The 115,343-nt window shown below is 41.1% G+C and carries 94 protein-coding genes (1 of these 94 cut by a window edge); 40 read left to right on the top strand and 54 right to left on the bottom strand.

The genetic code is table 11. The features are described 5' to 3' along the window. Positions 1-98 precede the first annotated feature (98 nt). Together KEM09_RS03635 and KEM09_RS03630 are read left to right on the top strand one after the other, a co-directional pair. A complete protein-coding gene (locus KEM09_RS03635) occupies positions 99-707 on the top strand; it encodes a porin family protein (protein ID WP_212225678.1) in 609 nt (202 codons plus the stop codon). Positions 708-1,031: 324 nt separating this feature from the next. Continuing rightward, complete coding sequence (locus tag KEM09_RS03630) at positions 1,032-1,586, top strand: outer membrane beta-barrel protein (RefSeq protein ID WP_212225677.1); 555 nt, start codon at positions 1,032-1,034, stop codon at positions 1,584-1,586. A gap of 67 nt (positions 1,587-1,653) precedes the next feature. On the opposite strand, the gene folE is transcribed toward KEM09_RS03630, so the two are convergent. The 5 genes from folE to KEM09_RS03605 all read right to left on the bottom strand — a co-directional run bounded on the left by folE (position 1,654) and on the right by KEM09_RS03605 (position 5,196). Beyond that, on the bottom strand, positions 1,654-2,277 hold the full coding sequence (folE, locus tag KEM09_RS03625) for a GTP cyclohydrolase I FolE (protein ID WP_212192573.1): 624 nt from the start codon (positions 2,275-2,277) through the stop codon (positions 1,654-1,656). Positions 2,278-2,379: 102 nt separating this feature from the next. After that, entirely contained in the window at positions 2,380-3,096 is a 717-nt protein-coding gene (locus KEM09_RS03620; protein WP_212225676.1) for a peptidase associated/transthyretin-like domain-containing protein, read from the bottom strand. A gap of 130 nt (positions 3,097-3,226) precedes the next feature. Then, positions 3,227-3,790 (bottom strand): nitroreductase family protein, encoded by a 564-nt coding sequence (locus KEM09_RS03615; RefSeq protein WP_212225675.1) that lies wholly within the window; start codon positions 3,788-3,790, stop codon positions 3,227-3,229. A gap of 100 nt (positions 3,791-3,890) precedes the next feature. Next, positions 3,891-4,466 carry a superoxide dismutase gene (locus KEM09_RS03610; protein ID WP_212192570.1) on the bottom strand — a complete coding sequence of 192 codons (576 nt, stop codon included), beginning with the start codon at positions 4,464-4,466 and terminating at the stop codon, positions 3,891-3,893. Between the two features lie 127 nt (positions 4,467-4,593). After that, on the bottom strand, positions 4,594-5,196 hold the full coding sequence (locus KEM09_RS03605) for a superoxide dismutase (RefSeq protein WP_212225674.1): 603 nt from the start codon (positions 5,194-5,196) through the stop codon (positions 4,594-4,596). Positions 5,197-5,392: 196 nt separating this feature from the next. Here KEM09_RS03605 and KEM09_RS03600 point away from each other — a divergent pair, with 196 nt between their 5' ends. Then, positions 5,393-6,688, top strand: coding sequence for an MATE family efflux transporter (locus KEM09_RS03600; protein WP_212225672.1), 1,296 nt, complete (start codon positions 5,393-5,395; stop codon positions 6,686-6,688). Between the two features lie 75 nt (positions 6,689-6,763). Here KEM09_RS03600 and KEM09_RS03595 read toward each other — a convergent pair whose 3' ends face one another. Then, positions 6,764-7,675, bottom strand: a complete 912-nt coding sequence (locus KEM09_RS03595) for a proline dehydrogenase family protein (protein ID WP_212225670.1) — start codon at positions 7,673-7,675, stop codon at positions 6,764-6,766. Positions 7,676-7,979: 304 nt separating this feature from the next. On the opposite strand from KEM09_RS03595, the gene KEM09_RS03590 reads away from it, so the two are divergent. Then, a complete protein-coding gene (locus KEM09_RS03590; RefSeq protein ID WP_212225668.1) occupies positions 7,980-12,362 on the top strand; it encodes a PKD domain-containing protein in 4,383 nt (1,460 codons plus the stop codon). Beyond that, entirely contained in the window at positions 12,362-13,423 is a 1,062-nt protein-coding gene (locus KEM09_RS03585; RefSeq protein WP_212225648.1) for a PorP/SprF family type IX secretion system membrane protein, read from the top strand. The genes KEM09_RS03590 and KEM09_RS03585 overlap by 1 nt, the downstream gene beginning before the upstream one ends. Before the next feature lie 23 nt (positions 13,424-13,446). Here KEM09_RS03585 and KEM09_RS03580 read toward each other — a convergent pair whose 3' ends face one another. The 4 genes from KEM09_RS03580 to KEM09_RS03565 all read right to left on the bottom strand — a co-directional run bounded on the left by KEM09_RS03580 (position 13,447) and on the right by KEM09_RS03565 (position 16,131). Further along, on the bottom strand, positions 13,447-13,860 hold the full coding sequence (locus tag KEM09_RS03580) for a CARDB domain-containing protein (protein WP_212225640.1): 414 nt from the start codon (positions 13,858-13,860) through the stop codon (positions 13,447-13,449). A 185-nt stretch (positions 13,861-14,045) separates the two neighbouring features. Continuing rightward, on the bottom strand, positions 14,046-14,486 hold the full coding sequence (locus tag KEM09_RS03575) for an Hsp20/alpha crystallin family protein (RefSeq protein WP_212225632.1): 441 nt from the start codon (positions 14,484-14,486) through the stop codon (positions 14,046-14,048). Between the two features lie 389 nt (positions 14,487-14,875). Then, positions 14,876-15,475, bottom strand: coding sequence for an outer membrane beta-barrel protein (locus KEM09_RS03570; protein WP_212225630.1), 600 nt, complete (start codon positions 15,473-15,475; stop codon positions 14,876-14,878). A 35-nt stretch (positions 15,476-15,510) separates the two neighbouring features. Continuing rightward, positions 15,511-16,131 carry a DUF4136 domain-containing protein gene (locus KEM09_RS03565; protein ID WP_212225628.1) on the bottom strand — a complete coding sequence of 207 codons (621 nt, stop codon included), beginning with the start codon at positions 16,129-16,131 and terminating at the stop codon, positions 15,511-15,513. 170 nt (positions 16,132-16,301) lie between these two features. Between KEM09_RS03565 and KEM09_RS03560 the strand changes: the two genes are divergently transcribed. Beyond that, on the top strand, positions 16,302-16,775 hold the full coding sequence (locus KEM09_RS03560) for a hypothetical protein (protein ID WP_212225626.1): 474 nt from the start codon (positions 16,302-16,304) through the stop codon (positions 16,773-16,775). A 52-nt stretch (positions 16,776-16,827) separates the two neighbouring features. On the opposite strand, the gene gdhA (KEM09_RS03555) is transcribed toward KEM09_RS03560, so the two are convergent. The 4 genes from gdhA (KEM09_RS03555) to KEM09_RS03540 form a co-directional block, all read right to left on the bottom strand. After that, complete coding sequence (gene gdhA, locus KEM09_RS03555; RefSeq protein WP_212225624.1) at positions 16,828-18,165, bottom strand: NADP-specific glutamate dehydrogenase; 1,338 nt, start codon at positions 18,163-18,165, stop codon at positions 16,828-16,830. Positions 18,166-18,176: 11 nt separating this feature from the next. Further along, positions 18,177-21,188: a PEP/pyruvate-binding domain-containing protein gene (locus KEM09_RS03550; RefSeq protein ID WP_212225622.1), complete on the bottom strand. Its 3,012-nt coding sequence runs from the start codon at positions 21,186-21,188 to the stop codon at positions 18,177-18,179. A gap of 36 nt (positions 21,189-21,224) precedes the next feature. Beyond that, positions 21,225-25,427 (bottom strand): PEP/pyruvate-binding domain-containing protein, encoded by a 4,203-nt coding sequence (locus tag KEM09_RS03545; RefSeq protein ID WP_212225621.1) that lies wholly within the window; start codon positions 25,425-25,427, stop codon positions 21,225-21,227. Positions 25,428-25,511: 84 nt separating this feature from the next. Beyond that, positions 25,512-25,901, bottom strand: coding sequence for an HU family DNA-binding protein (locus KEM09_RS03540; RefSeq protein ID WP_212225619.1), 390 nt, complete (start codon positions 25,899-25,901; stop codon positions 25,512-25,514). Positions 25,902-26,434: 533 nt separating this feature from the next. On the opposite strand from KEM09_RS03540, the gene gdhA (KEM09_RS03535) reads away from it, so the two are divergent. Beyond that, positions 26,435-27,787: an NADP-specific glutamate dehydrogenase gene (gene gdhA / locus KEM09_RS03535; RefSeq protein ID WP_212225617.1), complete on the top strand. Its 1,353-nt coding sequence runs from the start codon at positions 26,435-26,437 to the stop codon at positions 27,785-27,787. 160 nt (positions 27,788-27,947) lie between these two features. Continuing rightward, complete coding sequence (locus tag KEM09_RS03530; RefSeq protein WP_212225615.1) at positions 27,948-28,460, top strand: hypothetical protein; 513 nt, start codon at positions 27,948-27,950, stop codon at positions 28,458-28,460. A gap of 86 nt (positions 28,461-28,546) precedes the next feature. Here the strand turns inward: KEM09_RS03530 and KEM09_RS03525 are convergent, their stop codons facing one another. The 20 genes from KEM09_RS03525 to KEM09_RS03430 form a co-directional block, all read right to left on the bottom strand. Further along, positions 28,547-28,975 carry a thioredoxin family protein gene (locus tag KEM09_RS03525; RefSeq protein ID WP_212225613.1) on the bottom strand — a complete coding sequence of 143 codons (429 nt, stop codon included), beginning with the start codon at positions 28,973-28,975 and terminating at the stop codon, positions 28,547-28,549. 376 nt (positions 28,976-29,351) lie between these two features. Beyond that, the gene (locus KEM09_RS03520) at positions 29,352-30,098 is read right to left on the bottom strand and encodes a hypothetical protein (RefSeq protein ID WP_212225611.1); all 747 of its coding nucleotides are present in this window, start codon (positions 30,096-30,098) and stop codon (positions 29,352-29,354) included. A 112-nt stretch (positions 30,099-30,210) separates the two neighbouring features. After that, positions 30,211-31,083 (bottom strand): hypothetical protein, encoded by an 873-nt coding sequence (locus KEM09_RS03515; protein WP_212225606.1) that lies wholly within the window; start codon positions 31,081-31,083, stop codon positions 30,211-30,213. 251 nt (positions 31,084-31,334) lie between these two features. After that, entirely contained in the window at positions 31,335-32,240 is a 906-nt protein-coding gene (locus tag KEM09_RS03510) for a S1 family peptidase (protein WP_212225605.1), read from the bottom strand. Next, on the bottom strand, positions 32,227-33,582 hold the full coding sequence (locus KEM09_RS03505; protein WP_212225604.1) for a TlpA family protein disulfide reductase: 1,356 nt from the start codon (positions 33,580-33,582) through the stop codon (positions 32,227-32,229). Before KEM09_RS03505 ends, KEM09_RS03510 begins: the two co-directional genes overlap by 14 nt. Before the next feature lie 54 nt (positions 33,583-33,636). After that, positions 33,637-35,034 carry a TlpA family protein disulfide reductase gene (locus KEM09_RS03500; RefSeq protein ID WP_212225595.1) on the bottom strand — a complete coding sequence of 466 codons (1,398 nt, stop codon included), beginning with the start codon at positions 35,032-35,034 and terminating at the stop codon, positions 33,637-33,639. A 66-nt stretch (positions 35,035-35,100) separates the two neighbouring features. Further along, a complete protein-coding gene (locus KEM09_RS03495) occupies positions 35,101-36,588 on the bottom strand; it encodes a PKD-like family lipoprotein (RefSeq protein WP_212225593.1) in 1,488 nt (495 codons plus the stop codon). A gap of 15 nt (positions 36,589-36,603) precedes the next feature. Next, positions 36,604-37,296 (bottom strand): DUF4843 domain-containing protein, encoded by a 693-nt coding sequence (locus KEM09_RS03490; RefSeq protein WP_212225591.1) that lies wholly within the window; start codon positions 37,294-37,296, stop codon positions 36,604-36,606. Between the two features lie 12 nt (positions 37,297-37,308). Further along, positions 37,309-38,727, bottom strand: a complete 1,419-nt coding sequence (locus KEM09_RS03485; RefSeq protein ID WP_212225589.1) for a RagB/SusD family nutrient uptake outer membrane protein — start codon at positions 38,725-38,727, stop codon at positions 37,309-37,311. Positions 38,728-38,737: 10 nt separating this feature from the next. Beyond that, a complete protein-coding gene (locus KEM09_RS03480; protein WP_212225578.1) occupies positions 38,738-42,163 on the bottom strand; it encodes a SusC/RagA family TonB-linked outer membrane protein in 3,426 nt (1,141 codons plus the stop codon). Between the two features lie 84 nt (positions 42,164-42,247). Continuing rightward, positions 42,248-43,408, bottom strand: coding sequence for a FecR family protein (locus KEM09_RS03475; protein WP_212225569.1), 1,161 nt, complete (start codon positions 43,406-43,408; stop codon positions 42,248-42,250). A gap of 68 nt (positions 43,409-43,476) precedes the next feature. After that, a complete protein-coding gene (locus KEM09_RS03470; RefSeq protein ID WP_212225567.1) occupies positions 43,477-44,046 on the bottom strand; it encodes an RNA polymerase sigma-70 factor in 570 nt (189 codons plus the stop codon). A gap of 167 nt (positions 44,047-44,213) precedes the next feature. Continuing rightward, on the bottom strand, positions 44,214-44,687 hold the full coding sequence (locus KEM09_RS03465) for an ExbD/TolR family protein (RefSeq protein WP_212188193.1): 474 nt from the start codon (positions 44,685-44,687) through the stop codon (positions 44,214-44,216). A 1-nt stretch (position 44,688) separates the two neighbouring features. Next, positions 44,689-45,264, bottom strand: a complete 576-nt coding sequence (locus KEM09_RS03460; RefSeq protein WP_212225565.1) for an ExbD/TolR family protein — start codon at positions 45,262-45,264, stop codon at positions 44,689-44,691. Between the two features lie 39 nt (positions 45,265-45,303). After that, on the bottom strand, positions 45,304-45,759 hold the full coding sequence (locus tag KEM09_RS03455; protein ID WP_212225563.1) for a hypothetical protein: 456 nt from the start codon (positions 45,757-45,759) through the stop codon (positions 45,304-45,306). An 8-nt stretch (positions 45,760-45,767) separates the two neighbouring features. Further along, positions 45,768-46,580: a MotA/TolQ/ExbB proton channel family protein gene (locus KEM09_RS03450; protein ID WP_212225561.1), complete on the bottom strand. Its 813-nt coding sequence runs from the start codon at positions 46,578-46,580 to the stop codon at positions 45,768-45,770. A 318-nt stretch (positions 46,581-46,898) separates the two neighbouring features. After that, positions 46,899-47,927 (bottom strand): asparaginase, encoded by a 1,029-nt coding sequence (locus KEM09_RS03445; protein WP_212225559.1) that lies wholly within the window; start codon positions 47,925-47,927, stop codon positions 46,899-46,901. 14 nt (positions 47,928-47,941) lie between these two features. Next, positions 47,942-48,706, bottom strand: a complete 765-nt coding sequence (locus tag KEM09_RS03440; protein ID WP_212225557.1) for a TatD family hydrolase — start codon at positions 48,704-48,706, stop codon at positions 47,942-47,944. Between the two features lie 143 nt (positions 48,707-48,849). After that, positions 48,850-50,190: an NADP-specific glutamate dehydrogenase gene (gene gdhA / locus KEM09_RS03435; protein WP_212225555.1), complete on the bottom strand. Its 1,341-nt coding sequence runs from the start codon at positions 50,188-50,190 to the stop codon at positions 48,850-48,852. Positions 50,191-50,548: 358 nt separating this feature from the next. Next, positions 50,549-53,470 carry an FAD-binding and (Fe-S)-binding domain-containing protein gene (locus KEM09_RS03430; protein WP_212225553.1) on the bottom strand — a complete coding sequence of 974 codons (2,922 nt, stop codon included), beginning with the start codon at positions 53,468-53,470 and terminating at the stop codon, positions 50,549-50,551. Between the two features lie 108 nt (positions 53,471-53,578). On the opposite strand from KEM09_RS03430, the gene KEM09_RS03425 reads away from it, so the two are divergent. The 9 genes from KEM09_RS03425 to queG all read left to right on the top strand — a co-directional run bounded on the left by KEM09_RS03425 (position 53,579) and on the right by queG (position 61,681). After that, on the top strand, positions 53,579-54,019 hold the full coding sequence (locus KEM09_RS03425) for a group III truncated hemoglobin (RefSeq protein WP_212225546.1): 441 nt from the start codon (positions 53,579-53,581) through the stop codon (positions 54,017-54,019). Between the two features lie 286 nt (positions 54,020-54,305). Continuing rightward, the gene (gene sufB / locus KEM09_RS03420) at positions 54,306-55,754 is read left to right on the top strand and encodes a Fe-S cluster assembly protein SufB (RefSeq protein ID WP_212225544.1); all 1,449 of its coding nucleotides are present in this window, start codon (positions 54,306-54,308) and stop codon (positions 55,752-55,754) included. A 46-nt stretch (positions 55,755-55,800) separates the two neighbouring features. Beyond that, positions 55,801-56,553: a Fe-S cluster assembly ATPase SufC gene (sufC, locus tag KEM09_RS03415; RefSeq protein WP_212188203.1), complete on the top strand. Its 753-nt coding sequence runs from the start codon at positions 55,801-55,803 to the stop codon at positions 56,551-56,553. Between the two features lie 53 nt (positions 56,554-56,606). After that, positions 56,607-57,995 (top strand): Fe-S cluster assembly protein SufD, encoded by a 1,389-nt coding sequence (gene sufD, locus KEM09_RS03410; RefSeq protein ID WP_212225542.1) that lies wholly within the window; start codon positions 56,607-56,609, stop codon positions 57,993-57,995. A 128-nt stretch (positions 57,996-58,123) separates the two neighbouring features. Next, a complete protein-coding gene (locus KEM09_RS03405; protein WP_244824802.1) occupies positions 58,124-59,344 on the top strand; it encodes an aminotransferase class V-fold PLP-dependent enzyme in 1,221 nt (406 codons plus the stop codon). Positions 59,345-59,397: 53 nt separating this feature from the next. Next, the gene (locus KEM09_RS03400) at positions 59,398-59,820 is read left to right on the top strand and encodes a SufE family protein (protein ID WP_212188205.1); all 423 of its coding nucleotides are present in this window, start codon (positions 59,398-59,400) and stop codon (positions 59,818-59,820) included. A gap of 101 nt (positions 59,821-59,921) precedes the next feature. Then, positions 59,922-60,239: an iron-sulfur cluster assembly protein gene (locus KEM09_RS03395; protein ID WP_212225540.1), complete on the top strand. Its 318-nt coding sequence runs from the start codon at positions 59,922-59,924 to the stop codon at positions 60,237-60,239. Between the two features lie 60 nt (positions 60,240-60,299). After that, positions 60,300-60,752, top strand: coding sequence for a hypothetical protein (locus KEM09_RS03390; protein ID WP_212225532.1), 453 nt, complete (start codon positions 60,300-60,302; stop codon positions 60,750-60,752). Continuing rightward, a complete protein-coding gene (gene queG / locus KEM09_RS03385; RefSeq protein WP_212225530.1) occupies positions 60,752-61,681 on the top strand; it encodes a tRNA epoxyqueuosine(34) reductase QueG in 930 nt (309 codons plus the stop codon). The genes KEM09_RS03390 and queG overlap by 1 nt, the downstream gene beginning before the upstream one ends. 47 nt (positions 61,682-61,728) lie before the next feature. Here the strand turns inward: queG and lpxA are convergent, their stop codons facing one another. The 4 genes from lpxA to KEM09_RS03365 all read right to left on the bottom strand — a co-directional run bounded on the left by lpxA (position 61,729) and on the right by KEM09_RS03365 (position 66,431). After that, positions 61,729-62,517, bottom strand: a complete 789-nt coding sequence (lpxA, locus tag KEM09_RS03380) for an acyl-ACP--UDP-N-acetylglucosamine O-acyltransferase (RefSeq protein WP_212188209.1) — start codon at positions 62,515-62,517, stop codon at positions 61,729-61,731. Positions 62,518-62,579: 62 nt separating this feature from the next. Then, entirely contained in the window at positions 62,580-63,977 is a 1,398-nt protein-coding gene (locus tag KEM09_RS03375; RefSeq protein WP_212225528.1) for a bifunctional UDP-3-O-[3-hydroxymyristoyl] N-acetylglucosamine deacetylase/3-hydroxyacyl-ACP dehydratase, read from the bottom strand. A gap of 43 nt (positions 63,978-64,020) precedes the next feature. Then, complete coding sequence (lpxD, locus tag KEM09_RS03370) at positions 64,021-65,046, bottom strand: UDP-3-O-(3-hydroxymyristoyl)glucosamine N-acyltransferase (RefSeq protein WP_212225526.1); 1,026 nt, start codon at positions 65,044-65,046, stop codon at positions 64,021-64,023. 128 nt (positions 65,047-65,174) lie between these two features. Continuing rightward, on the bottom strand, positions 65,175-66,431 hold the full coding sequence (locus KEM09_RS03365) for an HD domain-containing protein (RefSeq protein WP_342343995.1): 1,257 nt from the start codon (positions 66,429-66,431) through the stop codon (positions 65,175-65,177). Positions 66,432-66,676: 245 nt separating this feature from the next. Here KEM09_RS03365 and rimP point away from each other — a divergent pair, with 245 nt between their 5' ends. The 3 genes from rimP (at position 66,677) to infB (ending at position 71,362) form a co-directional block, all read left to right on the top strand. Next, positions 66,677-67,141, top strand: a complete 465-nt coding sequence (rimP, locus tag KEM09_RS03360) for a ribosome assembly cofactor RimP (protein ID WP_212225524.1) — start codon at positions 66,677-66,679, stop codon at positions 67,139-67,141. Between the two features lie 14 nt (positions 67,142-67,155). After that, positions 67,156-68,391 carry a transcription termination factor NusA gene (nusA, locus tag KEM09_RS03355; protein ID WP_212225515.1) on the top strand — a complete coding sequence of 412 codons (1,236 nt, stop codon included), beginning with the start codon at positions 67,156-67,158 and terminating at the stop codon, positions 68,389-68,391. A gap of 67 nt (positions 68,392-68,458) precedes the next feature. After that, positions 68,459-71,362: a translation initiation factor IF-2 gene (gene infB / locus KEM09_RS03350; RefSeq protein ID WP_212225513.1), complete on the top strand. Its 2,904-nt coding sequence runs from the start codon at positions 68,459-68,461 to the stop codon at positions 71,360-71,362. A gap of 80 nt (positions 71,363-71,442) precedes the next feature. Here infB and kdsB read toward each other — a convergent pair whose 3' ends face one another. Continuing rightward, positions 71,443-72,201: a 3-deoxy-manno-octulosonate cytidylyltransferase gene (kdsB, locus tag KEM09_RS03345; protein WP_212225512.1), complete on the bottom strand. Its 759-nt coding sequence runs from the start codon at positions 72,199-72,201 to the stop codon at positions 71,443-71,445. A 206-nt stretch (positions 72,202-72,407) separates the two neighbouring features. On the opposite strand from kdsB, the gene KEM09_RS03340 reads away from it, so the two are divergent. From KEM09_RS03340 to KEM09_RS03260, 17 genes are all read left to right on the top strand, one after another. Continuing rightward, complete coding sequence (locus tag KEM09_RS03340) at positions 72,408-73,655, top strand: sigma-54 interaction domain-containing protein (protein WP_212225510.1); 1,248 nt, start codon at positions 72,408-72,410, stop codon at positions 73,653-73,655. Beyond that, positions 73,652-74,158, top strand: coding sequence for an LptE family protein (locus KEM09_RS03335; RefSeq protein WP_212225508.1), 507 nt, complete (start codon positions 73,652-73,654; stop codon positions 74,156-74,158). Before KEM09_RS03340 ends, KEM09_RS03335 begins: the two co-directional genes overlap by 4 nt. A 20-nt stretch (positions 74,159-74,178) precedes the next feature. Next, positions 74,179-75,111, top strand: coding sequence for a tetratricopeptide repeat protein (locus KEM09_RS03330; RefSeq protein WP_212225506.1), 933 nt, complete (start codon positions 74,179-74,181; stop codon positions 75,109-75,111). Positions 75,112-75,126: 15 nt separating this feature from the next. Then, a complete protein-coding gene (secG, locus tag KEM09_RS03325; RefSeq protein WP_212188219.1) occupies positions 75,127-75,489 on the top strand; it encodes a preprotein translocase subunit SecG in 363 nt (120 codons plus the stop codon). Between the two features lie 217 nt (positions 75,490-75,706). Beyond that, positions 75,707-75,985, top strand: coding sequence for a co-chaperone GroES (locus KEM09_RS03320; RefSeq protein WP_212188220.1), 279 nt, complete (start codon positions 75,707-75,709; stop codon positions 75,983-75,985). Positions 75,986-76,035: 50 nt separating this feature from the next. Next, complete coding sequence (gene groL / locus KEM09_RS03315) at positions 76,036-77,679, top strand: chaperonin GroEL (RefSeq protein ID WP_212225498.1); 1,644 nt, start codon at positions 76,036-76,038, stop codon at positions 77,677-77,679. Positions 77,680-77,921: 242 nt separating this feature from the next. Beyond that, on the top strand, positions 77,922-78,641 hold the full coding sequence (locus KEM09_RS03310) for a hypothetical protein (protein ID WP_212225496.1): 720 nt from the start codon (positions 77,922-77,924) through the stop codon (positions 78,639-78,641). Between the two features lie 12 nt (positions 78,642-78,653). Then, on the top strand, positions 78,654-78,860 hold the full coding sequence (locus tag KEM09_RS22115; protein WP_425305775.1) for a 4Fe-4S dicluster domain-containing protein: 207 nt from the start codon (positions 78,654-78,656) through the stop codon (positions 78,858-78,860). 143 nt (positions 78,861-79,003) lie between these two features. Beyond that, entirely contained in the window at positions 79,004-81,355 is a 2,352-nt protein-coding gene (locus KEM09_RS03300) for a carboxypeptidase-like regulatory domain-containing protein (RefSeq protein WP_212225492.1), read from the top strand. Positions 81,356-81,822: 467 nt separating this feature from the next. Further along, the gene (locus KEM09_RS03295) at positions 81,823-84,495 is read left to right on the top strand and encodes a TonB-dependent receptor (RefSeq protein WP_212225490.1); all 2,673 of its coding nucleotides are present in this window, start codon (positions 81,823-81,825) and stop codon (positions 84,493-84,495) included. Between the two features lie 14 nt (positions 84,496-84,509). Further along, a complete protein-coding gene (locus KEM09_RS03290) occupies positions 84,510-85,682 on the top strand; it encodes a DUF4876 domain-containing protein (protein ID WP_212225488.1) in 1,173 nt (390 codons plus the stop codon). A gap of 74 nt (positions 85,683-85,756) precedes the next feature. After that, a complete protein-coding gene (locus tag KEM09_RS03285) occupies positions 85,757-87,262 on the top strand; it encodes a DUF6850 family outer membrane beta-barrel protein (RefSeq protein ID WP_212225486.1) in 1,506 nt (501 codons plus the stop codon). 4 nt (positions 87,263-87,266) lie between these two features. Next, complete coding sequence (locus tag KEM09_RS03280) at positions 87,267-88,151, top strand: ABC transporter ATP-binding protein (protein ID WP_212225484.1); 885 nt, start codon at positions 87,267-87,269, stop codon at positions 88,149-88,151. A gap of 12 nt (positions 88,152-88,163) precedes the next feature. Continuing rightward, positions 88,164-88,835, top strand: coding sequence for a hypothetical protein (locus tag KEM09_RS03275; RefSeq protein WP_212225482.1), 672 nt, complete (start codon positions 88,164-88,166; stop codon positions 88,833-88,835). 18 nt (positions 88,836-88,853) lie between these two features. Beyond that, a complete protein-coding gene (locus KEM09_RS03270) occupies positions 88,854-90,104 on the top strand; it encodes a DUF4857 domain-containing protein (RefSeq protein ID WP_212225480.1) in 1,251 nt (416 codons plus the stop codon). A gap of 114 nt (positions 90,105-90,218) precedes the next feature. After that, on the top strand, positions 90,219-90,740 hold the full coding sequence (locus KEM09_RS03265; RefSeq protein ID WP_212225478.1) for a hypothetical protein: 522 nt from the start codon (positions 90,219-90,221) through the stop codon (positions 90,738-90,740). Then, positions 90,724-91,269 carry a PepSY-associated TM helix domain-containing protein gene (locus KEM09_RS03260; protein ID WP_212225476.1) on the top strand — a complete coding sequence of 182 codons (546 nt, stop codon included), beginning with the start codon at positions 90,724-90,726 and terminating at the stop codon, positions 91,267-91,269. The genes KEM09_RS03265 and KEM09_RS03260 overlap by 17 nt, the downstream gene beginning before the upstream one ends. Before the next feature lie 43 nt (positions 91,270-91,312). Here the strand turns inward: KEM09_RS03260 and KEM09_RS03255 are convergent, their stop codons facing one another. Next, positions 91,313-92,497 carry an aminopeptidase gene (locus KEM09_RS03255; protein ID WP_212225474.1) on the bottom strand — a complete coding sequence of 395 codons (1,185 nt, stop codon included), beginning with the start codon at positions 92,495-92,497 and terminating at the stop codon, positions 91,313-91,315. A 330-nt stretch (positions 92,498-92,827) separates the two neighbouring features. On the opposite strand from KEM09_RS03255, the gene lepA reads away from it, so the two are divergent. Then, positions 92,828-94,615, top strand: coding sequence for a translation elongation factor 4 (gene lepA / locus KEM09_RS03250; protein ID WP_212225460.1), 1,788 nt, complete (start codon positions 92,828-92,830; stop codon positions 94,613-94,615). Between the two features lie 212 nt (positions 94,616-94,827). On the opposite strand, the gene aspA is transcribed toward lepA, so the two are convergent. The 14 genes from aspA to KEM09_RS03180 all read right to left on the bottom strand — a co-directional run bounded on the left by aspA (position 94,828) and on the right by KEM09_RS03180 (position 113,323). After that, positions 94,828-96,234, bottom strand: a complete 1,407-nt coding sequence (gene aspA, locus KEM09_RS03245; RefSeq protein WP_212225451.1) for an aspartate ammonia-lyase — start codon at positions 96,232-96,234, stop codon at positions 94,828-94,830. Between the two features lie 329 nt (positions 96,235-96,563). Continuing rightward, positions 96,564-98,468 carry a SusD/RagB family nutrient-binding outer membrane lipoprotein gene (locus KEM09_RS03240; protein ID WP_212225449.1) on the bottom strand — a complete coding sequence of 635 codons (1,905 nt, stop codon included), beginning with the start codon at positions 98,466-98,468 and terminating at the stop codon, positions 96,564-96,566. A 5-nt stretch (positions 98,469-98,473) separates the two neighbouring features. Then, positions 98,474-101,875 (bottom strand): SusC/RagA family TonB-linked outer membrane protein, encoded by a 3,402-nt coding sequence (locus KEM09_RS03235; protein ID WP_212225447.1) that lies wholly within the window; start codon positions 101,873-101,875, stop codon positions 98,474-98,476. Positions 101,876-101,943: 68 nt separating this feature from the next. Further along, complete coding sequence (locus KEM09_RS03230) at positions 101,944-103,119, bottom strand: FecR family protein (protein WP_212225437.1); 1,176 nt, start codon at positions 103,117-103,119, stop codon at positions 101,944-101,946. 67 nt (positions 103,120-103,186) lie between these two features. After that, positions 103,187-103,774, bottom strand: coding sequence for an RNA polymerase sigma-70 factor (locus KEM09_RS03225; RefSeq protein WP_212225428.1), 588 nt, complete (start codon positions 103,772-103,774; stop codon positions 103,187-103,189). Between the two features lie 420 nt (positions 103,775-104,194). After that, positions 104,195-105,256 carry a 4-hydroxythreonine-4-phosphate dehydrogenase PdxA gene (gene pdxA / locus KEM09_RS03220; RefSeq protein WP_244824793.1) on the bottom strand — a complete coding sequence of 354 codons (1,062 nt, stop codon included), beginning with the start codon at positions 105,254-105,256 and terminating at the stop codon, positions 104,195-104,197. 70 nt (positions 105,257-105,326) lie between these two features. Continuing rightward, positions 105,327-106,760: a leucyl aminopeptidase family protein gene (locus KEM09_RS03215; RefSeq protein WP_212225426.1), complete on the bottom strand. Its 1,434-nt coding sequence runs from the start codon at positions 106,758-106,760 to the stop codon at positions 105,327-105,329. Positions 106,761-106,771: 11 nt separating this feature from the next. Then, positions 106,772-107,176 (bottom strand): hypothetical protein, encoded by a 405-nt coding sequence (locus KEM09_RS03210; protein ID WP_212225424.1) that lies wholly within the window; start codon positions 107,174-107,176, stop codon positions 106,772-106,774. Between the two features lie 3 nt (positions 107,177-107,179). Continuing rightward, complete coding sequence (locus tag KEM09_RS03205) at positions 107,180-108,163, bottom strand: DUF4837 family protein (protein ID WP_212225422.1); 984 nt, start codon at positions 108,161-108,163, stop codon at positions 107,180-107,182. 49 nt (positions 108,164-108,212) lie between these two features. Further along, positions 108,213-109,451 (bottom strand): lytic transglycosylase domain-containing protein, encoded by a 1,239-nt coding sequence (locus KEM09_RS03200; protein WP_212225420.1) that lies wholly within the window; start codon positions 109,449-109,451, stop codon positions 108,213-108,215. Between the two features lie 93 nt (positions 109,452-109,544). Next, positions 109,545-109,760 (bottom strand): Sec-independent protein translocase subunit TatA/TatB, encoded by a 216-nt coding sequence (locus tag KEM09_RS03195; protein ID WP_212188241.1) that lies wholly within the window; start codon positions 109,758-109,760, stop codon positions 109,545-109,547. A gap of 38 nt (positions 109,761-109,798) precedes the next feature. Beyond that, positions 109,799-111,118: an RIP metalloprotease RseP gene (gene rseP / locus KEM09_RS03190; protein WP_212225413.1), complete on the bottom strand. Its 1,320-nt coding sequence runs from the start codon at positions 111,116-111,118 to the stop codon at positions 109,799-109,801. Between the two features lie 135 nt (positions 111,119-111,253). Continuing rightward, positions 111,254-112,411, bottom strand: a complete 1,158-nt coding sequence (locus tag KEM09_RS03185) for a 1-deoxy-D-xylulose-5-phosphate reductoisomerase (protein WP_212225404.1) — start codon at positions 112,409-112,411, stop codon at positions 111,254-111,256. Positions 112,412-112,441: 30 nt separating this feature from the next. Continuing rightward, the gene (locus KEM09_RS03180; RefSeq protein ID WP_212188244.1) at positions 112,442-113,323 is read right to left on the bottom strand and encodes a M23 family metallopeptidase; all 882 of its coding nucleotides are present in this window, start codon (positions 113,321-113,323) and stop codon (positions 112,442-112,444) included. A 369-nt stretch (positions 113,324-113,692) separates the two neighbouring features. On the opposite strand from KEM09_RS03180, the gene KEM09_RS03175 reads away from it, so the two are divergent. Then, positions 113,693-113,908, top strand: coding sequence for a hypothetical protein (locus tag KEM09_RS03175; RefSeq protein WP_212225402.1), 216 nt, complete (start codon positions 113,693-113,695; stop codon positions 113,906-113,908). 102 nt (positions 113,909-114,010) lie between these two features. Then, positions 114,011-115,343, top strand: the 5' portion of a protein-coding gene (gene ggt / locus KEM09_RS03170; RefSeq protein ID WP_212225400.1) for a gamma-glutamyltransferase. 356 nt of this gene lie beyond the right edge of the window; only the first 1,333 of its 1,689 coding nucleotides appear in the window; it begins with the start codon at positions 114,011-114,013; its stop codon lies beyond the right edge, outside the window.

The following is a 115,343-nucleotide window of genomic DNA, read 5'->3' as shown; positions in this document are numbered from 1 at the left end:
GCAACATCCAAATCCTTACAAAGATTTTTTATAAGTGTATTTGCCATGGCAGGTGTCATATACTTGACACTAACTAAAAATCATTAAAACCTAATAGAATGAAAAAGGCAGTATTAATGCTTACTCTGCTAGCTATAGTGGGCATGGCATCAGCACAAGATCGATTTGCAATTGGATTGAAAACCGGTTTTAACACGACAAAAATTAAGCTGAGTGATATTCCGGAGAATGTAGAGATTAAAAATGAAGCCAATAATGGTTTCTTATTTGGTGCATATGGAAAACTTCGATTGACAGAATCCTTTTCTCTTCAACCAGAAATGTATTATGCAAAGAAATCATCCACTATGTCAATTGCAGAGGGTGATGTGAGATACCCAGACAGCGAAAATACATTACACACCTGGGATATTCCAATCTTAGCAAATCTGCAACTAATTGATTTAAAAGTCGTCAAGATATATGGAGTAGCTGGCCCAGTTGCTTCTTTCATAGCAAGTTCATCAACCGATCTTCCGGAATGGGATGAATTTAAGAGCACGAACTGGACTTTCCAAGCGGGAGGTGGTGTTGAGTTCTGGCGATTAACAGCTGATGTCCGCTATGAGTGGGGCTTATCAGATATTTCTGATTTAGCACAATTAAAAATTGGTCAAAAGACAGATGTCTTAACATTTGCCGTTGGCTTTAAACTATTCGGAATATAGAGCCCTGTTCCATACACATAAAATATACCTAAATCTATAATAAGAGTCGGTTCTTTTTTAAAGGCCGGCTTTTTTTGTTTGTATTATCTCCAATACATTCATTCACTTATTATACCAATTGTATTTTAGAATGTGTTTTTAGTGTACTTTTAGGAATTACACTGGTAAATGCCGATATATAATCAAAGCGGCTTTAATGCGCTTCACTTTTAAAGCCGCATTTTTATTAGTAATTGGTATCAGCTCATAACCCCACTCAACTTTACTTTTTGGTTTGTATTAAGTAATTTGTGTGGCACAACAAATCAACTTAATTAATAAACTATGAAACGAATACTTATTATTTTCCTGGCCATTGGTATGCTAAGCCTTGGTTCAAATGTAAAGGCGGAAGAAGGACCCGACGGAAGAGGAATACGGGCCGGTTACCAAAACAGCTTCTTTAAAATAGATGGTGACGAAGCATTTGATGATCCATACAACAACTTCTATGTAGGCTATTTTAACAGCAGCAACATTGTGCCCATGCTCAAATGGGATTCGGGTATTGAATATTTTCAGGTTGGTGGTAAAACAGGTGATGCTGAACTGAAACTTCATTATTTAAGCGTGCCATTATCGCTAAAATTAAAGATTGGGCCAGTGTATGCCCTTGGTGGTGTAAATGGCGCTGTTAAGCTAGGTGGCTCATCAGATTTTGCTGAGTTTGGTGCGGATGTCGGTGATTTTTCTACCCTTGATGCAGGCGCTCACCTTGGAGTCGGATTTAAGTTCTTAATGCTCGGTGTTGAAGCACGCTATACCTGGGGATTAGTCAATCAAACAGAAGCAGATCTAAAATCAGAATATTTACAGCTTGGAGCTGTACTATTCTTTTAATAAACTAACAATAAAACAAAAGCCCCGCTAATTAGGTTAGCGGGGCTTCTTTTCTGTATTATTACTCCTAGTGTAAATTCGAACTAATTATCTTCATAAACTCCTCGCGTGTAGCCAGGTTTTTCTGAAAAGCACCCGTGAAATCAGATGTCGTAGTTACCGAGTGCTGCTTCTGTACCCCACGCATTTGCATGCACATGTGCTGGGCTTCTATTACAACAGCCACACCAAGCGGATTAAGCGTATTCTGAATACACTCCTTAATTTGCGTTGTCAATCGTTCCTGCACCTGCAGTCGACGGGCAAAAGCTTCTACTACACGGGCCAGTTTACTTAATCCGGTAATATGGTGTCGTGGAATATAGGCCACATGCGCTTTACCGAAAAATGGCAACATATGGTGTTCGCACATCGAATACAGCTCAATATCTTTCACCACAACCATCTGCTGATAATCTTCGCGAAACATGGCTGATTTAATTATTTCCTCTGGATCCATATGGTAGCCCTGCGTTAAAAACTGCATGGCTTTGGCCACCCTTAATGGTGTTTTCTCCAGCCCCTCACGCGAAGGGTCCTCACCTAACGATTCAAGTATTTTATGATAGTGATTCGATAATTCATTGGTTGTTTCATCGTTGTATGACTCCACCTTTGAATATCCCTTATCTCCGTTTAAAGTAAATTCCATTGTGCTTTTTTTGACAGAACAAATTTTGCAAGCTGCAAAAGTGCCTATTTTCTTTTAATTTATAACTGATATTTATCTGATTTATATCTTTAACCCTTTTCTTTAAGGAACTGGTAAGCCCTTTTGAGTCCGTTGTTCATAGATCCGTAATATTAATTCCAACTCGTTTCGCGACAAAGCCGCTGGAACAGTTTCCATCAATTTCTGTTTATTCTTAGGCTCAAAGAATCGCATCAATGCCATGTTATCAGAAGTAACACCTATTGTTTGACTAGGTGGTATCTGCGTTTTATAGATAGTACTCCAGGTCCTCTCCTGCAACACCATTTCTTGATTCATCTCGGCATCCATGCGTATTGGTGTTTGTGTCAGTGCCTGCCTTGTAGAGTTCCTCACGTTATTTGTTGCACGAGCCATATCTGGTGTTATTACCAACGGCATTGTTTTGGCTTCCAGGGCCAGACGCTCGTAACGTGGCATAACTATAACCTCACTAATCTCAATAGTATCTCGCGAGAGAAATACACCTAACAGGTAATTTTTTTGATTTAATGAATCGTTGATCTGAATGTAGGTATCCTTAAATCCCATGTGAGAAAATCGGACTACATCACCCTGCTGGGCCCAAAACGAAAACTGCCCTTTCTCATCTGATGCATAATCCATAGTTTGCCGGTTAAAACGGGAGTATGGCAAAACTGTCAGACTATCTTTCTCAAGTACTACGCCCGTAACCCGGATAGAATCCTTGTTTGTTACTTGTCCACAAAGGCCGCTGGATATTAAAATGAGTAGAGTGATTAGTGTTCCAACTTTCATAGTTTAATAGTTATGGTTTAAACAGATGTTCACTAATTGTAACAATCCAGCTGCCATTTGGTTGGACAAAACACAAATAAAGAGGCCCGATGTGGTTTAACATCGGGCCTCTGATAATACACTAAACAGTTTAAACAATAATGTCTTTCAATTCGCGCTTAGGTACATGGTGCACCTGCTGCACATCACGCCAATACTTGATACTTTCCTCTTTCATGGCTTCTATCTTTACTTCTTCTTTTGGCTTACCCAAGGCAATGATGTGCACAATTTTAAGATTATCCGACAAGCGAAGCTCTCTGTGCAATTGTAATCGGTTTAACGAACCCACTATACAACCACCCAATCCTTTTTCTACAGCTCCCAACAAAATGCTTTGGGTAGCAATGCCATCATCACAAAAGTAGTTGGCCGAAATATCAGTATCGTTTAACACCACAATGTAGGCCGAAGGCTGTTCGCCCTTCTCGGGTCCTGCCCAATCTTTCAAATAGCCTGCCCATGACAGGTGTGGAAATATTTTATCGTTTATTTCCGGTGAATTGGCTAAGAAATATTTTAAGGGCTGTGCATTACGGGCCGATGGCGATAAACGAGCCAGATCAACCAGCTCACGCAAGGTTTCCACCTCCACTGGTTCATCCTGATAAAAGCGCCTGTAACTGCGGTTTTTAAGAATTAAATCTTTCAGCATAAAAACGTTTTTTAGTTATTGTTTACGGGTAAAAAAAGCGAGACTTAATATACAAAAAATGTTATCAAGTCTCGCTAAAAAGTAAGATAATTTCCTAATACTAATACCTGGCTGAAATAACGTCCCAATCCAATATACTAAAGAACTCCTCGATGTATTTTGGACGCAGGTTTTGCTTATCAAGGTAATAGGCATGCTCCCATACATCGCAAGTTAAAATGGGCGTTAGTCCATCGCGCATTGGATTACCGGCATTGCTCTCTTTTACGATTGCCAATGAGCCATCTGCCTTTTTAACTAACCAGGCCCAACCCGATCCAAACAGAGTAGCTGCAGCAGCCGAAAACTCTTCTTTAAACTTATCGAAAGAACCGAATGAAGCATTGATGGCTTCAGCTAAAGCCCCACTTGGCGCTCCGCCTCCATTAGGTTTAAACGACATAAAATAGAAAGTGTGGTTCCAAACCTGTGCACCGTTGTTAAAGATGCCACCTTCCGACTTTTTAACAATGGTTTCCAGATCGGCATTTTCAAATTCAGTGCCTTTAACCAGGTTATTCAGGTTATTGACATAAGCCTGGTGGTGCTTACCATAGTGAAATTCCATGGTTTGCTTTGAGATAACTGGCTCTAGCGCATCCAGCGCATACGGTAATTTTGGTAATTCAAAGTTCATATTTGTTCGTTTTAGATATTTGTCTTGGGATTAAACAAACTTACATTTTTTATGTTTTCAAAAACCTTAAAAAAATAAAAAGGGAATTCACGTTTGAATTCCCTTTTTCCCAGACAAAATGAACAAACTAAACTTTAAAACGTCTCGTTACTTCGTCCCAATTGATAACGTTCCAGAACGCACCAATATAATCAGGACGTCTATTTTGATAGTGTAAGTAATAAGCATGCTCCCACACATCCAATCCAAGGATTGGTGTACCTTTAACATCAGCAATATCCATTAATGGATTATCCTGATTAGCGGTTGAACTCACCACCAGCTTACCATCGGCCTGCTTAACCAACCATGCCCAGCCTGAGCCAAAACGTGTAGCTGCAGCTTTATTGAAAGCCTCTTTAAAGGCATCAATTGAGCCAAAGTCTTTGGTGATAGCCGCAGCCAACTCACCAGTTGGTTCGCCACCGCCATTGGGCGACATTACAGTCCAGAATAAATTGTGATTAAAAAATCCGCCTCCATTATTGCGCACAGCTACTGAATGCTTTGAAATGTTGGCCAGCAAATCTTCAATTGACTGTCCTTCCAGTTCAGTTCCTGCCACCGCTCCATTCAGGTTGTTAGTATACGCAGCATGGTGCTTTGTGTGGTGTATTTCCATTGTACGTGCATCAATATGTGGTTCTAATGCATCGTAGGCATATTCTAGTTTTGGTAATTCAAAAGCCATATTGTTGTTATTATTAGGTTTAAAATTAGAATAACGATTCAAAACTAAAAACTATTTGGAATTAGTCCAAATAAAATAAAGACTATTTTATCTTTTATTTCAAAGACAACCACCTAATCCTTGTTTACTAGCAACTTACAGAACATTCGGTCAGTTATTCAAATAAAGTTATCTTCGTAGGCCAATATCACACATTATGAATAAAGACATACTGAAGCTCGCCATCCCCAACATTCTGACGAATCTGACTGTCCCCCTATTGGGCATGGTTGACATGCATTTGATGGGCTACCAGGATTCATCGGTTTTTATGGGAGCTGTAGCACTCGGCGGTGTCATATTCAACTTTGTATATTGGGGCTTTGCATTCCTGCGCATGAGCTTAAGCGGCATGGCAGCACAAGCTTTCGGCAGAAATAATAAACGCGAAATGGCCATGATGCTCTTCAGAGGATTATTGCTCTCACTTTCGGCAGGCGTGCTGTTACTCTTGCTTCAGAAAGGAGTTGTCGGCATCAGCCTGAAAATACTGGAGGGCAGTGGTGAAGTTAAGCAATTGGCCAGTGACTATTTTTATGTGCGCATTTGGGCTGCTCCGCTTGCTATCTCCTTAATGGTGATTAACGGATGGTTTTTAGGTATGCAAAACGCCATTTACCCAATGATTATCTCCATCACCATTAATGTTGTCAACATTGCCTCATCCTTTTTCTTTGTAAAAGTACTGAACATGAAAGTGGAGGGCGTGGCCCTGGGCTCTGTAGTAGCCAATGTGGTTGGTTTTATACTGTCCATCATCCTGTTCTTAAAAAAATACACCTATATCCTTAAGGAATTTGACTGGCATGAATTAATAGATAAAAAAGGCATGTCTGGGTTCTTAAATGTTAGCGGTGACATATTCCTGCGCACCCTTTGTATCATTATTGTTTTTACCTTTTTCACTTCCAAATCGGCCGGAAATGGTGACCTTATATTGGCTGCCAACAGTGCCTTGCTTCAATTTCTATTTTTGTTCTCCTATTTTCTTGATGGTTTTGCCTACGCAGCGGAGGCTCTTGTCGGTAAGTTTACAGGAGGACGCAGCATAACTGAAGTAAAGCAAGCTGTGCGTTACCTCTTTGGTTGGGGCTTTGCCTTTGCCTTTATCTTTTTGTTACTATACGCTTTAGGCGGTCATTATCTGCTACTGCTGTTTACCAATCAGCAAGAAGTTATTTCCACGGCATCTGATTATCTGCCTTGGCTAATGCTGTTGCCCTTAACCGGATTTTCATCATTCATCTGGGATGGTATTTATATTGGTGCTACGGCTTCACGCCTCATGCGTAACACTATGCTATTAGCAACAGTTATGTTCTTCCTGCTTTTTACCGTGTTGAAGGAATCAATCGGCAACCATGCCCTCTGGCTATCAATGAATGCGTTTATGCTAAGCCGTGGATTATTTCAAACCCTTTTTTATAAGCATCTAAGCATATTCAGGCAATAACCCCATTGTGCTATTAAAAAAATGGCATCTCACCATATTGATGAAATGCCACACTCAAATAATTAAATTGCACGCTTAGCCTTTAATAAATAAAGACTTAATAATATGTGAGGCCATTTTAGGATTTTCTTTCAAGCGGCGGGTACTATAGCCAAACCAATCTTTGCCATAAGGCACATATACACGCATCTTATAACCTTTACTTAATATCTCTTTACGCAATTCAGGTGTTACGCCATAAAGCATCTGAAACTCAAAATGTTCTCCAGGAATATTATTTTCTTCAATGATTTTAATCGCGCCCTCTACCAGTTTTCTATCATGAGTAGCAATCCCTACATATACCTTGTTTTTTAACAGGTATTCCAGGTCCTTTAGATAATGTTCGTTAACCTCATGATAGTCTTTGTAGGCTATCTCTTTAGGTTCTACATAAATACCTTTACACAAACGGTAATTAATCGGATTCTCTTCGCTATGAATATCCATTAAGGCCTCCAGGTCAGGCATCGTACGCTTTAAATAAGCCTGAAATACCAATCCCACATGCTTTGGAAATTCAGCCTTTATGCGACGAAACATATCAATCTCCAGATCCACACACTTTGAATCTTCCATATCGATGCGCACAAAATTGTTGTATTCAGCCGCCTTTGCAACAATCTCCCTAACGTATTCATAACACACCTCTGCATCTAGTAACAGACCGAAACTGGTTGGCTTCAAGGAGTAGTTTCCCTTGATTTTTTCAGCTTCGAAGCGCTCTATGATTGCTAAATATTCGTCTTTATTACTTTTTGCCTGCTCCAAATTTGTGATAAACTCTCCCAGAAGGTCAACAGTAACCAGCATGCCCTTTTCATTCAATTGCCTGGAAGCCAGAATAGCTTCATCGATCGTCTCTCCCGCAATATATTTTCGCGAAAAAATCCACACAAATTTCTTCGGGAAATACGGAAGCGTTCTTGCAATTAATTTATTCATCATCGTAGATTTCCTTTTAGTTAGTTATAAAAAAAATTGCCTTTATCGGAACAAACAGACAATAGCTGCGTAATACCGACAAAATGTCAATAGCAATATTTTGTTTCCCAGGGAGTAATTCTTGAATTCAGGATTGTAAATTTTGGAACACTTTGGTAGATAAAAAATGACGAAACTCACGTTATTCAAACAATGAGTGAAATTTTAAATGATAAATGACATAAATAGGAAAAAATCGTAATTTGACGATAATAAAATATACTCTTCACTATTAGAAGAGATAACAGAACGACCTCTTAAAATGCTTATGGACGGTAAAATAAAAGCAGTTTTAATAGCGTTGTTGGTAGTTATTAGTACGCGTGGTTATTCGCAATCCTGCAATATAACCTCACGAGCTAATAATATTGAACCCGACAAGTTGTGTGCACCAGTCTCGGTTATCTGGGATGTGGTGTATCGTGGCGTGGACGATGGCGGTACCGGTAATGTACAAATGCGTTACGACTGGGATGATGGTTCTCCAATAGAGATAATTAATGCAACGCTTATTGATGCTGCAACTGGCGAATGGGAAACCAGCAACAACCATATATATCCAATAGGTGGCGACCAATGTAATTATCACCCTAGAGTAACATTGGTGGTGGATGGCATAGAGTGCACCAGTTCAGTTCAGGAACAAACTGTTACTGTTTGGGACACCGATGATATGAACGGCGGCGAAATGAACATCAACCCTGTTGAATATCCAATTTGTGTTGGCAATGGAGGCACAGCCAATTTTATTGACAACAGCCAATGGAACTGTACACCACCTGATGAAGAAGACGTACCCAATGATCGAAAAAGATGGGTACAATGGGTATATGGCACCAACTCCGGAGCAGGCAACTTCATTGATGATGCATTGGTAGATGGCACACTTAGAGCTTATCCCTTCGAAGCTCCGGTTGAGGAAACAACAGAGCCAATACTCGGCCCAACCCCGCCCATTAGTGAAGCAATGCCAATTCAGGTAAATGATCAAAGAGCTGTGGGCGATGAGTTTGAAATTGAGCTTCGCAACTGGAACTATTGCAATCCTTATCCAACGCACGATCCGGTTATAACAAGAGCGCGTATTGTCATTGTTGACAATCCTGATGCAACCATTACTCAGCCAGCCCCGCTTTGCGAAAATGATGCACCAATCTTCCTGACCGCTGCTACAGGAGGTGGTGTATGGACCGGCAATGGCATAATCGATGCCTCCACGGGTGAATTTGATCCTTCGGTGGCTGGTGAAGGCATTCACCTGATTGAGTATACCGTATTTAGTGCCGCAGGATGTGTTGGTACTGACGATGTATTGATAGAAGTTAAACCTACGCCCACTGCTGCAATAACCCCGTCCTCACCAGCCAGTGCCTGCCCGGGTATCATAATTGAGTTGGATGGAAACCCAAGCGGGGGCACCACACCTTATACCCATATCTGGACAGGTGACATTGCCTACCTCAGCAATACTGCCATACCAGATCCGGTATTTCAGGCCAATATCGAAGGAATTTTCAACCTGAATTATCGTGTAACATCACCCAATGGCTGTTTTGATGAAGATGCAATTCAAATAATTACCGATACAATAAGTATCAAATTCACCAATAACGATTTCGTGGCCTGCACAGACGTTCCTGTTAATATTGATCCTATGCCAACAGGAGGCTCCGAAGTGTTTGTGGAGCATTTATGGACAGGCACCAACACAGCTTTACTATCGACTACCAACATACAAAACCCCGATTTTACAGGCCTGACACCCGGCACTTACACCTATACATACACTGTAACGGACAGTTATGGCTGCTCCGACTTTACAACTGTTACAATAGTGGTGCAGCAACAACCGGTTAGCAATGCCGGGGATGATGCCATTGCCTGTGGCATGGCAACTCAACTGGGGGCCGTTCCATCTATCGGAATTGGTACCTGGACACTTATTTCAGGAACAGGAGATGTTACTTTTTCAGATGTTAACTCACCTGCCACCGATATTAGTGTAGATACCTATGGCGACTACACCTTCCAGTGGTCAGAAGACAATAACTCATGTATTTCCAGCGATCAGGTGACTATTACATTTGCAAAGATACCTACTCCTATTGCAATGGCGGATGCAGACACTTGCGGACTCATCTACCAAATAAAAGTAACACCAGATGTTGGACTTGGCCAATGGACGCTATTATCAGGTCCTGGCACTGTAACTTTTGAAGATGCCTCAGCAGATATTACAGGCGTTACTGTTACAACACCGGGAGACTACAGCTTCAGATGGACAGAAAACAATAGCGGTTGTATTGGCAGCACTGATGTAAATGTCAGTTTCTTCCCCATACCAGTTGCACAAGTACAGCCATTTGACAATGAGCAATGCAGCCCGGCAGAAGTCCAATTTGAGAATATTTCAACCAATGCCAATACATATAACTGGGATTTTGGCGATGGAGCTATTTCAGAGGATGAAAACCCATGGCATTCATTTACCAACTTCACATTTGACATCATTGATTATGAGATTTCGCTTATCGCTAAAAATGATTTTGGGTGCGCCGACACGAGTATTTATGATATGAGTGTACTACCCAATGCCAGAGCTAACTTTGCCAATAGCGATAACCCAGGCTGCAGCCCACTTGAAATAGTTTTTACAAATCAATCGGAAGGAGCCAGCTCATATGAATGGCACTTTGGCGACGGCTCTCCATCTGAAACTGGAGAAAACCCAATTCACACGTTTTTTAACAACGAACAGTATGTGCAAGCCTATCATGTTGAACTGATAGCCAACAACAGCTACGCTTGCAGCGACACAGCCGATACATACATTACTGTATACCCTAAGTATGACTACACCATCACCGCTTCGCCAACGGAAGGGTGCCATCCCCTAAAAGTTGATTTATTGACAGAGCCTGGTGCAATGTGGTATAAATGGGATTTTGGCGATGGCAATATAACCGACGGAGCCAACGCCATGATGAACGTTTTTGAAAATACTGAAAGTACACCAAAAACAGTTGAGGTAGAAGTATACACCAGCTCAGCATTCGGCTGCCTGGACACCAGCAAAACTACTATTACGGTCAATCCATCTCCTGTCAGCAGTTTCACTCCTGATGTTACTGAAGGTTGTTCCCCTCTGCTAGTTGAGTTTGAAAATAACTCACTTAATGCACAATCAAGCCGATGGATATTTGGCGATGGATACACAGAAAATGGAGGAGGGAATGCTTCTGCTTCACACACCTATATCAATACTACCACATCTACAAATTATTGGCTACCCAAGCTAATTGTTGAAAACACTTATGGCTGTAAAGACTCAAGTGAAGTATCACTGAGTGTCTTTCCGCAAGTAAAAGCATCCATTACAGATGGCGGAGCTGGCTGTACACCTTACTTTGAGAGCATTCAAAACAATACTGAAGGGGCCAGCAGCTATTTCTGGGACTTTGGCGATGGAAATACATCTGACAGCTTTAATGGTCACCATACATACATCAACAATACAACCAGCAATCAAACTTACGATGTAACAATGATTGCAACTTCTATGTTTGCATGCAGCGACACAGCCTATACACAGGTTACGGCCTACCGCAGACCAATTCCTGAATATACTGTTACACCACAGGAGCTCCAGATGCCGGAGTCCACCGTTAATATCAACAACCTGACTGCAGGCAACAACCTTGAGTACTTCTGGCGCTTTGGTGATGGCAATACATCATCAGAACAGCAGCCTGGCAATTATACTTACAATGCATCTGGCGAATATGAAATATGGCTGAAAGTGGATGCCGAATATTGCAATGATTCTCTGATGCAGCGGGTGTTGATACATCCCAACCTGCCAATTCTGGATTACGGTCCTGATAGCGAAGGCTGCCCACCTTTGGAAGTTCAGTTTTACAACAACTCTATTGATGCCCACACCTACTTCTGGGATTTTGGCGACGGAAATGTGTCTTCCGAGAAAGCACCAAAACATACTTACTATACACCCGGCAAATATAATGTCACACTGTTGATAGAAGGCCCAGGTGGTATTGCTGAAAGCAATGATGTGGTCATCCATGTTTACGACAAGCCATTCGCCAACTTTGAGGTGAGACCAACTGTTGTTAAACTGCCAGAAACAGTTTCATTTATTAACAAATCAGAAGGTGCCATCAATTACCTGTGGGATTTTGGCGATGGTAACACATCCACCGAACATTCCATCCAATATGCCTACCAGGATCCTGGCAGTTACGATGTAACACTCATTGCAATTAACGACAAAGGGTGTAAAGACTCTTTAACTATCAGAAATGCTGTTACGGCAAAAGAAGCAGGACGAATTGAATTTCCTAATTCGTTTACCCCCAATCCTAACGGTTCCAATGGTGGAGTGTATGTACCCGGCTCGCCCGAAAACCATGTATTCTACCCATTTGTAACAGAAGGAGTTGTAGAATACGAGTTTAGAGTCTATTCAAGATGGGGAGAGATTCTATTTGAAAGTACAGATATAAATATTGGCTGGGATGGTTATTTCCGAGGAAAATTATGCCCTGGAGGAGTTTATATCTGGAAGGTATATTGCCGCTATTCAAATGGTTTGACTGAAACATTAACCGGAGATGTAACATTATTCAGATAATGAGGAAACTGCTAATCATATTGCTTACTTTTTGTGGCCTTAATCACCCAGGCTGGGCACAGGATTATCACTTTTCTCAGTTTTATGCTAATCCGCTGTACCTAAGCCCATCATTAGCTGGCGCCACCGATGGAGGCCGTCTGATTATGAACTATCGCAACCAATGGCCCGAAATTTCCAAGGCCTTTTCAACATATGCCATTTCGTTCGATAACTTCTTTCCCCAGTTTAACAGCGGAATAGGCTTTTACCTGCTTCAGGATAAAGCTGGTAGTGTTGGGCTTACGAGTACACATGCCGCCTTCCAATATTCATACAATCTGATGATATCGAAGGAGTGGCAAGTTGTACCTGCCATCCAGTTTGCCTATGGTAATAAATCAGTCGATTTCAGTAAAATAATATTCCCCGATCAACCACCAGGTGGAGTAGGTGCCTCCGGTTCATACGATCGCCTCAATAACGAACAGATACACTATATTGATATGGCTGCATCTGTGTTTGTTTACAGCTCCAAATACTGGATGGGAGTTACTATTGACCATTTATCAAGACCCAACTACACATTCCTGAACGAGGAATCAAAATTTGATTACAAATATGTAGTCTTTGGAGGAATGAACATTTGGACAGAACAGCGCCGGCGAACAGGAATGCAAAGAGCCTTTTCAACCAGTTTCAGGTATCAGCATCAGGGGCAGTTCAACCAGCTCGATGTAGGTGTTTACTGGCATAATTCGCCTATTGAGCTTGGTATGTGGTACCGTGGCATACCAGTGTTTAATCAATCGAACAGCAAAAGCCTTAATCAGGATGCAATAGTCGCATTATTGGCTTATGACTTGGGGCCTCTCAGAATTGGTTACAGCTACGACATTACCATTTCAGGTCTTGGGTGGTCAACAGCCGGGGCACATGAATTATCGCTCATTTTTGAATTTAATCAGCGAGGCGGCTTACGACTGGGGGGTAAAAGACCCGCTGTTCCTTGCAGTGAATCAGCCAATCCGTTGAGCAGTAAGGGCGGTAAGTACACACGCAAGAAGAGGCGATTATATTGACCTGTTTTAATTAGCAATAACAACTACCAGTCATCCTCATAGTCATAATAATCTTCGCGCTCAACCTCCGTCCAAGCTAATGAAACATCAACCCTGGAATATTCTGAACCATAAATAAGCTGAGTAAATGTTAGTCTGACTGTGGTCGATGATTTGGCACTTAAATAAGGAATATATGCTTGCTGTTTTTCAACCAGTAAGTCGCCATTCATTAAACAAACTGACACCCATACATCACACGCATCCAAAGAACCTTTGTTCTTCACCTTTACTTCCATAACTGCCTTACCCGGTTTAACAAGTGTAAGTTCTGTTTGCCTTACCACTTCGCAGCGAGCATTGTAAAGCATATCATCTATCACCTCATCTAACAGGTATTCGCAAGAAGAACATAAAAGGAGAGCCAATGCAACACATAAAAAGCCTTTAACTTTCATAGAATTAGGTTTACTGGTTTATGCTAATGACAGCCAGCTTATGGAATACACTTAATTATTTTACTTTATTTAACATCACATGGTTAATAATCCACATCCTGACTTTATGCAATACAAAAAAAGGCTGCCTTCCGGCAGCCCTAAAAATCACGTTGATTATGAAAAAGTATCGTCTGAAAAATTAATTAAAAAATATCAATCAGTCGCTTTGGCTGGGCCTTTGCTTCTTCTTTCTTTGGCAGTAATACATTCAGTATACCATTGTTGTATGTGGCAGATATTTTAGCGTCATTCACTTTATCCTTTGGTAAGGAAAATGAACGCTTAAAGCTTCCATAAGTAAACTCATAGTGCGAATATTTTTTATTCTCGGCCTCTTCCTCCTTTACAACCTCAATGGTTAATACATTGTTATCAACCGTTACATTAAAATCTTTCTTTTCATAACCCGGTGCGGCTACTTCAATAGCAAAAGCATCATCATTTTCCTGAATATTCACTTTAGGCGTATCAAAACACTGTCCTCCTTTTAAAGTATCAGCTGCACTTAACAATTCATCGCCAAAGAAATGATTTAACAAATTACCTGATTGTGGATACCTGTTGTTAAATTTCACTAGTCTCATAATAAAATCTCCTATTATTTAAATTTTTAATTGTTTTCTGTTTGGTCATGTTATTTCAATGATAATGCCATTATAGTTTATCTGCCACTATTACAGACTATTACAATTTAAACATGCCAATATGACTTAATTTTAGATTAAAAGATGCCATATTGACTCACTACCCAAATTAGTACTGGTAATCTTTATTTAAAGTATAAATAACAGAGAGGTAACTACAGGCATGTGCTAAAAGAAGACCTTTGGGGCGTTATGAGAGTTATTTTCCTCCCAACAATTCCTGTGTGTATAGAGGTTGCCTAGTGCAACCTCTTTTTTGGAGGAAATAAAAAAGCGAGTCGGCAATCACCAACTCGCTTTTTTAATAATATTATATGATTCTTTAATAATCAATAATCCCAGCTAAACCCAATATTAATGCCTAACCAATTCTGTTGAGGCACATCCGAGGATTTAAATGAAGTGCTGTAATCAACACTTATTGCCAGACTGGTTCGGTAGTTAACAGGCACTAACAACCCTGCTTTGGGCGCCACTGACCAGGTCCAGCCTTTATCACTTGTCGAGAACAGTCCATTATCACGCCGTTGCTCCATATAATAGGTACCAGCTGCAATTCCTACAAATGGCCTTACAACTGCATCGTCATCGGCAAAATAATATTTACCTGTTGCCTGAATAGGTATAGCATTTAAATAGCGGTATTCATTACTGGTAATTTCACCATTCCCACTTGGTAATGGTTGTGTTGCCCGGTCTTTGGCCTCATAGAAAGTGTTCCAGCCAACCAACAGACCTACTCCGACGCTTGGATTCACAAACTTCTCGAATTCGATGTTGGCTCCCCTGAAACTGGCCGGATTAATATAGTCTTTGGTATCGCCCATTGGCAATGCCATACCATAGTATACGTTCGTTTTTGTTTGTGCACTTACCTCTAAACTAATGATTGTAAGGACAAAAATGAATATGTATTTTACTAATTTCATATTGATTGTAATTAAAAGGTTGAGGTAATAAACGGTTAAAAAGGAGCCTGATTAAATAATTCGTCAATGCCTCTTTCGATACGACTGGCAGTATAACTTTGGCTACCCTGCATTAGACCATCAAGGGCACCAGTATAAACGAGCGGTGCTGTTTTCTTCTCCACATCACGACTTTCGTAATCAGCCATTTCTATAATTATAGATCCGGTTTTATAGTTATAATAAACTGGATACCATGGATACCAGCCACCCCATCCCCAACCGGGATAACCAGGGTACCAGCCGCCCCACCAGCCACCGCCAGGAACCCAGGCTGCACCGGAATTATTCTGCTCTATAATAACAATAGCAATGGCCAGTGATGTATCAGCATCTGCCTCATTCATACCTAGCTTACCTAGCTCTTCGCGCATCTGCTTCAGAATGTTCTCATCATGCACCCTGTTTGGTCTTTCAACCTCTTCACCATCCTTCACATACAAAATCTCTTCAGGTAATGAGTAAGTTTTACCATCTAATGCATCCCAATCATATGCAGGATCGTATTTTGAAATGGAGGTATCTAATTCATCAACATATTCAGCCCCTCCCGGATAACAGGCATAAACTGAAAATAACAGCCCGATGGCTAACAAAAAATTAAAATGTGTTTTCATACTTAAAGCTACTTTAAGGTTAGATAAATTTACGTGTTAATAGTTGCGCTCAGTAACAATTTTAAGGAAAATTTTGCAAGCAGTTACATTTTTTGATTCAAACAAAAGAACAAATATATCACCATTTTGGTTTATTTTTACAGTTCAATGAACCATAATAGTATTATTCTATGAAAAAATTACTACTTATCATTTACATCTTAGCTGCGGGAATATCAGGGATTAATGCGCAGAAAACAGAACAGGAATTAGGCCTGATTGGCTCTATACTAAAGTCTGAAATAAAAGTTTTCTATGCACAAAACATTAAGTTGTCAACATCAGAAAGTGAAGCTTTTTGGGCGATTTATGATGAATATGAAGCCGCTTTAAAACCCATCAGCAACCAGCGGGTTGAATTACTTAAAGAAATTATTGCCAAAGAAGGTGCACTATCTGAAGATGAGCTTGACAAAAAAATTATTGCACTCGATAAAGCACAGAAGGCCCGTCAAAACCTGCGTATGAAATTCTATAAAAAGTTTAAAAAAGAACTCGGCATGAAGGTAGCTGCTCAGTTTTATCAGATAGATGGGTATATCTATACACACATTAATGCTACCATCATTGAAAGTTTGCCAATTATTATTCCTGAGAAGAACTAAAAGCATACATAATTATTGCTCTAAAGCCCGGATTATTCCGGGCTTTTTATTTTTACACAGCTCCCTGGTCAATCATTGCTTCAGCTACCCTTTGAAATGCAGCTACATTAGCTCCTCTCAGATAGTTCACACTTTCTTTATTCTGACTACCATATTGCCGGCATAAATTATATGTTCGCTCCATAATATCCTGCAGACGGTTTTCAATTTCCGAATCAGACCAGGCAACCTTCATGGTGTTTTGTGCCAATTCAAGCGCCGAAATAGCTACGCTTCCAACATTAGCGGCTTTGCTGGGCACATATGTTATTGAGTTATCCATCAAAAACTGGATGGCCTCTTCGGTACATGACTGATCGGCGGCCTCTATTAGGTACCGGCATTTATTAACCTGCAGCATGCCCGCTTCCACAACATCAATCTCATTTTGAATGGCACAAGGTATGGCAACGTCACACTCCACCTCCCATGGCTTTTTACCCTCTACGTAAATAGTCCCCGGAAACTCTATGGAATATGGGCGCACTAAATCCTGTGATGTAGCTCTTAACTCAATCAAATACTCGAGTTTTGTGCTATCAATGCCGCCCGGATCATACACATAGCCATCAGGCCCTGAAATGGTCACCACCTTTGCCCCCATGGCATTGGCTTTTTTGATGACGCCATGCGCCATATTACCAAAACCAGACACGGCTATTGTTTTACCGCCCAATGAATCATTATGCCGCTTGAGTAAGGACTTTAAAAGGTAAACAACGCCATAGCCATTGGATTCGGCTCGTAAACCGGTACCGCCCCAATCGGGTGATTTACCGGTAAAAGCACCACTGTGCTGATGTGTCAGTTTTTTGTACATGCCAAAGAGGTATCCAACTTCCCGGCTGCCAACTCCTATATCACCGCCCAAGATATCAATATCAGCACCTACAGCGTCCCATAGTTGCAGTATATAACTCTGGCAGAATCGCATAATCTCAGCTTCTGATTTACCCTTAGGATCAAAATTAGCTCCTCCCATGGCTCCTCCTAATGGCAGCGAAGAAAGGCTATTTTTAAATACCTGCTCAAAAGCCAGCATCTTGACCGTACCTAATGTTAATGCGGGATGAAAGCGCACTCCTCCGCTATAAGGTCCCAAAGCATTATTATACTGCACCCGATAGCCACGATTCACAATTACCCGACCCTCATCATTTAGCCAGGGCACTTTAAACTGCAGCACCCTGTCCGGTTCAGTCAAACGCTCTAACACAGCTGCGTTGCTCAGCCTGAAGTCGTCTCTGATACGATCTTCAACTGTGCTAAGAAAGACCCTGACACCCTGAATAAACTCGGGTTCATTGGGATTATTAAGCTGTAGCTGATACAGAAACCTATCCAAACTCATAATTGAAGTTTTTATTCGATACTATATTCCAAAGGAAATTCTTCATTTTTGGCAGTATTATATCCAGGAGGCAATACCACTCCTATCCCCTTCTGACCATCAATCTTCACTGTGCAGGCCGATGGCAAGCGCACATGCCTCAGATACTCATCCTCATATTCTGCAGGTAAACTGTCGAGGTAGCTTGTGTCTACAAAACCATCGCCAATGGAAGGGGTCACCGTAAAATAACCAACACGCAGGCTGGTCAGATTCTGAAAGAAATGTGTGCCCTGCGATGGATCAACCCGGTAATTCTCAAGGCCTGTTTCCACAATAAGGCGGGCCGCCGAAATCTGGGTCCATTTAACCGGCACTCCCAGCCAGGAATCCTGCGATCCCCAACGCCCCGGACCAATCAGAATATATGACTTATGGTTTCGATGAAACGGAGCATTTAATTGCTCAATGATGGGCACCAGCTTAGTGTTATTGGCCGGGTTAAATGATTCTGGCCTAATATATATAACATCCTGTATATCATCAATAATTCCATTTCCAAGAGCCGATGTTGAATGTACCAAAGTATCTGACGGTTCAAGCTCTTCCAGCTTCTCTGTAATGGACTCTTTGGAGTCAACAATAGGCCTGATTTGCAAAAGGTAAAACACAGGTGGTTGCCCTTGAGGCACCTGCAAATCCACTGCAAACTCCACCTCAACCGGCTGATTCATTTCCTTCTGACCAATCTCCATTACCTTCTGAATAATTGGGGCCAACGGAAAAGCATCGTACTTAAGCACATTGGCAAAGGTAACCAGCCGCAAGCCTTTGGCCATTAAGCCATCCCTAATCATGTGGTTATTATAATCGTATACCGATCCCAGCCAGCGCAAGGTACCATGTTCCTCAGCTGTTTTCAGGTCGAGCTTCACAATGTTTACCGAGTCATTAACCGAAGGATGAAAACTGGATGACTTAAGATCAAGTGCAAAGAAGTTCTTTTGTGTTTCGCGAACGGCCATGTCGGTGCTGGACAACTGCAGTATTTTCTGCGGATATTTGGGAGAGAATCGTAAGGAGGCACTGCCTTCCACAATGTGTTTACCTAATCCCATGGCTACATTAACAGTTCCATCCTCGGCTTTCTCCGGTTCAATAGGGTAAAAGTTAACAGAGCGCCCTACACCTGAAAAGGTTGGATAAAACACATCGCCATGGCGCTGGCCAACCACCTCCTGCAACACGATACCCATGCGTTCCTCATCTATTACATTCATAGTGGCTTCCATGTAACGCTTGCTGGAGTTGTAGAATGCAGAGGCATAAACGCACTTAATGGCATTACACAACTGCTCCAGCACAATATTTTCCTCATCATTATTGGCAATCATGTAGGTTGAATAAATACCAGCAAAAGGTTGGTAATGGCTATCTTCTAACACACTTGATGAACGCACGGCAATGGGCTTATTAACGATGGAAATAAATTTATACAAGTCACCATGAATCCGCTCTGGTAAATGCGCTTTTACAAAGGCTTTCAGTATCTCCTCGTCACCAGCCTCTGACAAGGCTATCGGATACAATTCATTCACCTCCATAAATTCGTCAAACACATCGGTACTGAGCACGACGGTTCGCGGAATAGTAACCAATACATTGTCGAAGGCATGGATAGCATCATACTTCTTTATCAACAGGTTAAGAAATGCCAACCCACGAGCTTTACCACCGATAGTGCCATCTCCAATTCTGGTAAATGTAAGGTATTCATCAAAGCGTTCGCGGTAAAACTTGGCAATAACCCCACGCGACTTACTGTATCTGAAATTGGCAATGGTGTCGAACAAAAAGCGTTTGGTAGCATCCAGATTGGCAAAATCTTCCACCTTAAGGTATTTAATCACCTCAGCAATAGAAAACAAAGCCCTGGCATTGAGCCATTTTGAAACATGGTCGCGCTGAAAATGGTAAAACAACGACTCATCCGGAATTTGAAATAATTTTTCCTGCAACTCCTTCAGGCTACTTACCCGTCCCACCTCCTGCCCGTTGGAAGGGTCAACAAAAACGAAATCACCAAACGCCAGGTACTTATTAATAAAATGCTTGAGGCGCCTTAACAGCGATGAAGAGTGCTTATATAAGAAAGCGACTTTTAAATCCTTGGCTACCTTTTCGAGGCTGCGATTAGACGATTGCAACAAAAACGGCATGTACTTATTCCGTTCTTTGACGTGCCTGGCCAGCTTAATACCAGCCTCAGTATCTTTCACACCTCCCTTTGCATAGGATACATCAGAAATGATTCCCAGCAGATTATCTTCATATTTCTCATAAATAGCGATGGCTTCTTCATAGGTGCGTGCCAGCATAATTTTAGGGCGTCCGCGCATGCGCATCATTTTCTGGTGTTCATTCAGCCCTTCATCCATAAACTTTTTGGCCTGCGTAAGTATGATGCGATAGATAAGCGGCAGATAGCTCGAATAAAACCTGACCGAATCCTCCACCAGCAAGATGGCTTGCACCCCCACCTCTTCCACATCATGCTGCACATTCATCTCGTCTTCAATCAGCTTGATAATGGCCAGCATAATGTCGGCATTGCCCAGCCAGCAGAAGATATAATCAATGGCACTCGTATCTTCACGGCGCATCCTTACTGATACTTCGCGGGAGAACGGAGTGAGCACCACAATCGGAATCTTCTCATACGATTCTTTCACCTTTTTGGCCATAGAGAAAGGGTCCATTCCGCCAATACTCAACATGGTAATAACCAGGTCGATTTGCTCAGTGCCCAGCACCTCCAATGCTTCCTCAGAAGTTTCAACATGAATAAAATGAGGTGGATAACGCAGGTTGAGCGAAACATATTCATTGAAAATCTGCTCATCAATACGCCCGTCCTCATCCAACATAAAGGCATCGTAGCCACTGCAGATTAGCAGAACTTTATGAATGCGCTTTTGCATCAGGTGTCCAAAAGGCGTTTCAGAGAAATAGCCGGTCTGCTGTATATTTTGTGGGTTTGTCATTAAAATAATAGTTACGCTGATTACTGGTTTATGTGCCTACAAGGTAATGATTGCTTTCCGTTTTTTACCATCCATGCGCATCACCAAGGGCTTATCAAAACGAATATGTCTGAAATAGGTGGTCTGCTCAATTTCTCTGGCACCTTTCAGCACATCCCACTTGATAAACGATGCGAGCTCGCTCTTTACCACTGAGCAATAGCCCACCTGCATGGTGGTAACATTATGAAAGAAATGCGAACCACAGGAAGCCTCCAAAGGAAAATCATCCAAGTCGGTTTCTACAATCATCTTGGCATTAGATATCTGGGTCCAGTTGACGGGTATGCCAATCCACGGATCGCGCGTGCCCCATCTACCCGGCCCCATTAATATATAATGCCTGTTTTCTTGTTTCATCTTTGCATTTAAGCGCTCAATTTCGCTGGCCATATCCCTTGTTTTGGCCTTGTCAAATCTGGCACTATCTATATAAATGATGTCAGTGATGGTTTTGTTCTTGCCATTACCCATACTTTGCTCCGATTGCAGGATTATTTCATCGGTATTAATGCGCTCCATGTTGATGCTGTAGTTTTGTGCACCACCCAGTAAAGGCTTAATCTGTAAAAGGTAGAAGGTAGCCCGTCCATCCTTGTCTTTTTTCAAATCTACAGCAAACTCTATTTCCACCGGTGCACCCATGGATTCCTTCACCACATCCAGCACTACTTCCAGTGCCCTCGACAAAGGAATATATTTATACTTGAGTATATCGGCAAAGTTTAACACTCGCGGCCCACTGGCATCCAGTCCGGCCTGTATGGTATTATTATCGGGATTATAAACCGAGGCCAGGTGACTGAGCGTCCCATGCATTTCAGCCTCATCAACATCGAGGCGCACCAGTCCTGCCGTCTCCCCCTCCAGCAGGTTCAGATTTTTCTTTCTTAAATCAATGGCATAAAACTCTGTCTGGCTATTCTTCAGCTGGTCTTTGGGCGAGTTATTATCCAGGTCCGGATAAACCGGACAAAAGCGCAAGGCTTTTTCACCATCTACCACATACTTCCCAAAACCAAGGGCCATCACTGCGAAGCCATCCTCAGGATTCATGTGGCCAAATGAGTAATAGTTGTACGATTGAGCAACGCCACTTATATGCGGGTAAAATACATTGTCGTGCGTATGCCCCACTGCTTCCTGTATCACAACGGCCATTTTCTCCTCCTCAATTTTAAAATCGACCGCCTCGGTAAAAGCCCTGGCAGAATCACTAAATACGGAAGCAAACACCAGTTTGATGGCGTTGCACAACTCTTTAAGCCGTTCCTGCTGAGTATCGGCATTATTAGGCAAGAGGTAGGTTTCAAACACACCGGAGAATGGCTGCTTCTGGCTATCTTCCAGCAAGCCGGATGAACGCACCGCAATAGGACCTGTAAATATGGTCAGCAGGCGTTTCAGGCGCTGTACCAGCGATAAAGACAGTTCCCCACCCAGAAAGAGTTTTTTTATCTGGTGATAGTTGAGGTTACGAAAGATGAGTTCTCTGAAACTGTTACGCTCCATAAATAACTCAAACTCATCGGCTCCCACCACTGTTGTGCGTGGTGTACGAATATTAATACCTGGTACATGTGTTTCAAAATCAAAATTAAACAAGAGGGTGTTGATAAAAGACAGGCCCCGCCCCTTACCTCCCAGCGAACCGCCCGAGAGACTGACAATATTGGTGTCGTCAATGGTTTCCACCTCATCAAAATCAATGACCTTGCCCTGGTTCTTTTCCTCGCGGTGCCGCTTAATCACCTCTAACAGATATGAACGTATCTCTTCTGCTCCCTCAAAATCAGTAATACGGTACGGGGCTATCTTACGGGCAATTTTAATTTCGCCACGTGCCATCAGCCATAAAGAGAAGTGATTTTTACGGGCATGGTAGACGATTGATTCAGCCGGCACTTTGCGCATGGTGCGTTCAAACTCCTTCAGATTTCGGGCTACTGCAATGGTGCGACCATTGGCATCTTTATAGGCAAAATTACCAAAGCCCAGATAATGGCTGATAAAGGTTTTGATATCCTGAATCAGGCTTTCGGAATATTTGTTGATAAACACAGTCTTTAACTCATAGGCATCCTGCGAATACTCTATTTTGGATGACTGCAGTATGACTGGCAAATCTTTGATGTGTGACTTAACGTAGTTGACCAGCTCAAAGCCGGCATTGGCATTCAGTTGCCCGTTTTTAGAAAACTCCACATCAGAGATAAGACACAACAGATAATCGCGGTACTTTTCAAATATCTCCTGGGCTTCTTCGTAGGTGCGGGCCAGTAGTATTTTAGGTCGCGCCTTGTGCCTAAGCACAGCATACAGCTCATCCTCTTTAACATCATCTATCAGGCGCTTGGTTTGTTCCAGCACACTGGCATACAGCAGTGGCAAATACTTGGAGTAATAGCGCACCGAGTCCTCTACCAACAGAATAACGCGAGCCAGCCCTATCTCTGTATCATTCTCCACATTCACCTTGTCCTCAAGGTGGTAAACCATGGATGAAAACACCTTAGGATCGCCATTCCACACAAAAATCTCATCGAGCACACCTAACTCGCGCTGGCGAGCTTGAAAATATGGAATATCTCCATCGTTATTGAGCAGCATGAAAATAGGAATGTAGGGATATTCCTTTTTCACCATCTGGCTGAGTGCCATGGGCGACTGTTTTTCAACGCCCACCATCACAATAATAAGGTCGTAGTGCTTTTCGCTGAGTTTGGCCATGGCTTCCTCATAGGTGGTAACCCCTGTAACACGTGGCAATAGCGACAGGTGCAACTGGTAAAACCCACCCATCACCTGCTCGGTGAATCGTCCTTCATTTTCAATGGCATAAGCATCATACAAAGTGGCTACAAGCAGTATTTCCTTGACTTTGAAGGGCATTAAATCGTGGTAAATATCCCGCGCCGCATTGTTACGGTGCATAAAATTCTGTAACAGGTGCTTGCTATTACCGGTTGATTCGGTCACAACATCTGACTCACGACTAACGGTTCTAATCTGGTGTGGATGCCCCACCTTCTCCATCAGGTTGCGAGCCTCCATGCTGTTGAGGTAGCCCACTATCAGATGACTCAGATTCAGTATCAGGTCATTCTCTTCATTCAGAAAGAGCTCTTCCTGTGTTTTGGCCAGTTCTTTCAAATAGTATATCTCAACAGTTCCTTTTTTGCCATTGATGGTTTCAAAGGAGTGGCGCAGCAACCAGGGTGTTTCAACAAAACCAGGACTTAAGTATTCTTGCCCTTCCAGTGTTATGCGGGCTACCGAATAATCGGGGTGCTGCATACCCGCCGGCATGCGGTCAACAATGTGACTTAAGGTATAAGCAATGGGCATTTGAAGTGCAATAATACGAGCCGTTTCATTAATGGTTTGCAGCTCTTTCACCCGCTCTTGCCGCTCAAACTTATCTTTGGCGGCCAGCTGGCTATTCAGAAAATCGGTTATCAGTCGCGACAGGTTGATTAATAAATCACGCTCTTCGGCCAAAAAAGGATCACCATTAAGCGATGGAAATTCCTTGACATAAAACACATCTATGGAACCTGATTGCCCGTCGCTGGTATGTAAGCGTTGTGTTTGCACCCACTCCGATTCCATAAAATGTTCGCTTTTGTACTCGCGCCCGCCATAGCTGATGCGCGCTACTGTGAACTCGGGGTATTGCCAGCCAAGGGGCATAATAAATGCTACTTGCTGCAGCACATCATCTATTGACTTCCCCTCATTGATAATGCGTGTAGTGCGGTTAATGGTTGATAATTCTTTGAGGCGCTCAACCGATTCGGAATGACTACGCTCGGCCACAATGCGGTTAATAAAACCTGTTAGCATACGGGCCAGCTGGTTGAGCAGTGAGCGCTCATCGCGCGAAAACACGCCTTCGTCTTTTGGCGGGTGTTCCTCTATATAAAAGGCATCAATAACGCCTTTCTCGCCATCAATGGTTGAAAAGCGCTCAGTGAGCCCGTTCAAGGTCTCCATAAACCCGCTGGTCGAAAACTCAATCTGCTTATAGCGAATACGCACACATATATCAGGGTAGGTAAAGCCTTTACCCACTATTTCTATCACTTCTTCAATGGTTTCATCAACCGGGTTTTCCTGCTGAATAATTTCCAAAACCTGGTTTAAGATATCGAGCACGCGCTGAGAACCCGTAGCCGGAAGCTTTAATGGATGAGGCATAGATGACATAATAAGGTATCTTAGATGCTATAAGTTACATAAAAAGGATAAGAAGTGCCTGTTTACATATGTCATTCAGCGTAATCAATCATTCACCTTTTTAAACGTCACATCTTTCAGTTGCTCTTTCATCTCCTTGCCAGCCCTGAACTGCACCTTCACCTCCTTAATAGAGCGCCAGCTCACATCCTCAGCTTTAGCTTCGCTGCTGCTGGACAAGCTGAGACTGAAAGTTCCCATATCACCTAACTGCACCGACTGGTTCTCCAATAAAAACTCGGGAATAATATCAGTCAGTTCAACCAGTGTAGCATATATATCGCCTCTCGACAAGGTGCAACGGCGTGAGATGCGTTCGGCCAGTTTTTCCAAACCTATTTTACTTCTTCCGCAGGCATGTGCGAAATAATAGTTCCTGTCTGTGTTGGATAGTCTATTGACTCCTTGCTTAACCACCTTATACTTTACGGCCATTGGTAAGTGTATTTATTAAAAAATAAAGGTAAATAATAATATTTTACCATATACTTTATTCTATTTAGGTATATACTTAAAGATAGGTTTAGTATATACTAAAGTCAATATTCTTCGTTATAAAAATTCATTAACACAAAGGCAATCATCCCAAAACTCACTTTTCAATGGGCATCCATCCTATTAAATATCGCATTAGTGAAAGGCATTGCAATTGGGTAGCTTCTTTTGATTTGGCTATTCAGATTGATTCCAAAATTAAAATACCAATGTTTATACTCCCAAGTAAACGATACCTTCAGCCCCATTACCTCCAGTAAACAAGGATAATCCATTGAATTTTTAAACATTAACCCCAAATAATTATCGCATATGGAAAATATATTTCTTAACTTTTTTTACTGAAAAGAAAGATGATCACAACCCAATCCTGATTTATTGACAGAAGGTATGCTAAAGGGGAGTAGCACCATGCATAACAATAAAAAAGAACATAGCAATTCTATTTTAATAACCCTTTAAATGCAACTACTATGTCACACACTTCATCATTGAACACCTCGGCCTTTATGGCTGAGCTGATGGCGAAGAATCCGGCCGAACCTGAATTTCACCAGGCCGTTCATGAAGTGGTTGAATCCCTCGACCATTTTCTGGATGAAAATCCCAAGTACAAACACGCTCGCATTCTGGAGCGTATTACCGAACCCGAGCGCGTTATTATGTTTCGCGTACCCTGGGTGAACGACAAAGGAGAGATGCGTGTTAACCGCGGTTACCGCATTGAAATGAACAGCGCCATTGGCCCTTACAAAGGCGGCCTGCGCTTTCACCCAACTGTTAACCTGGGTATCCTTAAGTTTTTGGCTTTTGAACAGGTATTTAAAAACAGCCTGACCACCCTGCCCATGGGAGGTGGCAAAGGCGGCAGCGATTTTGACCCTAAGGGCAAATCAGACAATGAGGTGATGCGCTTCTGCCAGAGCTTTATGACTGAATTGTATCGCCATATTGGTCCAAATACCGATGTGCCTGCCGGCGACATTGGCGTGGGAGGCCGCGAGATTGGCTTCTTATACGGACAGTACAAGCGCATTGTTAATGAGTTTACCGGCGTATTAACCGGCAAGGGCCTCAACTGGGGCGGCAGTTTAATTCGTCCGGAAGCCACCGGCTATGGCAATGTATACTTTGCTCAGGAAATGCTCAACACCCTGGGCGAGAGCTTTAACGGCAAAACAGTATTGGTATCTGGTTCAGGTAATGTAGCACAGTTTACCGTTGAGAAAGTAAATGACCTGGGTGGCAAGGTGGTGACACTCTCCGATTCGAGTGGTTACATCTATGATCCGGATGGCATATCGCCGGAAAAACTAAAATACGTGATGTTCCTCAAAAACAATAAGCGGGGACGTATTAAGGAATATGCTGATAAGTATGGTGTTAAGTACATTGAAGGCCAACGGCCCTGGGGCGAAAAAGGTGACATTGCCCTGCCAAGTGCTACCCAAAACGAAATTAACGAAACTGAAGCCATCACACTGGTTGGTAACGGTTGTAAGTGCGTATCGGAAGGCGCTAACATGCCATCAACACCCGAAGCCATAGAAATATTTATTGACAAGGGTATTTTATTTGGACCGGGCAAAGCTGCCAATGCAGGTGGTGTAGCAGTATCGGGGCTAGAAATGGCACAAAACAGCATGCGCCTGAACTGGACCCGTGAAGAAGTGGATAAACGTTTGCAGCTTATCATGCACAGCATCCATAAAACATGCTGCCAGTATGGCACTAAAGATAATGGCTTTATCAACTATGTTGATGGAGCAAACATAGGAGGTTTTGTGAAAGTTGCCGATGCCATGATGGCACAGGGAGCTGTATAGGGAAACCTGCAATCTGTTCAGGTAATTAACACCCGATAAACCAAGGAGGCTTGTCGGGTGTTAATGTACTTGAACAGATTGTCAGATTAAAGACAAAAGATGCAAGATTGAATTAATTAACTTGCCCCACAGCATTACAGTAGATTAATGAATAGTTGCTATGAAATATTTTCCTTTTATCCTTGCCATGATAGTATCCGCCTGTCAAACAAACCAACCGGTTGATACGGCCACTCCGCACGCCTTTTCCTTCAGTATTGAAACCCGGCTTATTGGAACACCCGAAGCAGTGTACGACCAATTAACAGGTGACATCAGTCCCTGGTGGGATCATACCTTCTCTGAGAACCCGCACCAATTATATATAGAAGCAAAACCGGGTGGTGGCTTTTACGAAATCTTTGATGAATCGGGCGATGGCGTGCGCCATGCCGTTGTAACAGCCGCCCACCGTGGTAAACTTTTACGCATGGAAGGACCGCTGGGCTTAGCCGGTCATGCCCTCACGCTGGTAAGCACCTATCACCTGTCTGCCGTTAATGACTCCACCCTGCTGAAGGTAGAAGTGCATGGAGCCGGAGAATTTAAAGAAGAGTGGCCCAAAGTGATTGAAAGCGTGTGGCACCATTTTATGATTGACCGCTTTCAGCCGCATTGGGAGGAGCAACAGTAACAAAATAAAGCCCGAACAGCAGTTGTTGTTCAGGCTTTCACATCCTACACTCAAACCTATTTAGCTTTACTTGTCCTTTTCAATCTTCACAATTGTTTTTTTAATACTTCATCTAGAATCAGGTTGAATTCTTCAACACTCTTTCCTCCAACAGCTTTAGACATTAATTCGCCATTTGATTCAAAAAATAGCATTGTCGGAAAACCTTTAATTTGATGTACTTCCCTAGCTAATTTCTCCAGACTTTTATTTTTAATTGGATCCAATTTTATACAGATCAACTTCTCATTCATTTTCTCTGCAATACCTGTATTAGTATATACAGACATATCCATCATTTTACAAGGAGCACAGCCTTTGGTTGAATAGTTTACAAACACTTGTTTTCCTTCTTGTCTGGCTTGTTCAAAGGCTTGTTCAAAACCTATTTCCAGGAATCTAACGCCTTCTTTGTCTTGTGCAGTACATATTTCCAAACTTAAAAACAACAATACAGCAATCATTAAATATTTCATACGTCTTTAATTTTTATTTCATAATGGTTAAATGTAACTCGTCAATCAGCCATTAACGTTCGTCAAACTTGTCACTTATGGCTCATTACATCTTTCATTTTTATAAATCAATATTCGTCTATAATTATACTTATTCAGGTTATTCTTTCAACTGTTGGTGCGAGTGTGTAACTCTTGCCCGTAATCTAAAAAACAATAAAGAAACCAAGTTTAATATACACCTCGACTTGATATCTAAAGCTATTTGCGCTTACGCATTAACAATACCACTAATATTACCAGAACAGCACCAAAAAGTAATGCCCACCAGTAATCAATTAATATTTTACTATTGGTTTCTTTCTTTTCATGATTCGGTTTAACAACCACAGGTCCATCAGGGGGGGTTGTTTACTGTTTCGAAAATGCGCTTTCCGTTTTCCACTCGACTTCGAATATAAAAATCTTGTCTTCTTATTAATTCTAAAAACCCCTTAAAAGAGCTAAATGAGCCACCTACTCCTTCAGGCTTCCATCTACAAATTTCATAAAGTAATAATGCATCACACTTCCTTACAACCTTCCCCTCTTCTATATAAAAAGAATATGTGCCATGATCGTCTCGATAAAATGGATAATAATAATCACAAGTATCAAGTTTACTCTTATGAACTAAACCTAATTGATTAATATCTAATTGACTTAAGCGCACTGGAAGGTGATAACTACCTCCCCATGCTGGAGAAAAAATATAGTTCTTTTCTGTAATTTCATCGTAAAAATAAATATCTCCTAAAACATACCAGGTTAAATCAATATTTGGATCAGGTTTAGGAACCCAAGTATTATAAAAGTCCTGTAATTCACTTATATCAACATTTAAACTTGAATGCAAGAATTTAATACCTTCATCTGCATTTCTATTAAATGGTGTGGGTACGCTAGTTGCATCATATGCTTTTCTCCAGACTGGTACAAAGCCTTTTTTTTCATGTTCAGCATTACAAATAATATATGGATCATCAAATAATATTATAGAATCAATTCTTATATGTGATAATGAGTCTATTGCATGGTTATATTCTCTGGCATAAGAAATTGAATTGATTATTAAATAAAACAAAAGTGTTATTCTTAAAGTCATTTCTTTTTATTTAAACGTATGTAACAATCTTTTTTCTAATAAACTCTTGCCCGTAATCTAAAAAACAATAAAGAAACCAAGTTTAATATACACCTCGACTTAATATCTAAAGCTATTTGCGCTTACGCATTAACAATACCACTAATATTACCAGAACAGCACCAAAAAGTAATGCCCACCAGTAATCAATTAACATTTTACTATTGGTTTCTTTCTTTTCATCATTCGGTTTAACAACCACAGGCCCATCAGGGGTGTTGTTTACTGTTTCGAAAATGCGCTTATCATTGACGACACGACTGCGTGTGAAAGTGTCTTGCTTTTCGATTAATTCTATAAAACCCTTTAAGGATTTATACATACCTCCTGGTGCATTAATATCCCATTTTAAAACTTCATATAAATAACGTTCTCGACATTTCTTATATTTGTGAGATTCATATTTATAGAAGAAAAATGCACCATGATCATTTTGATAAAATTGAGAGTAAGCATCGCAACTATCAATCTCAGTACTATTTCTAGGCTGTCCTAATTTTGCCGTATCTAACAAACTTAAACATACTGGGTGATTAAAATCTGTCACCCATATTGGTGTTTTGATGTACTTATCATTAGTAACAATATCATGAAAATAAATATCACCTAATATATAAATCACTAGTCCATTACTTGGATGCCAATTTGAATAATGCTTTTGAAGAGCAGATTTTGTAACTTCTAAACTTGAATGCAAATAAGGTATTGCTCCTTCAACGTTACGATTAAAGTAAGTTGGAATTGTAATTGCACAAAAAGCTTCCAACCATACAGGTGAATAACTGTAATCTTCGATGACTCCATTTGTAATAATATAAGGATCATCGTATAAAAATATTGAATCTATAGATATATGAGGTATTGACTCAATTGGTAAATTACGTGATTGGCAATAACTCCATTTCAGTATTACTAAGAAAAGTATAACGGTGAACTTAAATTTCATAATCAATTATTAAATGTGTATATCAACTCTTTTGGTAATGGATTTGAGCCACCTTCAATTAATTTAACAGTCTCGTTAAACAAACTACATTGTATATCATCCAGAAACTTACCTTCTACTCTTATTTCAGCATTAACAGAACTATAAGTTATCTTTGGCGTATTATATATACCATCAGCTTCTACAGTAAACCAACCACTAAATATCTCATCTTTTTATTTTAAAAGTTATATTTCGTTTTAAATCACATATTACTTAATTAGCTCTTTCAATCGACTCACCGGAATAATCTCCTTGATGGTGCTTTGATAGATTTTCCCTTCCTGGTCGTAGTAGATGTTTTGGGTGCCGGCCACAACGCCAACTACATTACCACAATCGTCCATAATGGGTGCCCCGCTTGAGCCTTTAGCAAATTCGGCAGATATGGATTGCCGAATCTTGGTGGTACCCGGTTTGATGTATTTGCGATCGATGTGTCCTTGCGTGTAGGTATAAAAGCGGTGCTCGGGGTGCGATATCAGGTGAATGGGCTCTCCCACAGGTTGCTCCTGCCCCATGCATAAAGGCGATAATTGTTGACCTTGGGTGTCTATCTTAAAAACAGCCAGGTCATCGTGCTTACTGGCAGCCAGCACCTCTGTTACAGGATAGATATTTTGCTCCATATCCATGGCAAAAAAGGTGATGTACTCATTAGGCCTTGAAGGATCGTAAGACTTAAACACATGGTAATTGGTAACGCAAACACCATCAGCCGAAATAACAAAGGCAGAAGCCGTACTGATGTGATCTTCGGGGCAATGACCGCATTTATACATCTTTCCCATTTTCAATACTCCCTTTCGAAATCGTTTATAAAAGGCAGCGCCCTGATATGGCTGACGGGCAGCTGGTAAACCAGATACTTCGCAAGATTTATTAGTAAGTTGTTGCTTATAGGTATCTGCATCTACACCTCCATGCTCATTATAATAAGCTGATGCCTGCTGTTCAAAATTCTTCAGCCTGTCGGCATCGTTGATGGCTGCTTCCGGTTCAGATGGTGGTGAGGTCTCCTGCGTATCAATACCATTTTGTCTCGATTCACAGGCACTGGCAGCCAGTAACAAGCTTACACCCACCAATGTATATTTGGTAATTTTATAAATACTCATCTATCATTTTTTTTAGTTGTGGATTGGATGGACGCGGCGCGTTAACACTTACTATTTTACCTGCCTTATCAAATAACATAAACCGTGGCACCCCGTTAATTTCATAATCATATATGATGTCAGACTCAAAAGCATAATCGGCTAATAACTGAATCCCTTTCATGTCATGATCTTTAGTGAATTTTTCCCACTTGGCTTTGTCTTTTCGTTTGTCGATAGACACGCCTATAAAAACAACATTCGGATTATCACGATAGTGCTCTATGAGCTTCTCCAGGTGCGGTATTTCTGCTTTGCAGGGTGCACACCAAGTGGCCCATACATCTACCAACACAACTTTGCCTTTATAGTCAGACAAAGCATGCATTTTTCCTTCTGAATCGGGATAGGCAAAATCAAAGGCTTCGGCCCCTCTGGCGAACTTCATTATTTTAGATTGGTAAGCTTTCAACTCGTTTCTCTGTACATCAGTTACCAATAAATTTCCATATTCAGCAATTAGTTTATCAAAGTAGCTTCCTGAGATTTTACGCTGGATAATATGGTCTGTCAGGTATCGACCTTTTAGCGTATCATTATCAAATACACTGATGCTATAGCTCAAATAGTCATCCACCTTAAGCATTTGCCAATAAGCCTTAAAAGAAGGAAACAGACTTGCAGCCATGGCACCATCCTTAATCTTTAATATATCTGCTGATGTCAGCTTTCGATTATAAATCTCCTGCATAATCGTGTTCTGTTTAAGCAGCTCTTTCACCTCGGGCTGAACCATTGAGAAGTTGCGTATCCAGAACATATCAAAATCTGCTTGTGCCACCAGCTTCATCAGGAGGTTTAAAGTCTGGTCTTTTGATTTCAAGGATGCAATAAAGTCGACTAACGCATTGTGATGCTTTGCTAGTATACTCTCAACATGCTCCAACTCACGCGCTTTTGTCCAGGCGCCATCTAAAGCCTCATCTTTGAGCATCTCCCAGTTTTGCTGATAAGTAAAAGCTTCCTGATTAGGCAATGAAGCAGAAACGATTGTTTGGTTCTCAATGGTCAGTTTGGCATGCTGTCCTGCTTTCAGATACAGATTATCAAACACCGATTTAGGATTTTCTGAAGCCCCCAGGTAATAGAAGCCTGATGGTGCATCGGCAATGGAAAATGAAAAGATACTATCAGCTTCCAGTTGCTGACTATCATATAGTTTTAATGTACCCTCCTGCACAACAAACAGGGCTACTTCGCTTCCTTTATAAGCATTCAGCTTTCCATTAATTCTTATCTGTGCCTGGATATTGATAATGCCCAAAAGAACACTCAGTAGAACTAATCCTCTTTTTAAATACATAAACGACAGGTTAATCCATCGCCTATCAGGACATAGACGATGGCTAGATTTATTTTATAAATACTGTTTTAGGAATTCGTTGATTTTATCATCCGATGGACGTGGCGCATCGATGGTTACTATCTTTCCATCCTTATCAAATAGCATAAAACGAGGAATAGCATTGATTCCATAAGCTTTCGCCACATCTGAATCAAAGGCTTTGTCGGCCATCAACTGAACGCCCTTCAGTTCATTTTCCTTTACAAAGTCCATCCACTTCTGCTTATCCTTTGGCTTATCCACTGAAATACTTAAAAACTCAACCGGCTGGCCATGAAATTGCTTCTCCAACTCTTTCAGGGCTGGTATCTGTGCTTTACAAGGTCCGCACCATGTAGCCCACACATCAACATACACCAGCTTACCTTTGTAGTCGGTTAGCTTATGCTCTTTTCCATTCACATCCTTTCCGGCAAAATCAAATGCTTCAGCCCCTTTCTCAAATTGACGGATACCCATTTCAAAGGTTTTTAACTCTTCTGATAGGTAGGTATTTTGCATATATGGCTCCACTTGCTCTCTAAAGCTGAGATATTCTGAGTCGTAGCTACGAAACTTATTAAGAAGGCTGATGGCAAAATAGCCTTTCAACAAATCATTCTGAATCAAATTCAAACAAACCAAATCCCACTCGTCACGAGCTGGCTTCTCGGGCATCGACATAACTGCATACATGGTATATAATCTCAGGTAATCAGCGCCATTGGCCAGCTCTAGCAGTTGTTCATCTTTCGGTGCTCCCTCATTCAATATGAAATCATAATACTCAGGATAATCTTTTCTTTCAGGATGCTTGATACGGGGCGTGTAAATAAATTGTAAAGCTGACAGCTGCATATCTGTATTAACCATCAGTGCCATCAAGTCGTCAAAATGCTTATCACCCGTATTTATTGTGGCTTTAAACGCATCTGCTGCATTAACAAACTCAGGTAACACAGGGAAAAAGTTGGTGTAATCCAGCACATTGTATGAAAAGCCATGCGAATAAGAAAAAACAGTATCTACCTTGGCATTCCATTGGGCCAGGCAATCATTTTGTGAGCTGTTGGAAGCCATTAGCTCATAGGTGCCATCGCTGATCTTCACATCCAGCTCAACACCATTTTCAAGATAAACGCGCTTCAGATTATGATCTTGTTTTACGGTTTTGAGGGCTTGGTCCCACACCACATTCAGTACATATAATCCGGGTTCCTGAATGGCATAAGCAAATCCAAAACGGCCGTCGTTACCCAATGTGGTAACTGCCACTTTATTGGTTTTGCCATGCTCCACCTTGCATAAATGGATTTCCCGTCCTTCTTTTTCGCCAGTAAACTGGCCTTTTATAATTGCAAATTCTGTGTTTTTAGTGGCACATGAGGTTAGCATTAGAGCCAACAAAGCCACAGCTGTGATGAATTTCATACAGTTACGTTTTAAAATTTAGCTATGTGAAAAGAGCTGATAGCAGACTGCTATCAGCTCATCTAATTATTTTTTAACCTCCAAGTCGATAATTTTACCACACACATGCTCATGTTTGGTATCGATGGTGCCATCCAGGTTGACAAAATAAACAGATCCATTATTAGTTCCTGAATTGTCATAAGTTCCAACAACAAACTTATCATCGTACTTCGACCAACCTTCTTGTATGTAATCCAGGTATAAATACGAAATCATTTGTCCTTCAGGCAATTCAACTATTAAAGCAGGAGCATCTTCCGGTGCATCATAGTTGTATCGATAGATTTTATTCTCTGATGAAAAGTAGAAATAGCGCTCGGAGTAAGAGTTAACAAACTTTGTTTCAGCATTAATTAAAGCAGGAGCCGGAAATACATTGGTGCGTGCCAATGTATAGGCATTGGACCAGGTCGAGAAATCCAGTTTCGCGTGCAATACCATTTCATTAACCGTACCATCGTTATCGGTATAAATAAAATGGGTGTTAACACCACCCTGATACATATGGCCTCCTGGTTCGGGTGCCATAAAATGACACGTTCCGGGTAACTGCACTGTTTCTCCCCCAATTTCAACTTTATTAATGGCACCCCATGAGCCAAGTGCATAGAGGTCACCTTCATCAGTTGTATGCAAATAAGCCAGTGCCATACCCATTTCATCTACATAATCACAATTTTCTTCTACTGCAGGTACATCAATCCCGATGTAAGGCTTATAGTCGCCAAAAGCCATACCCCCAGTAAAATAGTACTTCCCATTAACAATGGTGAAAATATCTCTATCTGGCTGACTACAGACATTTACAACCATTGGTTCTGATCCGACGTTTTCCTCATGGAAACATTTAACAGCCGGCCATTTATAATCCATATTATCAAAATTCATGACAGCACCATAATCGGGTCCGTCACTTGTGAAAATAACCAGGTCATTATAAATTCCACTTCTAATGCTTTCCATACAATAGGGTTTGCCCACCAATGGCATGCCCGTTAATGTTTGATAGAGGTTTTCAATGGTCTTACCATTATCACGTATCAGAAACATTTCACTGTTCATATCCTTCTCACACAGGAAGAAATACCCATACTGATAGGCATTTTGTACACGTAACTCAAAATTGGTAGTATAAGTAACACCGGTAGTTGTATTATTAACCTTAAACTGACCAAATAAATCTTTGTAAGGAATCGTATGATCGGCGACAAACTCCAGGTTTTTCTCTTGCGAGATAATTATTTCATAATTAACTCTTTCACCCAATTCATCATCATATTCCCAATGACTCAGACTCCACTCATACTCATAAGCATCATCATCGCCCAGTTTGTAACTTATTTCAGGATTGATCAGCAACACATCCTCAAACTTGGTAATGCTATAAAACTCTTCAATACCGGTAATTTCCTCTACCTCATTCAAATCGATATAATCGTAGTTGCCCTCATCTTTTAAACAGCCTCCCAGGACCATTAGCACAAGAGCCAGCAATAATATATATGTTTTCATGTTATCTGCTTTTAATTATCTATTTTCAAAATACAGGCGGTTGCCATCTTCATCGTAGGTTGGGTTCTCTTCGAACCATTTTCGCGTTTGTTTAATGTACACATCTCCAGCTGCGTATGGATCCGGATACCAGTTAGGTGCATCAACACCAGCAATCTCAATGTACTTTTTACACTTTTTCCAATGATAGGGACCAGCGTAGTAATGTAGATAATTTCTCTCCCAAAATGGCGGAGGTACAAGCAAGTTATCTGTTATATTAATAATGAAATATTGTTCATCCAGGATACCTTGTTTAAAATCATCACCAGGTATTAAATGTAGCATTAAGCGATAGGTATTCTCGCGCAAGCTTTCGTCTCTTTTCAGCTGTAGCTCAAAATCAACCTCTGTAGTATTGGCAGGGAAAGCGTATTGTTCTTTAAGGGTTTCGTAATGCACACCTTGTTCTGCTGTAGTTTCGTCGGCCACCTCGCCAATTTTGTAATATCGCTCTGTAGGCGATGCTTGTCCCATCAACTTTAAGTTAACTTTCACAACAGCAGAAGTAGCATCATCTGGAAAAAACATATAATTGACATAAAGGCTATCAGCAACCTTAAAATTTAGTGCATTATAGTTGGTATCATACAGCATTGGCTCATTCTCTTCACAAGACAAAATGACCAAAGCAAAGCTTAAGGCTAATATGTATTTATAGAATTTCATTTTTCTCATTATTTAATTGGTTACACGACCTCCAAACTGTACTTCATCAGCTGGCAACGGCAAGGTATACCTGGCATCATCCATTGCCATGTTGCTGCCGTCAGCTCCTATTATAATTGACATATTCATTCGCTTATAGTAGAAAAACAATTGTCCTTCGCCATAAAACTCACGTTCGTATTCTTTCGATAATTCAGTCATAAAAGTAGCCTCATCAATGGCCTCATCAAGTAGGGATGTTCGTCTCTCGGTCTTCATCTGATTTAAAATCTGAATACCTTCAGGCAAACTGTTTTTAGCCTTGCATTCAGCAAGAATCAAATACATTTCTGATAATTTAACGAGCGGCAATACCGGGTCTTGATAATACTGTGCCTGCTCCTCTTCTTTAGGGCGATTGAATTTTTTCATAAAGCGCTTATCGCCATCCATGGTTGATACTACTTCAAACCAGTTCTTAAAGCGGATGTCATCTCCCTCGTACCAAGTGGCGCTGCGATCAGAACAAATTAACTCGTTTGGTTGCGTACCGTCAACATGAACAAAATAATTACGTGAAGTTTCTCCAACGCGCGTATCGTAAAGCCCCATCATCAATTCGGGATAAAACACATAATCTTTGTCACCTAAAATAGCACTAGGGTTGATCCACTGGAAACGCTCCGATGCTATGACTTCATCAGCATATATGGCTGCGTTTGTATAGTCTTGCTGATATAAATAGACACGAGCCAAAAGACCAGCTACCGCATAATAATTTAAGCGATTCTCGCGGTAAGTACCCGCGGCTTCTGTAAGGTTTTTAACTTCATCATCTTTCAATAGCTCGTATGCTTCCTTTAAATCTTTCACCACAAAACTCAGTGCTTCGCTGGTTGCGGATTGCTCAGTTACTTCAATCTTAAACTCATCAACGTAAGGAATTCCGATAAACTCCGGGTTACTTAAGAAGGGTGCGTTAAACAAACGTAAAAGATCGAAATGTAGCATAGCTCTTATAGCTAAGGATTCACCTAAAATGTAATTGCGGTTATTGCTTCCGAATTTTGATGCGTCATCAGCCTTTAAATGCTCAATAATGTTATTACAATTAGCAATTGTATTGTAGGCTTTATTCCAGATACCAGCTATCGCACCTTCCCCAAATTCTGTTTCGTAATTATGAAACACCAAATCAATATAATTATGACCTGTTGGAATAAAATAGTTTTGAGCCAGCACGTCCATAAAGCTCATAGTTAACTTATCGCCATACAAATTAGCATCGCCAAGCATTAAATAAACACCATTTAATGCATCAAAATAACCTTCTTCCGATTGAAATAATTCAATCTGATCTACCTCTGATTTTGGCTGCACATCCATCCAATCTTCGCATGAAGGCAAAACAAGAATCAGGGCTGCAAAAACTATTAATATTTTATTTTTCATGTTCGCTTAATTAAAAATTGGTTTGTAATGAGAATGATACCGATCGGGCAAATGGGTAGGTCAGTCCACGTTCTCTTTTAACTGTTGATATTCTGAAGATATCACTCATATACATGGATAACTTCAGATGACGTAATCCGATATTCCGCAATGCCACAGGATTAAACCTATAAGAAACACGTGCTGAAGCCAACGAAAGCATATCCTCATCTTCTACAAAGCGCGATGAGGCACGTGTAATAGAGCGATCGGCAATACTTTTGTATGGTTTCACATCACCTTCCTGTGTCCACCGTTGCTCTAGCACACGCTGATCAACATTGTTATACAAGTTGGCATTCTCAACCCTGTCGATTACCGTATTGTTATAAATCTGACCGCCCAAACGGTAATTAAAACTTAAGTTGATACTAAAATTACCAATATCGGTATTGGTACCGAAGAATCCTTCATACTTTGGTTGCGCCTCACCAACCACTACCTGATCGCGTGCATCCCATGTCATGGTTGTATTGCCAAAACGATCTAAAAACACTTCTCTACCCGATACAGGATCGATACCCAAGGAACGAACGGCATAGATGGCATAAATGGATTCGCCTTCGTTAAACTGTAAGACGGGCGCAGTACTAATCATATCGGCCGATTCGCCTTGACGATAAATATTGGCATTGCCCTGATTCTCAACTTCCTTATTCTGATTTTCAGCAGCACTCTTATTATACTCCTTTAAAGCATCTGATATTCTCTGGATCTCATTAACATTATGCCTAACATTGGCAAACAAGTTGACAAATATGCCTTTCTGAGAGTTTTTATATACTGTTCCACTCACATTCAGTTCCACACCTTTGTTCAATACATCGCCCATGTTTGAAGTAAAACTTGAGAAGCCAATGGATGGTGCAATGGTAACCTGAGTCAATAAATCTTTGGTGGTATCGTAGTAGTAGTTCCCCGATAACATTAAACGACTATTGAATAGTGCCAAATCTAAACCAACATTACGCTTCATGGTTGTTTGCCACCTTAAATCCTCATTACCTATGGCTTTTATAAACGCTCCATTATTAAATCGATAGTGACGATCAGTAATGTACTGGTAGGTTGTTAAGGCTTGATAGGCATAGAAATTATCTCCACCTGTTTCCCCCACATTAGCTCTTAAGCGTAATTCATTAACCTTGGCATTATCTCTAAAAAAACTTTCGTTGTGAATATTCCATCCCAATCCGGCAGACCAGAAAGGAGCCGTACGTTGGTTCTTTCCAAATTTAGATGAACCATCGATACGTAAAGAGGCATCTGCCAGAAAACGGTTATCGAAATTATAGTTTAAATTAGAGAATGCACCTGCCAGTCGGCTCGTTTCTTCATATCCTCCAGGAGTTGTGCCTTCTTTAAATTGCGCACCAAAACTAACATGACTCAAACGATCATTAGCAAAACCTTCGGCAGTATAGTCTTCAAAATCGATGGTTTGCTCCTGAATATTACCACCAATCACCGCATTAATGAAATGCTTATCAATCTGTTTGAAATAGCTTAACACCAAATTTCCATCCAATAAAAACATCTCCTGATCGCCAACATAATAGCTGCCACGCAGATTAAAATCCTCCTCAGGAGTATTGATAAAAGCAATAGATTCGGGTGAGCTAAACGTTTCACTTTTATCATTTTGTAACTGAAAAGACATATTACCTTTTAAACGCAGGCCTTCTAGCAGCATCCAATCAATGGAGAAGTTATTGGTGACATTGGTATACTTACTGCCATTTTCATTGGCTAAATAATGGGCATCATATAGTCCAGAATATTGAACAGGTGACAACGGATCTTCATTTGTACGTAAGGTCTGATAAAACCGGCCATTCTCATCCTTCATTCGGTAGTAAGGATTTAACCGTGCATAGTCTGCAAAACTTCCATATGGCGAATCCGGAGCATCAACACGTGTTACTGTCAGATGATTTTTGAAAGTAATATTCTTAAATCGATATGATAACATGCTTCCAAGGGCGTAACGCTTTCGACCAGAGCCTTTCATAACACCTCTCTCATCATTAAAGTTACCTTCCAGGGCATAACGTATGACGTCATCACCGCCCTCTAGAAACAAAGAATGTTTGTGAGAAAAACTGTTTTCAACAGGCTGTGCAATCCAATCGGTATTAACACCTTGTTTTATCGCTTGAAGGTTTTGATTGTAAAGCTGGTCTAAACGCACTTGCTCGGTATAGCTATCTCCGGCGGGTCGACTTGATGTATACAAGCCAGCCAAACGCTCAGCTTCAAGTTTATTAGTTGCATTTAACAAGTTATAATCAGATAAATCTGGTGCAGAAACAGTGCCATCAAAAGTGTAATTCACTCTTAGCTTTCCTTTCTCAGGGGCTTTTGTTTCAATAACCACTACTCCATTGGCTGCTCTTGAACCGTATATAGCTGTTGCACTGGCATCTTTTAATATAGTGACACTGGCAATACGGTTGATGTCTAAATCATATATTTTCTCCAAATTTACTTCAAACCCATCCAATATAAATGTTGGTTGATTTGGATTACTACGTATTTCACTCTCACTTAAACCAGGGAAGCTTGCTTTACCTCTCACTTCAATTTCGGGCATACGGTTAGGGTTCGAACCAAAATCATTATTATCAACAATTTTAAATGAGGGGTCAAAAACCTGAAGTGCCTGAAGTACATTCGTATTACTAACTTCCTGTAATTTATCAGAGCTAATAGTGGTGGCTGCTCCTGTAAAACTCTCCTTGGTTTGATTGTAGTAACCGGTTACCACCACATCACCTAATTCACTCACTTCGGTTATTAGAGTAACATTTATTTGTGAGCGTCCGTCAATAGCAATCGTCTGCTTCTCAAAACCGATGAATGTAAATACCAGGTGAGCATTCTCATCGGGAACAGTAAGTTCATAGCGACCTTCTGAGTCTGAGATGGTACCATTGTTATACTCCAGCACAATAATATTCACTCCCGGCACTGGCTGCCCTTTCTCATCCAATACCTGACCTTTGATAACTAAATCATTTTGCTGAGCTACACTTTTTGATGGTTTTATAATGACCACATCGTCAATCACCTGCCAGGTTAGTCCTGTACCCTGAAGGCATGCTGATAAGACCGATTCAACTGTTTCGCCATTAACCGATAGTGATACCGCTTTGACCTGTGCAATATCTTCTTCATTAAAAATGAAGGTAAACCTACTCTGCGATTTAATGGCTTTAAATACTTCCTTCACTGAAGCATTACTTATATCTAGCTTCAGTTTGGTTTCCTGGCTGTAAGAGTTAGCTGATGCATGCCAGAGAATAACGAACATCATTAAAAGGCTTAGCTTCATAATTCGCCAAATTTGGGGTGTACCCCTCCCATCCGGGTACAGTAATTCCCGATTTTTTTTCATAGATTTGTAATTGAATGATTAAACTTAAGCCATAAGAGTTAATCTCTTAGGCCCAAACAGGAAGTGTTCCAGCACTTCCTGTTTTTAGTTATGCTTATTAACGATTATTTCAGATCCGTTGATCGTGAAGTAGATTTTTTCTGTCACCTCAAGCATCTTCAGAATGTCATTTAAATGCTCATAACGCTTAACATCCACACTAAAATGCAAATCCTTTATAACTTCATCTTGATAAGTAACTGTTACCCCATACCAACGGGCTAATGATCTCATAATATCCTCCAACCTTTCTCCTTCATAAACAAAAAGCCCTTCTTTCCAAGCTATATATTGATTAACATCCACATTTTTAACTTCAATCCAATTATCTGAACTGTTCATTGTTAAAAGCTGGCCAGGTTCCATCAGGCGTTCTGTGCCATTATTCGATTTCCAAAGGACGCTACCTTCCACTAACACGGTTTTATGCAGGTGCTCATCAGGATATGCTTTAACATTGAATTGTGTTCCCAACACTTCAATGCTATTGCTATTGGGCAGTTCAACAACAAACGGACGAGTAGCATCTTTGGCTACCTCAAGGTATACTTCACCTTCAGCTTTAATACTTCGAGTATTTCCCTTAAATGGATGAGCAAATGTCACTGTACTGCCGGCATTCATCCAAACCTTTGTACCATCCGATAACACAAATTGATACTCGGATTTAATGGGCACTTTCACAGTCATTTCAAGCAAAGAGGATACCTCGTTATTGTAATTTATCTGCCCATTACTAATACTGGCGATTAGTTCAGATTTATCTTCCAATACGGTGTTAACAGTATCGCTTAAGGCAATTGAATGATTATCTACTACCAAAACAGCATTTGATGTGCCAGGTTGAATACTTGATTCTGTTAACTGTTGTGGTTGCTCACGCATTGTGTTAAGAAAATAAAGGACGCCACCAATTGAAATCAATAAAACAATAATAGAGGCGACTCTTAACAACGGTTGCATATAGATGCTACTATTTCTATTAAGTTTGTTGGTTATTACGAACTGGTCCCAAGCTTTATTGCTATCAAAGCTATTGTAAACCTTTAGTTCCTCACCCAATAAATTAGGATCACGTATATCTTCAATAAAATTCCTATTGGCTGAATTTATAGTTTTCCACTCCTCCAATTTGGCTTGTGCCTGCGCATCACGGGTCCCTCTTAAATATTTTACAATTAATGCTGATAGCTTAAATACATCCATCCTTTACTCTTTTGCCATATGACAATTAGAAAATAAAATTAGGTGAAACAAGTATTAAGAAAATTCGCTTATAAATGAAAAATGCTTATCAGACTGAATAAATGCCTTAATTCATCTTTTAAAATACTTTTCGCTCTCTTCTTATGTGTCTTTACCGAGTTAACGGTAATATTCAGGCGGTCGGCAATTTCCTGCTCGCGCAGTTGAGTAAGGTAACTTAGCTTAAACACCTCCTGTGCACGCTCGGGTAATTTTTCAATACTTGCCATTATCTCACGCAATACTTCGGCTTTCACTATACGAACAGACTCATCATCATCCCAGGCTATTTCTTGTATTTCATTTGTCTGATATTTCTGCAAATTTTGTTGCGTTCTAATCCGATTGAGACAACGATTACGTACCATGGCATACAAGTAGGCTTGTAATTTAGAAGGCTCTGAAACTTCAGGCATATTATCCCAGACTTGGGTAAAAACGTCCTGTACCACATCTTCTGCAGTATCACTATCAGATAAATAATCGTTGGCAAAAAAGCACAGACTTTTATAAAAATGGTGATATATAACCTTAAATGACCTAAGATCGTGCTTTAAGAGATAACTATTAATGGCATGTATGACGGTATCGCTCTCCAAGTTATTGTTTGATATATTACAGGTGAAACTACTACGAATATGAATTTCAGCGGACTAAAATAGAAACATTTTTTAATTGTTACAAAATGTTAATGATATGAACTTGAAATACTGGTACAAAAAAAGGGAGTCGTATGACTCCCTTTTAATATATACTAGATAAGTAATTATCTGTTTTTAACCATTTCGGCTGCTGAGTAGTTAATCTTCAAGGCAGCTGCTTTACGCAAGGCTTGCTTGATATCAGTAATAACTCCCATTGGACATTCTCTGTCAGCCTTAATTGACACAGTCATTTTTGGCTGATCACTCTCACGCATAGCGTCACGCGATTGAGCAATATAACTTTGAATATCCGGCACAGTTGCAAATTGGTCATTCAACTGAATACGTGGTTCACTTCCGTAAAGAGCCTGAAACTTTTTAGCGGGAACACCTACATAAATAAAAGTCACCAACTCTTTTTTCTCCAATGTAGCGAGTTCTGTTGCTTGTGCAGGTTTAATCTGCACTTTCATATCTACCTCTTTCATAGTTGTTGATACCATGAAGAAGAACAGCAACATGAAAACGATATCTGGTAACGAGGCCGTGTTAATAGCTTGCTGGCCTCCGCTCTTCTTTTTTCTGAACTTTGCCATACTAGTTACCTCCTATGTTTTTAGGTTCTGCCTCGGAAATCTTTTGAGGAAATACTGAGCGAACAGCTTTTTGCTCTTCTTTTTCCAGCTCCTCATAAGTTTTACCAAATTTCCTTTTCGCTAAATCATCTCTTAACTCGTTGTAAGCTCTTTGAAGTTCGTTTTGAACCATCAAATAAGTCTGATATTCAGTATCACGGTCGTTCTGCAGAGAGATTACTCCTTTGGTTACTTCCTGAACACCTAACAGTTCAACTTCTATCTCCTTTTTCTCTGGAAGTTTTTCATCATCCAGTGGATTTAAGATAAACTCTTTAGTTGCTTCTGTCAGGTCCCTTATCTCCATTGGTCTGCCTTCTACCAGCAATTGGTTCTGACTGTTGATAAGCACCGTAAATACGTTACGCTCCTTAATAGGAGGGGTATCTTCTGGTTCTTCTTCTACCGGTGGAGGTAAAAGACGTGCTAATCCGGTGTCAGTATCCATGGTAGTGGTTACCAGGAAGAAGATAAGCAACAAGAAAGCAATATCTGCCATTGACCCTGCATTAACTTCTTGTACTTCTCTTTTTGACATAGACAATTAATTTTATGATCCTTTAACAGGATCGGGCCATTATTTAAACAGACGCGATAATTCTGTATACAGAATAGCAACAATCACTATTCCGAACAATAAATAAGTTCCATATAACATGGTACCAGCCATGGTCAACATGCTTGGAACGTTATCGGCTCCTTGATATCCTATTAGTTGAAGCGGCGTGTCATCAGACATGCTATAGGCCACTAATACAATAACACCCAAGATAGCCATCGAAACTAACGATCGAACAGCATTTCTAGGATTCATAACCAAGTGGAACACTTCAAATAATAGTGATACACCAGCAGCTACATAGATTAACAACTTCGCCCAGTTAAGGAAAGACTCTGTGTAGATTGGTGTGTCATGCGCTACACCATCTGCTTCTGTTAACCATGGGCCGAAAAAGAACATTCCGGCAAATACCAAGGTTATTGCTAACAGCAGGTATAGAACAATATTTAAAATTTTTGAAAGCTTAGTCATAACGACAATTATTTTTTCATGTTATATTTTACCAAAATATCCAGTAGAGAGATTGAAGCATCTTCCATAGTATTTACAATACCATCGATTTTAGAAACGATGTAGTTGTAGAATACCTGAAGGATGATAGCTACGATCAAACCAGATACAGTGGTAATCAACGCTACTTTAATACCACCTGCTACAGCAGTTGCAGAGATAGTACCCATTGCCTGGATGCTGTCGAAAGCATCAATCATACCGATTACAGTACCCATGAAACCAAGCATAGGAGCAAGCGAGATAAACAATGAAATCCAAGTTAATCCTTTTTCTAAAAGACCCATTTGAACTGAACCATAAGAGATAACTGACTTCTCAACTACTTCAATACCTTCATCGAAACGATCAAGACCTTGGTAGAAAATAGAAGCTACAGGACCTCTTGTGTTACGACACACTTCTTTAGCTGCCTCAACACCACCGTCATTCAACGCATTCTCGATGTTTTGTAACAACTTCTTAGTGTTAGTAGAAGCAAGATTCAAGTAAATGATTCTTTCGATACAGATTGCTAAACCGAAAATCAAAGCTAAAAGTACAAAGCTCATAAACATTGCACCACCTTCGATGAATTTGGCTTTAATCTGCTTGTGAATACCCTTAGGAGCCTCAGCCATTTCTTCCTCAACAACTGCTGCGGGTTCTTCACTTGGTGCTGTTTGTTCAGCCACCTGTTCAGTAGCTTCGCCAGCTACATTTTCTTCTTCCTGAGCATAAACGGCATTGGCACCGGCACTCAGCATTCCAATTACTGCTAAAAACGCAAATAGCTTTTTCATAGTCTGCTAAAAATTTTGATTTGTATTAGTATTGTTAATACTCAAAATAGTTTAATGTTGTCCCCTTTTCCCTTATTTATTAAAGATACAAAAAGGTTCAAACCCTTTAATTTTTCAGGGTTGCAAATTACAAAAAAAAAGTCAATTACAAACTCTTAACTGTTAATTTTCGTTATTGGTAGCACAATGATGAGCTTTCGATTAGCAAGCTTAATTTCAAGCGCTGACAAACCTTCAGCATTTTCCCACAAATTACTATCAATTAATGCAAAAGACCTCTTATTAAAACCTATTAATTAAAAAGGGATATTATCTAATTTAGATATGAATTTCTCCCTGAAGCGATCGGTTTAACCCTTTTTTCACTTCCTCAACTGAAGAACAGTTAGCTAACAGGTACATCAACTTAGTCACTGCAGATTCAGTAGTCATATCGTAACCACCTACAACTCCCAGTTCGAGCATATGCACACCGGTTTCATAACGCCACATTTCTACGCTACCTGCAAGGCACTGCGTTACATTTAGGATAATCAACCCCCGCTCTACAGCTTCCTTAATTTCGTTTAAGAACCATTCTGTAGTTGGTGCATTACCAGAACCATAAGTCTCGAGCACTACTGCTTTAATATTTGGGGCATTCAATACGGCCTTAACCACATCCTTATTGATGCCCGGAAATATGCGTAACAAAGCGACATTGGTATCCATTTTTTTAGATACACGGAAGGTGCCGTTAAGCGTGGTATACCGAATATAGGGATAATTATATTTCAGGTGGATGCCCGCTTCGGCTAGCGGCGGATAATTATCGGAACGAAAGGCATTAAAATGCTCCGCATTGTATTTGGTAGTCCTGTTGCCCCTGAAAAGCTTATCCTTAAAATAGATACAGACCTCAGGAACCAGTGCCTGACGGTTTTTTTGTGCGGCAGCAATCTCCAGGGCGGTTATCAGGTTTTCTTTCCCGTCTGTACGAATCGTTCCTAATGGTAATTGACTTCCAGTCAGTACAACTGGCTTTTTGAGATTTTGCAACATAAAACTCAATGCACTGGCTGTGTAAGCCATTGTATCAGTCCCGTGCAATATCACAAAACCATCGTATAACGAATAGTTCTCCTCAATAATACCAACCAGTTTAATCCATACTTCTGGATGCATGTCGGATGAGTCGATGAGCGGCTCAAAAGAAAGACTCTTTACCTGAAAATCGAATCGGCGTAACTCAGGCACGTGCTTTGATATACTTTCAAAATCAAATGGCACCAATGAGTTGGTTTCCGGATCGATCACCATACCAATAGTACCACCTGTATAAATTATCAATATCTTTCTCTCTTCCATACTTATCCGTTTATTTACAAGGCAAACAGCTTTTTTGCATTACTTGTGGTTTGCTGCTTCACCTCATCTGCATTCACATTATAAACACCTGCAATTGTTTCTGCAATTCGCTCCAGGTATACAGGCTCATTTCTTTTACCGCGTTTTGGCACAGGCGCCAGGTAAGGTGCATCAGTTTCAAGCACAACCTTATTCAAAGGCACTCCTTTCAATACCTCACGCAGGTTGGTGTTTTTAAAGGTCACCACACCATTGATGCCCAGCATAAAGCTTTTGTATTCCAGTATCCGTGCAGCCTCGGCTTCATTACCACCAAAACTATGAAAGACTCCAAACAAACTCTCATCCAGTTGTTTTTCGACCACCTCAAACACCTCAGGAAAAGCATCTCTGCAGTGAATCACAATTGGCAAGCCCTTATCCTTTGCCCAGATAATCTGCTGCTCAAAGGCATCCATCTGCTCCACTTTGTAGGTTTTATCCCAGTAAAGATCAATCCCAATCTCGCCGATAGCTATGTAATCGCGTCTATCAATAAAGCTTCTGGCTTGCTTAAGGAGCTGCTTATAATCTGCCCCAATTGACGTTGGGTGTATGCCCATCATGGCCAAACAATAGCCTTCATACATTGCTTCAAGCTGGTGCATGGCTTCAATTGTTTCAATATCCACATTGGGCAATAATATCTTCTCAACACCAGCAACCCGGGCTTTTTCAACTACCTCTTCTCGGTCAGTATCAAAGTCTGACAGGTAAATATGTGAATGTGTATCTATCACGCGCTTCGCATTTCTTTAGCCACAAAAATACCAATGTTTATTGAGTTTCCAGCTGTGAGCAGTATGATTTTAGTACAGATGCATTTTTACAAGAAGGCCGTCCCGGGGAGGAGACGGCCTGTATTTGTTGCATCCAGAAAAATTTAAACAACACCTTGAGCAATCATTGCATCGGCCACTTTCACGAAACCGCCAACGTTAGCTCCTTTGATGTAATTTACTTTACCATTTGGTTCAGTTCCATATTTCACACAAGCTGCATGAATTTCGGTCATGATTTGATCCAAACGCTCGTCTACTTCTTTCTCTGTCCAGTTCAAACGCATGCTGTTTTGCGTCATTTCTAATCCTGAAACGGCTACACCACCAGCGTTAACTGCTTTACCAGGAGCAAACATGATTTTATCAGTAGCTAAGTAGGCTGCTTCTGCAGTACAACCCATGTTTGAAGCTTCAGCAATCATCTGACAGCCATTAGCAATAAGCGTTTTTGCATCCTCTTCATTCAGCTCATTCTGAATTGCACAAGGGATAGCAATATCTACTTTCTGCTCCCATGGCTTCTTACCAGCGAAGAATTCAGAACCTGCGAAACGCTCGGCATAAGGAGAAACGATATCCTGGTTAGAAGCACGTAGCTCTAACATATATTCAATCTTCTCACCTGAGATACCATTAGGATCGTAGATGTATCCATCAGGACCAGAGATAGTGACTACTTTAGCACCATATTCAACAGCTTTAAGAGCAGCACCCCAGGCAACGTTACCGAAACCAGATACAGCTACTGTTTTGCCTTCCATCGTTTCACCTTTAGTAGCTAACATTTCACGAACGAAATAGATAGCTCCGAAACCTGTTGCTTCAGGACGAATCAAACTACCACCGTACTCGCGTCCTTTACCAGTTAACACACCAGTAAATTCGTTACGCAATTTTTTATACTGACCATATAGGTAACCGATTTCACGACCACCAACACCAATGTCACCAGCAGGCACGTCAGTATTAGGTCCAATATGACGGAACAATTCGCTCATGAAAGCCTGACAGAAACGCATAATTTCATTATCAGACTTACCTTTTGGATTGAAGTCAGAACCACCTTTACCACCACCCATAGGTAGGGTAGTTAAGCTGTTTTTGAAAGTCTGCTCAAATCCTAAGAACTTAAGACCGCTCAAAGTTACACTTGGGTGGAAACGCAAACCTCCTTTATAAGGCCCGATAGCTGAGTTAAACTCAACACGGAAACCGCGGTTAACCTGTACTTCACCACTATCGTCAACCCAAGGCACACGGAAGATAATTGTTCTTTCCGGTTCAGTCATGCGCTCAAGTATCTTAGCTTTTTTATAGTGTGGATTTTCCTGGTAGAAATCCCATACGGTTTCTACTACTTCTTGCACTGCTTGCAAAAATTCGTCTTCGCCAGGGTTCTTAACCCTAACGCTATCCATGAATTCCTTCATCTTAGCGTCCATATTGAAAAGGTATTAAATGTTGGATCTTGTTATTTGTAATAATTATGATTCAAAAATAGATATTTTTAGATAACCCCATTATAATTTGTAAGGAATTTTCATTTTTTTTCAAAAACACCCTAATCACTGATTTACTGCTATTTGCAAATTACTTTAACATGTTATTTAGCACTTCATGACATATATCACCTAAACAACAGGCACCAAAGAGTCAAAAATTGTAAGCAAGTGTAATTTGTCATGTTTTTAACACATGCATTATCCCTTTATTTTTGGCCAAAAGTTGGAACTTACTATTTACATATACTACATATATAAAGTATACAAATATATAAAGGCGCCAATACAAGGTCAATGATTATTTCAGGGCTTCAAAAAGTACCTTTGCAGGATGCTCAGCAACAACACCTGTCCCATCTTTAATTTGGTGGCGGCACGATGTCCCTGCGGCAACAATTCCTTCCTGGGCCTTATATTTCCTCACTTCAGGGAAGAGCACCAACTCTCCTATTTTCATCGACAAATCATAATGCTCCTTTTCAAAGCCAAAAGAACCAGCCATACCACAGCAGCCTGATGGTATTTCATTCGCCTTATAATTTAGGGGTATCTCCAGTACTTTTTTAGTGAGTCCAGTATCGGATAAAGACTTTTGATAGCAGTGCGCATGAAACCGGAAGCTTTTTTCATCTTCAACAAACAAGCTTACATCAATACAGCCTTTGTCGAGCTCCTGCGCCAAAAACTCTTCGAAAGTATAAGTATTCTGAGCCAATACCATAGCAGCTTCACGTAAATCCTCATCTACCAATTCAATATACTCATCGCGAAAAGTAAGAATAGCTGATGGCTCCAATCCTATCAACGGCACACGTTCATCAATCAGTCCGGATAACAACCTGACATTTTTATTGGCCAACCTGGCAGCCTCTTTCACCAAACCTTTAGAAAGGTACGTCCGCCCGCTGGCCATGTTTTTTTCCAGTTCCACACTGTACCCTAACTTTTCGAGCAGCATCACAGCACAAATTCCTACATGTGCATCATTATAGTTAGTGAACTCATCGGCAAATAAATACACTTTCCTTGCCTGCTCAACGCTCACACTTCGCTTCTGATGCCATCTTCGTAATGTTGTACCGCATAGTTTTGGCAACCTCCTTTTGGAGCTAATCCCCAAGTGCCTTTCTGAGTAGGCATTTATCCACCCAATACCAGTACCTTTATTATATAGATACGAAAATGGCTGAAGCACCCTGTTTATTGCCGGAAGGTTAGCAATTAGTTTTGAACGGGCAGGTATTCCGAACCGGCTATGATAACTATTCAGGAATTCGGCCTTCAGCTTTGTCATATCCACATTACTCGGACATTCAGTTTTACACGCTTTGCACGACAAGCATAGATCCAAAACACCTTTCACTTCATCGTAGCCCAGTTTGGTGGCTGGAATTTCACCAGCAAAAAATTCACGTAACATATTGGCTCTGGCACGTGTCGTTTGCCGTTCATCTCTTGAGCCCATATAACTTGGACACATGGTACCGCCTATCAAATGACTCTTTCGACAATCACCAGAACCACTGCATTTTTCGGCGGCTCGCACCATACCCAATGTTGAAGACCAGTCAAATACAACACCATCCTCGACCTTGTCATTTGCCTGCTTATATCGCAAGGAGGTATTCATTGGAGGCGTTTCGGTTATTTTACCAAGGTTAAATACATGGCCGGGATCAAATATTTGCTTCACCTGCTTAAACAACTCATAATTCGATTCACCAACCATTATCGGAATAAACTGCCCCCTTAGTCTTCCGTCACCATGCTCTCCACTTAACGAACCCTTGTATTTCTTTACAATGAGCGCTGTATCCTTCGCAATCTGATAGAACAACTCTACATCTTCCTCCCGTTTCATATTCAGTACCGGCCTCAGATGCAGCTCACCTGTACCAATATGTGCATAGTAAACACACTCTTTGCCGTATTTGTGCAGCATCGTTTTAATATCTGCAATAAAAGCGGGCAAATCCTCGGGTCGCACTGCCGTATCTTCAATGACAGGCACAGGACGTTCGTCACCAGGCATATTAGCTAATACTCCCAAACCGGCCTTTCGCAAATCCCACACTTTTTTAATATCACCACCGTATACAACCGGATAAGCATAGCCAAACCCTTTTTCAACCAATTCACTGCTCATATCATCAGCCAATTGCTCCACCTCTGCTTTTATATCCCTTGCAAATTCCACCAATAATAAGGCGGCAGGATCTCCTTCCACAAAAAAGCGATTTTTATTCTGAAGCTTGTTGCCTTTCGTCAGATCCATAATTGCCTTATCCATCAACTCAATGGCTCCAGGGTGATACTTCAAACATATCAGATTAGCTTCCAAGGCTTCCTCTATGGAATTGAGATGCACGCAAACAAGGCCCTTTTCCTTTGGTGGTATTTCTACCAGGTTCAGCTTTATTTCGGTGGTAAACATGAGCGTACCTTCCGAGCCAGCCAATAGCTTACAAAAATTAAAGGCCTCCTTTTCTTCATCAATAGGAAAACTTTCTACGAGATAGTCCAGTGCATAGCCAGTATTTCTTCGTTTAATTTCAGGATGAGGAAACTCTTTTCGAATGTTTTTCCGATTATCGCGATCACTTATTATTTCTCTTACTGAGCGATAAATATCACCTTCGAAGGATTCAAGCCGGCATTTTTGATCAAACTCCCACTTCTGCAGCGCCCTGAAATGGACGTCATCACCATTACTCAAATACCCCTTTAATTCCAGCGTATGATCACGCGTACTACCATATATTAACGAATGAGCACCACATGAGTTATTGCCAACCATCCCGCCAATCATACAACGATTGGATGTGGATGTTTCAGGCCCAAAAAATAAACCAAACTGCTCGAGATATTGATTAAGTTCATCGAGCACAACACCCGGCTCTACTCTTACCCACTTCTCCTGCTCGTTGACTTCTAATATACGATTCAGGTAACGTCCAATATCAACCACCAGGCCCGGGCCTACAACCTGACCTGCTAGAGAAGTGCCTGCCGCTCTGGGAATCAAAGAAATATCATTTCTGGCAGCAAAACGTATGACTTCCTTAATATCGAGTGCATCGCGAGGAATTACAACACCTAAGGGTTTTTCATAGTAGGCTGAAGCATCAGTACTGTAAATAATCTTTGTTGCTTCATCTAAGTCAAGCCTACCCTTTATTTTTCCACGCAAATCTTCAAACGGATATTCACCTTCTTTCATAAACCGGAATTTTACCAGCCATTAAGCACCGCTACCAACGAATATTACAGAAGAGCATAAACAAATTCATTCTCCCTCTGTTTGAGAATAAGTAACAAAAATACTCGAATGACTAAATCAAAATTACAAACACGAGACAATATAGAGAAATTGGTACGTACTTTTTACGCTAAAGTACAAAAGGACGATCTGTTGGGACCTTTTTTCAATCAAACCATAAAAACAGAAGAGGAATGGGAAAAGCACTACATACTCCTGACCGATTTCTGGACATTAAATCTTCTGGACATTAAAGGTTTTGATGGCAACCCAGCTAAAGCACATCATGGAGTGGACAAAGCTTTTAAGCACTCTATCACCACAACTCATTTTGATCGCTGGGTAAAATTATGGAGTGAGACCATCGATAAGCTCTTTGAAGGAGAAATAGCCGACAAAGCAAAAATGAGAGCACAAAACATGGCCAAAGGGATGTATAAGAAGATACTCGATCAGCGACCTGGTGGGTATATCTTACCTGGCAACGCCACCGATCTAAAATTTGGCTGATTAATTGAGTATATTAAGTACTTTAATTATATTACACCAGCTGACTTGCCGACCTACGAACCAACAGCAGCGCATTAATTTAAACAGGGCTTAATCCCCCTGTTATTAAAGTATTGACTTATGTCATAAGGCCGTAAATTCGGCAAACCAAATTTTTATTTAATCTTAATAATTACTTATTTTTGCGCTTCCAATAACCAAAATCTGCTTATTAATGAATTAAAATCTACAATGAACCAATAATATGCTTCATTGTTAGATTGACGAACATGAGTTAATGTAAAATATGGCTGAAGATCAAGATAAAATATTAGAAGAAGTAACTGGTGGGGAATACAAATATGGGTTTTACACCGATATTGAAATGGAAGAATTCCCTAAAGGTTTGAATGAGGATATTATCCGCCTGATTTCGGCAAAAAAGAACGAGCCGGAATTTATGCTGGAGTTTCGCCTGAAGGCTTTTCGTCATTGGCTGACAATGAAGCAGCCCAACTGGGCTCACCTGAACATTCCGCCAATCGATTTTCAGGACATCATCTACTATGCGGTGCCTAAAAAGAAGCCCGAGCTTGAAAGCATGGATGATGTGGACCCTGAATTAAAAGCCACCTTCGACAAGCTGGGTATTCCGCTTGACGAACAAAAAGTACTGGCAGGCGTGGCGGTTGATGCAGTTATCGACAGTGTATCGGTTAAAACAACTTTTAAAGAAACACTGGCTGAGAAAGGCATTATTTTCTGCTCTATCAGTGAGGCAGTGCAGGAATACCCTGACCTGGTAAAAAAATACCTGGGTTCGGTAGTTCCGCATCAGGATAACTATTTCGGTGCACTTAATGCAGCTGTTTTTAGTGACGGTTCTTTTGTTTACATTCCCAAAGGCGTTCGTTGCCCAATGGAATTGTCAACCTATTTCCGCATCAATGCGATGAATACGGGACAGTTTGAGCGTACGCTTATTGTTGCAGACGACGACAGTTACGTAAGCTATCTGGAAGGATGTACAGCGCCTATGCGAGATGAGAACCAGCTTCATGCAGCTATTGTAGAAATAGTAGCGATGGAGCGTGCCGAAGTGAAATACTCAACTGTACAAAACTGGTACCCGGGAGATAAAGAAGGTATAGGAGGCATTTACAACTTTGTAACTAAACGGGGAATTTGCAAAGGTGATTATTCAAAAATCTCCTGGACACAAGTTGAAACTGGTTCGGCCATCACCTGGAAATACCCAAGCTGTGTATTACAGGGCGATCACTCGGTTGGTGAGTTTTACAGTGTGGCTGTGACCAACAACTATCAGCAGGCTGACACAGGCACCAAGATGATTCACCTGGGTAAAAACACCCGCAGTTTGATTGTATCAAAAGGGGTGTCTGCAGGTAAGAGTCAGAACAGCTATCGCGGCTTGGTCAAAGTCTCCAAAAAAGCGGAGAATGCCCGCAACTTCAGCCAATGTGATTCATTACTATTGGGCGACAAGTGTGGTGCACACACGTTCCCTTATCTTGAAATTGCCAATAACACTGCCAAAGTAGAGCACGAAGCCACCACTTCCAAAATTGGTGAAGATCAGATCTTTTATTGTAACCAACGTGGCCTAAGCACCGAAGATGCCGTTGGACTAATCGTGAATGGTTACGTAAAAGAAGTGATCAACCAGTTACCAATGGAATTTGCTGTTGAAGCGCAAAAACTTTTACAAATCAGTCTGGAAGGAAGTGTGGGTTAAGCCACCAATAATTAACACATTTTAGAAACAATATTAGTAGCAACATATGTTAGTCATTAAAGATTTACACGCCAAAATAGATGACAAGGAAATATTAAGAGGTATTAACCTTGAAATTAAACCAGGAGAAGTTCACGCTATCATGGGCCCCAATGGTTCAGGTAAGAGTACACTTTCTTCGGTATTGGCCGGTAACGAAAAATTTGAAGTCAACGAAGGCAGCGTTAGTTTCAACGGCAAAGATTTATTGGACTTGGCTCCGGAAGACCGCGCACGCGAAGGCCTGTTTTTAAGTTTCCAGTACCCGGTTGAGATACCAGGCGTGAGCATGGTTAACTTTATGCGTACAGCTGTCAACGAACATCGCAAGTACCGCGAAGAAGAACCTTATTCGGCCAGCGAATTTTTAAAGCTGATGCGCGAAAAGAAGAAGCTGGTTGAAATTGACTCCAACCTGACCAACCGCTCGGTTAACGAAGGATTCTCGGGTGGTGAAAAGAAGAAAAATGAGATTTTCCAGATGGCTATGCTTGAACCTAAACTAGCTATTTTGGATGAGACCGATTCCGGTTTGGATATTGATGCCTTGCGGGTTGTTGCTAACGGCGTCAATAAGCTCAAGTCACCAGAAAGGTCAACCATCGTGATTACACACTACCAGCGTCTGCTGGACCACATTGTCCCTGACTATGTGCATGTGCTTTACAAAGGACGAATTGTAAAGTCGGCCGGCAAGGAACTGGCATTGGAGTTAGAAGAAAAAGGCTACGATTGGATTAAAAAAGAGTTTGAGGATTAATACCATTTATAAATTCCGGTTAATATCCTTTACTCACTACAAAAAGATGCATTATGAATAAAACTTGCCGAATCGTTAATCTGCAAGAAGAATATAGCCAGCTTTATCAGGAGCATCGCTCTATGATTGAAGATGGCGCGCCTGAAAAAATGAATGCATTACGGGCTAAAGCCTTTGAAACATTCATTGAGAAAGGCATTCCTTCAAATAAGGTTGAGGCTTATAAGTATACCAATCTGCAACCATACTTTAAAGGCACGCTTGATATTGCCTTCTCAAAAGAGGCTGCACTAAATGGCTCTTCCGATAAGTTTCACTGCAGCGTTCCAGAACTGGATACACACAACGTTTTTCTTATCAATGGTTGGTTTGCTCATCTGGAGGATGCTCACCAGCTTCCTGAAGGAGTAGTTGTGGGCAGTATACGAGAAAAAGCCCTTGAGCACCCTGAGGTATTTGAAAAGTATTACGGGCAAAACCTTGGCGATGACAATGACGCCATGGCTGCCATGAATACAGCCTTTGCTCAGGATGGTGCGTTTGTATACGTCCCCAAAGGTGTGGTAGTTAACAAGCCCATTCAGCTGGTTAATATCATGACTGGCGAAAACGACCGCTTGGTATTTCAGCGCAACCTCATTGTGGTGGAAGATAATGCACAACTAAAAGTGATGCTGTGCGACCATACCATCTCACCACAAAAGTTTGTCATAAACAACCTGACAGAGGTATTTGCCAACGAGAATAGTGTATTTGATGTTTATAACATACAAAATCAGCACAACCTGACTACTCAGGTGTCTGGCATGTATGTGCATCAGAAAAAATACTCCAACATCCTGACAAATAATCTCACGCTTCATTCCGGCGTTACACGAAACAACATACGCGTAACCATGGATGATGAAAATTGTGAGAGCCACGTCTATGGCTTGTACCTGAGCGATAAAAACCAGCATGTTGATAACTATTCATTCATTGACCACGCAAAGCCTCATTGCCAGAGTTTTGAGCTTTTCAAAGGCGTAATGGATGATTCTGCGTCTGCAGCTTTCACGGGTCGTGTTTTAGTACGTCCTGATGCTCAGCAAACCAATGCCTACCAGAGCAATAACAACCTGCTACTGACGCAAAATGCGAAAATCAACAGTAAGCCCCAGCTGGAAATATATGCTGATGATGTAAAGTGTAGCCACGGTGCCACTGTTGGTCAGCTGGATGATGATGCGATGTTTTATTTAAAAGCTCGTGGTATTAATGAGAATGAAGGACGAATTCTGCTGATGTTTGCATTTGCCTACGAGGTGATTGAAAAAATAAGAGTGGAGCCTTTAAAAGAAAATATTCGCAGCCTGGTTGAAAAACGATTCAGAGGCGAATTTGACAAATGCGACTCATGCGTTGTATGCGGCCATCAAGGTGCCAGTGTGAGCTGCTTATAAAGAAATATTGGCTTAAGAATAGGATTCTTAGATATAACCTAAATCACAAAGACACAAAGATCACCTGGAATAAAATGTATTCTGTGTGCGCTTCGTGTCTTTGTGGTTATCAATAATAACTTCATCAAATGGCTATTAATATTGAGCAAATAAGAGCTGACTTCCCAATATTACAGGAAACTGTGTATGGAAAACCATTGGTATACCTGGATAATGCTGCCACCACTCACAAACCACAACAGGTGATTGACGCTGTTTCAGAAGTATACCTGAAATACAATAGCAATATCCACCGCGGAGTGCATCATTTAAGCAATGTATGCACACAAGCACACGAAGAAGCTCGTATTAAAGTACAACAGTTTATCAATGCTCAGCACTCACACGAAGTTATTTTCACAAGAGGAACCACCGAATCCATCAACCTGCTGGCATCGTCATTTGCCGACACCTTTTTAAATGCCGGCGATGAGATCCTGGTGTCCCAACTAGAGCATCATTCCAATATTGTTCCCTGGCAATTACTGGAAAAGAAAAAGGGGGTTGTACTAAAATACATCCCTATTAACCAGGCTGGCGAATTAATTCTTGATAATCTCGATGAGCTCATTAATAATAAAACGAAACTGGTAGCAGTTGCTCATATCTCCAATGCACTTGGCACGGTTAATCCAATAAAAACCATAATTAACCACGCACACAACAAAAACATCCCTGTGATGATTGATGGTGCGCAGGCTGTTCAACATGTCAAAGTAGATGTGCAGGAGCTGGACTGCGATTTTTACGTATTCAGCGGTCATAAATTATATGCACCAACCGGCATTGGTATTCTGTATGGCAAAGAGGAATGGCTGAATAAGCTCGAACCTTATCATGGAGGTGGTGAAATGATTAAAACGGTCTCATTTGAAGGTACAACCTTTAATGAACTCCCATTTAAATTTGAAGCAGGAACGCCTGACTTTAGTGGTTCAGTTGGTTTAGGCGCCGCTATTGACTATGTCAATAACATTGGTATTGATGCCATCGCGCAATATGAACACGAATTACTAAACTATGCTACTCAACGGCTATCGACCATACCGAACATCCGCTTCTTTGGAACGGCAGCTGAAAAAGCAAGTGTCATATCATTCCTTATTGGAGAAATTCATCCCTTCGACATTGGCACCATGCTCGATAAAATGGGTATTGCAATTCGCACCGGTCATCACTGTGCACAGCCACTAATGCAGTACTACAATATACCAGGCACCTTACGTGCATCATTTGCCATTTATAACACCAAAGAAGAAATAGATAAATTGACTGAAGCGACTGAACGTGTAGCTCAGCTTTTTGGTTGATTCGGTTTTAATTATCAATTTTGCCACACGAATAATTACAACGAACAAACAAAATGACTATAAACGAAATACAAGAGGAAATTATTGAGGAGTTTGCTGCCTTCGACGAGTGGATGGATAAATACTCATACCTGATTGAAATTGGTAACGATTTGGAGGGCTTCAAGGATGAATGGCGCCTTGAACAGAATCTGATTGAAGGCTGTCAGTCAAAAGTGTGGGTACATGCCGAATTACAGGATGATAAGATCATTTACTCGGCCGATAGTGATGCAATCATCACCAAAGGCATCATTGCATTGCTAATACGCGTACTGTCAGGCAGAACTCCGGATGAGATTCTTAATTCAGAACTTAATTTTGTGGAAGAAATTGGCCTGAAAGATCATTTGTCACCTACCCGCTCAAATGGCTTACTGGCCATGATGAAACAAATGCGTCTGTACGCTGTTGCTTTTAAAGCAAAGCTGGGTTAAACAAAACGGCGTCTGCAAGCAGATGTCCGACAAATAAAATATAAGCATTATGCAGGTAGCTATTAGCTAATCGCTGACGGCTGGCAGCTAAAAATAAAAATATGGCAAACGAGTTTTTACAATTGGAAGGAGAAATTATCAAGGTCATCAAAACCATTTTTGACCCTGAAATTCCTGTTAATATCTACGACTTAGGGTTGATTTATGAAATTGATGTTGATGAAAAGGGGAAGGCGCGTGTTGTAATGACTTTAACTTCGCCAAACTGTCCAGTAGCCGAATCGCTTCCTGAAGAAGTACATGAGAAAGTAGCAGCGATTGATGGTATCACCAGCGTTGATCTGAACCTGACCTTTGATCCGCCCTGGACCAAAGACATGCTGTCTGAGGAAGCACTGTTAGAGCTTGGACTTTTATAAAAAAACAATCAATCACACCATAAAGCTCTCATTACGGGAGCTTTTTTTAATTCGTTACACATGGAAGGTCTCTACATTAACCTTGTTAGAAAACAACCGCTCAATTACCTTCGACTAATCGCAGGGTTAGCGATGATTGGCGCCACCATCTACCTTGGTTTTTATTCTAATCAACAACGTTTCTCATTGCTTCATCTAGCCATATTTTTTGCTGCCGGAATCTATTATGCGGTTCTAGGGGCAGGTATAAATCCGGTCAAGACATTTGGTAAAGCCTTTATTCTGGTGAACCAGAACTGCATTGCAGTTAAAAAATCGATCTTTTCAAAGTCCATGGAAGCTCAATGGGACACCATCAAAGAGATACAGCTCAATATCACTGCTATTCGCATCAAACTTACTAATGAAAAGAGTTTTGAATTTGAATACCAGATGTTAGATTCAGATACGATACACGAGTTAAAAACCCGCATAGCGTTAACTGCCAAAAGTAAAGGCATCACCGTCAATTAATGGACATTATCAGTCAGGCATACCACGATCAGATTAAGGACAAAGCCCTGGAATTGGGCTTCTCTGATATTGGCTTTGCTTTGATTGAACCAATAGCTGATGATGAAAAACGACTGCAGGAATGGCTCGATAAGGGCTATCAGGCTGGCATGGCCTATATGAATAATCACTTCGATAAACGCGTCAATCCTTCGTTGCTGGTTGATGGGGCTAAAAGCGTTATCTCCGTTATCATCAACTACACGCCCAAAAGCTTACAAACCGACCCTGAAGCGCCCAAGCTGGCCCGCTATGCCTATGGCAAAGACTATCATTTCGTTATAAAGGACAAGTTGAACGAACTCTTTACTTTTATAAAGGAGCATATCTACACATCGCTGGAAGGGCGTGTCTTTACCGACTCTGCCCCAGTGCTGGATCGGGCATGGGCCGCAAAAGCCGGTCTTGGATGGATTGGCAAAAACACGAATCTCATCCATAAAAAGCTGGGCAGCTACATATTGATTGGCGAACTGATAACGAACCTGCCCATACAAGGCAGTCAACCAGTCAAAGAAGCCTGTGGAGGCTGTCAACGCTGCATAGATGCCTGTCCGACCGGAGCATTATTTGCTCCTTATCAATTGGATGCCAATAAGTGCATTTCATACCTCACCATTGAGCATCGCGATGAGTTGCCAGTAGAATTAAAAGGGCAATTTGAGAACTGGGCTTTTGGCTGTGACATATGCCAGGAGGCTTGTCCGTGGAATTGGAAGGCCCGTCCAACTAAAGAAGAATCCTTTCAGCCACATCCCGACCTGCTTAAACTATCAAAAGACGGGTGGCATCAAATGGATGAAGACCTTTTCAGGGAATTATTTCGTAAATCAGCTGTCAAACGCACTAAGTACTCCGGACTTAGGCGAAATCTGGATTATCTGCAATAAAAAAAAACCGGCACTTGGCCGGTCTTTCTATATCATCTATAAAGTGTTTATGCTTTATCAGGATAATATCCCTTAATAATTCCACGCTGTGAATTACGCACAAAAAGAATAATTTCGTCACGCTCTTTTGAGGCTGGCATTTCAGCTTCAATGCGTTCGATTGCATCTGAATTATTCAAGCCCATCTGGAACAGGTAGCGATAAATATTCTGAATATCTCTAATCTGCTCGTTGGTATATGAACGGCGTCGCAGGCCAATTGAGTTCACACCTGCGTATGATATACGCTCGCGACCAGCTTTAACATATGGAGGAACATCTTTTCCAATCAAAGTTCCGCCTGCTACCATTACATGAGCACCAATATGAACGAACTGGTGGATGGCCGAAGTACCACCAATAATAGCAAAGTCATCTATCACAACTTCTCCGGCTACCTGAACAGCATTGGCCAAAATTACATTATTACCCACAATAGCATCGTGTGCAATATGTGTATAGGCCATCAACAAACAGTTGCTACCAACCACTGTTTTACCTTTGGCTTTGGTACCTCTATTGACAGTCACACACTCCCTGATGGTCGTGTTATCTCCAATTTCAGCAGTGGTTTCTTCTCCTGCAAATTTCAAATCCTGAGGAACCGCACCAATTACAGCACCAGGGAAAATTTTACAGTTCTTTCCAATTCTGGAACCTTCCATGATGGTCACATTTGACGCAATCGTTGTTCCCTCTTCGATAACGACATTTTTGTCGATGGAAACGAAAGGTTCAATAACAACATTGGGAGCAATCTTTGCCTCCGGATGGATATATGCCAATGGTTGTTTCATTTCTAAAGTTGTTTTAGTTCTTTATTCCTTCTGTTAATGCTAACAGAATACTTTTGGTGTAATTACTTATTTTTTACTACTTGTGCCATAAACTCACCTTCTGACACAACTGTATCGCCTACAAAAGCCGTTCCTTTCATGTTGGCCATACCTCTTCTAAACTCGGTAAGCAGCTCTAACTTGAAAATAATAGTATCGCCCGGCACCACTTTCTTACGCAACTTCACATTATCAATCTTCAGGAAATATGTACTGTAAGCACCGGGGTCTTCCAGCTGACTTAATATGAAGATGCCGCCCGCCTGTGCCATAGCTTCTATTTGAAGAACAGCAGGCATTACCGGCTCATCAGGGAAGTGGCCCACAAAGAATGGCTCATTCATGGTCACATTCTTCACGCCTACAATTGAACGTTCCTTGAGTTCGATAATCTTATCAATCAACAAGAACGGAGGGCGATGGGGCAACATCTTTTTAATATCATTGATATCGCATACTGGCTCCTTACATGGATCATAATGCGGCACCTCGGGTTTAAGTGCCCGTTTCTTAATTTCTTTACGTATTAACTTGGCAAATTCAACATTAGCCATATGCCCTGGACGAGTAGCCATAATACGACCTTTAATAGGCATACCACATAGTGCCAAATCTCCAATTACATCAAGTAACTTATGACGTGCCGGCTCATTCGGATACACCAACTCGAGGTTATTTAGTATTCCTGTAGGCTGCACTTCCACACGTGGTTGATTAAATAAATCAGCCAGTTTATCCAGCTCTTCCTGAGATATTTCCTTATCTATAATAATGATGGCATTATCTAAATCACCACCTTTTATCAGGTTATTCTTCAACAAGGGCTCCAATTCATGCAAAAACACAAATGTGCGACAGGCTGAAATCTCATTTTCAAAATCATCGAGGCTATCCAATGTAGCATATTGATTAGAAAGCAAAAGAGACTTATCAAATGATATCTTAACATCGGCACTAAACTCATCGTCGGGCAATGCCATTATTTTAATACCGCGCTCCTTATCCTCAAACACCATTTTTTCCTTCACGACAAAATACTGGCGTTCTTCATCTTGCTCCTCAATACCTGCTTTATTGATGGCCTCAACAAAAAACTTTGAACTTCCGTCAAGAATTGGTGCCTCGGGTCCGTCAACTTCAATCAAACAGTTATCAATACGCATAGCTACCAAAGCGGCCAGGCAGTGCTCAATGGTACTTACTTTAGCTTCCCCCTTCTCCAAAACGGTTCCACGCTGCGTAAAACCTACATTATCAGCTAGCGCATCTATTACAGGTTGCCCTTCTAAATCAATTCTTTTGAATTTATAACCGTGGTTAACAGGAGCTGGCATCAAAGTCAGGTTCACATCCACTCCTGTATGTAAGCCAGTTCCTTTAAGGCTTACAGATGTTTTTATAGTTCTTTGCTTTTCAGTCATATGCTTATCTTCTTCGACTATTACGACGACGAATTATGAATGCTTATTCTTCTAATTTCTTTTTCAGTTCATCCAACTGAGATTTCAGCTGAGGTAATCGCTTAAAAACAACATACGAGCGATTAAACTCCCCCATATCCATTGTAGGAGAACCAAACTGAATTGAGTTCTCTTTTTTAATTGACTTGTTGATACCTGTTTGAGCACCGGCCTTGGTGCCATTAGCAATAGTTATATGCCCGGCAATACCAACCTGACCACCAATCATACAATCCTGCCCCACTTTTGTTGAACCGGCTACGCCTGATTGTGCCGCAATAACAGTATTTTCACCAATCTCTACATTGTGAGCAATCTGAATCAGGTTATCGAGCTTAACACCTTTTTGAACAACTGTAGAGCCCATTGTAGCCCGGTCAATGGTGGTATTAGCTCCTATCTCCACATAGTCTTTTAAAACTACATTACCAATCTGAGCCACTTTTTTGTATTCATTATTGGCATTTGGTGCAAATCCAAAACCATCACTGCCAATAACGGCTCCAGCATGAATGGTACATTGCTTACCAATAACACAGTTTTTATAAACCTTTACACCGGCATAGATGGTAGTGTTATCATCTATTTTAACATTATCGCCAATGTAGGTGTGCGGATAAATCTTCACATTATCCCCGATACGTACGTTTTCGCCGATATAGGCAAAGGCACCAACATACACAAAATCACCTAGTTTGGCGCTATCATCCACAAACGAAGGTTGTTCAATGCCCGTCTTTTGAGGTATACTCTGCTCGTACATTTCCAATAACTGAGCTAAGGCTTCGTAAGCATTAGGCACCCTGATAAGGGTAGCTTTAATTTTCTTTTCGGCTTCAAAAGAATCATTAACAATCACCACATCTGCTTTGGTGGTATATATGTATTGGTTGTATTTAGGATTTGCTAAAAAAGTAAGCGTTTCAGGCTTCCCCTCCTCTATTTTAGACACATTCCTTACAATCGCTTCTTCGTTTCCTTCTACCTTACCGTTTAATAATTCGGCAATTTGACCGGCTGTAAATTTCATTTATAACAAACATTTGTTTGACAGCTCTTTATAACCACACCCACACCACTACATATTTGCAGTAAAGCTAATTGATTAACAAGCTAAATGTCAAAAAATTTGGTGCAAATCTAGTAAATATATTTACTTTAGAAAAGCGTAACATTTCTTTGCAATTCGGGCTCAATACTTTTAGGATAACACACGTAATGTTTCCTAACGGTTTTACCAAGTACCGAAAGGTTAAGCATATCAGAGGCCTTAGAAATATCTTTTAGTTCATTGTTATTATATAATATCTCAATTTTATCGTCCTTTATGCTGTATGCATTATTCGTAATTGTATCGGTAAACACGAAATAGTTTGCCTGCTGTGTAGACTTTAGGTTAAACTTCTTTTGCGTCACGTCCTTTATAAACTGTATGCTTTCCCCTTTAAATGGTTTCTCACTAATTCTGATTCGCCATAACTGCCGGTTAACAAACCCTTTTGCTAATGTTGACAAGATAACATCCTGGTGCTGGGTCCAGGATTTTATGGAGCACATGATATCATCATCATCGAGCGAAGCAAAATTATTTAACACCTCTTCATCATTATTAAAATCCTCTATACCAGGCTTACGTTTCATAAAAAACAGCAGATGTGCAGGTGCAAACAACTCCTCTCCCTTAGCGATCAATTTCCTGGCCCTTTTTAGCAAATGTACCAGCATTTGTTCGGCCGCCAGAGCCGTTTTGTGCAAATAAACCTGCCAATACATTAAGCGTCGGGCTACCAAAAACTTCTCAATAGAGTAAATCCCCTTCGATTCAATAACCAATTTATCATCCACCACATTGAGCATCTTAATAATGCGATCTGAGCCAATCACTCCTTCCGAAACTCCTGAAAAGAAACTATCTCGTTTCAGGTAATCCAGTCGATCCATATCCAGTTGGCTAGAAACCAACTGATGTAAGAACTGTTTGGGGTAAGTATCATTAAAAATATCGATGGCAGTTGATAAAACACCTCCAAACTCCACATTCAGTTTTTGCATAATAATCTGAGAAATGGCTTCGTGCGACACCTCTACCAAAGAATGCTCAAGCACATGACTAAATGGTCCATGCCCAATATCATGTAACAAAATAGCAGCATGAACAGCTGTTGACTCTTCTTCTGAAATAGCATGCCCCTTTGAAAGTAAAGTCTCAACGGCAGAACTCATTAAGTGCATAGCACCCAGAGCATGCTGAAAACGGGTATGCATGGCACCCGGATACACAAGATGAGTCAGACCAAGCTGCTTAATGCGTCGTAACCTTTGAAAATAGGGATGTTCAGTAAGATCGTACAAAAGCTCATTGGGCACTTTTATAAAGCCATGAACCGGATCGTTAATTATTTTCCTTTTATTCACACTTTATGCTAATTGATTGTTTGGCAATATACAAAAAACGCATCAGTTACTAACATAATCACCAACTTCATAAATACATAGCGACTCATCAATTTAATCTGTACTATGGGTATACTCCAATAACTGCGTAATATAAAGAAGTATGTGATTTGGATAAGTGTGCTGATATTATTATCTTTGCGCTTGATTTACCGAGTGGAAGACTTAGGGGACAAAATAGTCCCCTATTTTATTAGACAAAAGGCATGATTACAGAAGCTACAATCGAAGGTATCATCACTGATAAATTAGCAGCAGACGAAATGTTTCTGGTGGAGTTGGTTGTTAAACCCGGCAATAAAATTAGTGTCATGATTGATAATGACAACGGGGTGCCAATTAGCTACTGCATTGAACTGAGTAAATTTATTGAAGAAGGACTGAACCGTGATGAAGAAGATTTTGAGCTGGAGGTAGCATCAGCCGGCATTGGTCAGCCTTTCAAGGTGAAACGCCAATATCAGAAAAATATTGGCCGTGAAGTAGAAGTACTCACCTTGGCAGGTAAAAAATTCACCGGCAAGCTTATTGCTGTGGAAGAAAATGGTTTTAGCGTTGAAGTGGAAGAGAAAGTAAAGGTAGAAGGCAAGAAGCGTAAAGAATTGCAGGTAAAAACGGTAAATTGTAATTTTGACGAAGTAAAACAGGTAAAAGACATTATATCTTTTTAAATATTCCTTAGGGTATGGAAAATATTAATCTGATAGATACGTTTTCGGAGTTTAAAGAACTCAAGAATATTGATCGTGCAACCATGATCAGTGTGTTAGAAGACGCATTTCGAAGTGTTCTGATTAAGCGCTTTGGCACAGACGAAAACTTTGATGTTATCATCAATGATGACAAAGGGGACTTTGAAATTTGGCGCAACCGCGAAGTGGTTAAAGATGAAGATTTAGAAGATGAGAACCTTCAAATTTCTTTATCGGAAGCTAAAAAAATTGATGACGACTATGAGTTGGGTGAAGAAGTTACCGACGAAGTAAAGTTTTTGGATTTTGGCCGTAGAGCAATCTTAAGCTTACGTCAGAATCTGTCAGCACGCATTCTGGAGTTGGAGAAAGACAACATCTACCACAACTACAAAGACCGTGTTGGTGAAATTGTTACCGGTGAAGTATATCAGATTTGGAAGCGTGAAATCCTTATAATCGATGATGAAGGCAATGAACTTATCTTGCCTAAGGCTGAACAAATTCCTTCAGATTTTTTCCGTAAGGGAGATAGCGTAAGAGCTGTAGTGGTGAAAGTTGAAATTCGCAACAACAATCCATTAATTATCCTTTCGCGCACCTCGCCAGTATTCCTTGAGCGACTGTTTGAATTAGAGGTACCTGAAATTTTTGACGGCTTAATCACCATTAAAAAGATTGTTCGAGTACCTGGTGAAAGAGCGAAAGTAGCGGTTGAATCATACGATGAACGCATCGATCCGGTTGGAGCTTGTGTTGGCATGAAAGGTTCGCGTATACATGGTATTGTGCGTGAGCTTCGCAACGAGAACATCGATGTTATCAACTACACTTCCAATACCCAATTATTTATCCAAAGGGCATTAAATCCAGCTAAGATTACTAACATCAAAATCCTTGAGGATCAAGGCAGAGCTGAGGTTTACCTGCGTCCTGAAGAAGTATCACTGGCAATTGGTAAAGGAGGATTAAACATTCGCTTAGCCGGACAACTTACAGGATACGAATTGGATGTCTACCGTGAATCTGACGAGGATGATGAAGATGTTAATCTGGATGAATTCTCTGATGAAATTGATAGCTGGGTACTAGACGAACTGAAAGCAATTGGCTGTGATACTGCCAAATCGGTATTAGATCTGTCAGTTGAAGACCTGGTTAAGAGAACTGATTTAGAAGAAGAAACAATTCAGGAAGTTAGGAAAATATTAAGCGCTGAATTTGAATAAATCGCTATATTTGCCCGCAAAGAATTGAATCCGAACAAAATAAAACGATAAGAAGAGTCCTATTTATATGGCAGTTGGAAAAAGACTTAGTAAAGTAGCACGAGAGTTCAATGTTGGACACCACACCATTGTGGAATTCCTGCAGAAGAAAGGTTTCAAAGTTGAAACAAATCCGAATACAAAGATCTCGGAAGAGATGTATTCACTTCTTGCACAGGAATATCGTGGCGATTCACATGTTAAAAAAGAATCGGAAAAACTGGCTAAATTAAAGGAGAAGTCGAAGAAAGAGTCGATTTCACTTTCTGATATCAGGGATGATATTGAGCCAGCTAAAGAGAATGAAAAACCGGCTGAGACACCGGCTGCCAAGGATGAATCTGGCCCAAAAGTAGTTGGCAAAGTCGATTTAGACGCTTTAAAGCCCAAGAAAAAAGAAGCTCCTGCTCCGGCACCTAAGCCCGAGAAAAAGGCAGAGGAAGCTCCTAAGCAAGAGGTAGCTCCTCAGAAAGAAGAAAAGCCTGTGGAAAAAAAGGTGGAAAAGAAACCAGCTAAAAAACCTGAGCACATTCCTACTAAAGTAGAGCCAGCTGAGGAAATGAAGGTAGTTGGAAAAATTGACCTGGATAAGAAGCCAGTTAAACCTGCTGAAAAAGCTCAGCCCAAAGCAGAAGTTAAAAAAGAAAAACCGGCTCCAAAACCAGCTCCCGAAACAAAAGCCAAGCCTGCAGACGAAGCACCTGCCAAGCAGGAAGAGAAGCCAGTGGAAGAAGATACCTTCAGAGCCACACAGGTTAAAAAACTATCAGGCCCAACTGTTATTGGTAAAATTGAACTACCAAAAACACCAGCTAAATCAGATAACAAATCTGCAGCTGATAAAAATGCCAATAAGAAGCGCAAGCGTAAGCGCATCAAAAAAGATAAAGAGAAGGTTGACATTAACCAAAAGCAACAGCAAGGCGGCGATAACAAGCAGCAAGGCGGACAAGGTGGTGGTCAGAGAACTGACAATCGCCCGCAGAGACAACGTCCTGCGCGTGTTAAGAAACGTCCTGTAAAAACGGAGGTTAATGAGGAAGATGTACAAAAGCAAATAAAAGATACCTTGGCACGCTTAACCTCTAAAGGTAAGAGCAAAGGCGCCAAGCACCGTCGTGAAAAACGTGAGATTCAGTCGCAACGCCAGCAGGCCGAGATGGAGCAGGCAGACAAGGAAAAGTCAATATTGAAAGTTACGGAATTCGTAACCGCCAATGAATTGGCCAACATGATGGAAGTACAGGTAAACCAGATTATTGCTACCTGTATGAGCTTAGGTATGTTTGTATCTATCAACCAGCGTCTGGATGCTGAAACACTGGCCTTAGTAGCAGAAGAATTCGGTTATACCATCGAATTTGTGAGTGCTGATGTGGTTGAATCCATTATTGAGGAAGAGGATAAAGAGGAAGATTTACAAGACCGTCCGCCAATTGTGACGGTGATGGGTCACGTTGACCACGGTAAAACATCTTTATTGGACCACATTCGTCAGGCTAACGTAATTGCCGGTGAGGCGGGTGGTATCACCCAGCACATTGGTGCTTACAGTGTAACGCGCGAAGATGGCCGTCAGATTACCTTCCTGGATACACCGGGTCACGAGGCCTTTACAGCGATGCGTGCTCGTGGTGCCCAGGTAACCGATATTGCTATTATTATTGTAGCAGCTGATGATAACGTGATGCCTCAGACTGTGGAGGCCATCAACCACGCGGCTGCAGCAGGTGTACCTATTGTGTTTGCCATCAATAAAATTGACAAACCAGGTGCCAATCCAGATAGAATTAAAGAAGAACTGGCCAATATGAACTACCTGGTGGAAGACTGGGGTGGTAAGTACCAGTGCCAGGAGATTTCGGCCAAGAATGGTGTTAACATCGAAGAGCTGCTTGAAAAAGTATTGCTTGAAGCTGACCTTCTTGAGTTGAAAGCGAATCCAAATAAACGAGCTGTTGGTTCGGTGATTGAATCATCACTTGATAAAGGACGTGGTTATGTAACAACGCTATTGGTACAAAGTGGTACAATGCGTGTTGGTGACATGATACTGTCCGGTTCACACTATGGTCACGTTAAAGCGATGTTTAACGAGCGTAACCAAAAGGTTGATGAAGTAGGTCCATCGGAACCAGCATTAGTACTTGGTTTAAATGGTGCCCCTCAGGCCGGTGAACGTTTCAACATCATGGAAGATGAACGCGAAGCCAAAGACATTGCCACTAAGCGTGAGCAGTTGCAGCGCGAACAAGGCATGCGTACCAAGAAGCATATTACACTTGACGAAATTGGTCGTCGTATCGCCATTGGTAACTTCCAGGAGCTAAATGTAATTGTGAAGGGTGATGTGGATGGTTCTATCGAAGCATTATCTGACTCGTTAATCAAGCTGTCTACTGAAGAGATTCAGGTGAACGTAATTCACAAAGCAGTAGGTCAGATTTCGGAATCAGACATCATGTTAGCAACGGCCTCAAACGCCATTGTTATCGGATTCCAGGTGCGTCCGTCAATGGCTGCACGCCGCATTGCTGAGAAAGAAGAAATCGACATTCGCTTGTACTCTATTATCTACGATGCTATTGAAGAGTTGAAATCAGCAATGGAAGGTATGTTATCGCCTGAGATTAAAGAGGAGATTACCGCTACTATTGAGATTCGTGAAACATTCAAAATTACGAAAGTGGGTACCATCGCTGGTTGTATGGTGAAAGAAGGAAAAATCAAACGTACCAATAAGATTCGCCTGATTCGCGAAGGTATTGTGGTGTACACCGGTGAGCTGGGTTCTCTGAAACGTTTCAAAGACGATGTGAAGGAAGTGGCAGCTGGTTACGAGTGTGGTTTGAACATCGAAAAGTACAACGACATTAAAGTGGGTGATATTGTTGAAGCCTACGAAGAAGTTGAGGTAAGCCGTAAATTGTAAAATAGTTTTACACGATATACGAAAAAAGCTCGTCCGTTTGGATGAGCTTTTTTGTTGTCTGGCAATTATTTATTTACAAACTAAATTAACCCCAGCTTTAATAAGTTTTCCAAATCCTCAGGCGTATCAATACCATGTGACTCTTCTGTCGTCTGCTCCACCCTAATTGAATAACCATTTTCGAGCCAGCGCAACTGCTCCAATGATTCTGCTGATTCAAGCTGCCCAATAGCCAATTGTGTAATTTCAAACAATACATCAGCACGATAACCATACAAACCAACATGATTGTAGTATTGATGCATTTCGGTCCATTGATGTTCCTCCTCTCCTCTCAGATAAGGAATTGGCGAACGACTAAAATACAATGCCCGATTGTCTTTACTAAGAACGACCTTTGGCTTGTTGGGGTTAAATAAATCGTCAGATGACGTTACCGGTTTAACCAAAGTAGCCAGTTGAGTCGCTTCATCATCAAAACAATCCGCAACTGAAGCAATCTGCTTTGGACTAATAAACGGCTCATCACCTTGTATATTAATGACAGCATAAAAGTCAGCATCCTCTATCTCTGAAATTTTCACAAGAGCTTCTGCACAGCGATCGGTGCCACTCTGATGGTCTACCGATGTCATTACCACATTACCACCAAATTCAGCAACAACCAATTCTATCCTTTCATCATCGGTAGCAACATATACATCATCTAAAATCAGACTGGCCTGTTCATAAACGCGCTGTATCATTGGTTTTCCACCAATATCGGCCAAAGGTTTTCCAGGGAAACGTGTGGAAGCATAGCGGGCCGGAATGATTCCGAGTATTTTCTTTTCTGTCATAACATCATTCGTATTATCTGACAAAGGTATCAAGTTCATCGTACAAACAATTCCATAATGAGAAAGTTGATGAGTAATCTGGTGCTTTTAACAAAAATTGTTTAGTGCGAATCCCTTATATAAGTATGAGAATTGTAACTTTGTCAGGTGGCCTGCTAAAATTGCAGGCTTTATATTAATCAGGTAGAAAGATAAGTGTAGAATAAATGGATTTACAACAAATCAAGCAACGATTCGGGATAATTGGTAATTCATTTGGGTTAAACCGGGCCATTGATGTAGCCGTTCAGGTAGCCCCTACCGATTTATCTGTGTTAATAACCGGTGAAAGTGGTACCGGTAAAGAGGTGTTTCCGCAGATTATCCATCAGTCGAGTGCCCGTAAGCATGGTTCTTATATAGCCGTTAACTGCGGTGCCATACCAGAAGGAACTATTGACTCTGAGTTATTTGGCCATGAAAAGGGAGCTTTTACCGGCGCCCTGTCCGACCGAAAAGGCTATTTTGAAGAGGCCAATGGCGGTACTATCTTTTTGGATGAGATTGGCGAACTGCCTTTAAATACCCAGGTTCGTTTGTTACGCGTACTCGAAGCCGGTGAGTTTATCAAAGTAGGTTCATCAAAAGTTCTAAAAACAGACGTGCGGGTAGTGGCTGCCACCAATGTGAATATGGAAAAGGCGATTAAAGAAGGTAAGTTCCGAGAGGACTTATACTACCGCCTCAATAGTGTGCCAATAACCATTCCGCCCTTGCGCGACCGCTCCGATGATATTTACCTCCTGTTTAGAAAGTTTGCCAATGATTTTGCCACACGTTATCGTATGCCGGCCATACGTCTGTCTGAAGATGCCAAGGAAATGCTTATGCGTTACCGTTGGCCGGGCAATATCAGGCAACTTAAAAATATCACTGAGCAGATATCAGTGATTGAACAGCGGCGGGAAATAGACAGTGAGTCCATTTCCAAATACCTCCCCTACCATTCGGGCGATAACTTGCCTGCTATTATTGACAATAGCAGCAAGCCTGATGCCGATTTCAGCACAGAACGCGAAATACTTTACAAAGTATTATTCGATATGAAAAAGGATATGAATGATCTGAAAAAACTGGTGCTGGATATGATGGAAAACGGCAATATCAGCTCACATAGCGAGCATGCACAAATCATTCAAAAGCTATATCAGAGTGAAGATGGGGACTTTGTGAGGACTGGCAATAATGTGCAACCAATGACCTATCCACCATCGGTCAATGATGATGAGCATGAATCCATCCAGGATACCGAAGAATTTGTAGAAGAATCCTTGTCATTAGCCGATAAAGAAATCGAGCTCATTAAAAAAGCACTCGATAAATACAACGGAAGGCGAAAACAAGCAGCCGTTGAATTAGGTATATCAGAACGAACTTTGTATCGAAAAATTAAAGAATATCAGATAGAACGATGAAAATAGCATACAGCATAATAGGCATGGTATTGGCATTAATGGTAACCGCCTGTTCAATTAATATGACCATGAGCGGGGCCTCAATACCTGAGAACATCAATAGTTTCTCTGTTCAATATTTCGACAACAGGGCACCTCTAATCAATCCAGTTTTAAGTCAGAATTTTACCGAAGGTTTGAAAGACCGTATATCAAACGAGTCGCGTCTGAATTTGGTTAATGGAACAGGCGATGTGGATTTCTCAGGAGAAATCACTGGCTATAGTGTTCGACCAATGGCCATTCAGGCAGATGCAATCTCGGCAGAAACCCGTCTTTCGATGACCATTAAAGTGCGTTATAAAAATTATAAAGACCCTAAACTCAACTGGGAAAGTAGCTTTTCGGCCTTTCGGGATTTTCCATCGGATCAGAACATTAACGCGGTGGAAAATGACCTGACCACAGAAATGATTGAAGAAATTACCGAGAATATTTTTAATAAAGCATTTGCCGACTGGTAGCATAGAGTTGATTCTATTATATGAAGAAAACAGCCTTTTTTGATTTAGTAGCACAGCCTGATTTGTTAAATGAGGATACCCTGCCTGAATTAACCGAAATTGTAGCAGAGTTTCCGTGGTTTCAGTCTGCACGCATGCTACTGCTTAAAAATCTTCATGTAATTGAACATGTACGGTTTAATGGTGAATTAAAGCAATCTGCTGCATTTATTGCCGATCGCAAGCAACTATTTGAACTCATTCATTCTAGTAATAACATACCATCACCTGTCAGCCATGAAACCCATACCGAGGAAAAAGTTGAAGCTGTTAAGGAGTTGGTGGTGAGTGATGCAGAAGCTACAAAAACACCTAAGAAAACTATTGGCATCACAACAAAGGTGAGTTCCATTACCGACTATTTCCAAACGGACGATACATTTGAAACAGCTGATGGCAGCCAGATTGACTTTTCGGTGCTTTCAAATAAAAAGCCTGAAACGAAACAGAACCAGTCAATGGTATTGCCAAGTGCTGATTTTCTAGGCTATGAATCCAATGAATTAGTGGGATATGAACTAAAAGAGGCCATCGACCCTGAGGAGAAGAAAGATGAAAGCCACTCCTTCTCTGACTGGCTAAGTATGCTGCGACATGCACCAGTTCAAACAGAAAAGCAACCTGTTAAGAGAAAATCACAACAGATTATTGATAATTTCCTGCAAATTGATTCACCTAAAATTATTCCATCGTTCAAACAAGAACCAACGAAATCAGAATCTATAAGCTCTGTAAATAAAGGGCTAACTGACAATGCCGATGATCTAATGTCAGAGACGCTGGCTAATATTTACATCAAGCAAAAACACTATGACAAAGCAATTGGGATATATGAGAAACTCCGTTTGAAATATCCCGAAAAAAATGTTTACTTTGCACGTCGCATTACCGACTTAGAAAAATTAACAAATTAAATAATTGAGCGAGATATGTATACTTTTGTTTCGATATTAGTAATCTTAGTAAGTATCTTTTTAATCCTTATTGTTTTGGTACAAAACTCTAAGGGAGGAGGTTTAGCATCTAACTTCTCATCACAAAACCAGGTGATGGGAGTGCGTAAAACTACTGATTTCTTAGAAAAAGCAACCTGGACCTTAGCCGGGGTGTTGTTAGTACTTTCGTTTGTTGCTGTATTGGTATTACCAAAGGCACAAATGGGTGGCGCTGAAATTGATGAGAAACTCAACACGCTTCCTTCGCAGCAACAAGAGATGCAAGCATTCCCATCTCCTGCACAAGGTGATGAGGCTGCAACAACAGAAGAAACAAGTACCGAAGATGCTGAGTAAGCAAAACAGGTAAAAAAATATGGAAAGTGTCAGGCTCAACAGTCTGACACTTTTTTTATCTGTAATTTTGACTTCTGACAAATGATCTCCTGTCAGACCTCTGCAAAAAAGTCAGTGAATCTTATAAAAATATGTCATAAATTGCTTTGGCATACTTTGTGAGTGAGAAGCAATCGTTAAAACTTAAACTGTTTATATAAATCAAAAATTAATAGATATGTCAGAATTAAAAGGAAGAATCTTAGCCGGTAAAATTTTGGTTAAGCCTCAGGCAGCTGAAACAACAACAGCAAGCGGAATTATCATTCCTGATTCAGCCAAAGAAAAACCATTACAAGGTACTGTCGTTTTAGTGGGTGAAGCTAAAAAAGACGAAGTAATGGAAGTAAAAGTTGGCGACGTAGTATTGTACGGTAAGTATGGTGGTACTGAATTAGCAATTGATGGAGAAGACTACTTGCTGATTTCTCAGTCTGATGTACTTTACATCCTGTAACTATCAATAGTTAATAATTTTTAATCCTGAATATTTAAAAGAGACATAAAATGGCTAAAGAAATAAAATTTAATATTGAAGCGCGTGATTTGCTGAAAGAAGGTGTTGATGCTTTGGCGAATGCTGTAAAAGTAACATTAGGTCCTAAAGGACGTAACGTAGTGATTGACCGTAAATTTGGTGCTCCATCCATCACAAAAGATGGTGTGTCGGTAGCTAAAGAAGTTGAGCTATCTGATCCTTATCAAAACATGGGTGCCCAAATGGTAAAAGAAGTAGCTTCAAAAACTGGTGACGATGCTGGTGACGGAACAACTACTGCTACTGTTTTAGCTCAGTCAATCATCAATGTTGGTTTGAAAAACGTAACTGCCGGTGCCAACCCAATGGAATTGAAAAAAGGTATTGACAAAGCAGTTGCTGCCATTGTTAAAAACATCAAAACTCAAGCTCAGGAAGTTGGCGAGCACAGCGAAAAAATTGAGCAGGTGGCTACCATTTCGGCAAACAACGATAGCGAGATTGGTAAGCTGATTGCTGAGGCCATGGAGAAAGTGAGCAAAGAAGGTGTTATTACCGTGGAAGAAGCCAAAGGTACTGAAACAACTGTAGAAGTAGTTGAAGGTATGCAGTTCGACCGAGGTTATATCTCTCCATATTTTGTGACCGATACTGACAAGATGGAAGCGGACCTGGAGAATCCTTTTATCCTGATCCACGACAAGAAGATTTCAACCATGAAAGATCTTCTGCCGGTGCTTGAGCAAACTGCACAAACAGGTCGTCCGTTGATGATTATTGCTGAAGATGTGGATGGCGAAGCTTTAGCTACTTTGGTAGTAAACCGCCTGCGTGGTTCATTAAAAGTGGCTGCTGTTAAAGCACCTGGTTTTGGCGACCGCCGTAAAGAAATGCTGCAGGACTTAGCGGTTCTGACCGGAGGTACTGTTATTTCTGAAGAAACTGGTTTGAAGCTGGAAAGCGCAACTATCGAGATGCTTGGTCAAGCCGAAAAGGTGACTATCGACAAAGAAAATACAACGGTTGTTAATGGTGCCGGTGCCAAAGAAGCTATCGAAGGCCGTGCCAACCAGATTAAAGCACAAATTGCAAATACGACTTCTGACTACGACCGTGAGAAGTTACAAGAGCGTTTGGCTAAGATTGCCGGTGGTGTTGCTGTACTTTATGTAGGTGCTGCTTCTGAAGTAGAAATGAAAGAGAAGAAAGACCGTGTAGACGATGCCCTAAGTGCAACACGTGCGGCTGTTGAAGAAGGTATTGTTCCTGGTGGTGGTGTTACCTACATCCGCTCTATTGCTGCCTTAGATGAAATTAAGGGTGAAACAGAAGATGAGCAAACTGGTATTGAAATCATCAAGCGTGCTATCGAAGAGCCATTGCGTCAGATTGTATTCAACGCAGGTAAGGAAGGTGCTGTAGTAGTACAAAAAGTAGCTGAAGGTAAAGATGACTTTGGCTACAATGCTCGCTTCGACCGTTACGAAAACCTGTTGGAAAGTGGTGTAATCGACCCAGCTAAAGTAACACGTATCGCTCTTGAGAACGCTGCATCAATTGCAGGTATGTTCTTAACCACCGAATGTGTATTGGTTGAGGAGAAAGAAGATGCTCCTGCTATGCCAATGGGAGGCGCTCCAGGAATGGGTGGCGGCATGCCAGGCATGATGTAAGATAATAATTCATCAATTATAGAAAAAGAGGGGTTCATCTTGAATCCCTCTTTTTTGGTATATATAGTATTGTAAAAAACAAGTCAAAAAAAAACCAACACTCTCATTAACAATAACTTTTACATTATCACTCATCCCATCTCTCCAATAAAAAACCCCAACTTTTAGGCATTGCACCTTATTTAACTTATTGTTTTATTTAGTTGTTTTTATTATTACTTAATAACACACAATAAAAAACAATGAACAGACGATTTTTTTTAAAAACCATGGGGCTTGGCTCTATAGGCATGGCAAGTGCTGGCTATTTAATGGCTAATAGCAACTTATTGCAAAAAGGCCTTGTTGAGTTTCCACCCGACGAGCTAAAAAGCGCTCTAACGCAATACATCAATCGCTATTTTAATGGAGAGCTGTTTAACCCCAATGAACCTTTACCTAACCAAGTCATATTGGTGGCTGATAGCTTTGAAGTAGAGCCTGTAACAGGTAAGAATTCTATATTTGATTTTGCAGATCAGGTAATTGAACAATGTCAAAAAGTAGGTTTTGATGCAAGTAGCCTTAAAAATGGTAAAATACCTCAAGGAATGGAGGTTGGGAAAAGTAGCTATAAGATACGAACTTCAGAAGCTATACACGGTAATAAAATAGAGGGTTTAAAAGACTATGACGCTTTGATTAAATGTTCAAATCCTCTTTATATCAAAACAACATTACCTCCAACTAAATGGGGAACTATTAATGAATTTGAAAAAGCATTTGAGAATACCAGAATGATTTCTTTTCGTGATAAAAAAGGAAAAATAATGGTTACTAAACTACTAGAGGAACATCAAACACCTGTTCGGATATTGAATCTTAAACCCAATATTGCTTTTGCACCTAATCAAAGCCTTCGTTTTCCAATATCTTATGATGTAGCTAAAGCATTTCTAAATGAGCAAATATTAAAAAAATAATTCAAGTAAAGTATGATGAGTATGCAAAAACAAGACTGTCACCCTGTAATTACAGAAGATTGTATTAATTGTGGAGCGTGTATCTTGGTATGTCCTATGGAAGCTATAGAGATCTCTGATTCAGGAAATTCTTGGAAGATATATTGGTGGGCATGTAACTGTTGTTGGGCATGTGCAAGAGAATGTCCTGTATCCGCAATAACAGATATTAATGCTTAGAGCGATTTTTATAGTACTTCTATTCTAATTCATTGGGATAAATATATAATATAGATAAATAATGATTATATAATTTGTATTAAATGAGGGACAGTGATAATTGTAACAAACAACTGTTCAGTAAAATAATTAATTTAAGGTTAGTGGTTAGAAAAGAAGTCCTCTTTGTGATTATTACGTTAGTTTTATTTTGTAATCACAGTAAATGTCAAGAGCAGGTTTTTAAAGGAACAGTGCGGGATAGTTTAACAACTATCCCGCTTGCTAATGCTAATATTGTTATAAGCGATAGCCAATCACGTCATTATTTATCTGGTACCATAACGGATAAGGCTGGATATTTTTCTATTGATAGAACAAGTGTTAATCAAGTTATTCTTTCAGTTAGTAGCTTAGGTTACCAAAAAAAAGAATTGCTTATAGACTTTAGTCAACCAACAAAACAGCTTACGATTTCATTAGCACCCGATACAGTCAATTTACAAGAAGTAATCGTTACCTGGAAACCCCTCATTGACCAAAACGAAGAAGGTGATATTGCATTGAATATCGATCAAATGGGCAATGTAGGAGAGTTGTCACTGTCCGATATTATTACCAGCATACCAGGCCTAAGCATCGATATTGATGGCAATGTGTTGTATAGCGGCTACAACAGCTTTACAACTCTTATTGATGGTCAGCGCATGGGGAGTTATTATGGTGGTAAACCCGGCTTTGTATTGACCGGCATTGCAGCAAAAAATATTAAACGTCTTGAAATTATTACCGAGCCTAATGGTCGTTTTGGGTTTTATACGCCAGTTATTAATATTATTCCGAAAGGCGATTTGCGAGATATCTATTACGCCTCTGCTGGTATAGGTTCAAAAGATAAATACTCAGCTAATATCGATTTAAGCAAGCGTTACAAAAAGTTCACCTTTAATCCGGTTATTGATTATCAACATATCTCATCATACGTAGAACAAATCGAGGAGCGACAATTTAATAATACACAAATTGGCAGGAAAATAAGTAGCGTCAATCGCGATAAACAACTGAGTCCAGCTGCTCACTTTAGGCTCAAACGCGATCGTAACCAAAATATAAGCCTTAATGTTAAATACAACAGAAACAATTCGGAGCAGAACCGTTGTATTATCAATTCTTCTACTACAAGTACAAACGATTTTATAGAAAATACGAAAGAAGCCTTTAATGTTTCTACATCCTATTATCAACGGTTCAATACAGGACTACATTCATACTTATTAATTAATGCCATAACATCATATAATATAAACAATAGTAATGGCAAGCAGTTACAAAAAAGTGTTCAAACTGACAAGTACCGTAATTTGAACAATATTAAGAATCAAACAGCTTCTTTATCGCTAAGTCATAATACTATTGGTAAAAAACTGGTGTTGTATTTAGATGGAAGCATCAATGCTAATTTCACCAATCAGCAGTCAAACAGACAGTATTATAATGCGTTGTCAAATGTATGGGACGAGCTTGACTATTATACTGATAATAGAAAAACAAGTCGTATTGAAGGGAGGGTAAACATTGGGGTTTCACGTTTGATTCGCACCAAAAAGAAACTAAGTCATTATTTTAAGCTTCAAATGAGGGGCTTTGTGCGGCACGAAACTAATAAGTCAGTTAACGATGATATAGTAAGAAGTGACTTTTACTATACACAGCAAGCATTTAAGTATCGCTTGTCCTTAAAAAGCAATAAAGTACTGTTGCTTAACTTAGATAATCAGATAACGCCACCTACACATATTCAGATGTTTCAGCCACTGATATATATTGATGATTATACCTTAAAAAAAGGAAACGCAAAGTTAAAACAAGCGACAAATACAACTGCTTATTTAAGTTTCGGAAAAAATACAAACTATATCATGTTTGCTAAAGGTAGTATGAGTCGTGGCAGTAACGTTGAAAAGATAGGATATAATATTCAACTAAATGCCAACATGTGTTTAAACGATATTGTACCTGATTATAAAAGAAATAATGAGGGATTAATTGTTCAAACCTGGAAAAATGCGGATAAAAACTTTAATGTATCACTAAGTACTAATATGGACTGGAACATTACCGGACGCACAAAACTTTTTAGTGCTTTTACTTATAATCTTAGTTGTTTTTACACACCGCAATACATCAAAACAACAAACTGGGACGGAAGCGTTCGGTTACGTACTCATTTGCCCGGACAGCTTGTGTTTGACACTAAAGTAAGCTATAACTCAAAAGTGGTTAATTATGCAATTACAACAGACTCATATTATGATTTAAGAGCCGATATATTTCGCTTATTATTCAAAAAACGATTACGGCTTACACTTTCTGCTACCAATTTATTGGCTTTTGAAGGCATCGGTCAAGTATATGATGATAGAAAAACAGTGGTAGTAACAAAGAGATATCCTGAATCGCCAATTATATGGATAAAGGCAAACTTTTTACTTTTTAGCTATTATAAAAAAATATAATCGTAATTCTATCGCAGGTATGCTCTTAACTACTGAGTGTGTATTGGTGGAGGAAAAAGAAGAAAATCCAATGCCAATGGGTGGCACTCCAGGAATGGGTGGCGGCATGCCACGTGTGATGTAAGATTTAATCTTCGTTCATATAAAAAGAGGGATTCAGCACGAATCCCTCTTTTTTGGTATAAGAAGTACTAAAATTAACACACCATTTCTAAATTTTCCTTCAATAATCCACAACATAATACAATATATCAATCAATTACATTTCTGATAATTCTTAAATAATGTTGACCCATCGCCACGCCAATTACCCATATATTGGGATTTCAAGGCCAATCATAATTAGCGAATTTTGCTGCACATCACAACCCAAGTAAGTATTAGGTATAACGATGCAGCGATACATTCTTCTTTTCATATACATTATTTGTTTTTCTCCACTTTATGCGCAAAGTGAGCAAATAAGCGTGAGTACACACATTATTGATGAGAAGAGTGACGAACCCGTTCCCTTCGCTGCAATCATCTTCACTAAAGTTAACGTTGGCACTTACGCAGCTTACAATGGCATCACCTTGCCAGTTAAACTCCGAAAGGGCAACCATGAAATACAAGTTTCGTGCATTGGTTACAATACTACTTCTGCTATTGTTACACTCACCGCCGACACAACAATTACTATCAAGCTTCAGTCAGATGATATTAACATCAACGAAGTGGTGGTTACAGCAACTGATAACGATGGGCCCGGTTCAGGCTCTAAAATTAACCGCAAAGCCATTGAGCACATACAGGCCTCCAGCTTTGCCGATGTGATGCAGTTGGTGCCTGGTGGTAAATCGCAAGAACCGGATCTTTCAAAAGTGAACTCCATTAGCTTACGCCAGGTTGGCAGCGATGTGAACACAGCATTGGGCACCGCATTTATTATGGATGGAGCACCCATCTCCAATGAGGCCAATATGCTGGCTCCCGGGGGCACGATATCGGACCTTAAACTAGACAATAGAACCAATGTGAGCAATGGCACAGATATGCGCAGCATCCCCACCGATCAGATTGAATCCATTGAAGTTATTCAGGGTATTCCCTCGGTTGTGCATGGCGATTTAAGCAGTGGCGCTATCATTATTAATCAGCGGCATGGCATCACACCCTGGCAGGGACGCATCAAATCCGATGCACGCAACAAACTGTTTTCGTTGGGTAAAGGCATTGACCTGGGACAAAAAGCAGGCACCATAAATTTTAATGGCGATTACCTGATCTTCAATTCCGATCCACGCAATCCGTACGAAGGCTACCAACGCTATACCTTCTCAAGCAGGTATTTTAATCATCTGCAGCTGGCCAATAGCTCAGTTAATATTAAAGGCAACCTGAGCTATACCGGCTCAGCCGATAAAGACCGCAACGACCCCGAGATAGACGATCAGGCCAACGATCTGTTTCGCACCAATTACAATAGCTTATCCTACACGTTAAATACCGAATGGAACTTCTACTCATGGTTTCAGCATGTCAAACTGAGCTCGCGGGCCAGCTATGCCAGCAATGAGCTCTACCGCCAAAAGTTTATTTCCAATGGTGGCCCAATGCCAGCGCCAATTAATACTACAGCTGGCGAAAGCTATGGCATCTACCTACCCGCTACCTTCGAGGCTTTTTACCGCATGGTAGACAAGCCTTTGAGTGTGTTTAATCAACTAAGTGCACGCATGGTGAGCGCAACAGGTGCCATCTCACACAGTATTGTGGGAGGTTTGGAGTGGCGATACGATAGGAACCTTGGCCAAGGGGAAATATATGACCTGGAGCGTCCCATGTACCCAAGCTTCAAAGGCTCCTATTCCGTATCAACGCGCCCCAGAGACTTGTCGTCTATTCCATCTGTTCAAAAACTGGCGTTTTTTGCGGAGGATAATATGAATGCATCTTTTAGAGAACACAAGATAGACGCACAATTAGGTGTCAGAGGAACCAGCCTACTCAACCTGAGTGACACTTATAATATGAGTGGCAAAATATACCTGGAGCCTCGCCTGAACATGCAATATACCTTGCCTGATTTTTCGCTCAACAAGCGAAATGTGCAGCTCAGTATTCATGGTGGTATCGGTCAGCATTATAAATTCCCCACACTCAATCAGCTACATCCCAACGAGCTGTTTTTCGATTTGGTGCAACTCAACTACTACTCGCAATATCCGGATTTAAGGAGCCTTCATATTAAAACAATCGTGGAAGATCCCACCAACTTTGAACTCCAACCTGCCAGCAACCTGAAATGGGAACTCAGCATGCATCTTAAGGTAGATGATCACCTCTTTTACATGACCTATTTCAACGAAAGAATGGACAATGGCTTTGTGACACAGAACCAGTGGCTGAGTCAAAGTTATCGCTTATATAATACCGATGGACTTAATCCTGTTGCTCCGCCGCAAGTGGGTGATTTACCATACACCAACACCCAGATAATTAATACATACGGCCAAACACACAACGGGGCCGGCGTGCACAAAGAGGGTCTTGAGTACCAGATGACATTTGCACGTTTTAACAGCATCAACACCCGACTAACAGTTAACGGGGCCTGGTTTAATACTACCTACCAAAGTAATATTTATCAAGTCTATCATCCCAACCGGGTAATCAATAATCAACCATTCCCCTATGTGGGTATCTACGATGCAAGCATAGGTAGCGACCGCACCCTGCAGCAGTGTAATACCAATTTTCAGTTTGATACACAAATAACCAGACTGGGGCTCATCTTCACCTCAACCATTGAATGCACCTGGTTCTCAAACAGTGAAAACCACACTACTGACGGATGGCCGATAGCGTATATTGATGTTTACGGGCACAAGCAAGTATTTAACGAGCAGGACAAAAACGATCCGATACTTGAACAGTTATACCTAGGCAAAAACGATGAGTACTTCCATCGTCTGAACGAGCCCTTTGGAACTAACCTCAACATCAGGGTGAGTAAACAATTTAAAAAGGGCCACAATCTGTCGTTCTATGTCAATAACCTGATTAGCTACTACCCCGACTATTACAATAACTATCACCGAAGAATACAACGCATCAACCAGCCTTACTTTGGCATGGAACTAAACATAAACATATAATCAAAAACAATAAAATGAAAACACTACAAATTATTCCATTACTTCTTTTGACAGTACTGCTGTTTAGCTGCAATGATGATGAAAACTTTGTTGCCAAGACCGATGTGGAAGTGGTATTGCACTTCGAAGACGAGTCAACAGCCATTGAGCTGGATGATATTACAGTGACATTTGTAAATATAAATAGCGGTTCGGAAATAAAAAGCACCAGTGACACCGATGGTAAAGTTAGCCTGGTGCTTGAAGAAGGTGTGTATAGCATGGTGGCCAATGGTGAAAAAACCATTACAGCAGATGGCAACGAACAAACTGTGACTATTTCAGGCTCACTGGAAAATGAAGTGGTTAACGCCAGTTCATCAACGTTTGAGCTACCTCTTTTCTATGGTGCACCGGGCGAAGGCTGGGTCATTAAAGAAGTGTACTATGCGGGCTCTCGTACACCGGAAAATAAAGCTTACTACAAAGACCAATACATCGAAATATATAACAACAGTTCGGAAGTACTGTATGCCGATGGCCTGACGATTTCGGAGGCGGAGCACAACACTTCGCGTGAACTTAACGAGTGGGCCGATTGGCTTAGCCAAGGGGTGGTGGTACGCACCATCTACTCCATCCCTGGTTCAGGAACAGAACACCCTGTACAACCAGGCGAAAGTCTGATTCTGGCCTCACAACCCATCGACCACACCATTGAAAACGCTAACTCCATTGACCTGAAAGGCGCCCATTGGCAATGGTTTGATGAAGGGACTACGGATGTAGATGTGCAGGAAGTGCCCAACCTAACCAAATATTACAGCTACAGTAAAAGCTTTTGGCTACTACATACAAGTGGCTACAACTCATTTATATTATGGCGTACTGATGATATGGAAGCATTTATGAATACGCAACGTAAGGAAACAGAAAACACGGCTGGCAACACCATCGAAGGTTACCTGGTACCTAACGAGATTATTTTAGATGCAGTGGAATCATCGCGCAAAGATAAATTCTTAACCAAAGCCCTGGCACCACAAATTGACCTGACCTATACCTATTGCGATGAAACATTCAGTAAAAAGAGTATCCGCCGCAAAGTGCAGGGCTATGATGATGGCCGAGCCATATTGATGGATACCAACAATTCAGACAATGACTTTATTAAAAATGCCGAGCTAAAACCCGGTGAAGTAGAATAATTAAACTGCATACATGGCAAGGAAACAGAGCATCAGCAAGTGTTTCCTTGCTGTTCCTCAAAAGCATTTTATACATGAGATACCTGTTTCTTATTATCGTGATAATGGTCGGATGGTCGGCTTCTGCCAGTCAGCCCGATAGCCTGAAGCGTACTTTCAATACATGGAATTCGCTGAAAAGGCAGCATGATAATATCAATCAGTATAATCCGGCCGGTCGTCGCGCCTACTTTGCCGACCGCTTTGTCAGCTCACAGGCTGGTGCTCAGCTTCTCAACACCAACCAGCTAAGCATTCTTGAACAGGGCACCCGGTTGACTACCTACGGGCTCCATTTTGAAGGCTATCAAACACTGGGTTCATCAGTTCTTTGGGGACAGGCGAGCTACAGTAATGTATACCAAGAAGACGTTCGCTTCAATAATGTGGCTGATTTTGGGTTCCTCTACCCCTATATCATTGCCGATTCAATTGGTGGTGATCGCAAGCTGGAAACGTACACTTTAAAGGGTGGTTTTCAGAAGCAGACAACACACCTCACCTATGGGATTGAGGCGCATTACCGCGCAACCATCAGCAATGGCAATACCGATCCGCGTCCACTTAACACGGTGTCTGACCTTACCATTAAAGCCGGCGTATCAAAAGCCATTGCCAGGCATCAACTGGGTGCATTTGCACAATACGGTTCATACAGCCAGGAACTAAAAGTGAACTCAATGGCCGACAACCGTAACGACTACATCTACCTGCTACGGGGATTTGGCCTACAGCAAAACAGAATATCAGGCCCTTACCAATCCTATAACAATAACTACTTCGCCATCACGCTGGGTGGTGGACTGACGCTTAGTCCGGATGCATCGGGCTTTAGTGCTCTGCTGTTGCTTACTTCAGACGACATTCACCTAAAAGAGTCGAACACCAACAATGGTATTGTGCCATTTAAATTGACAAATCAACAGCTGGAGGCTGAATTGGGCTATCGCCTGGCCGGCTATCAAACCTCTATCCATGCTAAAATAGGCATGGAACGCTACAAAAAAATAGGTACTGAACGCATCTACAGCACCGACAACACTGAATTGCTCAGCGAAAGCAAACCCTTTAACCACACACTAACCAACTACAAGGCTAATGCACTATTGAGCATTCAAAAAGAAAACTTGACAACTTTTGAGGTATTTGGGCAATTAAGCTATTCCATCACCGATGCCTTTCACCTTGGCGATAATAGCGGGTCCTATTTTACTAATATTTCATCGCTTAACCCCTTTGTTCAATACCAGTGGAATCATTATTGGAAATCATCCAGCCTTACCATCCGCCAGGACATAAGCGGACGATATGTGGTTAATGCCAATGCCTCTTTAAACAATGATGGCACAGCACTAAGCGAAGGAGTAAGAGAGAACTACAACAGACTAAAGCAAAACCTCTTCCAATCTACATTAAGCGTTAATTATACGGTTTTCACTCCTAAGAAAAGCGCCTGGAGCATTGCCCCGGCCGTGGTGGTGATGTCCAACGCCAACCAGACAAATTGGGGCGGAAACCTTTCATTAATCCATAATTTTTAAACACGTGGCAGCAATAATCGAATGTAATAATATCACCCATTACTATGGGAACCGACTGATTTATAAAGACCTGAACTTCTCGGTTGAAAGGGGTAAAATATTAGGTCTGCTGGGCAAAAACGGCACCGGCAAAACCACCATCATCAACATACTAAATGGCTATTTAAAACCTTATTCGGGCGAGTGTCGCCTATTGGGTGAGGACATGCGCTCGCTCAGCATCGAAACAAAATCGAAAGTGGGGCTGCTGCTCGAAGGACATGTGCAGCACAGCTACTTCAACATTGTGCAGATTGAGAAGTTCTATTCACGATTTTTCAAAGACTGGAAAAGTGAGCCTTATTGGGATTTGATGGATAAGCTGAAAGTGACCCGTAAGCAAAAAATATCCACCATGTCGTGCGGGCAGCGCTCGCAGGTGGCCTTGGGTCTGATTCTGGCGCAAGACCCCGAACTGCTGATTCTCGATGATTTTTCCATGGGGCTCGATCCGGGTTATCGCCGCCTGTTTGTCGACTACCTGAAAGAGTATGTGACCGCCACCAACAAAACGGTTTTCCTCACTTCACATATCATTCAGGATATGGAGCATCTGATTGATGAAACCATGATACTGGACTATGGTAAGCTGCTCCTTCATAAGCCAACGCATGAGATTCTGGACAATTTTAAACGCTATAAGCTAAGCGATGATGTGCGATTCAAACTGGATAGTGATGACGTGATTCAGAATGTGGAGCATTTTAAAACACATACTGAGTTTTACTCTTTCGATCCGATGGACAAAGTGAAGCAGGCTTTACAAAGCCGAAGCATCGATACACAAACTTTGGTGTACGAGAGCTTGACGCTGGAAGACGCTTTTATTGGTTTAACAGGAAAATACTAAGACAAATACATAATGACTAGAGCAATATTTTATAAAGAATGGATTAAACTCAGATGGCTATTGCTAGCTATCTCCCTTGTTTTTGCAGGCTCCATCCCCTACTTCATCCTTAACCTCACCAATAAATTCAGGTTTGCAGGCAAGCCTCACTTTTGGAGTGTGATTGTGGGTAAGGATTTGAATTTAATCAGCGAGCTCACCTACATTCCGCTATTGGCAGGATTGATATTCGGCCTGTCTCAGATTGTGCCCGAGATGCAAAAGAAAAGCCTGAAGCTGACACTGCACCTGCCCCATCCCGAGAAGCTGACTATCTTAAAAATGCTATTATTCGGATCGGGCACATTGGTATCCATCTTCGGCATCACAGGTTTGGTATTATATTTTACATTAAGCATTTACCTGCCATTGCAAATTATAGGGGCCTGGTTTACGGCTGCATTACCATGGTACCTGGCCGGTTTGGCTGCCTATTTTCTGGCTGTGTGGGTGTGCATCGAGCCGGTGTGGAAACAAAAAGCCATTAACACCCTGCTGGCCATAGCCCTCATCATGCTGTTTTTTAAAGGCGCATCCACCTATTCGTTGCAATACGCTACGCCTTTATATATAGGCATAATCCTCCTAAGTATGTGCTTCCCGTTTTATTCCGTGTTCCGCTTTAAAGAAGGTGTGCAACAGTAACCAACTAGATAATTAACAATGACAAAGAACAATATAAGAACACTACTAATATTAGTCGCCACCGCGCTACTGGCATGGGTACTGCCCTGGTTGGTAAAACTAAGCACCAACGAAGCCAGTCGTTATCCTTTCACCTATTATTCAAGTGTGAAGAATGAGTTTATTCAGGTGGTAAAAGAAGATACTGAAACCAGGCTGATGGATCAGAGCGGCCATGAATATACCCGTGCTGAGTACGATAGCTTGCTGCCCATGCTCAGCTACCGCCAGCTATTAAAAGATGGACGTTTGCCCGATTCACTGAACAGGAAAGCCATTAGCGGCAAAAGCATTCAGCTTGAGCAGTTTTATTTCAAATACAGTCCGCGTGATAAGCATCATAAACAGATGGACCTCAATCCGATGTTTGAATCCATGTCGGGAAGAGTCCAAATCGAAAGTCCCGACGATCTGTTTAGTATTAAAAACAAGATGGTGTTTATCGATGCAGAAACCAACTCGGTTCTCGCAGATAAAAGCAACAAATTTCATCAGGCGATGGTGAAGCGCGGCTATAAATTCCCGACTAAGATGGTGGCGGGTAATCCTTCAACCAAAAAACTATACGATGAAGGATGGTTTGCCCTGGATGCCAACAACCAGCTGTATCATATTAAAATGGTGAATGGCAACCCCTTTGTAAAAAACACCAAAGCAGGCGAAAAGCTGGATATCGATTTCGTGAAAACCATCGAAACACAAAACCGGCGTATGTATGCCTTTGTGTTTGACAAAAGTGGTAGGCTATATTACCTGAGTGACGTGAGCTACGAACCTGTTCAGCTACCCATCGATGCTTATAATACCAATACCGATGGTCTCTCAATAATGGCCAATCCTTTTTACTGGAATGTGGTTGTTACAACGCCTGCGCAACGCATCACCTACGCTCTGGACAATCATACACTTGAAGAAGTGGATCGTCTAACAGAAACGAGAGAAAGTACTACCTGGGAGAAGATTCACCCCTATGTATTTCCGTTTTATATCGAGATGAAGTCGATGTATTCGAAGTTTGTGTACCCCCGCTTGCTGGGCTGGTCAGTAAAAGCCCTCGCCCTTAATGCAGTGTTGGCTGTGTTGCTGGCGCTCCTGTCCTATCGCCGGAAACAAAGCATCAAACCGCTGCAGATTATGTTGGTGCTATGCACCGGACTGTATGGCCTTATAGCCTTGTGGCTTTTTAACGAGAAACAGCAGGAAACAAGAAATGTCATTCAATTAAAGTAGTAGAGACATAATAAGACAAGACTCTAGACTCTAGATATAAGACTCAAGATGCAAGTTGCAAGACTTAATTGGGTACAGATTGTACTTCTAAAAACAACTATTAAAACAACAAATATGCAAAAATTAGTATTAATGGCCTTGGTAGTGTTAAGTGCTGCCTGCCAGACAAAGACGAAAACCAATAACGCAGAAAAAAACGAAGCAACAACAAAGGCCATGGCAGTTGAGCAGCTATTGGCCAATGCCGAAACAATGATTGATACCGAGATTACGATACAGGGCCATGTAACACACACCTGCAAGCATAGCGGCAAACGCTGCTTCATTGTGGGCGAAAATCCTGAGTTGAGTATACGTATTGAGGCAGGTGGCCAGATTCAAGGGTTCAACCGCGAGTTAACCGGCAATACCATTGCTGTAAGGGGAGTATTGAAAGAGCGCCGTTTAAGCGAGGAGTACATTGCGCAGTGGGAAGAAAAGGTGAAATTGAAAGAAGACAAAGAAGACGGCACAGCCGAAACCTGCGCCGCCGAAATGAGCAATATCAGCAACATGCGCCAATGGATGGAAGCGAACAATAAAAACTACTACTCAATCTTCTACGTTAACGGAGTGAGCTATGAAGTGGTCGACTAAAGTCAGGAAATGGCTCCGTATTATCCACCGCGATTTAGGCTACCTGCTGGCAGGCATAACAGTCATATATGGCATTTCAGGCTACCTGCTCAACCACATGGATGGCAAAGACCCGGCCTTTGACACCACCGAAGAGACTATCCAGATAAGTAGTAAACTTAATAGCGATGCTTTGTATGTAGAGTTACAAAGCAGACCGGATATGCCTGATTTGAAGCACATCCTGCCACATAGCGAAGGCTTCTATAAAGTGTTGTTCGATGGTGGTATTGGAGTATATAACAGCCATACTGGTGAGCTGAGTTACGAATTTCATCGCAAGAAGCCATTTGTGTATGCCATTAATAAGCTGCATTACAACAAAGTGAAAGGCTGGACGCTGATGGGCGACATTTTTGCCTTTTCACTCATCTTCCTAGCTGTTTCTGGCCTGTTTATGGTCAAAGGGAAGAATGGATTGCGCCAACGTGGTGTGTGGCTATTAGCTATTGGGCTGACCATCCCAATTTTGTATATAGCATTCACATAACAAAAAAAGGGAACTGACTGGGTTCCCTTTTTCTGTTGCTCCCCTATTTATCAGCCATATCATCAAGCATAACAATCTCTCCTTTTGAAATAATTTCTGTTTTACCAGCTTTAAGCGTATGGAATGGAGCATGAACACCCATTGAGAATTGAGAACTGACAGTCCCTCCTGCCCAGGTATTATCACCAATGTAAAAGGTAAGCATACCTGCCATTTCCCATGATGCGTAACGGCTTCCTTTGGTATAAACCCGGTCACGGTTAATACCTATATCAAATATAGACAGGCAGTTCTTGTCGTCCGGATTTGATTTGAGAGCCTCCATGAGGTTATCAACATTGCCATCGGCAGTTAAATCAGTAATTATACCATTTTCAAAGCTTATCCTGAGGTTGGTCATCACATCGCCACGGTAATTATAATGCGGAATGACCAATAATCCATTTGCTGATTGCGGATCAACACATGTATAAACCTCACCTGCCGGTAACCATGCAGATGTTGGGCCGCCATCATTGTTAAGCTTGGTACAATCACCACAATTAGTTCTCACTCCCGTGTCTGATATTCTGAAGGTTAACATTGTACCTTCTTCACTTGACACTGTCATCTCGCGCCCCTTAGCGAGGTACTTCTTCAGCACTTCACTATCAATGTGCATTAGCTCATAGTTAGTATCAATGGCTTTCCAGAAGTTATTAAGCATATCAGCATAATTCATGCCCACCATATTAGCATACGATTCGCTTGGGATACCACCAGTCTGACCAATATAAACCGCTCTGAATTTTGCCCGGTTAAAAGCATCACGCAAAGCCATGTTTGCCGACCTGCTGGCCTTAAGTTTCTCTTCGGGCACATCGCTAAATAAGGTTGGATCCTGCACCGAGCCGGCTGATATATAGCAATCAACCAATCGCGCTTTCAGCAATGGATAGGGATTCACCATTTCCAGATACTCAATAGGTGTTTCCATAATAGCACAATGGTTAGCCGTTGGCAAGTCCAATTCAACAGAATAATGCCCCCCTGCCTTGGCAATTTCCACTACCAGAGCTTCAATGAGCTCCAATTCGGCCGGTGTACCTGTAACAACCACCACTTCACCGGTTTTAACATCTAATGATTGATTAACAATTTTGTCAGCTATGGACTGATAGTCGGGCTTTTCCTGAGCCATAACAGACACAGTTAAGCAAGCCATAACAATAGTAATCAGCTCTTTCATAACGATTTGATTTTAAAGATTAGAAAAGGATGGAAAAGAGTAACAGGGCGGTATTAAGAGTTTGTGCAGGGTATCAATAGCAAACTCACCAGTTATCAAACCACATGCAACAATCGAACAAGCTTCATCAAAATTAATACATAAACCAACTGATGGCAAGTGAAAGGTCTTTTGCATTCATCAGTATAGCAAATACTATAACTAATCTGTCGTAATATGAACTTTTAAAAGGTGAACCTTACTCAAGCTATAGTCAGATTTTAATTAATTAAGTATCTTTGCATTCCTTATCTGTCAATAGATAAGTCTGTTATAAGTAAATAATTATAGATGAAGAATATACGTAATTTTTGCATCATTGCTCATATCGACCACGGTAAAAGTACTTTGGCCGACCGCTTGCTGGAATTCACCAAAACCGTTTCAGAGAAAGACCTCCAGGCACAGGTACTGGACAATATGGATCTGGAACGCGAACGTGGTATTACCATTAAGAGTCATGCCATACAGATGGACTATGAGTTTGAAGGTGAAAAGTATGTTTTAAACCTGATTGACACGCCGGGACACGTTGATTTTTCATATGAGGTGTCGCGTTCTATTGCAGCCTGCGAAGGCGCATTGCTTATTGTTGATGCTACGCAAGGTATCCAGGCGCAAACCATCTCCAACCTCTACCAGGCCATTGAGCACAATTTAGAGATCATTCCGGTGATGAATAAAATGGATTTGCCCAATGCCATGCCGGAAGAGGTAGAAGACCAGATTATTGATTTAATAGGCTGTGATCGGGAAGATATTATCCGGGCCAGTGGAAAAACTGGCGAAGGGGTTGATGAAATATTAAGTGCCCTGATTCACCGCGTTCCTGCTCCAGTAGGTGATGTGGATGCGCCTTTGCAATGTTTGATTTTCGATTCGGTATTCAATTCATTCCGTGGTATCATCGCTTATTTTAAGGTGGTCAACGGAAGTATTAAGAAGGGCGACCATGTGAAGTTCTTCAATACCGGCAAAGAGTATCATGCTGATGAAGTAGGCGTTCTGCGCCTGGATATGGAGCCCCGTAAAGAATTAAAGACCGGTGATGTAGGTTATATTATTTCAGGCATTAAAACCAGTAAAGAAGTAAAAGTAGGTGATACCATTACGCACGTAAAGAACCGCTGCGAGAAAGCCATTGGTGGCTTTGAGGATGTGAAACCCATGGTATTTGCGGGTGTTTACCCCATCGATGCCGAAGATTATGAGGATTTGCGCGCTGCCATGGAAAAATTACAGCTGAATGACGCCTCACTGACCTATGAACCGGAGTCATCGGCTGCCTTGGGGTTTGGTTTCCGATGTGGATTCCTGGGCTTGCTGCACATGGAGATCATTCAGGAACGACTGGACCGTGAGTTTGACATGGCGGTTATTACCACCGTGCCTAACGTACCGTATATTGCACACACTAAAAAAGGCGAGGTGGTGAATATTCATACGCCTTCAGAGCTTCCTGAGCCAACCCTGCTGGAAAAAGTCGAAGAACCTTACATCAGGGCATCGGTGATTACCAAGAGTGAGTACATTGGCAGTATTATGACACTTTGCCTTGGTAAACGTGGCGAACTGATTAAACAACACTATCTGACAGCCGACCGCGTTGACCTGGAGTTTGACATGCCGCTGGCCGAAATTGTATTTGATTTCTACGACAAACTGAAAAGTATATCGAAGGGTTACGCCTCATTTGATTATCACCCAATAGAATTTAGAGCTGCCAAACTGGTGCGACTGGATATTCTCTTGAATGGTGAAAGTGTGGATGCGCTATCATCATTGATTCACTTTGACAATGCCCAGGTATTTGGCCGTCGTATGTGTGAAAAGCTGAAAGAGCTTATCCCACGTCAGCAGTTTGACATTGCCATTCAGGCGGCAATTGGTGCCAAGGTGATTGCTCGTGAGACCGTAAAAGCAGTTCGTAAGGATGTAACTGCCAAATGTTACGGTGGTGATATCTCGCGTAAGCGTAAGCTGCTGGAGAAGCAGAAGAAAGGTAAAAAGCGTATGAAGCAGGTAGGTAATGTGGAAGTACCTCAAAAAGCCTTCCTGGCAGTATTGAAACTGGATTAAAAAAGCTCCCTGTTGGGAGATGGAAATAACTCGGGCTCGCTTAACTTGTTAAGCGGGCTTTTTTATACCGCCTAATCACGAGCCACAACCTTACTACAGGTAACGCTCCTACCGCACATAGGACCTTTATACTCCAACGCAATCTCCATCTTCTAACAAAAAAAGCAGATGCTTTTCAACATCCGCTTTTTCAAATTAACTAATCAATATAATTATTGGCATGTACGTTTAGCCGGGCCAATCATATTTTCCGGCTTCAATATTTCTTTTAGTTCTTCCTCTGATAAAATGCCTTCCTCCAGCACAATCTCATAAACACCTTTACCCGTTTTTAGAGCCTCCTTGGCAATGCGTGTACTATTTTTGTACCCAATGTGAGGATTTAAGGCTGTAACAATACCAATGCTCTTTAGCACCATGTTTTCGCATACATCTTCGTTGGCCGTAATGCCATCAATGCATTTAAGGCGTAAGGTATCCATGCCTCGCATTAAAAACTGGATAGACTCTAATATGCTATGAGCCAATACCGGCTCCATCACGTTCAGCTGAAGCTGTCCGGCCTCGGCAGCAAAGGTCACTGTTAAATCGTTACCTATCACTTTAAAGCAAATCTGGTTCATCACTTCAGGTATAACCGGATTGACCTTACCAGGCATAATAGATGAGCCTGGCTGCATAGGAGGAAGATTAATCTCGTTTAAACCAGCGCGTGGTCCTGATGATAGCAAACGCAGATCGTTACAGATTTTTGATACCTTAACGGCCATTCGCTTCAGGGCCGATGAGTAAATAACGTATGAACCTGTATCAGGCGTTGCCTCCACTAAATCTGATGCCAAAACAATAGGGTATCCGGTTATCTCACACAGGTACTTTACACAGGCCTCAGAGTAACCTTCCACCGAATTGATACCGGTACCGATAGCAGTAGCTCCCATATTCACCTCACGGAAGAGGTTGGCATTCTGTGTAAGCCGCTCAATTTCCTCGCTCAGGGTCATGGCATAGGCACAAAACTCCTGTCCCAAAGTCATTGGCACAGCATCCTGCAGCTGTGTACGACCCATCTTAATGATGTGTGCAAATTCATTCCCTTTCTTCTTGAAAGCATCAACCAACTGTTGCAGATGCTCAATCAAAACGTAATTCATTTTGATGAGTGATAGCTTAATAGCGGTCGGATAGGCATCATTGGTCGATTGTGACAGATTCACCACATCGTTGGGTGAGCAATGCTCATACTGCCCCTTTTCGTAACCCATTAATTCCAATGCCCGGTTGGCGATAACCTCATTGGCATTCATATTGGTGCTGGTACCTGCGCCTCCCTGTATCATGTCAATAGGAAACTCCTTGTCAAACTTTCCTTCCATCACTTCTTTACAGGCCTGCACGACGGCAGTTTTCAGCTTATCATCAACCAAGCCCATTTCGTGATTGGCCTTGATGGCTGCCATTTTAACAACCCCAAGGGCCCATATAAAATGACGGTAATGGCTCAGGCGAGCCGTAGATATATTAAAATTTTCGACGGCACGTTGCGTTTGCACTCCATAATATGCATCAACGGGAACTTGTAATTCTCCAATTAAATCGCTTTCGATACGTGTTGCCATAATTAATGGTTTTAAATTGTTTGTTGTACAAATGTTGATGTTTTTTCATATCAGAAACATGTCATCCGTCACTTTCAAATTAGGGGGTACAACACCTCAAAAACCATTTTAATAGCCAACCAGCCCCTTTTTAATTAAACTCACATGCCAGATTTCAGGCCATTGCCGAAAGATGACCTTTTATTATCTTTCACTTACGATTTGTAAGTTGAAATAAAATTTGGTACTTATCTAATTTAGACTGCATATAAACAAAGTAACTATGGAAGGCTTTGTGTAAACAAAAAAGGAGCCCGAAGGCTCCTTTAAAAGTATATTGTATGTGATAATTATTTACTAATCCACATTTTGGTTGAAATGAAGTTATCACCATCATTTCCAAAGGCTGACTGACGCTCCATAGCCGCATTGATATTAGCTGTATTATTCATACGCTCCCTATCTGGATAATCTAAGCGACGAGGGCGAACACCGCCAGTAATACCACCATTATGGAATGGTGTCGAGAAGAATGCGTCAGGAGTTTGTTCAACACCAGGAAGAGCGTCCTTGATGTTATCCCACTGATATTCTGGCAACTCAATATTTCTGTCGTAAGGAATGCCAACAGGTGTTACCGAAACAAGCGTACGGTTCCATAACGCAAATGCCTCATAGCCATTCAGGAATAATGACTTCCAACGCTCCAGCTGAATAGTTTCAACAGTTGCTACTCCAAGGTTAGCAATGTAATCAGCAGCCATTTCTTCGTAGGTACGAGTATCACCGCTTGTTGCAGCATATTTGCTCATATAAGTTTCAGGTGAAGAACTTTCATTATACAAAGCTGGATATTTGCTGATGTTTAGTTCAACAGCCTTTGCTAAGTTTGTTGCAGCATCACCAGGCACGGTCCATCCTTTAGCAGCTGCTTCAGCAAGGATGAAATAAGTTTCATCACCTGTGAAGAAAATACTAGGAGCTGTGCGTGAACCAACTGTTTCAGGGTTTACAGCACACAGAGTGCGATACTGTGCGTAATCTGCATTATAAATATATTCATAAAGAACGTTATCACCCTGCTTAACCTCAACTGTATCACCAAGACTACCAGCAGATACAAAATAGTCAGTAAATACCTGAACACCTTCAACTTTCATCAAACCTCTCACCGAGAATGATTCATCAGCACCACCTTTTTCAGGATTGAATACAACTGGCTTCCAAGCCTCTCCCGGACGAGCTGCCTCCTCGAAAGGATTGAAGTATGTTTGACCTGTCCATGCTCTGAACTCACCATCCTGGTTAACAACCTGACAAGCTGTATAGAACAGACGTGGATCTTCATTTTGCTGTGCTAAACGTAAGTATTCTTCACCAACATAAGCATAGGCAAAACCACCCACTTTACCGTTGATAGCCGAACCGGCTCCATTTTCATGAATACCCCAAGGACCACCATTAGTACTGTGTTTCAATAGTGCAGCTCCCTCATCAACCGTTACTCCAGTAATAAAGCCAGCTGAATGTGCTGCAGCTTCTTCAACTACTTCTTTTGCCCATGCAGGATCGGCATTTGAAGCACGCATACCAATGCGTAACAATAATGAGTTGGCTAATTTCGCCCAGCTTTTACGTCTTGAATCGTTGTCCAAATGTCCATAAATCAAATCGTGGCTTCCAAAAGACTCACCATTATCCGATAACAGAGTTTGCCTTGCAGCTCTAAGCTTTTCAACCATTCCCTTATAAACATCCTCTTGAGAGTCATAAGCTGGATAGTAATTCAATTCATTGAATCCAAGACCACCTTCACTATAAGGTATATCACCATATAAATCGGTTAAACGCTGAGCAGCCAACTGAAGCACAATATCAGTCTGAGCCAACTTAACAATATTTGAACCATCTTCATCCTTTTCAGTAAGGGTACGCTGCATATCCCTGGCATCCTTAACTACATTGGTATAAATAGCCGACCATTTAGCTTCTGAGAAACCATCAGAAAGTCCAAATGACTGCCCGGTGCGATAGCCACATTGTGTAATCCCCGAAATTGGACCTGTCATAATCAGGTTACCTCTCCATTCTTCGTGTCCATTACCTGCATACATCAGCTGGATTTTACCAAACTGAAAGCCTGCATCTAAATCCGTAACTCGGTTAGGATTATCATTAATCGTATCGAATTCATCGGTACAGGCACTAAACATTGTTAGCACTGCAGCGAATAATATTATATTTAGCTTCTTCATCTTTATTAAAATTTCACGTTAACATTGAAACCAAAGCTTGCCGGTAAAGCCATGTTACCGTACTCAATACCCTGACCTCCGTTACTAATTGAGTAAGTTGACTGAGGATCGATATTATCGGTTGAACGATATAGGTAACCCAGGTTTTTACCGAATAAGCCTAAACTTGCACCTTTAAAGTACTTGGCATCTTTAAATAACTGATTTGGCAGACGGTATGACAGGCTGATTTCACGTAATGATACGTAAGATGCATCATAAACAAATAACTCATCTACAGATGCCAGTGCACCATATAATTCTTCAGGACGGGCTGTTGTTCCCTGACCTTCTAACTCTGCTGGATACCATACTTCACCAGCCACGTACTCACTTCTTCCTAACGTTTTTTCGTGCTTTCCACTTGCATAAGCAGAAGCTTCTGTTGCTGAATACACTTCACCACCAAACTTAGAATCAAGCAATACATTCAGAGTAAATTGCTTATAAGTAAGAGTGTTGCTCCAACCCAGCATCACAGGGTGATAGGCACCGCCAAGCTTTGTATACTCATTAGTTGCCTGTGGTAAGCCATTATCACCAATAATGATCTTTCCATCGTCACCGCGCTGGAATTCTCTACCCATAATTGTTCCGTACTCTTCTCCTACAGCTGCAATTACGTTAACACCAGCACCTGTCATCAGGTTAAGCTGAGTTACATCTTCAGCTAACTCTTTCACTTCGTTAATGTTATAAGAGAAGTTAACCGATGTATTCCATGAGAAGTTAGCATTACGGTATGGTGTTGCATACAATACAACTTCCCAACCTTTGTTTTCAATTGAACCAGAGTTAACAATCGCTTGGTTATAGCCTGAAGTATTTGATACATCAATTGGCATAATCTGATCATCAGCAACCGAATTATAATAAGTTACATCTAATCCAAGACGGTTATTAAGGAACTTGATGTCAGCACCCACTTCGTATGATGTCATAATAGAAGGCTTCAATGTTGCGTTAGGAATAGTACTTCCGTCAACACCTCCAACAACAATATTACCACCTCCCCAGTTTGGATGTGTATTGTCATCCAGCTTATACTGTAAAGCCAGTTGGTAAGGATCAGTATCTGAACCAACCTGTGCCCAAGAACCACGTACTTTGGCAAAAGTAATCCAGCTAGGCATATTAACCACCTCTGATACAATGAATGATGAACTTACAGATGGGTAGAAGTATGAGTTATTATCTGATGGAAGCGTTGATGACCAGTCGTTACGAGCTGATAAATCAACATACAACATACTTCCATAGCGGAATTGAGCAGTACTATACACTGAATTGATACGCTTGCGGCTATAATCAACTGCTTGTGTATTGTCTTTACCAAATCCTGGACGCTGTAAATCTGGCACTGAGAATCCAATAGAATAGATACTAAGTCCTTCGTATTCACGATCCATTCGTGAGGCACCTGCATTTACCGTTAAACCAAACTTATCAGTAAAGTTACGGTCATAGTTAAGGATGAAGTCATAGTTCGATTCCACTTCATCAGCTTTCATCATGCTACCACGTCCATCCTCATAATAAGGAGTACCGATCGGGTAAATAGACTCATTGGCAAAGAATGTCATATCGCTACCTGCTCTTAATTGAGCATTCAAGTGGTCGGTAATGTGCAACTTAGCATTCACCAACGACATAACACGTTTCTTTCTGTAGTTGTGATCAATCTCATTGGTTGTCCAGTAGATGTTGCTGTTACCGTTAACCCCCAAACCAACAGGTAAACCTGTCACAGGATCCTTATAATCCCTAAGGTCGCTTAATGAAACGTTGTTTGGCACACCCAATAATTGCGATGTAGGGTTGAATGGTGTAGCACCCATCATTGCATTTTGAGAGTCTTCATCCGTATAAGCAATCTTAGCATTAATCTCTAAACGATCATTAAAGGCTTTAGTACCACCTGACACGTTAAATGTATTACGGTCATATGAAGTTCCAGGAACCAAACCGTTGTTGGTTGTGTTTGAGTATGACAAACGTAAGTTGGCTTTCTCTGTGTTGTGATTAACAGCTACAGAGTTAGTCCATGTCATACCAGTATCAAAGAAGTTACGTTCGTTATCATGGAACTTATAGTCACGCTGCTCACCACGGTAGTTTACATACGAATCAACATCGCTATATTTTGAACCCCACATAGAGGTTTGCTCACGACCAGCTTCTGCTGTTTGAGGAGCCATACCGTTTGTACCCTGACCATATACTTCTTGCCAGTTAGAGTAGATACGTGCTTTGTCAAATGTCATGTTTGAGTTGAAGTCAACAGTTGTACCCTGCTCACCTTTACCTGACTTAGTAGTAACCAATACAACACCATTGATGGCACGAGAACCATATAATGCTGTTGCAGCAGGTCCCTTTAATACAGAGATGTTTTCAATATCATCAGCTGCAATACCAGACAGACCGTTACCAGAGTCAACACCACCATTATCTTTATCATCAGCGTTAGAGAACTGTGTATTTGAGATTGGTACACCATCTACTACATACAATGGCTCGTTAGAGCCTGATAACACTGCAGCTCCACGAATCAATACTGAAGATGAACCACCAGCACCCTGTGAAGACGTGTTGATTTGTACACCAGCCATACGTCCAGATAGTGCTCCCATTGGGTTAGCATCTTTCATATTTTCAAAAGCTTCCTCACCTACTTCAACAGCTGAGTAACCAAGGGCTTTCTTCTCACGCTTAATACCAAGAGCTGTAACAACTACTTCATCTACATTCATTACATCTTCCTGCATGGTAACATCATAAGAAGCTCCAGCAGCCACACTAACTTCTTGCGAAGCAAAGCCGATAAATGAATAAACAATAGTACTGTTAGCTGGCACTTCTAAAGAGAACTGACCATCAAGGTTGGTAATAGTACCAATAGTAGTACCTTTTACAGCCACGTTAACACCCGGGATACCCATTCCGAACTGGTCAACAACAGTACCACTTACCTTCACTTTATCTTCCTGAATATTTGCAACTGGCGTTGCCTCATCAGCAATAATTACAACCTGGTTGTCATACATTCTAAAGGTAGCATTGTCAAGTACCTCACTAAGTACCTGCTCTACGCTTTCGTTGCTGGCTTCAACAGATACTGTTTGATTAACATCTACCTGCTCTTCGTTATACACGAAAACCATATTACTTTGTGCCTCAATTGCTTTTAAGCACTCCTGAAGTGTTACTCCCTTCAACTTAAGGTTAACCTTTTGCTCTTTCAACCGGCTGGATGCAAACGCATCATTAGAACCAAAAACCATGATTAAACAGGCAATTAAACCTGCTTTAATCAAATTTTTTGTTCTTACCGGAAAGAAAGATTTCCATTTCCCAGTGAAATTCATAAATTTGATGTTTAATTAAATGATTAAAAAATATTTAAGAGGGTGAGTTTTTGACCGAGCGCACCCTTTTATTGTTTTTCAAATACTACTTTATTTGCTACTATTCTGTAAGTCATACCCGTTAAATCACACAACGCGGAATAAACCTGCTCAGGATCTTCATTTAATAATAACTTACCTGACAGTTGAGTTGGCATATCGATCAGTTCATTACTGATTACTAACTCACTATGATAAAATTGTTCAATCTGTTTAATTAATTTGCCCAAGCGATTTTTATCCAGCACCAGGTAACCGTCCTTCCATGATGTGTAAAAAGCGGTATTAACATTGGTTACATGCATCCTATCCTGCTTTGGCAAAAACTGGCTTTTTTGACCTGGTTTCAGAATCACCTTTTGTTTATTCAAAAGGGTCTTCTTTTCAACCTGTAACGATCCTTCTACCAGCACTGCGCTAACCGATGCACTATTGGGAAGTGATTGTATATTAAATGAGGTCCCCAGTACTGTGTAAACCATCTCATCAGTAATGACTTTAAAAGGTTGATCGGCGTTATGAGACACATCAAAAAATGCCTCGCCTATTAACACGACCTCTCTGTTTGGCTGCTTATTGAAGTGATCAGGAAATACAAAGCGGCTACCCGCATTAAGCCATACTTTGGTCCCATCTGCCAATAATAATTCAGCGGTTTTACCATATGGAACAATAATCTGATTGATCCCAGGTTTAGAGCTTTTTGTATCACCACTGGCCTCTACCACTCGCTCATCTTCCAGCAGAATCTGTTTTCCTTGGTTATCTATCTCAACTACTGAGTGTGAAGTTTCAAGCGTTATTTGCTCGCCGTCCGATAAGTTAATGGTTGTCTTTTCAGGCACTTCGGCAGCACTGGCTTCGGCCAAAACAGCAGAATAGTTGTCTTTAATATTGCTCATTAGATGAATAGAAACACCAACTACCAAAGAAATAGATGCTGCAATTGAAATAAATCCAAGCAAGTGTTTACCTTTCTTACTAGGTTTAACAGCATTGCCATATTTCTGCTCAAACTTTAACCAATCGGCATTAGCCACAGATTGCTGTTTCTGCTTACACTCTTGTTTAAGCTTAGTAAAAGCAACTTTGTTGGCTTCCGACTCACTAAGCCAGGTATGAATGGCTGCTATCTCTTTGATTGATGCAGTGCCATCGATATACTTACCAACCAGCTTTTCTATATCTTGTAGATTATCATTCATCTTCGTGCGCTTACACAATTAATACAAGCTACAATACAATACCCCACACTTTTTTTTGAAAAAAAATTTACGGTAACAGCGCCAATACAAATATGGCTGTTTTCAGATGCTTGAGTTTTGAACGCAGTGCCCTGTTGGCGAGGGTAATATGACGTTCAACACCTTTTGTAGTAATTGCTAACTCTTTGGCAATTTCGTTATGTGAATGTCCTTCAATTTTTGACAGCTGATAGACTTCCCGGCGCTTTTCGGGTAGACTTTCAATGGCCTTCTTTATTTCAGCCCAAACATAAAAATCATCAGCATCATTCAAGGATAAGTCAAAATCATGTTTATACACCTTATCGATGGCCTCATAATTACTGGCAAATTCAATAAATTTCTCGTGTACCTTTTGCTGCTTTAGCTGATTGATGCATTGATTGCGAATGGCGCGATACAGCCATCCAACCAAGGTTTGATCCTCATTAATTGCCTCGCGATTATTCCATAGTTTAAAGAACGCCTCCTGCACTATGTCTTCTGCTACATCAGACTGGTTGATAAACATAGTAGCATAATTAAGCAGACGCCTGAAATACGATTTATAAAACTCCTGGAATGCTTCAAGATTCCCTTCGCGAATCTGTTGGGCAATTTTTTTCTCTTGGATCATATCGCTTCTAGTAAATGCAAATAAATGTTAGCTGTGAATTTGCAAGGCTCGAAAGTAAATTAAAATGTATCCTGCAACAATGGTCAAATGTTCAGCAAGGTGGGTAAATGTGTATCCCCAAATCTACACGTTGATTATCAACTACTTAAAGACACTCTAGTCCATTTGAGGCGGGGTATATGATTGGTCAATCATATGACAAACATCAGTTAAATAACATTATTTAAGAAATAAGGCTTTCAGGCATGTCCTATTTGTATACCATTTCACCCCAATTTCTTTAACAAGCAGTAAGACTTATTTTGAAAGATTATGAATATTGATGCGTAATTAACCTTCGAAACGAATGACAACAAATGCGATTGCAATAAAAAAGGCCCCTGAGATTCAGGAGGCCTTACAATTGCTTTAGTTTTTTATCTATTCTTTTTGCTCTAACTCATTTACATCATATGTCTTTAATGGATTCTTGCCAAGCTCAATATTCATCTGACGATTACGACAAACGTCTACCGCCAGGTACACAGCTTCCCTAAATGAATCTTCTTTTGCCTTATCCTGACCAGCAATTTCGAAAGCTGTTCCATGATCGGGCGACGTACGAATAAATGGCAGACCAGCCGTAAAGTTAACTCCTTTTGAGAACGTAAGTGTTTTGAACGGTGCCAGCCCCTGGTCGTGATACATGGCCAGAATAGCATCAAAGTTACGAAACTGTTCGCTACCAAATAAGCCATCAGCAGGGTATGGCCCTAATGCCATAATTCCTTCTTCTTTGGCTTTATTAATGGCTGGTATAATAATACCCTGCTCTTCGCTCCCGATTACACCACCATCGCCAGCATGCGGATTGAGTCCAAGAACGGCAATACGAGGGCGACGTATCGAGAAATCTTGTTGCAAGGATTTATTTAAAGTACGTAACTTGCTTAAGATACTTTCCTCAGTTATTTTTGAGGCTACCTCTTTAATTGGCACGTGACCAGCAACCACGCCTACCTTCATATGTTCCGAAACCATCAGCATCAAAGCTTCTCCCTCGCCTGCTACTTGCTGCAAATATTCGGTATGCCCAGGAAATTTGAATGACTCCGATTGTATATTCTCCTTATTAATAGGAGCTGTCACCAAGACATCAATCTTTCCTTCTTTCAAATCACTTACCGCCATCTCAAGCGCCTTATAGGCTGCATCGCCTCCTATAGTGGTTGATTTCCCCAGCTCAACCCGGATATTATCATCTAAACAATTAATAATGTTTACGCGCTTATTGTGCGCATCATCCACACTATTAATACTGTTTAAACTGAAGTTGGGAATATTAAGTGCTTTGCGATGGTAGGCTGCTACCTTAGATGAACCGTAAATAACAGGCACAAAAGCGTCAAACACTCGGGCATCAGCCAATGTTTTGAAGATGACTTCATACCCTATTCCATTAATATCGCCGTGGGTGATTCCCACTTTTATTTTATCACTCATAATTTCATTTTTTCTGCCACACACCTTGTGTTTCAGCTATTGGGCACTAAAATTAATATAATTTAGCAAACTAGCATCTGTTCTTCAGAAACTCATAGAGCAAACGAACTCCTACTCCGGATGCACCAGAACCGCGATAACTGTCTTCTTTTTTAACAAATGCAGGTCCGGCAATATCTAAATGAATCCAGGGATTACTAACGAAATGGCTTAAGAACTTACCGGCTGTAATGGCTCCGGCCTCGCGTCCGCCAAGATTTTTAATATCTGCTATGTCCGACTTAATCAACTCGCCATACTCATCCCAGAAAGGGAAACGCACGATGCGCTCGTACACACAGTTACCGGCTTTTTCAAGCTCATTAAAAACCTCATCAGATGCAGTTCCCATGCCTACCGTAGCATATTGCCCCAATGCCATGACTGCACTACCTGTGAGGGTGGCTAAATCAATAACCAACTCAGGCTCATACTTTTCTGAATACGATAAGGCATCAGCTAATATTAAACGACCTTCAGCATCGGTATTGAGCACCTCCACGGTTTTGCCATTGTGCATAGTAAGAATATCACCCGGTACAATGGCATTACCTCCGGGACGATTATCGGTCGCCGGTATTAAACCAATTACATGCAGAGGCAACTTATTGGCCGCAACAGCAACCAAGGTTCCTACTACAGAGGCTGCCCCGCCCATATCAGACTTCATATCATCCAGGCTACCAGGAGGGGTTTTCAGGTTAATACCACCTGTGTCATAAACCACTCCTTTACCTACCAATACAATGGGCTTGGGATTTTTAGTTTCTTCCGGCTTCCATTCAAGTATATGAAAAGCCGGAGGATCAACGCTTCCTTTATTGACACCCAGCAGGCCGCCGAACTTAAGTGTTTCAAGCTTTGTCTTGTTAAATACTTCAACATCAAAACCATGAATAGCACCCAGCTCACTAATGGTTTCTGACAACTCTTCCACATTCAAGGTTGAAACAGGTTCATTTACCAGATTGCGTGTTACAAAAACGGCATTACTCAGGAGACGTAGCTCATCTAAATCAGCCTGATTAAGAGCCGATGAAGCCACCCAGATGCAAACATCCTTTGTTTCATCTTTTTGTTCGGTCTTATATTTTTCAAATCGGTATGACGACAAAGCTATCCCTTCGGTTAAAGCTAATGTCAAGGCCTTATCGCCAATAACATCATAAATACATACATCTGCCTTTTTATCCTTTTTCATGTTGGCATATACCGAAGCTCCATCTTTACGCAGTGCCTCGTATAATTTGTCAGATGGCTCTTCATCGCTAACAATTCGTACATAGTAGACAATGCTATAGTTTTGAATGGTAATCAGAGTTTCCTTGGCCTCTATTTTAGCATCGACATATGCCAGCGCTTCATTGTTAAAGCCAAAATTCTTTAGCACTCCGGCATCTTTTACCAGGAATACATTGCGAACGCCATCAGGACGTTCGCCAGTATGTTTTATCGTTAATTGCATAATAATTGTTTTTAATCTGAAAGCTGTGGCGTTCCGCTATCTTTTGACTGACTCTGTGCCTTGAAATACTCACGAATCATCACTTTCTTCATCTCACGGTGAATAATTAATTCAGTTAAGGCATCTTCATATGAGACATCTCCCATCTCTCGCTGATAAACGGCCACTTGTCCTTCTGTAACATCTATCCGATACAAAAAGTTGAGAAACTGCGAATAGTGCTCTCCCATGATGCTTTCTATGTGCACCTTCATTTGCCTGAACACCTCTTCATAAAAGCCTTCAACATCGCCTGAGAATGATACTTCAAAGCCAAACTCGGCAAAATCCTTAATAATCTGGGCAGCTGCTTTCCTGATCAAATCTTCGCGCCCGCAGGCCTGTCGCAAGGCAGTACTATTTAGTTGTGGCAGCATAATTTATTTAAAAGTAAGTGTATACATCAGGGCTTCCATCTGACGAATCTTATCCCGCTTATCAGGCTTCTCGGGAGAATAAACAAAACCATCAGTAATCACCACGCGGTTACTTTTCTTGTCGTAATGCGCTTGCAACACAAACGGTCCGCCCATCATATCGTTCTGCACTTTCCATAAACCACGCATCTCAACCACCTCATTGCCATTAATTTCCGTCTTTTTGTATATAACCGGATACAAATGTTCCGTTGTCATAAATGAACCTTCGGATGGCCCGGGAACATTTTTATGCAGTATTGAATCGCGTTTATTCAGCAGATACTCTTTTGAGAAAGTGCCTTCACCCACATATGGAACCTCATATAAGAACATGCCTTGAAATCCCCAATCAGCAGCTTCATTCATCCAAATAAATGACTTGGTTGACTTTTTATTGCTTAAACTATTGGGAATGGACATGTGCACATGAAACGTTGAATCCGTCAGTTTCATCAGTTCATCACTTGCAAATTTTTTATATTCCCCTATAAAACGCTCACGTTCAGCTTTATTAAAGAAACTAAGTATTTTTAATTGATTGGCTTCAACCAATTGCTTCAGACTGGCCGTATCTTTGGCTGTAATACTCACAACTGCCTGAGGTCTGGCCCATCTATCGTGGTAAAATTTCACGGCCTCTTCTTTAACATCAGGTTTAACGGTTACCATCACAATATTTCGAATCGTCCGTAAAAAATTGGCAAATGAACGATGCGGCGCCACACTCATTTTAAAGTGAGGTTCCTCCTGTGGCAGACCGAGATAAGTCTCAGTCAGTAAAGCCTGCAGCTCTTCGCCACCAGGAGACGTTTTAATCTTATCATCCATTACAACCAGCATTTCGCCAGCTTTACCGCCAACATTAGGTTTATAGCCGGTTTGCTTATCCTTACAACCAACCATCAATACAACAATGGCTATCAGTAAATATTTAAAGTGTCTCATACTATGATATTTTATTTGATTAAGGTGTTTCTTACTTATCAGCAACTGGTTAAGTGCCACTTCCGTATTTTCGACTACTTAATGAAGCATTATCTACCACATAACCATTATCTACCCTAAGTCGGGGCTTAACGCTTAACTTTTCATCTGCCACAAAGAAATATTCTTGCCGCTTAACAGGCCGCCACACCCACAAGCGCTGATTAACATACAGGTTCCGGTTGGGTAAGTTGTTCCAATATATTAAATCGCTGATGCGACATTCGTTGTCGATGGCAATTTTATGAAAGAACTCCCCTTTACTAACAACATGAACTGCCAATTGCCTGCCTGTTTTATCACCAACAGGTAAGGCTGCAGCCACAGGAGCCGCTCCTTCTTTTAGCAATTTCTCGGCTCTCACAAACTTAAGCACACCGCTTTTAGGCAGAAATACTGGCACTGCACCATTGCTTACCGGGATGTATTTTTGCGTATACGAAGGATTTAACCACTCAATAATTTCCATAGAAGTTTGAGAAGCCTCCTTAATTTGCTCGAATGTGAGCGACTTATGAATATAAACCGTATCGACTTCATCAAACTTTAAAGGAGCTGGCGTTGCCACCACATCATGCCGCTGATAATTGTTCATAACATAGTTAACCGCAATAAAAGCAGGCACGTAGCTCTGCACTGCCTTTGGCAGATAAGGTTGCAGTTCCCAAAAATTGGTTTTACCTCCTGAACGTTCAATGGCTTTTTGTACCACCCCAATTCCACCATTATAAGCCGCCAATGCCAATTGCCAGTCGTTCAGGTTATGATATAAGTACTTCAGGTATCGACAGGCGGCCTCTGTGCTTTTTACAGGATCACAACGCTCATCTACATAATTATCAACCTTAAGATCGAACATGCGTGAGGCATGATACAGAAACTGCCAAAGCCCCATTGCCCCGGAACTGGATTTAGCGGTTGGCTCTAAGGCGGATTCGACTATTGCCAGGTACTTCAATTCGAGCGGCAAATTGTATTTGGCCAGATACTCTTCGAAAAGAGGAAAATAATATTCTGAACGCCCAATGATATTGGAGAGATGCTCTCGTCTTTTAACCGTATATACATCAATATAGGCTTGAACTTTAGCATTGTAATCCAATTTTACAACGGTTGATTTATCCAACTCCTTCAGGCGGTTTTCATACATCCACGCAGGATAGTGCGGGTAATCATGTGTACCAACATATCGGGCATATACATTTGCCCCTGATAAAATGATAGATAAAATTAGCAGCAATCGTAGCATTCAGAATTTAATTTTTGGGTGCTGGATATACACCAAAGGCCAACCCTCAATGAGGTTCGGCCTTCGCAATATACAATTGATAAGATCTAATGCTTACTTTGATGAATCGTCGATGGCCTCATTCTTTTTGTCACCATCTGACTTGTTATCATCGTCGTTACGCGCCTTCTTAAACTCTTTCATACCCTGTCCGAGTCCTTTCATTAACTCAGGAATTTTACGTCCACCAAACAACAATAACAAGGCAAGTATGATAAGAATCCACTCTGGTCCGCCGGGCAATGCCCATAATATTACGTAACTGTTCATCTCTTAATAGTTTTATTATACAAATTTAATAAACTCGCTTATTTAAAGAAAGCTTTAAAGATATCATTTCCATTGGCAAATAGCAGCAGTCCTAACAAAAGAATCATGCCGGTGATTTGGGCGTACTCCATAAACTTATCGCCTGGCTTTCGGCCTGTTACAATCTCGTACATTAAAAACAATACATGACCACCATCCAGTGCTGGAATTGGCAAGATGTTCATAAAAGCCAGAATCATTGAAATCAATGCTGTGTTCGACCAGAAAACATACCAGTTCCAGGTTGAAGGAAACAATTTGCCCATGGCTCCAAAACCACCAACCTGCTTGGCGCCTTCTTTGGTGAAAATAAGTCTTAGTTGTTTCACATAGCCCACTAAGATGTCAACACCTTTGGCAATACCTTTTGGACAAGCCTCCCAAAAGCCATACTCATGACTTTGAATATCAACATAGTTATCAGCTGTCACAAGGAAAAATCCTATTTTCCCTGATTTAGGAACAACCAGATTAAGCGACATTAATGAATCCTGACGAACAAAACCCAGTTCAATTTCTTTCTCTACATTATCAGTTAATGCCTTGGTAAATTCATTGAAATAAGCTGTTGACATCCCATTAATACTCACAATGCTATCACCGGCAAGTAAACCTGCTTCATCGGCACTGGAGCCTTTCATTAAATCTTCAACAACAACAGGAAAACGCACTTGCGCAAATGTTCTGACTTCTTCTGAAATCATACGCTGATCATAGCCTTCAGGAATGGCCAGCATCAGCGTTTGTTCACCACGCTTAACGGTTAGCTGACTAGCATTTTCAAGTAAAATAAAACGGGCTATATCACTACTTTCCTCAACTTCATGTTCATCAACCTTTAGCACCACATCACCATCCTGCAAGCCTATTTCTTTAGCCACTTCGTGATAATATAAACCATGTTTGGCCGATTGAACCGGTATATATTCCTCTCCCCAGGTATATAGCACCATCCAGTAAATAAAAAAGGCGGTAATGAAGTTCACCAAAACACCACCAACCATAATCATCAGTCGCTGCCAGGCCGGCTTTGAGCGAAACTCCCATGGCTGCGGAGGCTGAGCCATTGCTTCTTTATCCATCGACTCATCAATCATTCCTGATATTTTCACATAGCCACCTAGTGGCAGCCAACCAATTCCATACTCAGTTTCGCCTTTTTTATATTTGAAAAGGGTAAACCAGGGATTAAAGAACAAATAAAACTTCTCTACTCTGGTTTTAAATAAACGGGCAAAAAAGAAATGTCCGAATTCATGCAGTATTACCAGTATTGATAAGCTTAGTAATAGCTGCACTGTTTTTATAAAAATCTCCATTAATTATTCTGATTTTCTGAATTAAGCAACAAATATATTCTTTTCACATTAATAACCTGCTGATATTTCACAGCAGCCTTCATTGTTATACCAGTATGTAAACAGCTCAAACCACAAAAAGGTCGAAGCAGCTCGTTATCTGGCATTAATTATTTCTTCAGCAATAGCACGAGCCTCTGCATTGCTTTGTATGTAATCGTCGAGTGATGGATGATTCACAAGCGATGCCTTCATCATTGTTTTCTCAATCACATCCGACATTTCAACAAAACCGATTCTCTGCTTTAGAAAACCATCAACAGCCACTTCGTTGGCCGCATTAAGAATACATGGCATATTACCTCCTTTATGCATCGCCTGATAAGCCAGATCGAGGTTTTTAAACACTTTAACGTCCACCTTTTCAAAGGTTAGCTCAGGATAATCCATAAAGTTAAACCTCGGAAAATCGGACTTATATCGCTGTGGAAATGTCATGGCATACTGTATGGGCAAACGCATATCGGGCAGCCCAAGCTGTGCTTTGATGGAACCATCTTCAAATTGAACAAGAGAATGTACAATGGACTGTGGGTGAACCACTACTTCAATATCATCGGGCTTCACATTAAACAGCCACCTGGCTTCAATGGCCTCCAGGCCTTTATTCATCATGGATGCACTGTCGATGGTGATTTTATCGCCCATTGACCAGTTGGGATGATTCAAGGCCTGACACCTGGTTACTTTTCGCAGAAAATCAAGCTTCTTTCCCCTAAAAGGGCCACCCGAAGCTGTAAGAATAATCTTCTCAATAGGATTATGAAACTCACCTGCCAGACACTGAAAAATAGCTGAATGCTCCGAATCAACCGGCAAAATACTTACCTTATTCTCCAATGCCAGCTTAGTTATAATATCACCTGCTACCACCAAGGTTTCTTTATTGGCCAATGCAATCTGCTTACCAGCCTTGATGGCATTAATAGTTGGCAGTAAGCCTGAAAAACCTACCATGGCAGTTAACACAACATCAATGGAACTGATTTGTACCACCTGTGCTATTGCGTCGTTTCCGGCATACACCTTAACATCGCAATCCCTAAGGGCATCGCTTAATTGCTGATATTTATCTTCGTTACCAATTACAATGGTATTGGGATGATATTTTTTGGCCTGCTCAATAAGTAATTCAACGTTATTGTTAGCAGTTAAAACCTCCACTTCAAATTGCCCCGGATGGGCATCAACTACCTCTAAAGCCTGAGTTCCTATTGAACCAGTAGAACCCAGTATCGCTATTCTTTTTGACATTAATTTTTACTGTTGTGTGTATGTAAGTCACTATTCAAATGACATGTATTGCTCAGCATCAAGGGGCACTCCATTGTACCACAATTCAAAATGCAAATGCGGGCCGGTGGTAAGCTCACCTGAATTACCAACATTGGCTATGGCTTCGCCTGCCTGCACTTTATCGCCCATGGTTTTGAGCAAACTTTCGTTGTGCTTATATATGGATATTAAATTATTGGAGTGCTGAATCTGAATGACATAACCTGTTTCAACAGTCCATCCTGTAAATACAACTGTTCCATCGAGTATAGCACTAACACGACTCCCTGGATTGGCTACTACATCAACACCGTAGTGTCCTTGAGTTTCGCCAAATTTATTAACAACCACACCTTTAAGTGGGGTAAATAAAAAGCTGTGTTCCAGTTCAAACTTTGTGCCTTTGTTGCCCAAAACTGCCAGGTTAAATTTTTCCTCACGCTCAACCTGCTCGCGGAAAATTGAGTCTTCCTCTGACTTTTTGAAAACAACATTGCTGTTTGTACCTGGTCCCTCGGCATCCTCCAAATCTTCAGGCATGGCACCCTGTGGCACATCACCAGCCACAATCGCTCTTATGTCCTTGAAAAACTTATCGCGCCTTTCAATTTCCATAATAAGGCTATCTACTCTTTCGGAATTTTGTATAATTAACCTTCGCTGCTGGCCATCCGGGTAACCTGGTATATATTCGCGGAGGCCTGTAAATGCAATTAAAAAAATAACCAACACTATCAATACAGAAAGGCTTACTCCAACAATGGTAAACACATTGAGTCGGGATAAACGCATTCCAAAAACCTCCTCATAGGTTTGCTCATTAAAAATCGCTAAACGATACTTATGCCGGAGTTTATCAACTAATTTCTTTCCTTTATCTTCTCTTGCCATTAAGCTAAAAATTCAATTGAAGCAAAGGTAAAAAAAGTCATCAGAATACATTAAAAATACCGCAATAACTCTTAGCCTGCACTACATAACAACCTCAATTTCTCACCCCTATCAATTCCACTTTTAAATCACTGATTATCTTCCTCTTATAACTTAAGAACTGATTTCAAATTAATTTTCGTCAAAAAAAACAGTCCGTTTATGGAAGGCTTTTTTTTTTATAAGCACCAACCACCCATTCAACATTGAAATTTAAACACTCATGGAATACCCTTTAAAACCTTTGGCTGAAACGGGACTGGCATCTACTTTTATACCTGAAAACAACACACCCGGACGGTTTTGTAAATAAGCTAAAAAGGAAAGAGTATGATTATTAAATTGATTACAGGACTTGGGGAAATACGTATGCACAGGAAAGTTGCAGGGATTGAGTTCCCCCGTAAAAACGAGGTTCAGGTCGTATTTAAAGATACTTATGCCGACTTGGTTATTCCAATTTCACCAGAAATGGATCACCAGCTTTTAGTTGGTATCTTTTACGATTACCTTAGCCACCCCGCCAGCCGAATTGCCATCGCATAATTATTTAGAAAGCATATCATAAGCTGCAAAAGAAATTTGAACTGAGATTTCTTTTGCAGTCTTTTTGATTTCTGTATCTTCATATACATAAACGTGCTATATATGAAAGATATACAACTGCTCATTTTAATTCTGTCACTTATCATTTTTCAAACTTCCGCTCAGGACAGAATTACCGGCTTCAACTTTGCTTCGCGAAGTGAAGTGATCGCACAAAATGGCATAGCCTGCACCAGTCATCCCCTGACCACTCAAATTGCAATAGATATACTAAAACAAGGTGGTAATGCTATAGATGCCGCCATTGCTGCCAACGCCGCCTTGGGCTTGATGGAGCCAACCGGCTGTGGCATTGGTGGTGACCTGTTCGCCATTATTTGGGACGCGAATACAAAACAACTATATGGGCTTAATGGCAGTGGTCGATCTCCTCAATCACTATGCATCGACTATTTTAAAAGTCAGAATCTTGATAAAATTCCTTCGTACGGTCCATTACCAGTGAGCGTTCCTGGCTGTGTAGATGCCTGGTTTGAATTACACCAGCGCTTTGGCCAACTTACTATGGAAGAAATATTAGCGCCAGCCATATCGTACGCCGACAATGGTTTTCCCCTAAGTGAACTAATTGCCTATTATTGGGAGCGTTCGGTTAAGTTTCACCAAAAATACCCGAATGTAATTGACACCTATACCTGCAATGGACATATCCCCTTGAAAGGCGACATATTTAAAAATCCGTATCTGGCTGAAAAATACCGACAATTGGCTAAACAAGGCAGAGACTATTTTTATAAAGGAGCATTGGCCGAAACCATTACTGCATTTATTCAAGAACAGGGTGGTTTCCTAAGCATGGAAGACCTGGCAAGCCACCATTCACAATGGGTTGAACCTGTTTCTGTCAACTACCGCGGTTACGACATATGGGAATTACCACCTAACGGACAAGGCATTACTGCCCTCCAGATGCTAAACATTATTAAAGGGTACTCTTTTGAGAAAGAAGAATTTGGTACAGCACGTCATCTGCATCTTGTGACCGAAGCAAAGAAACTGGCTTTTGAGGACAGGGCAAAGTATTATGCTGATATGGATATGCAGAACGTACCTGTTGAAGAGCTTATTTCAGAAGAATATGCTAAGCAAAGAAGAGACTTAATTGATATGCAAAAAGCCGGACAATATGTTGCCGGCACCATTAGCCATGGCGAAACGATATACCTAACCGTTGCAGACCAATGGGGCAATATGGTTTCGCTGATACAGAGCAACTACCGAGGAATGGGATCGGGTATGGTACCGCCTCAATGTGGGTTTATGCTGCAAAACCGCGGGGAGCTATTTTCACTAAATCCAGACGATGCCAATGCTTTAGCGCCCGGCAAAAGACCTTTTCACACAATCATACCAGCCTTTGTGACCAAAAACCAAC

This window comes from Carboxylicivirga mesophila, from assembly GCF_018271975.1.
Taxonomy (GTDB): Bacteria; Bacteroidota; Bacteroidia; order Bacteroidales; family Marinilabiliaceae; genus Carboxylicivirga; species Carboxylicivirga mesophila.
Note: the sequence above shows the minus strand (reverse complement) of the source record. Positions and strands in the feature narration are given on the sequence as shown.

Bases quoted from the DNA above. Each gene is read 5' to 3' on its own strand.
- KEM09_RS03635 (WP_212225678.1), top strand. From the start codon at position 99: ATGAAAAAGGCAGTATTAATGCTTACTCTGCTAGCTATAGTGGGCATG.
- KEM09_RS03630 (WP_212225677.1), top strand. From the start codon at position 1,032: ATGAAACGAATACTTATTATTTTCCTGGCCATTGGTATGCTAAGCCTT.
- folE (WP_212192573.1), bottom strand. From the start codon at position 2,277: ATGGAATTTACTTTAAACGGAGATAAGGGATATTCAAAGGTGGAGTCA.
- KEM09_RS03620 (WP_212225676.1), bottom strand. From the start codon at position 3,096: ATGAAAGTTGGAACACTAATCACTCTACTCATTTTAATATCCAGCGGC.
- KEM09_RS03615 (WP_212225675.1), bottom strand. From the start codon at position 3,790: ATGCTGAAAGATTTAATTCTTAAAAACCGCAGTTACAGGCGCTTTTAT.
- KEM09_RS03610 (WP_212192570.1), bottom strand. From the start codon at position 4,466: ATGAACTTTGAATTACCAAAATTACCGTATGCGCTGGATGCGCTAGAG.
- KEM09_RS03605 (WP_212225674.1), bottom strand. From the start codon at position 5,196: ATGGCTTTTGAATTACCAAAACTAGAATATGCCTACGATGCATTAGAA.
- KEM09_RS03600 (WP_212225672.1), top strand. From the start codon at position 5,393: ATGAATAAAGACATACTGAAGCTCGCCATCCCCAACATTCTGACGAAT.
- KEM09_RS03595 (WP_212225670.1), bottom strand. From the start codon at position 7,675: ATGATGAATAAATTAATTGCAAGAACGCTTCCGTATTTCCCGAAGAAA.
- KEM09_RS03590 (WP_212225668.1), top strand. From the start codon at position 7,980: ATGGACGGTAAAATAAAAGCAGTTTTAATAGCGTTGTTGGTAGTTATT.
- KEM09_RS03585 (WP_212225648.1), top strand. From the start codon at position 12,362: ATGAGGAAACTGCTAATCATATTGCTTACTTTTTGTGGCCTTAATCAC.
- KEM09_RS03580 (WP_212225640.1), bottom strand. From the start codon at position 13,860: ATGAAAGTTAAAGGCTTTTTATGTGTTGCATTGGCTCTCCTTTTATGT.
- KEM09_RS03575 (WP_212225632.1), bottom strand. From the start codon at position 14,486: ATGAGACTAGTGAAATTTAACAACAGGTATCCACAATCAGGTAATTTG.
- KEM09_RS03570 (WP_212225630.1), bottom strand. From the start codon at position 15,475: ATGAAATTAGTAAAATACATATTCATTTTTGTCCTTACAATCATTAGT.
- KEM09_RS03565 (WP_212225628.1), bottom strand. From the start codon at position 16,131: ATGAAAACACATTTTAATTTTTTGTTAGCCATCGGGCTGTTATTTTCA.
- KEM09_RS03560 (WP_212225626.1), top strand. From the start codon at position 16,302: ATGAAAAAATTACTACTTATCATTTACATCTTAGCTGCGGGAATATCA.
- gdhA (WP_212225624.1), bottom strand. From the start codon at position 18,165: ATGAGTTTGGATAGGTTTCTGTATCAGCTACAGCTTAATAATCCCAAT.
- KEM09_RS03550 (WP_212225622.1), bottom strand. From the start codon at position 21,188: ATGACAAACCCACAAAATATACAGCAGACCGGCTATTTCTCTGAAACG.
- KEM09_RS03545 (WP_212225621.1), bottom strand. From the start codon at position 25,427: ATGCCTCATCCATTAAAGCTTCCGGCTACGGGTTCTCAGCGCGTGCTC.
- KEM09_RS03540 (WP_212225619.1), bottom strand. From the start codon at position 25,901: ATGGCCGTAAAGTATAAGGTGGTTAAGCAAGGAGTCAATAGACTATCC.
- gdhA (WP_212225617.1), top strand. From the start codon at position 26,435: ATGTCACACACTTCATCATTGAACACCTCGGCCTTTATGGCTGAGCTG.
- KEM09_RS03530 (WP_212225615.1), top strand. From the start codon at position 27,948: ATGAAATATTTTCCTTTTATCCTTGCCATGATAGTATCCGCCTGTCAA.
- KEM09_RS03525 (WP_212225613.1), bottom strand. From the start codon at position 28,975: ATGAAATATTTAATGATTGCTGTATTGTTGTTTTTAAGTTTGGAAATA.
- KEM09_RS03520 (WP_212225611.1), bottom strand. From the start codon at position 30,098: ATGACTTTAAGAATAACACTTTTGTTTTATTTAATAATCAATTCAATT.
- KEM09_RS03515 (WP_212225606.1), bottom strand. From the start codon at position 31,083: ATGAAATTTAAGTTCACCGTTATACTTTTCTTAGTAATACTGAAATGG.
- KEM09_RS03510 (WP_212225605.1), bottom strand. From the start codon at position 32,240: ATGAGTATTTATAAAATTACCAAATATACATTGGTGGGTGTAAGCTTG.
- KEM09_RS03505 (WP_212225604.1), bottom strand. From the start codon at position 33,582: ATGTATTTAAAAAGAGGATTAGTTCTACTGAGTGTTCTTTTGGGCATT.
- KEM09_RS03500 (WP_212225595.1), bottom strand. From the start codon at position 35,034: ATGAAATTCATCACAGCTGTGGCTTTGTTGGCTCTAATGCTAACCTCA.
- KEM09_RS03495 (WP_212225593.1), bottom strand. From the start codon at position 36,588: ATGAAAACATATATATTATTGCTGGCTCTTGTGCTAATGGTCCTGGGA.
- KEM09_RS03490 (WP_212225591.1), bottom strand. From the start codon at position 37,296: ATGAAATTCTATAAATACATATTAGCCTTAAGCTTTGCTTTGGTCATT.
- KEM09_RS03485 (WP_212225589.1), bottom strand. From the start codon at position 38,727: ATGAAAAATAAAATATTAATAGTTTTTGCAGCCCTGATTCTTGTTTTG.
- KEM09_RS03480 (WP_212225578.1), bottom strand. From the start codon at position 42,163: ATGAAAAAAAATCGGGAATTACTGTACCCGGATGGGAGGGGTACACCC.
- KEM09_RS03475 (WP_212225569.1), bottom strand. From the start codon at position 43,408: ATGGATGTATTTAAGCTATCAGCATTAATTGTAAAATATTTAAGAGGG.
- KEM09_RS03465 (WP_212188193.1), bottom strand. From the start codon at position 44,687: ATGGCAAAGTTCAGAAAAAAGAAGAGCGGAGGCCAGCAAGCTATTAAC.
- KEM09_RS03460 (WP_212225565.1), bottom strand. From the start codon at position 45,264: ATGTCAAAAAGAGAAGTACAAGAAGTTAATGCAGGGTCAATGGCAGAT.
- KEM09_RS03455 (WP_212225563.1), bottom strand. From the start codon at position 45,759: ATGACTAAGCTTTCAAAAATTTTAAATATTGTTCTATACCTGCTGTTA.
- KEM09_RS03450 (WP_212225561.1), bottom strand. From the start codon at position 46,580: ATGAAAAAGCTATTTGCGTTTTTAGCAGTAATTGGAATGCTGAGTGCC.
- KEM09_RS03445 (WP_212225559.1), bottom strand. From the start codon at position 47,927: ATGGAAGAGAGAAAGATATTGATAATTTATACAGGTGGTACTATTGGT.
- gdhA (WP_212225555.1), bottom strand. From the start codon at position 50,190: ATGGACGCTAAGATGAAGGAATTCATGGATAGCGTTAGGGTTAAGAAC.
- KEM09_RS03430 (WP_212225553.1), bottom strand. From the start codon at position 53,470: ATGAAAGAAGGTGAATATCCGTTTGAAGATTTGCGTGGAAAAATAAAG.
- KEM09_RS03425 (WP_212225546.1), top strand. From the start codon at position 53,579: ATGACTAAATCAAAATTACAAACACGAGACAATATAGAGAAATTGGTA.
- sufB (WP_212225544.1), top strand. From the start codon at position 54,306: ATGGCTGAAGATCAAGATAAAATATTAGAAGAAGTAACTGGTGGGGAA.
- sufC (WP_212188203.1), top strand. From the start codon at position 55,801: ATGTTAGTCATTAAAGATTTACACGCCAAAATAGATGACAAGGAAATA.
- sufD (WP_212225542.1), top strand. From the start codon at position 56,607: ATGAATAAAACTTGCCGAATCGTTAATCTGCAAGAAGAATATAGCCAG.
- KEM09_RS03405 (WP_244824802.1), top strand. From the start codon at position 58,124: ATGGCTATTAATATTGAGCAAATAAGAGCTGACTTCCCAATATTACAG.
- KEM09_RS03400 (WP_212188205.1), top strand. From the start codon at position 59,398: ATGACTATAAACGAAATACAAGAGGAAATTATTGAGGAGTTTGCTGCC.
- KEM09_RS03395 (WP_212225540.1), top strand. From the start codon at position 59,922: ATGGCAAACGAGTTTTTACAATTGGAAGGAGAAATTATCAAGGTCATC.
- KEM09_RS03390 (WP_212225532.1), top strand. From the start codon at position 60,300: ATGGAAGGTCTCTACATTAACCTTGTTAGAAAACAACCGCTCAATTAC.
- queG (WP_212225530.1), top strand. From the start codon at position 60,752: ATGGACATTATCAGTCAGGCATACCACGATCAGATTAAGGACAAAGCC.
- lpxA (WP_212188209.1), bottom strand. From the start codon at position 62,517: ATGAAACAACCATTGGCATATATCCATCCGGAGGCAAAGATTGCTCCC.
- KEM09_RS03375 (WP_212225528.1), bottom strand. From the start codon at position 63,977: ATGACTGAAAAGCAAAGAACTATAAAAACATCTGTAAGCCTTAAAGGA.
- lpxD (WP_212225526.1), bottom strand. From the start codon at position 65,046: ATGAAATTTACAGCCGGTCAAATTGCCGAATTATTAAACGGTAAGGTA.
- rimP (WP_212225524.1), top strand. From the start codon at position 66,677: ATGATTACAGAAGCTACAATCGAAGGTATCATCACTGATAAATTAGCA.
- nusA (WP_212225515.1), top strand. From the start codon at position 67,156: ATGGAAAATATTAATCTGATAGATACGTTTTCGGAGTTTAAAGAACTC.
- infB (WP_212225513.1), top strand. From the start codon at position 68,459: ATGGCAGTTGGAAAAAGACTTAGTAAAGTAGCACGAGAGTTCAATGTT.
- kdsB (WP_212225512.1), bottom strand. From the start codon at position 72,201: ATGACAGAAAAGAAAATACTCGGAATCATTCCGGCCCGCTATGCTTCC.
- KEM09_RS03340 (WP_212225510.1), top strand. From the start codon at position 72,408: ATGGATTTACAACAAATCAAGCAACGATTCGGGATAATTGGTAATTCA.
- KEM09_RS03335 (WP_212225508.1), top strand. From the start codon at position 73,652: ATGAAAATAGCATACAGCATAATAGGCATGGTATTGGCATTAATGGTA.
- KEM09_RS03330 (WP_212225506.1), top strand. From the start codon at position 74,179: ATGAAGAAAACAGCCTTTTTTGATTTAGTAGCACAGCCTGATTTGTTA.
- secG (WP_212188219.1), top strand. From the start codon at position 75,127: ATGTATACTTTTGTTTCGATATTAGTAATCTTAGTAAGTATCTTTTTA.
- KEM09_RS03320 (WP_212188220.1), top strand. From the start codon at position 75,707: ATGTCAGAATTAAAAGGAAGAATCTTAGCCGGTAAAATTTTGGTTAAG.
- groL (WP_212225498.1), top strand. From the start codon at position 76,036: ATGGCTAAAGAAATAAAATTTAATATTGAAGCGCGTGATTTGCTGAAA.
- KEM09_RS03310 (WP_212225496.1), top strand. From the start codon at position 77,922: ATGAACAGACGATTTTTTTTAAAAACCATGGGGCTTGGCTCTATAGGC.
- KEM09_RS22115 (WP_425305775.1), top strand. From the start codon at position 78,654: ATGATGAGTATGCAAAAACAAGACTGTCACCCTGTAATTACAGAAGAT.
- KEM09_RS03290 (WP_212225488.1), top strand. From the start codon at position 84,510: ATGAAAACACTACAAATTATTCCATTACTTCTTTTGACAGTACTGCTG.
- KEM09_RS03285 (WP_212225486.1), top strand. From the start codon at position 85,757: ATGAGATACCTGTTTCTTATTATCGTGATAATGGTCGGATGGTCGGCT.
- KEM09_RS03275 (WP_212225482.1), top strand. From the start codon at position 88,164: ATGACTAGAGCAATATTTTATAAAGAATGGATTAAACTCAGATGGCTA.
- KEM09_RS03270 (WP_212225480.1), top strand. From the start codon at position 88,854: ATGACAAAGAACAATATAAGAACACTACTAATATTAGTCGCCACCGCG.
- KEM09_RS03265 (WP_212225478.1), top strand. From the start codon at position 90,219: ATGCAAAAATTAGTATTAATGGCCTTGGTAGTGTTAAGTGCTGCCTGC.
- KEM09_RS03260 (WP_212225476.1), top strand. From the start codon at position 90,724: ATGAAGTGGTCGACTAAAGTCAGGAAATGGCTCCGTATTATCCACCGC.
- KEM09_RS03255 (WP_212225474.1), bottom strand. From the start codon at position 92,497: ATGAAAGAGCTGATTACTATTGTTATGGCTTGCTTAACTGTGTCTGTT.
- lepA (WP_212225460.1), top strand. From the start codon at position 92,828: ATGAAGAATATACGTAATTTTTGCATCATTGCTCATATCGACCACGGT.
- aspA (WP_212225451.1), bottom strand. From the start codon at position 96,234: ATGGCAACACGTATCGAAAGCGATTTAATTGGAGAATTACAAGTTCCC.
- KEM09_RS03240 (WP_212225449.1), bottom strand. From the start codon at position 98,468: ATGAAGAAGCTAAATATAATATTATTCGCTGCAGTGCTAACAATGTTT.
- KEM09_RS03235 (WP_212225447.1), bottom strand. From the start codon at position 101,875: ATGAATTTCACTGGGAAATGGAAATCTTTCTTTCCGGTAAGAACAAAA.
- KEM09_RS03230 (WP_212225437.1), bottom strand. From the start codon at position 103,119: ATGAATGATAATCTACAAGATATAGAAAAGCTGGTTGGTAAGTATATC.
- KEM09_RS03225 (WP_212225428.1), bottom strand. From the start codon at position 103,774: ATGATCCAAGAGAAAAAAATTGCCCAACAGATTCGCGAAGGGAATCTT.
- pdxA (WP_244824793.1), bottom strand. From the start codon at position 105,256: ATGAGTGATAAAATAAAAGTGGGAATCACCCACGGCGATATTAATGGA.
- KEM09_RS03215 (WP_212225426.1), bottom strand. From the start codon at position 106,760: ATGCAATTAACGATAAAACATACTGGCGAACGTCCTGATGGCGTTCGC.
- KEM09_RS03210 (WP_212225424.1), bottom strand. From the start codon at position 107,176: ATGCTGCCACAACTAAATAGTACTGCCTTGCGACAGGCCTGCGGGCGC.
- KEM09_RS03205 (WP_212225422.1), bottom strand. From the start codon at position 108,163: ATGAGACACTTTAAATATTTACTGATAGCCATTGTTGTATTGATGGTT.
- KEM09_RS03200 (WP_212225420.1), bottom strand. From the start codon at position 109,451: ATGCTACGATTGCTGCTAATTTTATCTATCATTTTATCAGGGGCAAAT.
- KEM09_RS03195 (WP_212188241.1), bottom strand. From the start codon at position 109,760: ATGAACAGTTACGTAATATTATGGGCATTGCCCGGCGGACCAGAGTGG.
- rseP (WP_212225413.1), bottom strand. From the start codon at position 111,118: ATGGAGATTTTTATAAAAACAGTGCAGCTATTACTAAGCTTATCAATA.
- KEM09_RS03185 (WP_212225404.1), bottom strand. From the start codon at position 112,411: ATGTCAAAAAGAATAGCGATACTGGGTTCTACTGGTTCAATAGGAACT.
- KEM09_RS03180 (WP_212188244.1), bottom strand. From the start codon at position 113,323: ATGGCAAGAGAAGATAAAGGAAAGAAATTAGTTGATAAACTCCGGCAT.
- KEM09_RS03175 (WP_212225402.1), top strand. From the start codon at position 113,693: ATGATTATTAAATTGATTACAGGACTTGGGGAAATACGTATGCACAGG.